The following is a 106,413-nucleotide window of genomic DNA, read 5'->3' as shown; positions in this document are numbered from 1 at the left end:
ACTTGAGGGTGAGACCTGATGCCGAGCCGATTGTGGTGAAGTGGATGATCCTATGCTGTCGAGAAAAGCCTCTAGCGAGTTTCATGGCGGCCCGTACCCTAAACCGACTCAGGTGGTCAGGTAGAGAATACCGAGGCGTTCGGGTGAACTATGGTTAAGGAACTCGGCAAAATGCCCCCGTAACTTCGGGAGAAGGGGGGCCATCACTGGTGATCCGTTTTACACGGTGAGCTGGGGGTGGCCGCAGAGACCAGCGAGAAGCGACTGTTTACTAAAAACACAGGTCCGTGCGAAGCCGTAAGGCGATGTATACGGACTGACGCCTGCCCGGTGCTGGAACGTTAAGGGGACCGGTTAGTCACTCTTCGGGGTGGCGAAGCTGAGAACTTAAGCGCCAGTAAACGGCGGTGGTAACTATAACCATCCTAAGGTAGCGAAATTCCTTGTCGGGTAAGTTCCGACCTGCACGAATGGCGTAACGACTTCTCGACTGTCTCAACCATAGGCCCGGTGAAATTGCACTACGAGTAAAGATGCTCGTTTCGCGCAGCAGGACGGAAAGACCCCGGGACCTTTACTACAGTTTGATATTGGTGTTCGGTTCGGCTTGTGTAGGATAGCTGGGAGACTGTGAAGCGCTAACGCCAGTTAGTGTGGAGTCGTCGTTGAAATACCAGTCTGGTCGTGCTGGATGTCTAACCTGGGTCCGTGATCCGGATCAGGGACAGTGTCTGATGGGTAGTTTAACTGGGGCGGTTGCCTCCTAAAGAGTAACGGAGGCGCCCAAAGGTTCCCTCAGCCTGGTTGGCAATCAGGTGTTGAGTGTAAGTGCACAAGGGAGCTTGACTGTGAGACCGACGGGTCGAGCAGGGACGAAAGTCGGGACTAGTGATCCGGCGGTGGCTTGTGGAAGCGCCGTCGCTCAACGGATAAAAGGTACCCCGGGGATAACAGGCTGATCTTCCCCAAGAGTCCATATCGACGGGATGGTTTGGCACCTCGATGTCGGCTCGTCGCATCCTGGGGCTGGAGTCGGTCCCAAGGGTTGGGCTGTTCGCCCATTAAAGCGGTACGCGAGCTGGGTTTAGAACGTCGTGAGACAGTTCGGTCCCTATCCGCTGTGCGCGTAGGAGTCTTGAGAAGGGCTGTCCCTAGTACGAGAGGACCGGGACGGACGAACCTCTGGTGTGCCAGTTGTTCTGCCAAGGGCATGGCTGGTTGGCTACGTTCGGGAGGGATAACCGCTGAAAGCATCTAAGCGGGAAGCCTGCTTCGAGATGAGGACTCCCACCTCCTAGAGAGGGTAAGGCTCCCAGTAGACGACTGGGTTGATAGGCCGGATATGGAAGCACGGTAACGTGTGGAGTTGACCGGTACTAATAGGCCGAGGGCTTGTCCTCAGTTGCTCGCGTCCACTGTGTTGGTTCTGAAACCACGAACAGCCCCATGCCATGGTCACGGTATGGTGCGGCATAGTTCCACAGTTTCATAGTGTTTCGGTGGTTATAGCGTAGGGGAAACGCCCGGTTACATTCCGAACCCGGAAGCTAAGCCTTACAGCGCCGATGGTACTGCAGGGGGACCCTGTGGGAGAGTAGGACGCCGCCGAACAATTCTTGGGAAAACCCCGCATCTTCGGATGCGGGGGTTTTCTGCGTTTAAGGGCCCTCTTTCGAGGGCCTTTACTGTCACAGGCGTCCAGCCGCCTTCAATGCCAGATACGCGTCCGCCAGGGCCGGCGCCAGGTCGTCGGGTGTCGCGTCCACGACTGTGACGCCGTGACGGCGGAGTTGTTCCGCCGTGTGGTGACGTTCGGACTGGGCCTGGGCGGCTGCGGCTGCCTCGTAGACGTCGTCGACGTTCCCGCGTGCCTTGGCCATTTCGGTGATGTGCGGGTCCGCTACTGATGCCAGCAGGACCGTGTGGCGCTGGGTGAGCTGGGAGAGGACCGGGAGGAGGCCCTCTTCGATGGGGGCCGCGTCCAGGGTGGTGAGGAGCACGATCAGAGAGCGGCGGGGAGACGTGCGCAGGGCCGTGGCCGTGAGGCCGCGGGCGTTCGTCTCGACGAGCTCGGGCTCCAGCGTGGCCATCGCGTTGACCAGTGACGGAAGGACATCGCCTGCCGTGCGGCCTTGGACGAGGGCGCGGACTTTGCGGTCATAGGCGAGCAGGTCGACGCGGTCGCCGGCGCGGGACGCGAGGGCCGCGAGGAGGAGGGCCGCGTCCATGGATGCGTCGAGACGGGGTGCGTCGCCCACGCGGCCTGCCGAGGTACGGCCGGTGTCGAGGACCAGGAGGATGTGGCGGTCGCGCTCCGGGCGCCAGGTGCGTACGGCGACCGTGGTCTGGCGTGCTGTGGCGCGCCAGTCGATGGAGCGGGTGTCGTCGCCGGGGACGTACTCGCGCAGGCTGTCGAATTCGGTGCCCTCGCCTCGGGTGAGGACGCTTGTGCGGCCGTCCAGTTCGCGGAGGCGGGCCAGCTTGGACGGCAGGTGCTTGCGGCTGGTGAACGGCGGCAGGACGCGTACCGTCCAGGGAGCTTTGTGGGTGCCCTGGCGGGAGAAGAGGCCGAGGGGGCCGTACGAGCGGATGGTGACGCTGTCGGCCTGGCGGTCGCCTCGGCGGGTGGGGCGCAGTCGGGTCGTCACGCGCCGGCGTTCGCCCGGGGGGACCGGGAGGCGGTGACGGGAGGCCGTCGTCTCCGTGCCCGGCTGCCAGGTGCTCGGTGGCCAGGCGTCGCGGAGGCGGGCACGGAGGGGGCGGCGGGACGGGTTGGTGATGGTCAGGGTCACGTCCGCTGTGTCGCCGAGGCGTACGGAGGTGTCGCCGGAGCGGGTCAGGCCCAGGCGTCGCACTGGGGCGGCCAGGGCGAAGTCGCAGGCGCAGGCCACGGCCAGGGGCGCGTTGACCGCCAGGATGCCCGTCCAGCTCGGTTCCCAGATGCCGACGGGGAGGGATCCCAGGGCCGCGAGGAGGGCGGCGCGTCCGGTGAGTGCCATCAGCGGGGGACGGGGACGTGGGCGAGGATCGCGTTGATGACGGAGTCGGCCGTCACGCCTTCCATTTCGGCCTCCGGGCGGAGTTGTACGCGGTGGCGGAGGGTGGGGAGGGCCAGTGCCTTCACGTCGTCGGGGATGACGTAGTCGCGGCCTGTCAGCCAGGCCCAGGCGCGGGCGGTGGCCAGGAGGGCCGTGGCGCCTCGGGGGGATACGCCGAGGGTGAGGGACGGCGACTCGCGGGTGGCGCGGCAGATGTCGACGACGTAGGCGGTGATCTCCGGAGAGATCGTCGTCTTGGCGACGGCGGCTCGGGCTGCCTCCAGGTCCGCCGGGCCCGCTACGGGGCGTACGCCGGCGGCCTTGAGGTCGCGCGGGTTGAAGCCCTCGGCGTGGCGGGTGAGGACGTCGATCTCGTCTTGGCGGGAGGGGAGGGGGATGGTGAGTTTGAGGAGGAAGCGGTCCAGCTGGGCTTCCGGGAGGGGGTAGGTGCCCTCGTACTCGACCGGGTTCTGGGTCGCCGCGACCAGGAACGGGTCGGGGAGGGGGCGGGGGGTGCCGTCGACGGTGACCTGGCGTTCCTCCATGGCTTCCAGGAGGGACGACTGGGTCTTGGGGGGCGTGCGGTTGATCTCGTCGGCGAGGAGGAGGTTGGTGAAGACCGGGCCGGGCTGGAAGGAGAACTCGGCGCTGCGGGTGTCGTAGACCAGGGAGCCGGTCACGTCGCTGGGCATCAGGTCGGGGGTGAACTGGACGCGTTTGGTGTCGAGTTCGAGGGCGGAGGCGAGGGCGCGGACCAGGAGGGTCTTGGCGACGCCGGGGACGCCTTCGAGGAGGACGTGGCCGCGGCAGAGCAGGGCGACGACGAGGCCGGTGACGGCGGGGTCCTGGCCGACCACGGCCTTGGCGATCTCGGCGCGCAGGGCCTCCAGGGCGGCTCGGGCGGTGCCCTGGTCCCCGGTCTGCCCGGCGTTGTCAGTGGTCGGGTCCATCATGGACGGCGTACCTCTCTTTCGAGGGCGTCGAGTTGGTCGGCGAGTGCGATGAGTGCTGCGTCGTCGCTGGGCGGTGGTCCGAAGAGGAGGGTGCGCAGGTCCTGTCCGTCGCCGTGGAGGTGGGCGGACAGGGCTGGGAGCAGGGCCTCGGGTGTGTGCGCCTGGGTGACGGGGACGCCTGTGAGGGGGGCGAGGCGGGTGCGGGTGGTGGAGCGAAGAGCGTTGGCCGCGCGGTCGCGGGCGTCGGCCTTGCGGTAGAGGCGGGCGCGGCCTTCGGCGGTTTCGGAGGCGCGGATCGCGACGGGGAGTTTTTCGGGCACGAGGGGGCCGAGCCGGCGTGCCCGCCAGAGGGCGGCCAGGGCTGCGGCGATGAAGAGTTGCAGGGTGCCCCAGAGCCAGCCCGAGGGCAGCAGGTCGAAGAAGCTGCGTTCGTCGTCGGTGCCGGTGGCCGACGTGTCGGAGAGCGAGGGGAGGTACCAGACCAGATGGGGGCGGGAGCCGAGGAGTTGGAGGGCGAGCGAGGCGTTGCCCTGCTTGTCGAGGCGGTCGTTGAGGAGGATGTCGGGGGCGCCGAGGACGACGGTGTCGCCGTCCCCGGTCGGGTCCGGGAGGCGCAGCAGGGTGGCCAGGCGCTCGCTGGTGTAGCACTTGTCGGCGTCGAGGTGGGTGGTGGTGTAGCGGACGCCGCCCGTGTCGGCGGTGCCCGCGCGCCGGGCGGCGGGCAGGTCGCAGTCGGGGGAGAGAGTGGAGTCGAGGCTGGTGGCGGGGTCGGCGGTGACGCCGGGGGTGAGCCGTTCGACGGACGCGCTGCCGGGGGCGACCAGGACAGTACGGCCGTCGGAGTCGGCGAACGCGTTGTGCAGACGGGACTGCTGACTTCGGCTCAGCAGGTCGGGGACGGCGACCAGGAGGGTCGTGTCCGGGCCGGTTGCGGCGGCTGCCTCGTCCAGGGTGGTGACCACGCGCGTGTCCACGCCCCGGTCGGCGAGGAGCTCGGCGACGGCGCGGCTGCCGTTGGGGTCGGCGGAGCGCGGGTCGAGTTCGCCGTGCCGGGCGTCGGAGCGGATCACGGCGATGGCGATGGCTCCCACCAGGAGCAGTACGAGGGCGAGCGCGATGCCGCGCGCGCGGGTCCATACCTGGCGTGCGGTGGGCGAGGCCGAGGTGGACGGGAGCGTGGCCTCGGTGGTCATTCGGCGGCTCCCTGGCGGGTCTGGGGGGCCGTGCTGTGGGCGCTGCTGCTCGCGAGCTGGGGCTTGGTGCGTTCCAGGTCGCGGTCGAGTTCGGCGATGCGGTGGTACGACTGCTCGGTCGCCGACCGGCCGCCGTACGTCACGTCGTCGAAGTCGCGGGCGGCGGAGCGTAGTCGGTCGGTGTGGGCGGGCAGGGCCCGGCCGGCTTCGGCGGCGGCCTCGTCGGCGGTGCGGCCGGGGCGGGCGTCGAGGAGGGCGCGTTCCTCCAGGGCGCGGACGAGGGCCCGCATGCGCTCCTGGACGGCCTGGTTCCAGTGGCCCTGGGCGGCGTGCGCCTCGGCGGCGGCGCGGTGGTCGGCGGCGCTGCGGGGGCGGTCGTCGAACAGGGTGGCGGACGAGGTGGGTTGGCGGCGCGGGGTGCCCAGGCGCCACCACAGGGCGGCCAGGACCGCGACGACGGCCAGAATGATGACGACCAGGCCGAGTGCTCCGCCGGGTGTGGCGCTCGAGGCGGCGTTGAAGAGTTTGTCGAGCCACTCCCAGAAGGCGTCCAGGGCGCGCTGGAACAGACTGGGGTCGTCCTCGTGGTACATCCGCTTGGACAGCTCGCGTCGGGCCGCCTCGCGCGCGGGGTCGCGCGGTGTGGTGAGGGGCGGTTCGTCGGCGGAGCGTGCCGACGACAGCACCGAGGTGTCGCCGGCGCGCAGCACTGTGCGTATGGCGGTGCGTGGCAGCGCCGTTGTGAGAACTTCCCCCGCCCAGGTCACCGCATCAGCTCCCCGGGGTGGCGCCGGGGGCGTTGGGGCCGTAGCCCTGGACTCCGGCGGCGCGGGCCAGTTCGAGGTCGAGGGCCTCGCGGCGGATGCGCTGGTCGATGTAGAGGAGCACGGTGACGCCCGCCGTGATCGGGAACGTGATCATGGAGCCGATCACCGAGCCGATGCCGCTGACGATGAGGAACGTCCAGCCGAGGCTGCCGACACCGGAGTTGAGCCAGCCGGTGATGCCGTCGCCGCTCAGGGCCCCGGCGAGGAAGGTGAAGGGGATGACGATGATCGAGGCGACGACGTTCGCGATGATCGTGGCGAGCAGCTGGATGCCGAAGATCCGCCACCAGGTGCCCCGGACCAGCTTCGTGGAGCGGCTCATCGCCTTCTTGATGCCCTGCTTCTCCAGCATCAGCGCGGGCGAGGCCAGGGAGAAGCGGATCATCAGCCACAGGGCGACGATGCCGGCGCCGATGATGCCCAGGACGGTCAGGGCGACGCCCGCTCCGGTGCTCCCGGCGACGCTGACGAGGATGCCGGGCAGGGTTCCCACGGTGACGATGCCGGCGGTGATGAGCAGCAGCAGGCAGATGAGGCCGAAAAGTCTGACGACCTGAGGGCGGGCGTCCCGCCAGGCCTCGCCGATGGTCACCGACTTGCCGAGCACGGCGCGGCTGGTGACGGTGGTGAGCAGTGCGGTCGCGATGACGGTGCCGACCAGGGAGATGACGAAGACGACGGTGGAGTTGAGCATGGCGTCGCCCAGGGCGCGGCTCAGTTCGCTGAGGGTGGCGCTCGGGTCGTTGAGGGCGTCGGTGCTGGAGTCGTCAAGGACGAGGCCCTGGAACAGCACGACGATGATCTCGGTGATGACCGCGACGGTCAGGGAGATGCCCAGGACCGTGCGCCAGTAGGTGCGCATGGTGGAGACCGCGCCGTCGAGGATCTCGCCCACGCCGAGCGGGCGGAGCGGGATCACGCCGGGCTTGGCCGCGGGCGGGGGGCCGCCCCAGGCGCTGCCCCAGCCGCCGGGGCCGCCGGGGCTTCCTGGACCGCCGGGACCGTATCCACCGGGGCCGCCAGGGCCGTAGCCGCCGGGGGGCTGAGTGCCCCAGCCCGGGCCGGGCGGCGGGGGCGGGGGAGCCTGGCCGGGGCCGGCCGGGGCGCCGGGGCCGCTGGGGGCGGACCACTGGGCGGGTGGCGGCTGGTCCTTGGACCACTGCGGGCCGGGGGCCTGCGGGGCCTGGCCAGGCTGGCCCGGCTGGTCCGTGGGCTGTGCGGGGCCGGGGCGGTCGGAAGGTTCGGCAGGGTTGGGGTGGTCGGCGGGCTCGGCAGGGCCGGACGCGTCAGGCTTCTGCCCGTCGGACGGGGCGGATCCGGGCGAGGCCCAGCCCGGAGTGTCGTTCATCGTCGCTCCTTCACGGTGCCCGTCCGCGGTCGCGGCGGCAGGTTGGCAGCCATCGTGCCATGGGGTGGTCTTGGAGTGACCGGCAGCGGTATGGGCTGCGTACCTTCAATTGTCCGCTGGTTAGGGGGCAGACTGACCGCATGGCTGATCAGTACGCGTACAGCGGCGATGACAAACGGCCGACCGAGATCCCGGCGATCCGTTGGGAAGAACCACCGGAAGGACCCGTTCTGGTCCTTCTCGACCAGACGAGGCTGCCGGTCGAGGAGGTCGAACTGGTCTGTACGGACGCGCCCGCGCTCGTGGAGGCGATCCGCTCGCTCGCCGTGCGCGGGGCGCCCCTGCTCGGTATCGCGGGAGCGTACGGCGTCGCGCTCGCCGCCGTGCGGGGCTTCGACGTGGACGAGGCCGCGGTCGCGCTGGCGAGCGCCCGGCCGACCGCGGTGAACCTGGCCGTGGGTGTGCGCCGGGCGCAAGCGGCCCATGAGGCCGCGCTCGCCAATGGCGGTGACATCAGGCAGGCGGCCGCGGCGGCGCTGGCGGCGGCGCGGCAGCTGCACCGGGAGGACGCCGAGGCCAGTGGGCGGATGGCCGAGCACGGGCTGGCGCTGCTGGACGAGCTGCTGCCCGGCGGCGGACACCGGATCCTCACGCACTGCAACACCGGTTCGCTGGTGTCGGGCGGGGAGGGGACGGCGTTCGCGGTGGCGCTCGCGGCGCACCGGGCGGGGCGGCTGCGGCGTCTGTGGGTGGACGAGACGCGTCCGTTGTTGCAGGGCGCCCGCCTGACCGCGTACGAGGCGGCGCGCAGCGGGATGGCGTACACGCTGCTCACCGACAACGCGGCCGGGTCGCTGTTCGGCGCCGGGGAGGTGGACGCCGTGCTGATCGGGGCGGACCGCATCACGGCGGACGGATCGGTGGCGAACAAGGTCGGGAGCTATCCGCTGGCGGTGCTCGCGCGGTATCACCATGTGCCGTTCATCGTGGTGGCGCCGGTGACGACGGTGGATCCGGACACCCCGGACGGGGCGTCCATCGAGGTCGAGCAGCGGGCCGGTCATGAGGTGACCGAGTTCGTGGCGCCGCAGGTGCCGGTGACCGGGGCTGAGGCGGGCGGTGGCATTCCGGTGGCGCCGCTGGGGACCCAGGCGTACAACCCGGCGTTCGACGTGACCCCGCCCGAGCTGGTGACGGCGATCGTCACGGAGGAAGGCGCGGTTTCGCCCGTCACGGCTGAGGCGCTCGCCGAGGTGTGCGCCCGGTCGCGCCGGGTGTCGGCGGGCTGAGTCGGGCGGCTGCCGGAGCGCGTACGCAGTGGCGCGGGCTCCGGCGACCTCGTCCCTTCGCGGGGGGACCGGGGGCTCGCCGTTGCCCGTCGTCGAGATCAACAGGGGTGGGCGAGGGCAGACAGTAGCGCTTGCTGCGACTATGGTCACTGCCGGTGACCTACCTCACCACTGCCTTCGCCACCGTTATGAGAATGGGATGATGTCGTTTATGAAGGGACGAGTCCTTGTCGTCGACGACGACACCGCACTGGCCGAGATGCTCGGCATTGTGCTGCGTGGTGAGGGTTTCGAGCCGTCTTTCGTGGCCGACGGCGACAAGGCGCTTGCCGCCTTCCGTGAGTCCAAGCCCGATCTGGTGCTGCTCGATCTGATGCTGCCCGGTCGGGACGGCATCGAGGTGTGCCGTCTGATCAGGGCGGAGTCCGGGGTGCCGATCGTGATGCTCACGGCGAAGAGCGACACGGTCGATGTCGTCGTGGGTCTGGAGTCGGGTGCCGACGACTACATCGTGAAGCCGTTCAAGCCGAAGGAGCTGGTGGCCCGGATCCGGGCGCGGCTCAGGAGGTCGGAGGAGCCCGCTCCGGAGCAGCTCGCCATCGGTGACCTGGTCATCGACGTGGCCGGGCACTCCGTGAAGCGGGACGGGCAGTCGATCGCGCTGACGCCGCTGGAGTTCGACCTGCTGGTCGCGCTCGCGCGCAAGCCGTGGCAGGTGTTCACGCGCGAGGTGCTGCTGGAGCAGGTGTGGGGCTACCGGCACGCGGCGGACACGCGTCTGGTCAACGTGCACGTGCAGCGGCTGCGCTCCAAGGTCGAGAAGGACCCGGAGAAGCCGGAGATCGTGGTGACCGTCCGCGGCGTCGGGTACAAGGCAGGGCCGAGCTGACATGTCCGGCGACAGTGCCGCTTCGGCGCCCGGACGGTCCGGGGGCCGCCCGGGGCGGCCTGTCGGGCGGAAGAAGGCCGGCTCGCGTTGGGGGCGGTTTCTGGAGAGCGGGCTGCTGCTCCAGGGCGGGGTCCAGGGCAGCCCGGTCATCCGGCTGTTCATGCGGTGGGTGCGCCGGCCGTTGCTGCCCGTCATGCGGCTGTGGCGGCGCAACATCCAGCTCAAGGTCGTCGCGACCACGCTGCTGATGTCGCTGGGCGTGGTCCTGCTGCTTGGCTTCGTGGTGATCGGGCAGGTGCGCAACGGCCTGCTGGACGCCAAGGTGAAGGCGTCGCAGAGCCAGGCCACGGGCGGGTTCGCGGTGGCCAAGCAGAGGGCCGACGAGGCGGCGAGCGGCACCGGCGACGATGTCGCCACGGCGGACGGGCGTCCCGCGCAGAACGTCTCCGAGTGGATGAGCGACCTCGTCTCCTCGCTGTCCAGCGGCGGCCAGGGCGCCTTCGACGTGGTGACGCTCCCGGCCTCCGACGAGGACGGCGCGGGCGGCCGTGGGCAGCGTGCCTCCGGTGAGGTGGACTGGAGCAGGAGCGTGCCCCCCGAGCTGCGCGAGCGGATCGGCAGCAGCGCGACGGCCGCGCAGAGCTACACCCGCATCACGTACAACAACGTGACCAAGGACTCCCAGCCGGGCCTGGTCGTCGGCAAGCAGGTCAACGACCCCAACGGGGACCCGTACCAGCTCTACTACCTCTTCCCGCTCACCCAGGAGGAGAAGTCGCTGAGCCTGGTCAAGGGGACTCTCGCGACGGCCGGGCTGTTCGTCGTCGTCCTGCTGGGGGCCATCGCCTGGCTCGTGGTGCGCCAGGTGGTCACGCCGGTGCGGATGGCGGCGGGGATCGCCGAGCGGCTGTCCGCCGGGCGGCTTCAGGAACGTATGAAGGTCACGGGCGAGGACGACATCGCGCGGCTCGGCGAGGCCTTCAACAAGATGGCGCAGAACCTCCAGCTGAAGATCAGCCAGCTGGAGGATCTGTCGCGGATGCAGCGCCGGTTCGTGTCGGACGTGTCGCACGAGCTGCGTACGCCGCTGACGACCGTGCGGATGGCCGCGGACGTCATCCACGAGGCGCGGGAGGACTTCGACCCGGTGACCGCGCGGTCCGCGGAGCTGCTCGCCGACCAGTTGGACCGGTTCGAGTCGCTGCTCGCGGATCTGCTGGAGATCAGCCGGTTCGACGCGGGTGCCGCGGCGCTGGAGGCGGAGCCGATAGACCTCAGGGAGGTCGTACGGCGGGTGGTCAGCGGGGCCGAGCCGCTCGCGGAGCGCAAGGGGACGCAGATCCGTGTCCTGGGCGACCAGCAGCCCGTCGTCGCCGAGGCCGACGCCCGGCGCGTGGAGCGCGTGTTGCGCAACCTCGTCGTGAACGCCGTCGAGCACGGTGAAGGCAGGGATGTCGTCGTCAAGCTCGCCGCGGCGGGCGGTGCGGTCGCGGTCGCGGTGCGGGATTACGGGGTCGGGCTCAAGCCGGGCGAGGCGACGCGGGTGTTCAGCCGTTTCTGGCGGGCCGACCCGGCACGCGCGCGTACCACGGGTGGTACGGGTCTGGGGCTGTCCATCGCCCTGGAGGACGCGCGGCTGCACGGCGGCTGGCTTCAGGCGTGGGGCGAGCCGGGCGGCGGTTCGCAGTTCCGGCTGACGCTGCCCAGGACCGCGGACGAGCCGCTGCGGGGCTCTCCGATACCGCTGGAGCCCAAGGACTCACGGCGGAACCGGGGGCTCGACGACGCCGGTCTGCCGTGCGGCGGCGGGGACGGCGAGAAGCGGGCGACCGTGCCGGCACAGTCGGCGAGCGGGCCGGGGCCGGCGCGGGACCCGATACCGCCGCGGGCGGCCTCCGCGGCCCCCACGGCCGATCCGACGGCGCTGCCCGGCAACGGCGCGCGCGTGGTGCCCCGGCCCGCCTCGGGCACGCGGCGGCAGGACGATCCGCAGGCGGCCCCGGAGCAGCCGGCTCGCGGCGGGGGTGCGGGCGGCCCGGCGGGCGCGGGCGGCGATGGCCTGGCGAGCGGTTCGTCAGAGGCGGTCGGCAACGGTGTGGTGAGCGGTCCGGCGAGTACGCCCGGCGACGGCGGGCCGAGTGGTCCTGCTGGGGCCTCTCGGGACCAGGCCGTGAACGGGCCGCGGGACGCGGACAGGGACAACGGATCCGCAGGCTCGGACAGGAAATCCGAGTCGGAGAACGCGGACAGGCATGGGGAGGCATCTCGTGGGCGCTGACCGTGGGGGGCGCGGTCGGCGTACGCCCGCGCGCGTGATGGCGTACGCCACTGGTGGCGTCCTGCTGCTGGCGGGGTGTGCCTCGATGCCGGACAGCGGGGATCTGCGGGGTGTGGAGTCCACACCGCGCCAGGAGACCCAGGTGCGGGTGTTCGCCGTGCCGCCGGGTGAGGACGCGCAGCCCTCGGAGATCGTGCAGGGCTTCCTGGAGGCGCTCACCAGCGACGATCCGCACTACAAGACCGCGCGCCAGTACCTGACGGGTGAGGCCGCCAAGACGTGGCGGCCGGAGACTTCCACGACGGTGCTGACGGACGGGCCGGGTGCCGAGCCCGAGGGCGCGGGCGGCCGGGAGGACACCGGCGAGATCACGTACATGCTGACGGGCACCAAGGTGGCCACGGTGGACGCACAGCAGTCGTACGCGCCGGCGACCGGGGCGTACGCCAGGACCGTGCACCTGAAGAAGGGCGAGAAGAGCGGCCAGTGGCGAATCGACGCGCTGCCGCAGGGCGTCGTCATGGGCGAGTCGGACTTCCAGCGCAACTACATGTCCGTCAACAAGTACTACTTCGCTTCGAACACCACGGTGGCCGTGGCGGACACCCAGCCCACCGCGGTCGCCGACCCCGTGTACGTCCGCCGGCGGGTGGATCCCATGACGCAGATGGTGCGCTCCGTCCTGAGCGGGCCGACGCGGTGGCTCGGGCCGGTGGTCAGGTCGAGCTTCCCCACCGGGACGGCGCTGACGAAGGACGCCGGCGCGCTGACGCCCGACGACCGGAACAAGCTGACGATCCCGCTCAACGACAAGGCCGCGCGCGTCGGCACCAACCGGTGCGAGGAGATGGCGGCCCAGCTGCTGTTCACGCTGCACAGCCTCAGCCCCGCGGTGGACGGGGTCGAGCTGCGGGCCGGCGGGGCGGAGCTGTGCTCGCTCACGCGGCAGGGAGCCGACGCCGTCGCCCTCCGGAGCGCGGTGCGCAGCCCCGACTTCCTGTACTTCGTCGACGCCAAGGACCGGCTGGTACGGATCCCCGCAGGCGACAGCGACACCAAGCCGGACCCGGCGCCGGGGGCGCTGGGCGAGGGCGACACGGCGCTGCGGTCGGTGGCGGTGTCGCGCGACGAGCACACCGCGGCCGGAGTCAGCCTCGACGGCAAGTCGCTGTACGTGGGGTCGATGGTCTCGGGCGGTTCGCTCGGCGAGCCGGTGCTGCGCAGCCACGGCCCGACCGAGAAGGACCGGCTGACCACCCCCAGCTGGGACGCCCACGACGGGCTGTGGGTGGCCGACCGCGACCCGGACGATCCACGGCTGCTCTTGCTGGAGGAGGGCAAGGGCGATCCGCTGGAGGTCCGCACGCCGCACCTGGACGGGCGGATCCAGGCCGTGCGGGTGGCCGCCGACGGGGTGAGGATCGCGCTCGTCGTGGAGAAGGGCGGCAAGAAGACCCTGCTCATCGGGTTGATCGAGCGGGAGGGGAAGCCGGGCGAGCAGTCGGCCGTCAGGGTCGTCGAACTGCGCTCCGCGACCCCGGAGCTGGAGGAGATCACCGCCATGTCGTGGGCCGGGGACAGCCGGCTCGTGGTGGTCGGGCGCGAGCACGGTGGCGTGGAACAGATGCGGTACGTCCAGGTCGACGGCTCCACGCCGGACATACCGGCGCCTGCGGCCCTGACCGGAGTCAAGGAGGTCACCGCCGCGGAGGACGACCAGTTGCCGCTGGTGGCGTACTCGGTGGACGGAATCGTCCGGCTGCCGTCGGGTGCGCAGTGGCAGAAGGTGACCGAGGGGACGGCGCCGGTCTACCCGGGGTGAGGTGGTGCCCCCGTGGCCGGTGCGCGGGGCGCGCTTGTGTGCGCCCCTGGTCGGTCGCTGAGCCGGCTCACGGGGGAGGCGCATGGGGCCGCCCCACGGAGCCGTCCCACAGGGCCGTCACTCGTGTGAGGGACGAACGGTTCGCCTGGCGGGGAGTTGTCCACAGGCCGTTGTCCACAGGGGTGGCCGGAGAGGCCCCGGGGCGGCACAGTGGTGGCCATGCGGGGGTGGTGGCAGGACCTCACCGACCTGGTGCTGCCGGCCGAGTGCGGGGGCTGTGGGAGGCCTCGTACGGTGCTCTGCCCGGAGTGCCGTGCGGTGCTGAGCGGAGTCGCGGCACGCCGGGTGCGGCCGGTGCCGGAGCCGCCAGGGCTGCCCGTGGTGCACGCGGCGGCTCCGTACGCGGACGAGGTGCGGGCGACGCTGCTGGCCCACAAGGAACGGGGCGCCCTCGCGCTCGCCGGTCCCCTCGGGGTGGCCTTGGCGGGAGCCGTGCGGGCGGGGCTTCGGAAGGCGTGGGGCGGCTCCTGGGCCAGGGCCGAGGGGGCGTGGTCCCGGGGCGCCGGGGCTGCTGTGCTGCTTGTGCCCGTGCCGTCGGGGCGGCGGGCCGTGCGGGCCCGGGGGCATGATCCCGCGCGGCGGATCGCGCTCGCGGCGGCTGGAGAGCTGAGGCGGAGCGGGATGCCTGCCCGGGTGCTCAGCGTGCTGCGGCAGCGGCGGGCCGTGGCCGACCAGTCGGAGCTCAACTCCCGGCAGCGACTGGACAATCTCGCGGGCGCGCTGGCGGTGGTGCCCGGAGGTGCCCGGCTGCTCTCCGGCGGGCCGGTCGTCCTCGTCGACGACGTGATGACCACCGGGGCGTCCTTGGCGGAGGCCGCGCGGGCGGTGCGGGCGGCGGGGCCGGTTTCGAACGCTGCTGGGGCCGCGGCCGTGTACGGGGGAGAGACGTGGGAAAGCAGAGAGGAACAGAACGTCGGATCAAGGCGAGAGAGGACGGGCCGGCGGCCCGGCCGGCACGGAATGACGGGCGCGGGCTGCGCCGGCGGAGTCGTTGACGTGGTGTGTGCGGCAGTGGTCGCGGCATCACCGGACTCTTTCCAAATAAACCGGAACTGACTGAGATCTTGCGTCGTTGCAGGTAACGAGAGGGCTTATTCACCTGAACGGAGGTACGCCGCAGTAGAGGGTGACGACATCCGTCCGGGCGAGATATGTTCGGTTGAGAGGGAAAGCCGCAGGCCACACCTCTCGAATCCGAATGCCGTGCCGTGGGAATTTCTTCATCACTCGCGACGGTGGAGTGGAGATCTCGCCCACGGGGGAGGAGGTGGAAGTCACCGAGTCCGAGGTTCCGGGGGACACCGGAACCTGGTGCAAAAGGGAGACGCTCCGCAGCGAAGCGGAGCGATCCGGGAACGGAGTTCTGCGTGGACATCGTCGTCAAGGGCCGCAAGACCGAGGTGCCCGAGCGGTTCCGGAAGCACGTGGCCGAGAAGCTGAAGCTGGAGAAGATCCAGAAGCTCGATGGCAAGGTGATCAGCCTCGACGTCGAGGTGTCCAAGGAGCCCAACCCCAGGCAGGCCGACCGTTGCGACCGAGTGGAGATCACGCTCCGCTCCCGCGGTCCGGTGATCCGGGCGGAGGCAGCGGCGAGCGATCCGTACGCGGCTCTCGACCTGGCGGCGGAAAAGCTGGAAGCCCGGCTGCGCAGGCAGCACGACAAGCGGTTCTCGCGCCGTGGCGCGCGCCGGATCTCGGCCGCAGAGGTCGCCGACCACGTCCCGGGCGTGGCGACGCTCAACGGAAACGGCCTGGTGCCGACTCCGGAGGAGGAGCCGGAAGAGGCCGTCCCCACGAAGAAGATCGGCTCACTCGAAGTGCAGGGTGACGGCCCCATCGTCGTCCGCGAGAAGACCCACGTCGCAGCCCCCATGACCCTCGACCAGGCTCTCTACGAGATGGAACTGGTCGGGCACGACTTCTACCTGTTCGTCGACTCCGAGACCAAGGAACCGAGTGTCGTCTACCGACGGCACGCCTACGACTACGGCGTGATTCACCTCAGGACGGACACGATGGTCACACAGGCGCACTCACCCGACGCGGGCGGTGCGCTCGGCGGCTGACCATGCCGGGTGACAGCGGAGCAGGTGCCCCTGGAGCGCGTGTGCGCCCCCAGGGGCACCCCCGTGCGACCACTTGGCGCCCCGCTCCGTCACCCTGGTGTCGTCCAGGCATGAAATCATGGTTGGCCACGGCCCAACCGGTGGGTCGTGGCTCTGGGTTGGCGATGGCTCAGGACCACAGGCCACAGCCTTCAGGGGGAGGAACGATGGCGGACAGCTTCGGACCGATGCGTGACGAGGGTGCCGACGACGGCGTCGTCGGCATGGGCCCGGACACGGGCTCTCCACGCAAGGAACCGATCAGAGTCCTCGTGGTCGACGACCACGCCCTGTTCCGCCGTGGCCTGGAGATCGTGCTGGCGGCCGAGGAGGACATCCAGGTCGTCGGGGAGGCGGGTGACGGTGCCGAGGCCGTCGAGAAGGCCGCAGACCTGCTGCCCGACATCGTCCTGATGGATGTGCGGATGCCCAAGCGGGGCGGGATCGAGGCCTGCACCTCCATCAAGGAGGTCGCCCCCAGCGCCAAGATCATCATGCTGACGATCAGCGATGAGGAAGCCGATCTCTACGAAGCCATCAAGGCGGGCGCGACCGGCTATCTCCTCAAGGAGATCTCGACGGACGAGGTGGCCACCGCCATTCGCGCGGTGGCCGACGGGCAGTCGCAGATCAGCCCGTCCATGGCTTCGAAGCTGCTCACCGAGTTCAAGTCGATGATCCAGCGCACGGACGAGCGCCGGCTGGTGCCCGCGCCGCGGCTGACGGACCGTGAACTGGAAGTCCTCAAACTCGTCGCGACGGGGATGAACAACCGCGATATCGCCAAGGAGTTGTTCATCTCCGAGAACACCGTGAAGAACCACGTGCGCAACATCCTGGAGAAGCTTCAGCTGCACTCCAGGATGGAAGCGGTGGTGTACGCGATGCGGGAGAAGATCCTCGAGATCCGGTAGGGCTCAGACCCGGTGGGGCTCAGACCCCGTAGGGCTCAGACGAGGATGCGGGCGAGTTCCTTGACGAGGGGCTCGCGCAGGTCCGGTGCGTCGACCAGCTCCACGCGTACGTCCGTGCAGTCCACCCAGGTCGCCGCCTCGGCCAGGGCCTGGGCGACGGCCGGGACCGCCTTCGGGCCGTCGAGCGTGACCTGCTTGGCCACCAGCGTGCGGCCCTCGCGGGCCGGGTCCACGCGGCCGACGAGCCGGCCGCCGGCCAGGACCGGCATCGCGAAGTAGCCGTACACCCGCTTCTGCTTGGGGACGTAGGCCTCCAGGCGGTGGGTGAATCCGAAGATCCGCTCCGTGCGCGCCCGCTCCCAGATCAGGGAGTCGAAGGGCGAGAGCAGCGTGGTGCGGTGGCGGCCGCGCGGGGGTGTCTCCAGGGCCGCGGGATCGGCCCAGGCGGGCTTGCCCCAGCCCTCGACCGTGACCGGGACGAGGCCAGAGTCGGCGATCACCGCGTCGACCTGCTCGCCCTTGAGGCGGTGGTAGTCGGCGATGTCCGCGCGCGTGCCGACGCCGAGGGACTGGCCCGCCAGGCGGACGAGGCGGCGCAGGCACTCGGTGTCGTCCAGCTCGTCGTGCAGCAGGTCCTCCGGGATCGCGCGCTCGGCCAGGTCGTACACGCGCTTCCAGCCGCGGCGCTCCACGCAGACCACCTCGCCGTACATCAGGGCGCGCTCGACGGCGACCTTCGTGCCGGACCAGTCCCACCAGTCGTTCGTCTTCTTCGCGCCGCCCAACTCCGTCGCCGTGAGGGGACCTTCGTTACGGAGCTGCTTGATGACCTCGTCGTAGGCGCCGTCCGGCAGCTCGTGGTTCCAGTGCGGGCGGTTGCGGTAGGCGCGGCGGCGGAAGGCGAAGTGGGGCCACTCCTCGATGGGGAGGATGCAGGCCGCGTGGGACCAGTACTCGAAGGCGTGGGGTCGTGCCGAAGGCGCGCCGGAAACATCAGGCTTCCAGTAGGCGTTCTCCACTGTCTTTCGGCCCACCGCGCCCAGGCGGGCGTACGGGACGAGTTCGTGGGAGCGGGCCAGGACCGAGATGGTGTCGAGCTGTATCGCGCCCAGGTGGCGGAGGATGCCGCGGACGCCGGAGCGGCGGGGTGGGGCGCCGAGGAAGCCCTGGGCGCGGAGCGCCAGGCGGCGGGCCTCGTCTGCGGAGAGTTCTGTTGCGGGGCGCGGGCGCGGGGTGGTCATGGTTTTGCACGATAGGGGGTGGGACTGACAGAGGGGCGTGAGCTGCGGGGTTGGGTGTGGGGTGCTGGGCGCCGGGGCTGGGGTGGGGTGGGTGCGCAGCCCGGCGTAGCGGGGTGCCGCTGCGCCCACCCGTGCCGCCCTTAGCGGCACGATTGCCCGCAGCTCAGCAGCTCAGCAGCTCAGCAGCTCAGCAGCTACGCACGCGCCGGCAGGTACGGGGCCGTCGACGGTAGGCCCATGTCCGATGGGAGGAGCGAGCCGACCCAGGTGTCGCGGCGTACGCCCTTGTTGTTGGTGGCGGCGCGCAGCATGCCTTCGATCGTGAAGCCGGCTCGTTCCGCTACCGCGCGGGAGGCGTGGTTGCCCACCTCGGCGCGCCATTCGATGCGGTCTACGGCGGCCTGGACGAAGGCCCAGCGGCAGGCGGTGAGGGCGGCTTCCGTGATGTAGCCGTTGGAGCGGTGCTGCTTGGCGGCCCAGAAGCCGATCTCGCCCATGCCCAGGGCGTGCATGGTGATGCCGAGCATGCCGGCGAGCTCTCCGGAGTGGAGGAAGACGCCGAAGGTGTACATGGATCCGTCCGACCAGCCGTCGGGGACCAACTGTTCCGTGAAGGCCTCGGCGTTCTCCCGGAGGTACGGCGAGGGGATCGTGGTCCAGCGCTGGATGTCGGGGTCCTGGCAGGCGTCGTACACCGCGTCGGTGTCCTGGGGGCCGACCGTGCGGAGCAGGAGGCGGTCCGTGGTGAGTGTGACGGGGTCCATCGGCCGATTGTGGTCGGGGGACTCTTGGAAGCGCCATCTGATTGCTGTAGGTGAGGGCTTGATCACGCTTCGCTTAATTCGGATGAGGGATGCGGCACCATCCGAGGGGCCCGGACGTTGTCCCCTTTGAAGCAGAGTGAAGCGAAACGAAGCAGCGGACGGTCGCCGTCGCGGCGGGCCCTCCCGGCGCGGTGGGGTCCTCGCATACGATGGCCGTTGCTCAGTAAGTCAAGTGGTAACCGACCGTCCCAGGCCCGACCGGCAAGGAGACCAACCCCCGTGTCCGTCCTCTCGAAGATCATGCGTGCAGGCGAAGGCAAGATCCTGCGCAAGCTGCACCGCATCGCGGACCAGGTCAACTCCATCGAAGAGGACTTCGTCGACCTCTCCGACGCCGAGCTGCGGGCCCTCACCGATGAGTACAAGCAGCGGTACGCCGATGGTGAGAGCCTGGACGACCTGCTGCCCGAGGCGTTCGCCACCGTCCGCGAGGCCGCCAAGCGCGTCCTCGGCCAGCGCCACTACGACGTGCAGATGATGGGCGGCGCCGCCCTGCACATGGGCTACGTCGCCGAGATGAAGACCGGTGAGGGCAAGACCCTCGTCGGCACGCTGCCGGCGTATCTGAACGCGTTGTCCGGCGGCGGCGTCCACATCATCACGGTGAACGACTACCTGGCCGAGCGTGACTCCGAGATGATGGGCCGCGTCCACCGCTTCCTCGGTCTCGAGGTCGGCTGCATCCTCGCCAACATGACGCCGGCTCAGCGCCGCGAGCAGTACGCCTGCGACATCACGTACGGCACGAACAACGAGTTCGGCTTCGACTACCTGCGCGACAACATGGCGTGGTCCCAGGACGAGCTCGTCCAGCGCGGCCACAACTTCGCCATCGTCGACGAGGTCGACTCCATCCTCATCGACGAGGCCCGTACGCCGCTGATCATCTCCGGCCCGGCCGACCAGGCGACCAAGTGGTACGGCGACTTCGCCAAGCTGGTCAAGCGCCTCAAGCGCGGCGAGGCCGGCCAGCCGCTCAAGGGCATCGAGGAGACCGGCGACTACGACGTCGACGAGAAGAAGCGCACGGTCGCCATCCACGAGTCCGGTGTCGCCAAGGTCGAGGACTGGCTGGGGATCGACAACCTCTACGAGTCGGTGAACACCCCGCTCGTGGGCTACCTGAACAACGCCATCAAGGCCAAGGAACTGTTCAAGAAGGACAAGGACTACGTCATCATCGACGACGAGGTCATGATCGTCGACGAGCACACCGGACGTATCCTCGCCGGCCGCCGTTACAACGAGGGCATGCACCAGGCGATCGAGGCGAAGGAAGGGGTGCCGATCAAGGACGAGAACCAGACCCTCGCCACGATCACGCTGCAGAACTTCTTCCGCCTCTACAAGCGCCACGACCACAACGGCAAGGAAATGCCGGGCCTGTGCGGCATGACCGGTACGGCCATGACCGAGGCCGCCGAGTTCCACCAGATCTACAAGCTCGGTGTGGTGCCGATTCCGACCAACCGGCCGATGGTCCGCAAGGACCAGTCCGACCTGATCTACCGGACCGAGGTCGCCAAGTTCGAGGCGGTCGTCGACGACATCGAGGAGAAGCACCGCAAGGGCCAGCCGATCCTCGTCGGCACCACCTCGGTCGAGAAGTCCGAGTACCTCTCGCAGCAGCTCAGCAAGCGCGGCATCCAGCACGAGGTGCTGAACGCCAAGCAGCACGACCGTGAGGCGCAGATCGTCGCCCAGGCCGGCCGCAAGGGCTCTGTCACGGTGGCCACGAACATGGCCGGCCGTGGTACGGACATCAAGCTCGGCGGCAACCCCGAGGACCTCGCCGAGGCGGAGCTGCGCCAGCGCGGCCTCGACCCCGAGGAGCACATCGAGGAGTGGGCGCAGGCCCTGCCCGAGGCGCTCAAGCGGGCCGAGAAGGCCGTCCAGGCCGAGAAGGACGAGGTCGAGAAGCTCGGCGGGCTCTACGTGCTGGGCACCGAGCGGCACGAGTCGCGGCGCATCGACAACCAGCTGCGCGGTCGTTCCGGCCGTCAGGGCGACCCCGGCGAGTCCCGCTTCTACCTCTCCCTCGGCGACGACCTGATGCGGCTGTTCAAGGCCCAGATGGTCGAGCGCGTGATGTCGATGGCGAACGTCCCGGACGACGTGCCGATCGAGAACAAGATGGTCACGCGCGCGATCGCCTCCGCCCAGTCGCAGGTCGAGCAGCAGAACTTCGAGACCCGTAAGAACGTCCTGAAGTACGACGAGGTCCTCAACCGCCAGCGTGAGGTCATCTACGGCGAGCGCCGCCGCGTCCTGGAGGGCGAGGACCTGCACGAGCAGGTGCAGCACTTCATGGACGACACGATCGACGCCTACGTCCAGGCCGAGACCGCCGAGGGCTTCCCCGAGGACTGGGACCTCGACCGGCTGTGGGGCGCCTTCAAGCAGCTCTACCCGTGCAAGGTCACGATCGAGGAGCTGGAGGAGGCCGCCGGCGACCGTGCCGGGCTGACCGCCGAGTTCATCGGCGACTCCGTCAAGGACGACATCCACGAGCAGTACGAGGCGCGCGAGGCGCAGCTCGGCTCCGAGATCATGCGTGAGCTGGAGCGCCGGGTCGTGCTGTCGGTCCTCGACCGCAAGTGGCGCGAGCACCTCTACGAGATGGACTACCTCCAGGAGGGCATCGGCCTGCGCGCGATGGCGCAGAAGGACCCGCTGGTCGAGTACCAGCGCGAGGGCTTCGACATGTTCACCGCCATGATGGAGGGCATCAAGGAGGAGTCCGTCGGCTACCTGTTCAACCTGGAGGTCCAAGTCGAGCAGCAGGTCGAGGAGGTCCCGGTCGAGGACACCAAGCCGGTGGCCGACCTGGAGAAGCACGACGCGGTGCCGGCGCAGGCCGGTGCCCGCCCGGAGATCCGCGCCAAGGGGCTCGACGCCCCGCAGCGGCGCAACCTCCACTTCTCCGCGCCGACGGTCGACGGCGAGGGCGGCACCATCGAGGGTGACTTCGCCGACGACGAGCCGGTGCGTTCCGAGGCCGACGGCCTCACGCGCGCGGAGCGCCGCAAGCAGGCGCGGAGCCGGGGGCGTCGTAAGAAGTGACGGTCGCTGAGGCACCGTAGCGGCTGAAGGGCCGGACACCCCAGGGTGTCCGGCCCTTCGGCTTGGTGGATCGGCGGCTGTGCGGCCTTGTGCGGTGGCTCAGTCGGACTCTGCGCGGGGTGGGCGGGGGCCGCCGAGTTCCACCGCCGTGCAGCGCCAGCGGAGGTCCTGGCCGAGTTCCAGGCGGAAGGCCATCGCGCGCAGCCGGTCGCCGGCGCCGATGCGGGCGAAGGCCTCGATGGCGCCGGGGCGGGGTTCGAAGTAGCCGATGTCGCGGACGACGGGGCGGGCGCCCCGGGTGCGCAGGGGGCCGCGTTCGGCGAGCCAGGCCAGTTCGTCGTAGGCGCGGCCCCGGGTGTGGCGGAGCATCGAGTGGACGGGGCGGTGGCCACTGAGGACGGCGAGGAGGAGGTCGGCGAAGAGGTCGGTGGGGAGGGGGTGAGGGGCCGGACGGCGGGGGTGCTGGGCCGGGACGCGTGGTGCGGAGCCCCGGGAGGCCTGGGCGGTGGTTCGCGGCGCTCTGCGGGGTGCTGTGGGGGTGGCCGAGGGGGACGGCGGGCGGGTGTCCGTGGGGCGGGTACGGGGCCTCACGGCGCGGGCGGAGCCCGGAGGACGGCCGTCGGCTGCCGGCGTGCGGGTGGGGCCCCCGCCCGGGATGCGGGGTGGGGCGGTGCCGCCGGAGGTGCGGGGAGTGGGGCTTCCGGGGGTGCGTGGGGTCGTGCTGCCGGGGGTGCGTGGGTTGGCGGTGCCGCTGGGGCGGCGTGGGTCGCGGCGGGCCGGAGGGCGGCCGTCGGCTGTCGGTGGGCGGGTGGGGCCTCCGCCCGGGGTGCGGGGTGGGGCGGTGCGGCCGGGGGTGCCCGGGGTCGTGCTGCCAGAGGTGCGGGGTGGGGCGGTGTCGCCGGGGGTGCGGGGAGTGGGGCTTCCGGGGGTGCGTGGGTTGGTGGTGCCGTCGGGGCGGCGGGGGTCGCGGCGGGTCGGTGGGCGGCTGGCCGGGCGCTGCTGTGCCCTGGTCATGACCTTGTTCATGGGGTCCCCGTTTCGTGGGCCCGGTGGATACCGGGGAGTAACTTCGGGTTGGTGATCTTGTACGGGTCCGGCGGGGGCAAGGGCAAGGAAGCGGGCCCCCGGTGGCGGGCGCCGGAATGTTCACCTATCCGGGTGGTGCGGAGGGCATGGAGCCGGTCAGCGCGGGGATGCGCCGGGTGAATGCCGGGCGTGGAGTTGCCGCGTCCGGCGTCACGGGACGGAACTCGAAAGGGGACGTCCCGCACGTATCCTGAAGGCCCTCCGGAGCCCTTCGACCATGAAGCGACCACGAAAGAAGCAGCCAGCCATGCGTGTCTACGTGCCCCTGACCCTCCCCGGTCTCGCCGAGGCGTACAGGACGGGTGAGCTGGGAGCCGGGCCGTTCGTCGCGTACGCCGTGACGCCCGGGCTGCGCGAGTGGTACCTCTCCGACGACATCGAGGAACTGGAGTACGCGGCGCTGAGCCGGGCCGCGCTGGCGTCGCTGCGGCTGCTGGCGGCCGAGCCGGAGGCGCCGCGGCGGCGGGTCGTGGTGGCCGTGGACGTACCCGACCGGGTCGCGAGCGCGGATCCCGACCGAGGGCTCGACCCGGCGGCGCTGGGGGAGGTACGGGTCGCCGGCGCCGTCCCGCTGGCCAAGGCGGCGTCCGTGCACGTCGACGCCGCGGACGCGGAGGCGGATGTGACGGCGGCGGCCGAGGCCCTGCCGGCGGCGGACGGTGGGGACGACGACGCGCAGTTCGTCGTGGAAGGGGCGGAGGACCACGAGCTGCTGTGGTTCGCCACGCAGGAGATTCCGAACCTGGTGGGGCGCGGGGACTGAGCGAGCCGGGGCGGGTGCTCTCGGCATTCAGGGGGCGCGTTGAGTCGCCGTTCTCTTGATTGTCAGTGGGGGCGGGTACGTTTTGGGGCATGGGGAAGCAGACGGGCGCGCACATTGTCTGGGACTGGAACGGGACGCTGTTCCATGACATCGACGCGATCATCGGGGCGACGAACGCGGCGTTCGCCGAGCTGGGGCTGGAGCCGCTGACGCTGGAGAAGTACCGGGAGCTGTACTGCGTGCCGGTGCCGAAGTTCTACGAGCGGCTGATCGGGCGGCTGCCGACCGAGGCCGAGTGGGAGGTCATGGACGACATCTTCCATCGGTACTACGCGGAGCACCGGGTGAGCTGCGGGCTGACCGTGGGGGCGGTGGAACTGCTGTCCGGGTGGCGGTCGGCGGGGCGGAGTCAGTCGATCCTCAGCATGTATGTGCACGAGGAGCTGGTTCCGTTGGTGCGGGGGTTCGGGATCGAGCCGCACTTCATACGGGTGGACGGGCGGACCGGGCCGTCGGGGGGCAGCAAGGCCGAGCACATGGTGCGGCATCTCGCGTCGCTCAAGAGCGTGGCCCCTGATCGCACCGTGGTGATCGGGGATGCCGCGGACGACGCTGTGGCTGCGCAGTACGTGGGGGCGCGGGCCGTGCTGTACACCGGTGGGTCGCACAGCCGGTCGAGTCTGGAGGCGGTGGGCGTGCCGGTCGTGGACACGCTGGAGGAAGCGGTCGCCGAGGCGGAGCGGCTGGCGGCGTAGCCGGGTGCTCGGCGTCGGTGCTGGGGGCGGGTGGGACCGCAGCCCGGCGGAGCGGGGTGCCGCTGCGCCCACCCGTGCCGCCCTGGGGGTACCTCCCAGGCCCTTAAGGCACTGGGGGAGGCACGACTGCGCGCAGCGGCCGTAATGGCACTGTGCAGAACGTCAAACTTCCAGGCCTGGTTTTGTACACATACGGCTCATGACGGGCCCCCTGTAAGGAGCGATAGCCTTGGTGGCGTGATCAGCGCGATAGTTCGCGGGGACGTCGTCGTCCCTGCCCTGCGCCCGGAGAGCACGGACCACATCCGTGACCGGGCGGCGGTCGCTGGTCTTCGCGGGCGGGACGGGGCTTCGAGGACTCCCGGGACGGCGAGCACCACCCGGACCGAGGCGTCGCAGAGAGCAGCCTCACACCCGTGGGGCAGCTCAAGATTGGCTCAGACACCCCCGCTCATCTCACCTTGCGGCATAGCGTCGGAACAGACCGGATACCCCGTGTCACGACGTGACGTCGTAAGCGCAGAGGCCGTACTTCCTTCTACGTCACGCAACGGCGCGCGACAGGAGCCAGAGGACAATGCAGACCAAGCTGGACGAAGCCAAGGCCGAGTTGCTCGAGAGGGCCGCCCGGGTTGCTGAGAACAGCCCGGTCGGGGGGCACCTACCGACCGGGTCGACGGGCGAGGAGACCCCAGACGCCCAGGAGGCCCCGGACCGCGAGTCACTGCTCTCGTTCCTCCAGCGTTACTACCTGCACACGGCCCCGGAGGACCTCACCGACCGCGACCCGGTCGACGTCTTCGGAGCCGCTGTCTCGCACTACCGGCTGGCCGAGAATCGCCCCCAGGGCACGGCCAACGTGCGGGTGCACACCCCCACGGTCGAAGAGAACGGGTGGACGTGCAGCCACTCCGTCGTCGAGGTCGTCACCGACGACATGCCCTTCCTCGTCGACTCCGTCACCAACGAGCTGACGCGGCAGGGGCGCGGGATCCACGTCGTCATCCACCCGCAGTTCATCGTGCGGCGCGATGTCACCGGCAAGCTCATCGAGGTGCTGCCCTCTCCCACGACCGGCGTCGGCGACCTTCCGCACGACGCGCACGTCGAGTCCTGGATCCATGTCGAGATCGATCGTGAGACCGACCGGGCCGATCTGAAGCAGATCACCGCCGACCTGCTGCGGGTGCTGTCCGACGCCCGTGAGGCCGTCGAGGACTGGGGCAAGATGCGGGAAGCGGCGACCCGGCTGGCGGAGGGGCTGCCGGACGAGCCCATCCCCGCCGACCTGCCCGGGCCCCAGGTCGAGGAGGCCCGCGAGCTGCTGCGCTGGCTGGCCGACGACCACTTCACCTTCCTCGGCTACCGCGAGTACCAGCTGCGCGGGGACGACTCGCTGGCCGCCGTGCCCGGCACCGGCCTCGGCATCCTGCGCGCCGACCCGCACCACTCCGACCAGGAGAGCCACCCGGTCAGCCCGTCCTTCGAGCGGCTGCCCGCCGACGCCCGGGCCAAGGCGCGCGAGCACAAGCTGCTCGTCCTGACCAAGGCGAACAGCCGGTCGACCGTGCACCGGCCGTCGTACCTGGACTACATCGGGGTCAAGAAGTTCGACGCCGAGGGCAATGTCGTCGGCGAGCGGCGGTTCCTCGGGCTGTTCTCCTCCGCCGCCTACACCGAGTCCGTGCGCCGGGTCCCGGTCATCCGGCGCAAGGTCGAGGAGGTCCTCGAACAGGCCGGGTTCTCGCCCAACAGCCACGACGGGCGCGACCTCCTCCAGATCCTGGAGACCTACCCGCGCGACGAGCTGTTCCAGACCCCGGTCGACGAGCTGCGGTCCATCGTCACATCAGTCCTCTACCTCCAGGAGCGCAGGCGGCTGAGGCTCTACCTGCGCCAGGACGAGTACGGGCGCTACTACTCCGCCCTCGTCTACCTGCCGCGCGACCGTTACACCACGGCCGTGCGCCTGCGGATCATCGAGATCCTGAAGGAGGAACTGGGCGGCATCAGCGTCGACTTTACGGCCTGGAACACCGAGTCGATCCTGTCCCGGCTGCACTTCGTGGTCCGGGTCCCGCAGGGTACCGAGCTGCCCGAGCTGTCCGACGCCGACAAGGAGCGCATCGAGGCCCGGCTGGTGGAGGCCGCCCGCTCCTGGGAGGACGCCTTCTCCGAGGCGCTCAACGCCGAACTCGGCGAGGAGCGCGCGGCGGAACTGATGCGCCGGTACGCGCACGCCTTCCCCGAGGGCTACAAGGCAGACCACAACCCGCGCGCCGCGGTCGCCGACCTCGTCCACCTCGAACAGCTCAACGCCGAGGAGGGCGAGGACTTCGCGCTCAGCCTCTACGAGCCGGTGGGCGCCGCCCCCGAGGAGCGCCGCTTCAAGATCTACCGCACGGGCGACGCCATCTCCCTGTCGGCGGTGCTGCCGGTCCTCAACCGGCTCGGCGTCGAGGTCGTCGACGAGCGGCCGTACGAGCTGCGCTGCTCGGACCGGAGCGTGGCCTGGATCTACGACTTCGGCCTGCGCATGCCCCGCCCCCGGGGCGGCGGGGACCACTTCGGCGACGACGCCCGCGAGCGGTTCCAGGACGCCTTCGCCGCCACCTGGACCGGCAAGGCGGAGAACGACGGCTTCAACGCCCTGGTGCTGAGCGCCGGGCTGACCTGGCGCCAGGCGACGGTGCTGCGGGCGTACGCGAAGTACCTCCGGCAGGCGGCGTCCACGTTCAGTCAGGACTACATGGAGGACACCCTCCGCAACAACGTCCACACCACCCGCCTGCTCGTCTCCCTGTTCGAGGCGCGGATGTCGCCGGACCGGCAGCGCGCGGGGCACGAGATCGTGGACGCGCTGCTGGAGGAGGTCGACGCGGCCCTCGACCAGGTGGCCTCGCTCGACGAGGACCGGATCCTCAGGTCGTTCCTCACGGTCATCAAGGCGACGCTGCGGACCAACTTCTTCCAGGAGGCGGCGGGCGGCAAGCCGCACGAGTACGTCTCCATGAAGTTCGACCCGCAGGCCATCCCCGACCTGCCGGCGCCGCGCCCGGCGTTCGAGATCTGGGTGTACTCGCCGCGCGTCGAGGGCGTGCACCTGCGCTTCGGCAAGGTCGCGCGCGGCGGCCTGCGCTGGTCCGACCGCCGTGAGGACTTCCGTACGGAGATCCTCGGCCTGGTCAAGGCGCAGATGGTGAAGAACACCGTCATCGTGCCGGTCGGCGCCAAGGGCGGCTTCGTCGCCAAGCAGCTGCCCGACCCGAGCGTCGACCGTGACGCGTGGATGGCCGAGGGCATCGCCAGCTACAAGACGTTCATCTCGGCGCTGCTCGACATCACCGACAACATGGTGGCCGGCGAGGTCGTGCCCCCGGCGGACGTCGTCCGGCACGACGAGGACGACACGTACCTCGTCGTCGCCGCCGACAAGGGCACGGCGACCTTCTCCGACATCGCCAACGGGGTCGCCGAGAAGTACAACTTCTGGCTCGGTGACGCCTTCGCCTCCGGCGGCTCGGCCGGCTACGACCACAAGGGCATGGGCATCACCGCCCGCGGCGCCTGGGAGTCCGTCAAGCGGCACTTCCGGGAGCTGGGCGTGGACACCCAGACCGAGGACTTCACGGTCGTCGGCATCGGCGACATGTCCGGTGACGTGTTCGGCAACGGCATGCTGCTCTCCGAGCACATCCGCCTGGTGGCCGCCTTCGACCACCGGCACATCTTCATCGACCCGAACCCGGACGCGGCCACCTCCTACGCCGAGCGCCGCCGCCTGTTCGAGCTGCCGCGCTCCAGCTGGGAGGACTACGACAAGGAGCTGCTGTCGGCCGGCGGCGGCATCTTCCCGCGTACGGCCAAGGCGATCCCGGTCAACGCCCACATCCGCGAGGCCCTCGGCATCGAGGCCAAGGTCACCAAGCTGACCCCGGCCGACCTGATGAAGGCCATCCTCCAGGCGCGGGTGGACCTGCTGTGGAACGGCGGCATCGGTACGTACGTCAAGTCCTCCACCGAGTCCAACGCGGACGTCGGCGACAAGGCCAACGACGCCATCCGCGTCGACGGCAAGGACCTGCGCGTCAAGGTCGTCGGCGAGGGCGGCAACCTGGGCCTGACCCAGCTCGGGCGGATCGAGTTCGCGCTGCACGGCGGCCGGATCAACACCGACGCCATCGACAACAGCGCGGGCGTGGACACCTCCGATCACGAGGTGAACATCAAGATCCTGCTCAACGGCCTGGTCGCCGACGGCGACATGACCGTCAAGCAGCGCAACAAGCTGCTCGCCGAGATGACGGACGAGGTCGGCCACCTGGTGCTGCGCAACAACTACGCGCAGAACACGGCGATCGCCAACGCCCTCGCCCAGTCCAAGGACATGCTCCACGCCCAGCAGCGCTTCATGAAGCACCTGGTCAGGGAGGGCCACCTCGACCGGGCGCTGGAGTTCCTGCCCACCGACCGGCAGATCCGCGAGCGGCTCGCCCAGGGGCAGGGCCTGACCAGCCCGGAGACGGCCGTCCTGCTGGCGTACACGAAGATCACGGTCGCCGAGGAGCTGCTGCACACCTCGCTGCCGGACGACCCGTACCTGCGGGGCCTGCTGCACTGCTACTTCCCGACCGAGCTGCGCGAGCAGTTCCCGGACCGTCTCGACGGGCACCCGCTGCGCCGCGAGATCGTCACGACGGTCCTGGTCAACGACACGGTCAACACGGGCGGTACGACGTATCTGCACCGGCTGCGCGAGGAGACCGGCGCGTCGCTGGAGGAGATCGTCCGGGCCCAGACGGCGGCCCGGGAGATCTTCCGCCAGTCGCCGGTGTGGGACGGGGTCGAGGCGCTCGACAACAAGGTCGAGGCCGACGTCCAGACCCGTATCCGGCTGCACTCGCGCCGTCTGGTGGAGCGCGGCACGCGCTGGCTGCTCAACAACCGGCCGCAGCCGCTCCAGCTCGCCGAGACCGTCGACTTCTTCGCCGAGCGGGTCGAGCAGGTCTGGACCCAGCTTCCGAAGCTGCTGCGCGGCGCGGACCTGGAGTGGTACCAGAAGATCTACGACGAGCTGACGGACGTCGGCGTGCCGGACGAACTCGCCACGCGCGTGGCCGGGTTCTCCTCCGCCTTCCCGACGCTGGACATCGTCTCGATCGCCGACCGCATGGGCCGGGAGCCGCTGGACGTCGCCGATGTCTACTACGACCTCGCCGACCGGCTGCGGATCACCCAGCTCATGGACCGCATCATCGAGCTGCCCCGCGCCGACCGCTGGCAGTCCATGGCCCGCGCGGCGATCCGCGAGGACCTGTACGCGGCGCACGCGGCGCTGACCGCCGACGTCCTGGCGGTGGGCGACGGCACCTCGACGCCCGAGCAGCGCTACAAGGCGTGGGAGCAGAAGAACGCGGCGATCCTCGGCCGGGCCCGCACCACACTGGAGGAGATCCAGGGCTCCGAGGCGTTCGACCTGGCGAACCTGTCGGTGGCGATGCGGACGATGCGCACGCTGCTGCGGACGCATTCGTAGCAGTTCGCAGCAGTGCGGCGTCCTGGGCGCCCCGGGCCGGTATCGGCCCGGGGCGCCTTCTTCTTGGTGTGCCTTAGGGCGATTCGAGTGGAGGACTTACCGTTTCCGGCTAAGGCTTGGGGCGTGACTGTGAACCTCTCCGGGGAGCGAGCGGCCGCTCCCGCCGGCCCGCCGGTGAAGCGCGTCGTCCTCGAAGTGGCGAACTTCGCGCTGGTCGGCGGGAGCGGCGTCGCGGTGAACCTCCTGGTGTTCAACGTGCTCCTGCACGGGCTGCACCGGGCCGCCATGGTGGCGACCGTGGCGGCCAGCCTGATCGCCATGGGCACCAACTACCTCGGATTCCGGTACGTCACCTACCGCGACAGGGCGTCCCGCACCCGGCGCCAGATCGCGCTGTTCTTCGTCTTCAGCGGAATCGGCGTGGCCATGGAAAGCGGGCTGTTCTACGTCGGATACCACGGGCTCGGCCTGGCCGGTCCCTTCGAGTCGAACGCGCTCAAGGCGGCTTCCATCGTGCTGGCCTCCGCCTTCCGCTTCCTCGTCTACCGCACCTGGGTGTTCCAGCATGACGCGCACCGCGCCTAGGCCGGCGGCCCTCGCCGCGCAGGCGGCCGCCGCGGTGGTCGTCCTGCTGCTGGCCCTGGTGATCGTCCGGCTGCCGTGGGCCGGGGACCTCGGCATGCACGCCGCGACGGTCCAGCGGCTGCGGCACGATCTCGTCGACCCGGGCAATCCGCTCGTCGACGCGGACACCCCGAGCCCGTACTACTCGCCCTGGATGCTGGTGCTCGGCTGTGTCGCCCGGGTGAGCGGTCTGTCGGTCTTCGTGGTGCTGCGGCTGGGGGCGCTGGCCGGGCTCGCGCTGCTGCTGTCGGGGGTGTGGCGGTATGCGCGGACGCTGAGCGGCCATCGCGCCGCGCCCGCACTGGCCGTGCTGAGCCTGCTGTTCCTGTGGGGGACGGTCCTGTTCAACTGGAGCGGCTTCTACGGGCTCAACTCGCTCGCGCTGACGGTGTCGTATCCGAGCGTGTTCGCGCTGGGGCTCGCGTTCCACTTCTGGGCGTGGCTCGGGCGGGCGGTGCGCGGTGACGGTGATGGTGACGCGGGGTGGGGCCTGTGTCTCGGGCTGGGGGCGCTGTGGGCGGTGATCCTGCTGTGCCATCAGTTCTCGGGGGTGGTGGCCACGCTGGGGGCGCTCGCGACGGTGGTCGCGGCGCGGCCGGGCCGGGTGGTGTGGCTCCGGCTGGGCGGTGGGCTGGCGCTGGGGCTGGTGGTCCTGCTGCTGTGGCCGTACTACGACTTCTTCGCGCTGTTCGGGGCCGGGGGCGATCTGGAGTCGGTGCACCGGCCGCTGTACGAGGACCTGTTCGGGCGGTACTGGCTGGTGCTGCTCGGGGTGGTGGCGCTGGGGGTGCGGTGGTGGCGGGACCGGTGGGATCCGCTGGTGCTGTTCTTCGTGCTGGGGGTGGTCGTGGTGGCGGCGGGCGGGCTGAGCGGGCACTGGTCGTGGGGGCGGGCGTTGCCGGCGGCGTTGATTCCGGCGCAGGTCGCGGCGGCGGTGGAGGTCGGCGAGGCCGGGCGGCGGGGGGCTCGGGTGGGGTGGGCGTGTGTGCTGGGAGTGGCCTTGGCTGTGGGGGCTTGGACACAGGTGGGGACGGTCGGGTACGTGGTGAAGCAGGGGGATCTGCCGGAGGCCGTCGCGGAGAAGTACCGGCGGCCGTGGGAGGGGTACCTTTGGATGACGCCCTGGGTGAAGTACGGGGATGTCGTGATGGCCCGGGAGGGACGGCCGGCTCGGCAGATCCCGGCGTACGGGGCGTACACGGTGGCACCCGGGTATCCCGACTTCTTTCTGTCGGATGAGGCGCGGCGGGGGGCGGCTGTGCGGAGGTACTTCGCGGAGGGGACGTCGGGGCGGGAGCGGGGGGAGATTCTTCGGGAGTACGGGGTGCGGTGGGTTGTGGATACCGGCGGTGCCGCCGGGGGTGGTGCGGGGTTGCGGGAGGTGGCTCGGGGGCCTCGGGGACAGGTGCTCTATGCCGTGGTGCGATGAGCTGTACGACGCTCTGAGGGGGGTGGGACCGCAGCTCGGCGGTGCGGGGTGCCGCCAGCGGTTGCTGGGCCCGGGTGGGTCCGCAGCCCGGCGTGGCGGGGTGCCGCTGCGCCCACCCGTGCCGCCCCCAGCGGCACGCCTGCCCGCAGCTGGGCGGGGCCGGTGCCCGCAGCTAAGCCGGAGTGCTTACCTCAGTGCGCTTGCCACCAAGCGTGCTGCCCTCTTCACCCGGGGCCTTGCCACTCGGTGTGTCACCGGGCGGATCAGCTTTGCCGTCATTCCCACCGGCTCCCAGCGGACCTGCAAGCGGCCCGGGCCGTGGCCCTCTGGTTCCAGGGTCAGGCGGTGATGCGGGACCCGGGTCGTCAGGGGCGGGAAGGCCAGGGGAGCCAGGAGGAGACCCGTGTGGGACAGGCCCTGGTGTTCCAGGCGGAGCAACGGGTGGCGGACTCCGGCGAAACCGTGGAAGGGGAGGGGGGCCGCTGCCAGGTCCAGGTGGGCGTGGCCCTCGAAGACGCCGGGGCGGACGGGGGAGAGGCGGAACGGGACGCTGAGGCGGCGCCGGCCCGGGGCGATGAGGAGGGTCGCGCGCTGGGGGCCGACCGGGAGGCGCAGGGCCGGGTCGTACGTGCGGATGGTGAGGTCGACCGAGGCGCCCGGGCCCCGGGTGATCTCCGTGATCTCGTGGCGGAACTGGGCGCTCGGGAAGGGGCGCGTCTCCAGATCCAGGTCCGAGATGTCCAGTTCGCGGCGGGACCATGCGGAGGACGGAACGTGGGGGCCCCAGTAGGTGCGGCCCTGTTCGTCCGTCGTGACCTGCCTCGGTGCCACACCGTGGCCCAGGCCCCGTGCCGCCAGCCTGGCCTCCGGCAGGCGGTGGTCGCGGATGAGCTGGATGACCACTCGTTCGGCGCGGGGGAGACGGGCGAACGCGCCCGGGGTGAGCGTGTCCAGGTACGGCGTGACGATGTCCGCGAAGGCCGACAGCCACTCCTCGTCCCGGTAGGGCAGGTCACCTGCGTACATCCGGAGGTCGTGCTTGAGGAACTTGTGGTCCTTGTCCTCCCGCAGCGACTCGTGCCCGCTCTCGGCCAGGAACGCGTCGATGAGGTGCTGGACGTGGACGCGGTCGCGGACGTTGGCGAGCTTGTGCCGCTGGTTGGATATCGAGGCCGCGTCCAAGGCGGCGAACGGGGCGACGTACCAGCGGTAGACCGGCTCCGGGATGATCGTGAACGCCTTGGCCAGGCAGTACGCCTGCGCCGAGAAGAGCTGGTCCTCGTAGTGGATGCCCTCGGGGAAGCGCAGGCCGTGCCGGTCGAGGAAGGCGCGGGCGTACATCTTGCTGGTGGCGAGGTGCTCGAAGAGCAGCCGCGGGTCGGCCTCGATGCCCTCGAGGGTGCGGCGCTCGGCGACCAGGTGCGGCATCCACGTCGAGCGGCGGCCGTTGTCGACCCGGACGCGCTGCACCGCTCCCATGGCGAAGTCGATCTCGCGTTCGCGGTGCGCGGCGAGCAGCAGTTCGACGGCGTCGTCGGGGAGTTCGTCGTCGCTGTCGAGGAACATCAGGTACGGCGCCCGGGCGGTCTCCAGCGCGCGGTTGCGCGGTGCGCTGCATCCGCCGCTGTTCCGCTCCAGCCGGAGGTGGCGGATACGGGGGTCCTCGGCGGCCAGACGGCGTGCCACCTGTGGGGTCTCGTCCGTCGAGTGGTCGTCGCTGATGACGATCTCCACGTTCGCGTGGGTCTGCCGGCGGACCGAGTCGACCGCGCGGGTGAGGCGTTCGGCGTCGTTGTAGACGATGACCGTCACGGTGACGTCGGGGGTGCTCATGCGGTCGCCTCCTGCGGGGTCGGGGCCGGAGTGCGTTCCTCGATCGGCAGCACCGGCGGCAGGGACCGTTCGTCCTGGCCGAGGAAGACCCGCCGCACGACGCGCTCGGCGGCGCGTCCGTCGTCGTACTCGCAGAACCGGCGCCGGAAGACGGCCCGGGCCTTCGCCGCGCCCTCGCCGCGCCAGGCCTCGGTGGTGAGGATCTCCGTCAGCTCCTGCTGGCTGCGGGCGACGGGGCCCGGGGCCTCGGCCATCAGGTCGAAGTAGACGCCGCGGGTGGTGCGGTACGTCTCCCAGTCGTCGGCGTGGATCACGATCGGCCGGTCGAGGTTGGCGTAGTCGAACATGATCGAGGAGTAGTCCGTGACCAGGGCGTCCGCCGCCAGGCACAGCTCCTCCACCGGGTCGTAGGAGGAGACGTCGATGATCCGGCCCGTGCGGCGCAGATTGGTGAGCGGGGAGGCCGCGCCGCCGTAGAAGTAGTGGCCGCGGACGAGCAGGACCGTGTCGTCGCCGAGGCGGTCGGCGAGGGCGGCCAGGTCCAGGCGGGGGGTCCAGCCGGCCTCGTAGTCGCGGTGGGTGGGCGCGTAGAGGACGGCCCGGCGGCCCGGCGCGATGCCGAGCCTGTCGCGGACGCTGCGGATGTCCTGCGCGCCGGCCGTGTAGTAGACGTCGTTGCGCGGATAGCCGTGGTCGAGGGAGACGTAGTGCGACGGGTACGCGCGCTCCCACATGCGTGTGGTGTGGCTGTTGGCGGAGACGCTGTAGTCCCACTTGTCGATGCGCTCCAGCAGCGCCTGGAAGTCCAGGCCCTGCGCGGCCGCCGGGTACGCCATCTGGTCCAGGCCCATGCGCTTCAGCGGCGTGCCGTGGTGGGTCTGGAGGTGGATCGCGCCGGGGCGCTTGACCACCGCGTTGGGGAAGTTGACGTTGTTGACGAGGTACTTCGCGGTCGCCAGCACCTCCCAGTAGCGGCGGGTGCCGGGCACGACGTGGTCGGTGCCGGGCGGCAGCAGGGCCGCGTTCTCCTCGGTCACCACCCACACCGGATGGATCTGCGGGGCCAGTTCGGCGAGCTTCGCGGCGATCGCGGCCGGGTTGCAGGCGACGCCGCGGTTCCAGTAGGCCGCGAACACCGCCAGGTGGGGGTTGACCGGGCGGCCGAGCGCCCTGCGGTACTGGTGGTCGCGGAGCTTGGCGCCGGCCTGCCGCTTGCGGGCCCGGACGGCCGACTTGGCGGTGCGGCGGGTGCGGTTGACGGCCTGGAAGGCCCGGTACCTGCCGTAGGCGCCCTCTTCGAGCAGGGAGCGGCGGACGCCTTCCAGACCGGCGGGGCGCCGGTAGCCCTCGGGGCGGCGGCGCAGGGCGGCCAGGGACGCCCGCCGGAAGAACTCCCGCGCGGCCTCCTCCGGCATGCCGCCGCGCGCGAAGGTGCGCAGACAGTCGCGGACCATGACGTCGTAGAGCACGGCGTGGGCGGCGCGGCGGTCCCGGGTGAGGTCCAGGAGCGACTCGTAGCGCTCGACGAGGCCGTAGCGCTGCTCGGGAGTGACGGGGGGCAGGCTCGCGGGGCGCAGCCTGCGGTCCTCGTAGGCGACGTGCGGGAGGCAGGCGACGCGGTCGGCGAGCAGCAGGGCGGCAAGGGCGGCGTACGGCTCGTGTTCGGTGGTGAGCCGCTGTTCGTGGGCCCGCCAGAAGTCCGCGCGCAGCACGCGGGTGCCGAGCAGCGGGGTGAGGCGCAGCAGGGGCGCGCAGTCGTCGAGGGCGACGTCGGCCCGGCCCGCCCGGGCCAGCAGGGGGCCGTCCCGGGAGGGCATGCCGATGGTGTGCCAGGTGCTGCGGACGTGGTCGACGAGCAGGACGTCCACCTCGGCCGGGAGCTCGGCCACCCGCTCGGCGACCGTGCGCGTGGCCCCGGCGGGCAGGCCGTCCTTGGCGTGGACGAAGTGCAGCCAGCGGCCGGAGGCCCGCGCCGCCCCCGCCGCCCGGGCCGCGGCGTCGCCCGTGCCGTCCGGCAGCGGGACGACCTGGACCTCCGGGGTGTGCCGCTCGGCCGTCTCCCGGGCCCAGTCGCCGACCGCGGCCACGATCAGCTCGGCGTCCGGCAGGGGATGGGCGGCGAGGGAGTCGAGGAGCTCCGTCAGATGGTCCTGAACGTTCGGCCCGTGGACGATGACGCTGAGCTCGGGCATCACGGGGCTCCTCCATCTCGTCGCACCGGGCGGACCTTATTGGGTCATGGTGTCACCAATGCGACAAAAGGATCGACCGGGGTGCGCCTCACGAGGGAACCGGCACCTTACGAGGGAACAGGCACATTACGAGGGAACCGGCACCTTACGAGGAAACAGGCACCTTGGGCTTCGGCTTGGCCTTGGGCGACTTGTCGCCGGTGAACGCCTCGTACTCCTTCAGGACGTCCTCCGTCGGCCCGTCCATGAGCAGTTCCCCGCGTTCCAGCCACAGCACGCGGTCGCAGGTGTCGCGGATCGACTTGTTGTTGTGGCTGACCAGGAACACCGTCCCGGCGTGCTTGCGCAGCTCGCGGATGCGGTCCTCGGAGCGCTTCTGGAAGGAACGGTCGCCGGTGGCCAGCGCCTCGTCGATCAGCAGCACGTCATGGTCCTTGGCTGCGGCGATGGAGAACCGCAGCCGCGCGGCCATGCCGGAGGAGTACGTCCGCATCGGCAGCGTGATGAAGTCGCCCTTCTCGTTGATGCCGGAGAAGTCGACGATCTCCTGGTAGCGGTCCCTGACCTGCTCGCGGGACATGCCCATGGCCAGGCCGCCGAGGTGCACGTTGCGCTCGCCGGTCAGGTCGTTCATCATCGCCGCGTTGACACCGAGCAGGGAGGGCTGGCCGCCGGTGTAGATGCGGCCGTTCTCCACGGGGAGGAGCCCGGCGACGGCCTTCAGCAGGGTCGACTTGCCGGAGCCGTTGGTGCCGATCAGGCCGATCGCCTCGCCCCGGTACGCGACGAAGGACACGTTCTTCACGGCGTGCACCCGGCGCACGCCCGACGCCTTCTCGGTCTGCTTGCGGCGCAGCATGCGGTTGAGGGCGGCGGTCGCGGAGCCGCGTCCGGCGCCGGTGCCGTTGACGCGGTAGACGATGTCGACGCCGTCGGCGACGACGGTGGGGATCCTGTCGTTGGCGATGTCAGCCACGGCCGTAGGTCTCCTCAGCCTTCCAGAAGTAGATGAAGCCGCCGACGCCGGCGACCAGCGCCCAGCCGACGGCGAGCGCCCACACATGGGCCGGGAGCTGGCTCGCGTGGAAGCTGTCGATCAGGGCGAAGCGCATCAGGTCGATGTAGACGGCGGCCGGGTTGGCCGCCAGCGCCACCGTCACCACCTGCGGGAGGCTGTCCTTCTGCGCCAGCTTGTCGATGCTCCACATGACGCCCGAGACGTACATCCAGGTGCGCAGCACGAACGGCATCAGCTGGGCGATGTCCGGGGTCTTGGCGCCCATCCGGGCCATGACCATGGAGACGCCCGCGTTGAACGTGAACTGGAGGAACAGCGCCGGCAGCGCCAGCAGCCAGGACACGCCGACCGGCACGCCGAAGCAGAGCAGGATGACGACCAGGGCCCCCATCGAGAACAGCAGCTGCTGGAGCTGCTGGAGACAGAACGACAGGGGCAGCGCGGCGCGCGGGAAGTGCAGGGCGCGCACCAGGCCGAGGTTGCCGGAGATGGCGCGGGTGCCCGCCATGATCGAGCTCTGCGTGAACGTCCAGATGAACACGCCCGTGACCAGGAACGGGATGTAGTCCGGCACCCCGTGCTTGGTGCCGAGCAGCACGCCGAAGATGAAGTAGTAGACCGCCGCGTTCAGCAGTGGGGTCATCACCTGCCAGACCTGGCCGAGCTTCGCCTGGCTGTACTGGGCGGTGAGCTTGGCGGTGGCGAACGCGGTGATGAAGTGGCGCCGGGCCCAGAGCTGGCGGACGTACTCGGGCAGGGAGGGGCGGGCGCCGCTGACGGAGAGGCCGTGGCGGGCGGCGAGGGCCGCGAGGTCGTCGGCGGCCGGGGTCGGGGCCGGGGCCGGTGCTTGGGGCGGTGTGTGGAGGACCTGGCTCACATCCGCTGCTTTCGTTCGAGGGGGGTGCGGGACCTGGGGGGTCGCGAGGAGTGAGGCGGTGGGGCGGTTCTTACCGGACTCTTCACGATTTCTTACGTCGGGACGGGACCGTATCGTCGCAACGCGAGCGTATGCCGTCCCAGCGTCGGAACGCAACCGTTTCGTCGTGACGCCCTATGCTGTCGGCATGACGACGAAGCCCGACGAGCCCCAGCAGCCCCGGCGCCGCCGGGCCCCCGCGGGGGCGGCCGTACTGCGGGAGGACGTGACGGAAGCCATCCGGGCGGCCGTCTTCGAGGAGCTCGCGGCCGTCGGCTACGCGCGGATGTCCATCGAGGGGATCGCGCGCCGGGCGGGGGTCGGGAAGACGGCGGTGTACCGCCGCTGGCGCTCGAAGCTGCACCTGGTCCTTGACATCGTCTCGGCGCTCGCGGTGCAGGGCCTGCCCGCGCCGGACACCGGCTCGCTGGAGGGCGACCTGCGGCTGCTGTACGAGGTGACCTCGCGCGCGCTGCGCCACCCCGTGGCCTCGCAGGTCATCCCCGACCTCCAGGCCGAGGCGGCTCGCAACCCCGAGATCGCCGAGGCCCTCCAGAAGGCCCTGCGCGAGGGCCAGGACGGGGTCGCCACCGGCATCGTCACGGCGGCGGAAGGCCGCGGCGAACTCCGCCGGGGCCTCGACCACGACCTGGCCCTCGACCTGATCTCCGGGCCGCTCTACTGGCGCTCGGTGGTGATCCGCAGCCCGAAGCTGCCCAAGGGGTACCTGGGGTCGCTGGCCCGGGCTACGGCGGCGGCGCTGAAGGCGTTGTAGGGGTTGTAGGCGCTGTAGGGGCGTTTCCGTCAGGTGCCGCGGATCAGCCCCGCACCGCGGATCAGCCCCGCGCCGCCGATCAGCCCCGCACCGCCTCCGGATGCAGACGCACCCAGCCCTCCCACGCCGACGTGATCATGTCCTGGACGTCGTGCCGGGCCTTCCAGCCCAGTTCCGCGGCCGCGCGCTCGGCGGAGGCGACGACGCGGGCCGGGTCGCCCGGGCGGCGGGGCGTGACCGTGGGCGGCCGGTCGTAGCCGGTGGCCGTGTTGATGCGGTCGATCATCTCGCGGACGGAGACGCCTTCACCCCGGCCGATGTTGAGGGTGAGGTCGCGGCCGGGGGAGGAGCGCAGGACCCGGGCCGCCGCGACATGGGCCTCGGCCAGGTCGACGACATGGATGTAGTCGCGTACGCAGGTGCCGTCCGGGGTCGGGTAGTCGTCGCCGAAGATGCGCGGCGGCGCGTCCTCCGTGAGCTTCTCGAAGACCATCGGGACGAGGTTGAACACGCCGACGTCCGCGAGCTCCGGGCCCGCCGTCCCGGCCACGTTGAAGTAGCGCAGGGACGCGGTCGACAGCCCGGTCGCCCGGCCCGTCGCGCGCACCAGCCACTCACCGGCCAGCTTCGTCTCGCCGTAGGGCGACATGGGCACGCAGGGCGTCTCCTCCGTGACCAGGTCCACGTCCGGCATGCCGTACACCGCCGCCGAGGAGGAGAAGACGAAGGACGGCACCCGCGCCGCCGTCACCGCGTCCAGCAGGACCCGCAGGCCCTCGACGTTCTCCCGGTAGTAGTGCAGCGGCTGCTCGACCGACTCGCCCACCTGCTTCTTCGCCGCGAGGTGGACGACGCCGGTGACCGAGTGGTCCGCGAGGGTGCGCGCGAGCCGCTCGCCGTCCAGTGTCGAACCCACCACCAGCGGCACTCCGTCGGGGACGCGCTCGGCGATCCCGGTGGACAGGTCGTCGTACACCACCGCCTGTTCCCCCGCCGCGGTCATCGCCCGTACGACGTGCGCTCCGATGTAGCCGGCGCCGCCGGTGATCAACCAGGTCATGTGCGGCCGTCCCCTCGTCAATTGGCCCGTGGTGGTGCTCCGTGCCGATACGCGTCGTGCTCTCAGTGAAGCAGGCGGCGCAGCCGTCCGCGTGCGACGGACAGCACACCGCGTGCGCCGGGCGCGACGCGCAGCGCCAGCGCGCCGGAGTGGGTGGCGTACGGCTGTACGAGCACCACGCCGTGCCGGGGGCTCGGGAGGGCGCTGCGGCGCAGCAGACCGGCGCCCGTGAGGGCGTGCGCCGTGACGTCGCGGCTCACGCCGTCGCGGAAGCGGATGCGAAGGCGCAGGTCCCAGGTGCCCACGCCGTGCGCGGCCAGCGCGGGGAGGTTCACGGTCGTCTCCGCCGACCAGGTGCCGGCCGACGGCACCAGCGCGGTCGTACCGCGGACGGCTTCGTTGCCGTCGTCCCGGTGCCGCCATTCCACCTCCACCGCCTCCGGGCCCGCCTGCGCCACCCGGCCGTACAGCTCGTGCAGGCGCAGCCGCAGCCGGGCGCCACGCGCGCGTGGCCGCAGTTCCGCGTCGACGGCGAGGGGCAGCACGGGCACGGGCCGGGTGAGCAGGGGCTCCAGGGAGACCTGCGGGAGATCCTCCGACCAGACGGGCGTTCCGTCCGCGGCTCGGGCGTACGGCGGGTACAGCCGGGCCGGGCGGGCCGCCAGTTCCCGCAGCCGGGGCAGGTCGCGCGGCTCCGGGGAGGCCATGACGACCCGCCCGGCCAGCCGGCCGGGAGCAGCCGGGTCGCGGGCCCAGTCGTCCGCGTCGTACTCCGCGAGATGCGCCCGCGTGATCTCCCACCACGCGCGCCGGTAGGCGGCGTCGCGCAACCCCAGTTCACGCAGGTACATCCGCAGGTCGTGGTCGAGGAACTTGGCGCGCGCGACCCGCGCGAGTTCCTTCTGCCCGGCGCCCAGCAGGACCTCGTACGCCTGCCGGCACGCCTCCGTACGGGCCCGCCAGTTCTCGACGCCGGACCGGTCCAGTGAGATCGACAGCCGCTCGGCGGACCGGCGCACGTGCCAGACGTACACCCGGTCCGGGACCAGGGCGATGCGCGGGGCCGCGGCCAGCACGCGCGCGGTGAAGACGACGTCCTCGTACGGGAAGCGGCCCTCGGGGAAGCGGATGCCGTGCTCGCGCAGGAAGCCGGTGCGGTAGAGCTTGTTGACGCAGAGCGTGTCGTGGACCAGGCGCGGGCGCTGCGCGGGGTGCGGTACAGCGGCGTGGAGTGCGTACAGGCGCGCCTGCCAGGGTACTTCGCGCCCCGACGGCAGTTCCCGGCGTACGCACAGGCCGCCCGCGACCTCCGCGTGCGCGCCGGTCGCCGCGTCGAGCAGGGCGTCGACCGCGCCGGGCGGCAGGACGTCGTCGCTGTCCAGGAACATCACGTACGGCGACGTCACGGCGTCGAGCCCGGTGTTGCGCGGGGTGCCGCAGCCGCCGCTGTTGGCCCGGCGGCGGATGACCTTCAGACGGGGTTCCGACGCGGCGAGCCGGTCGAGGAGGCCGGCGCTGCCGTCCGCCGAGGAGTCGTCGACGGCCACGACCTCGCGCACGGCGGGGCCCTGGGCGAGCGCCGAGCGCACGGCGTCCGTCACATGGGCGGCGTCGTCGTAGCCGATGACCACGACGGCTACCTGGGCAAGGGGCCTCTCCTGGGGGTTCTGTACGGCATTCATTAAGGCGGATCGTAAGCCGGGCGAATGACATGAAAGTGGTAACACACCATCAAGTGTCACGAGAATCAGCGTAACGTCACAGAATCGGGCCGTGATGAGCGCGCAGTCCAGGGGGAGCGGCCGGTTCGGCACGGGCGTGGTGCCCGTGGCGGTTCCCATGGCGGTGATGCTGGGGGTCGGGCTGTGGGGCCTGGACCGGGGCGGCATGTGGGGCGACGAGAGCGTCACCTTCCAGGTCGCGCAGCGCACGGTGCCACAGATCTGGCGGCTGCTGCACGACGTGGACGCGGTGCACGGCCTGTACTACCTGCTCATGCACGCCGTCCTCGCCGTCCACCCGGACGAGGTCGTCCTGCGCCTGCCGTCGGTGTGCGCGGCGGCCGCGACCGCCGGCCTGGTCGCGGCCCTCGGCGTCCGGCTGGCCGGGCCACGGATCGGCCTGTGGGCCGGTCTCCTCTACGCCATCACGCCGATGACCGGCCACTACGCCCAGGAGGGACGGTCGTACACGCTCGTCGCGGCGGGCGTGGCGGGGGCGACGCTGCTGCTTCTCAGGGCGGTGGAGGCGGCCACCGCACGGGCCTGGTGGCCGTACGGCAGCGTCGCCGCCCTGACCTGTCTGCTGCACGAGCTGGCGGTGCTGGTGCTGTGCGCGCACGCGGCGACGCTGGCCCTCCTGCGGGTGCCGAGGAGCGCTTGGTCCGGCTGGGGACGTGCGGCGGGAGCGGTCGTGCTGCTCCTGCTGCCGCTGGTGTGGGTGTCGCAGGGGCAGTCCGGGCAGGTGGCGTGGCTGGTGGCGCCCGGGTGGGACAAGGCCGAGAGGCTGGTGCGGCACTTCTCTCCCGGACCGGCCGGGGCGGTCTTCTGGGGCTCGCTGCTGCTGATGGCCGTCGGGCTCCGGACTCGGCGACTGGCGGCGGTCGCTCTCCCGCTGCTGCTCGTGCCGCCGGGGATCCTGATGACCGTGTCGCAGGTGCGGCCGCTGTTCCACGAGCGGTACGTGCTCTACTCCCTGGCCGGGGCGTCCCTGCTGGTGGCCGCCGGGGCCGGGCGGGTGGCCGGAGTGCTGGGGCGGCTGCGCTTCGGCGGGCGCCGGGTACGGGCCGGCGGCCGGCAGGCGCACGCCCTGCTGGGCGTCACGGGCGTCCTCGCCCTCACTGTCACCTTCGTCCACCACCTCCCGGTCCACCGCCAGGACCGGTCCGCCGCACACCGCCCCGACAACCTCGCCGTCGTCTCCGCGCTCGCCCTCCGCCAGATGCGCCCCGGCGACCCGGTGCTGTTCGTGCCGTCGGTCGGGAGGCTCGCCGCGCTGGCCTACCCCAAGGGGTTCCGGCAGGTCCGGGACATCGCACTGCGGGAGCCGGCGCCCCGGTCCGGGACGCTGTGGGGCCGTGAGGCGACCCCCGGGGACCTGCGGCACAGGCTCGCCTCGGTGGACCGCGTCTGGGTCGTCGCCGAGGCGTACGCGCTGGACCCGCGCTGGTCTCCGCCCGATCCGGTCGAGCGCACGAAACTGGCCGTCCTGGCGGAGGAGTTCACCGTCCGCGAGGAACACACCCGGGACGGAGTGATCCTTCGCCTCCACGTACGGAGGGCACCGGCGGACGCACCTGCCGCCGACGAGCCGTCCACCGGGGTGGCGACCGCCGGTGAGCCGTTCCCCATGCGCCGTGGCAGTTCGGGGACTCGTGTCGAGCGCCGGCCGTTGGTGGTTGATCGCGCAGTTCCCCGCGCCCCTCAACGCCCGACGTACCGTCGCCGATGAGCCGCCCGGCGCGTCCACCGCGCCCCCCGCCTCCGCTACGACCGCTCGCCTGCCGGTGAATCGCCCGGCTGCTCCGCGAACGCTGCCGCGTCCAGGGCGGTGGTGAGCTCGTCGAGGCGGGCGCGCAGGGTGCGGATCTCGTCGGTGTCGAAGCCGGTCGAGGCGGCGATCCGGCGCGGCACCTGGAGAGCGCGCCGGCGCAGCGCGACGCCCTCCCCGGTCAGCCGCACCTCCACCGAGCGCTCGTCACGCGCACTGCGCTCCCGGCGCACGAGCCCCGCCGCCTCCAGCCGCTTGAGCAGCGGCGACAGCGTGCCGGAGTCCAGGCGCAGGTGCTCCCCGAGCTTCTTCACGGGCAGCTCGTCGTGCTCCCAGAGCACCAGCATCACCAGGTACTGCGGGTACGTGAGCCCGAGGTCCCTGAGGATCCCGCGGTAGACGCCGTTGAAGGCGCGGGATGCCGCGTGCAGGGAGAAGCAGATCTGCTGGTCCAGGCGGAGCCAGTCGTCGTCCGGCGTGTTCATGCCTCCAGGATAGCTCGTGCCCACCATTCAATTGCGCGCAACTTAATTGTGTGCTCTAATTCTGGGTGTCAGGCGGCCCCGGAAGAGGGCCGCCGAACGTTGACGTGTGAGAGGGAAGGTTTTCCATGGACGCGCTCTACACCGCTGTCGCCACCGCCACCCACGGCCGCGACGGCCGCGCCGTCAGCTCCGACGGCGTGCTGGACCTCGCGCTGGGGGTACCCCAGGCGATGGGCGGCAACGGCCAGGGCACCAACCCCGAGCAGCTCTTCGCCGCCGGGTACGCCGCCTGCTTCGGCAGCGCCCTCGGCCTCGTCGGCCGCCAGGCCAAGGTCGACGTCAGCGACGCCGCCGTGACCGCCGAGGTCTCCATAGGCAAGCAGGGCGAGGGCTTCGGGCTCGCCGTCATCCTCCGCGTGGAGCTCCCCGACAGCGTGGACGAGGCGACCGGCCGCAAGCTGGTCGAGCAGGCCCACCAGGTCTGCCCGTACTCCAACGCCACCCGCGGCAACATCGAGGTCGACCTCATCATCGAGTAGGCACCGGCACGTCACCCCCCGACCCGCGCCAGCACCTCCCCCGTCCGTCTGCTCCACGCCACCACCACGGCCTCCTCGGGCACCGGGTGCCAGCGCGTCAGCAGCAGCCAGCGCACGTGATAGCGGCGGACGACGGCGGCCCGCTCGGCGCGGGTCGAGTCGGGGGCCAGATAGGCGCGGACGTCGGCCGCCCGGCGCTCGCGCTCCCGTTCGTCGAGGGCGGGGTCGGGCCAGATGGGTGCGGCGAGGTTCGGCCCGTACCCGGCGATGGAGTGGCCGGCCAGATACCCGTCGGTGATCACCACCTCGCCCGGCCCGATGTGCCGCGCCGCCCAGTCGTACGACGGCCAGCGCGTCGGCTGCGTGAACCCCACCGGGTCGACCGAGCGCGGCACGACCGCCCCGGCGTGCACGGTGACGAACCCGACGCACACCCCGGCCACCGCCGCCCCGCCCAGCACCCTCCGGGCCCGCCGCCACGGCCGGGGCGCCGCCAGCTCCACCGCCAGCGCGAACTGGAGCGGCACCAGCACGGCCCACAGGGCCCGGGCGTACGTGTAGTGCCCGCTCACCCAGCCGTACGCCAGCAGCAGGCACTCCAGCAGGAACATCAGCACCAGCGGGTCACGCACCGACCTGCGGGCCCGCACCCACAGCGCGGGCAGGCCGAGCAGCGCCAGCCAGGAGTTGGCGAGCATCCCCTCGTACAGCCGCCGGTGCATCGCGTCCATGCCGGTGTCGCCCACCAGCGACAGGACGTCGTAGTACGGCCACGACACGGCGACCGCCGCGCAGGCCCCACCGGTGAGCGCCCAGCGCGCCACGACCGGCCGGCGCCACCCCCGCTGCCGCGACGCCACGATCGCCACCGCCCCGATGAGCGCCGAGGCCGCCGTGACGGGGTGGGTGAGCAGGATCAGCCCGTACAGGACGCCGATCCCGGCGTACCCCCACCAGCCGCCGAGCCCGCTCGGACCGACGAACCGCACGGACGGGGCGTCCTCACGCGCGCGCACGCAGGTCCAGGCCCACGCCCAGAACGTCAGCCCGATCGCGACCGCGGACGGATAGCCCAGGTTCGTCGTCATCGACATCAGCCCGAGGTAACCGCTCCACAGGAGCCGCGCGGTGCCCCACAGCAGCGTCATGAACAGCAGCGCCAGGACCGGCGCCCACGGGCGCGGGGTGAGGGCCCGGACGAAACGGCCGATCCCCGTCAGCAGCACCAGCAGGTGCACCGGCCCGGCGAGCTTCACCACCGCCCAGCCGGACAGCCCCGTCAGCCGCGCCAGGACGCCCTGGGCGACGGCGTACGGCCCGTAGTACGGGCTGCCCTCGCCCGGCAGATCGGCCATGGTGTGGGCCGGATGCAGCAGATCGGCCTTGAGACGCTCGACGACCGCCGCGTGCTGTCCGGCGTCGCAGCACAGCGGGACCCGCCAGAACGCCAGCGTCATCACCAGCCAGAACAGGGCGCCCAAGAGCTGGTACGGCGTCAGCCGCCCCACACGGCCGCCGCGCAGCGCCGTCGCGCCGCGCACGGTCCGCCGGACGAGGACTCCGGCGCTCACAGGACTGCGGGAAAGGGGAGGGTCTGGGGCATGCGCCGAATGTTCCCGCCCGTACCGGAGCCCTGACCCCGGGTCACTTCATCGGGTGAGGCGACTACACCCACCTGCCGATACGCCCGCCTGCCGCCGTCAGTCGCACAGCGCCCGCTCCGCCGCGACCGGCCAGCGCGCGAACCGGAACCGCGTCCGCTCGAAGGCCCCCGTGAGGTTCCGCAGGAACCGCTCGGCGGTCAGCGGCGCGCGCACCGACTCCTTCAGCTCGGCCAGCTCGCCGCAGCCCAGCGCGGCCCGCGCCGCCTCGACCGCCTCCCGCGAGGCCCCGGCCCGCAGCAGGTCGCGCTGCGGCGGGTGCTCCACCGCCCACTCCGCGAAGACCCAATGGTTGCGCAGGAACTTCTCGTGCCCGGGCCAGCTCCAGCGCTCCAGCGCGAGGTGCGCGCCGACGGGACTGGCCAGCCCCCAGGCGTCGTTGACATAGGCGTCGAGCGGTGCCGCGGCTCCCGTGACACCGAGATGACGTCCCACGATCACCACCTGGTACGGGGAGTCCTCCCGCATCGGCGTGGCGTGCAGTCGGCGCCCGGCGTCGAAGTACAGCAGCGTCGGCCGCGGCGCCCGCGCGGCCCGCGCCAGCATGCCGCGCCCCTCCGGCAGGGCCGGCCAGTTGTCCACCCAGGTGGCGGTGCGCACCGGGTTGTGGTCGCCGAGGCCCTCCACGTCGGAGCTGCGCACGTTGAAGGAGCCGGGCGTGCTGCGCACGTCGAACGGTGCCCGCAGCGGGCTGACCGCAGCGCCCAGCCACACCAGCAGCAGCGCGCTCGCGACCCCCGTGAACCTGGTCGCGGGCACGACCAGGACCGGCAGGAGCAGCAGCAGGAGGGCGGGCAGGATCATGCGGGCGTGCATGTAGTCGCCGCCGACGCGGACGACGTACCCGGCCAGCAGCGCACCCGCCGCGAGCGGCGCCAGCAGCACCGCGAGCGAGGCCCGCCCCGGGGCGCGGTCCCGCCGTTCCCGGCGGACGCGCCGCACGAGGAGGACGGCCAGGGCGGCGAGCACGGGCACGACGGGCCACAGCCAGTAGGGTCCGAGCGTCTCCTGCACATAGCCGGCGCCCCGGCCCCAGTCGCTGGCGCTCGCCTCCTTGGCGATGGCGGGCAGCGGCACCAGGATCCCGTAGTACCCGGCCCGGAACACCTCGTACGCCAGCGGCAGCGCCACCGCCGAGGCCAGCATCGCCGCGGTGCCCCGCCGGGACGGGCGCAGCACCCACCACTGGGCCGCCAGGAAGCACGCCGTGACCACCGCGAGATCGGGCCGGACCAGCGGCCCCAGTCCGAACACGAAGGCGGCGGCCCTGGTAACCCGGGCCTCCTGACCGCGCCGGGTGCCCGTCAGCAGCCACCACGACAGGCCGGTCCAGCAGGCGCCGAGGCCGCTCTCCAGGCCCGAGGTCATGTACGACCAGAACGGGGGCACGGCCAGCAGCACGAACACGCCGGCCGGGAGCAGCAGCCCCGCGCCCCGGTGCAGCCGGCACGTGGCGATCAGGGCGAGCGCGAATCCGGCCGTGCTCAGCAGCAGCCCCAGCCCGACGGCGAGGAACGCCGGATCCTCGCCGGTGACCCAGGTGCCGAGCGCGAGCAGCCACTGCCACAGGGTGCCGGTCGAGCTCTCCGCCCGTTCCCCCACGTTGAACACGGGCCCGTTGCCCGCCAGGATCTGCCGGACCGGACGCAGATAGATCAGCCCGTCGTCGCAGATCCAGCGCCGCCGGTAGCCCAGCACGAACAGGGCCGCGGTCGGTACGGCGACCAGTGCCGCGTGCCACCAGTGCACCGGCCGCAGCCGCTCCACGGCGGCCGGGGGCCGTGCCGAGGAGGCCCGCTGGCCGGGCAGGGAGGGAACGGCTGCGGGGCCGGCGGGAGTTCTCATCGCTCGACCAGCGCCCCGGACCGGGCACGCAGCCCCGGGATCCGCCGGGCCGCGGGCAGCAGCGCACCGCCCCGCTCGCCCAGCATCAGCAGGCGTACGACGCGCTCGGCGGCCTGTCCGTCCTCGAACTCGCAGTACCGCTCCCGGAAGCCCGCCCGCAGCCGCGCCGACTCCGCGTCCTGCCAGGTGCCGGACGCGAACAGCCAGGCCAGTTCCCGGTACGAGCGCGACACGTGCCCCGGGGCGTCGGCCGTGATGTCGAAGTAGGCGCCCCGGCTCGCCGTGAACGCGCCCCAGTCGTCGGCGTGCACCACGACCGGCCGGTCGAGCAGGACGTAGTCGAACATCAGGGCGGAGTAGTCGGTGACCAGCGCGTCGGAGGCGAGCAGCACGTCCTCGACGTGCGGCTCGTCCGTCGCGTCCACCACGACTCCCCGCCGGTGCAGGTCGGCGAGACCCAGGCCGCGCGCCACGCCCTGGGCCAGCGACGGGTGCAGACGGACGACGAGCGTGTGGCCGGGGCCGAGGTCCGCGGCGAACCGGGCCAGGTCGAACCGGTCCACGTGGCCGCCCCGCCGGTAGTCGCGGCGGGTCGGCGCGTACAGCACGGCCGTGTGGTCGGCGGGGATGCCGAGCCGCTCGCGCACGGCCAGGCCCCGCTCCGGGCCGGCGCCGACCAGCACGTCGTTGCGCGGGCTGCCGGTCCGCAGCGAGGCGAAGTGACACGGGTACGCCCGCTCCCAGGCCCGCTCCGCGTGCCGCCCGGCGACCAGGCTGTAGTCCCAGCGGTCGGCGCGGCGCAGCATCTGCGGCACGTCGAAGCCGTGCCGGGCGCCCGGCTTGGTCAGCAGGTCGGCGCCCATGTACTTGAGCGGGGTGCCCTGGTGGGTGTGGATGTGGACGCTGCCGGGCCGCTTGGCGAGGGTGCCGGGCCAGTTGACGTTGTTCACCCAGTACGTGGCCCGCGCCATGACCTCGTGGTAGCGCCGCGAGCCCGGCGTGACGTGGTCGATGCCGGGCGGCAGCGCGTCCACCGCGTCCTCCCTGACCACCCACACGCCCCGGATGTGCGGGGCGAGTTCGCGCGCCTTGGCGTGGATCGCGGCCGGGTCGCCGGACACGCCCCGGTGGTGGGTCGCCGAGTAGACGGCGAGATGCGGATCGAGCGGCCGCTTCGACTGGGCCCGGTACCAGGTGCGCACGGCGACGTCCGACGCCTTCCGCGCCACCCGCCGCTGCCCGCCCAGGGCCGCCGCGCGCAGGTCCCGCAGGCTCCGCACCGCCGCGTACGACGCGTAGGGCGCCGACGCCACGACCCGCATCTCGACCCCGCGCCAGCCGTCCGGCTTCGGGAAGCCGCCCTCGGGGAGGTGACGGCGGTGGAAGGAGCGGATCTCGCGGTAGAAGTCGCCCCGGTCCGCGGGCCGTACCCGGTCCTCCCTGGCCAGCACGAACAGCATGTGGTCCAGGGCCCGCTCCAGCAGCGGCGGCCGCGCCCAGTCGAGGTCGGGGCGCTGCTCCAGGAACGCGAACAGGCCCTCGTACTGCGGGAAGATGTCGAAGTGCCGGCGCCCCGGCGTCTTGGTGATCGCGCCCTGCCTGCGCTGCCGGTACTCCACCCCGATCCGGTCCAGGCAGGCGATCCGCTCCGCCAGCACCATCGACCGGTAGGTGACCGGCGCGTCCTCGTACAGCCCCGGCGCGTACTGCAGGCCGTGCCCTTGGAAGAAGGACCGGCGGTACGCCTTGTTCCAGGCGACCAGGAAGAGGTTCAGGTACTGGGGGCTCTCCCGGATGCCGAAGGTGTCCGTGCCCGCCGCGGCCAGCAGGTCCGCCGCCTCACTGCGCCCGCCCCGGCCCCACCAGTGGGTGCGCACGTGGTCGAACACCAGGATGTCCGGGTCGCCCGTCACCTCCAGACGCGCGGCGACGGCCGCCAGCAGGCCCGGCGTGTAGTGGTCGTCGCTGTCGAGGAACAGGACGTAGTCGCCGGCCGCCTGCTCCAGGCCGGCGTTGCGGGCCCGGCCCAGGCCGACGTTCTCGGGCAGGTGCAGCACCCGCACCCGGGCGTCGCGGGCCGCGTACTCGTCGAGGATCGCACCGCTGCCGTCCGGCGAGCGGTCGTCCACGGCGATCACCTCGAAGTCGCCGTACGACTGGCCGAGCACCGAGTCGAGACACTCGCGCAGGAAGCCCTGCACCTTGTAGACGGGGACGATGATGCTGAAGCGGGGCACTTCTTCGGTCAGCTCCTTACGAGGGTGGCGGCGGGGGCCGGGACGCGCTCCGCGAGCGGGATCACGGGCGGGATCGACTCGGGCGGCTCCCCCAGCAGCACCCGGCGTACGACGCGCTCGGCGGCTCGCCCGTCGTCGAACTGGCAGAAGCGCTCCCGGAACGCGGCGCGCAGGGCCGTGGCGGACTCGTCCGCCCAGCCGCCGTCGCGGAAGACGGCCGCCAGTTCCTCGGGCGTACGGGCGACCCGGCCGGGCGGGGACTCCATCAGGTCGAAGTAGACGCCCCGGACCTCGCGGTAGACCTCCCAGTCGTCGGCGTACACGACGATCGGGCGGTCCAGGTTGGCGTAGTCGAACATGATCGACGAGTAGTCGGTGATCAGCGCGTCGGCGGCCAGGCACACGTCCTCCGAGGAGCGGTGCCCGGTGACGTCGATGATCCGGCCGCCGCCCCGGCTCGACCCCTGGTCGTAGAAGTAGTGGGCGCGCAGCAGCACCACGTAGTCGTCGCCGATCGCCTCGCAGAACTCCGCCAGGTCCAGGCCCGACGCGAAGCCCGTGGCGTAGTCGCGGTGCGTGGGCGCGTAGAGCAGGGCCTTCTTGCCGTCGGGGACGCCCAGCTCCTTGCGGGCGCGGGCGACGTCCTCGGCGGACGCCGTGCAGTAGACGTCGTTGCGCGGATAGCCGTACTCGAGGGTCTCGTGCGCGCCGGGGAACGCCTTCTCCCACATCTCGGTGGAGTGGCGGTTGGAGGTGAGGTTGTAGTCCCAGCGGTCGACCCGGGCCAGCAGTCTGGCGAAGCTCCCGGTCGCCGCGGCCACCACGGGGTACGTCGCCTGGTCGGCGCCCATCTTCTTCAGCGGTGTGCCGTGCTGGGTCTGGAGGTGCACACTGCCGGGGCGTTTGACGACGGCGTCCGCGAAGTTGGCGTTGTTGACGAGGTACTTGGCGCGGGCCAGCACCCGCCAGTATTTCCGGCTGCCGATCACCGCGTACTCCACGTCCTTCGGCACGCTGTCCACCGCGTCGGGCTCCACCAGGAACACCGAGCGGAGGTGCGGGGCGAGTTCGCGGGCCTTGGCGTGGATCGCGGCCGGGTTGCAGGCGTAGCCGCGGCCCCAGTACGCGCAGTACACGGCGAGGTTCTCGTCGAGGGGGAGGCGCAGGCCCGCCGCGTAGCGCAGGCGGGTGCGCAGTCCCCGGGGGCGCGGGAGCAGCGCGGCGGCCCGCGCGGCCCTCTGGTTGGCGGCGCGCAGGGTGCGGAACGCCGCGTACGATCCGGCCGCCAGCAGCCGGTGCTGGACGCCGAGGCTGCCGCCGGGCGGCTGGTGGCCCGCGGGGCGGTGCTGCCGGTAGAGCGCGCTCGCCCGGCGGAAGAAGGCGCGCCGCCCGGCCGGCAGCCGCCGGGGATGGGCGGCCGTCTTCAGCACGGCGGCGAAGAGCTGCTCGAACAGCGGCCTCAGCCGGTCCGCCGGCAACCCCTGCTCCACGGCCCGCGTCAGCACCAGCTCGGTCTGGTCGAGAAGCTCGGCGTGGTGTTCCCCGGGCAGGTTGAGACGGTTGCCCTGCCGGCGCAGCAGATGCCGGACGACGACCGTGCGCAGGGCCGCAACCCGCTCCGCCCGCAGGGCGACCAGACCGCCGAAACCGGTGTCGGTGAAGTGGTCCCCGGGGAAGGCGAGGCCCTGCTCGGTGAGGAAGCCCCGGCGGTAGGCCGCGCTCCACGCCGGCAGTGCCACGCCCGTCAGCCGCGGGGCCCGGTCGGGGGAGAAGGCGCCGTCCGGTGTCCCGGCCAGCAGGGGCGCGGCCGGGTTGGCCGGCTCGCCCTCCCACCAGGGGGTGCGCTCGTGCTCGAAGTACAGGACGTCGACGTCGCCGACCGCGCCCAGCCGGGCGTCCAGCGCCGCCAGCGCCCCCGGGACCAGGACGTCGTCCCCGTCGAGGAACAGCACATGGCCGCCGACCGCCGACCGCAGCCCGGTGTTGCGCGCCCCGGCCAGGCCGGCCGACGGCGGCGAGTGCACCGGCGTCACCCGGGAGTCCCGCTCGGCGTACCCGGCGACGACGTCCGCCGCGGGTGAGTCGGGCGCGTCGCACACCGGGATCAGCTCGAAGTCGCCGAACGACTGGGCGAGGATCGAGTCCAGCGCCTGGGACAGCCGGCCCGCGACCCCATGGGACGGGACGACGATGCTGAAGCGGGGCATTCTGCTCTTTCTGTCGAGGGGCGAGGGTCTTCGGAAGCGGGGACCGCGTCAGGTGACGCGAGGGGGCGCCCGTCCGGGCGGCCGGGAAACCCCCTGGGGCGTCCCGGCCGCCCGGACGGGCGCCAGGAGGGCGGCCGGCTCGGGGACGGCCGCGACGGGCTGGAGGGCATTCGGACTCCCACTCGAGAACCGGGTTCAGAGGCTGTCCACGACGACGGCCGGCTGCGGCACCGTGGCGAGCGGCTCGCGCACCAGCGAGGCCGCCGCCGACGGCACCGGCCGGCGTTCGTCGAGCGGCACGACCGGCGGCAGCTCCGATTCCCCGAGGACGACCCGGCGGACGACCCGCTCGGCGGCCCGGCCGTCGTCGTACGTGCAGAACCGCTCCCGGAACGCCGAGCGCAGCTGGGCCGACCGGGAGCCGCGCCAGTGGCCGGTGGCGAAGATGTCGATCAGCTCGTCCTCGCCGCGCGCGACCGCGCCCGGCGGGAAGGAGCGCAGGTCGAAGTAGGTACCGCGGGCCGCCTCGTACGCCTCCCAGTCGTCGGCGTGGATCACGATCGGCCGGTCCAGGTTGGCGTAGTCGAACATCAGCGACGAGTAGTCCGTGACCAGGGCGTCCGAGGCCAGGCACAGGGACTCCACGCTCGGGTGGTCGCTGACGTCGACGACCCGGCCGCAGGTGCTGGTCAGCGGGGCGTCGTAGGCGTGGTGGGCGCGGGCCAGCACGAGGAAGCGCGGGCCCAGGCGGCGCACGATCCGCTGGAGGTCGAGGGCGTGGCGCTGGGAGCGTCGGTAGTCGCGGTGCGTCGGCGCGTAGAGGATCGCCACCGTGCCCTCCGGGATGCCGAGCGAGGCGCGCAGCCGGGCCACGTCCGCTTCGGTCGCCGTGCGGAACACGTCGTTGCGGGGGTAGCCGTACTCCAGCGTGGTGTAGCGGCCGGGGTGGACGCGCTCGTGGGTGAGGGTGGTGTGGCGGTTGGCGGACAGCACGTAGTCCCACTGGTCGACGCCCTTGAGCAGCCGGGCGAAGTCCCTGCCCCGGGCCGCCGCCGGGCGTTCCTGGAGGTCGAGGCCGATGTGCCCCAGCGGGGTGCCCTGCCCGGTCTGGATCAGGGTCTGGCCCCGGCGCTTGACCAGGCGGTGGTCGAATGCGGTGTTGGTGACCAGGTAGGCGGAGCGGGCCAGTGCCGTCCAGTAGGCGGCCGTGCCGGGGACGAGGCGGCGCGTGCCCGGCGGGATGGTGTGGTGGTGCTCGGGACGGGCGATCCACGCCGTGCGGATGTGCGGCGCGAGATCCCGGAACGCGGACTCCAGCGCGCCCGGGTTGCAGCTGTGGCCGCGGCCGTCGTAGGCGGTGAAGACGGCCCGGTCGGCGCGCAGCGGGAGACAGCGCTGGACGCGGTAGTGAAGCCTGAGTGCGGCGGACCGCAGACCGCGCAGCAGCTCCCCGGTGGTCCGCGCGGCGCCGCGGTGCAGGGCCGACACCAGCTGGAGCGTGCGGTACGTGCGGTGCAGGCCGAAGCGGATCAGGGTGTGCTGCACCCGGGCGCGCAGGGGGACGGGGGCGCCCCGGGTGCGGTAGCGGCGGTAGTGGGCGCGGGCCCGGCGCATGAAGTCCGCGCGCGAGCCGGGGGGCAGCCGGTCCCGCCGGGAGTACACGATCGCCAGGTGATGGACCATGCGGCGGAACAGCACCGGCCGCCAGCGGGCCAGCTCGGGGCGCTCCTCCAGGAACGCGAACATCCGGTCGTACTGCTCGAAGACGTCGAAGTGCCGCTCGCTGGTGGTGCGCAGGATGCTGCCCTGCCGCCGCTGCCGGTAGTGCACGCAGACGCGGTCCAGGGTCGCGATCGACTCCGCGGTCATCAGCACCGGGTACGTCCACGGCGTGTCCTCGTAGTACCCGGGCGGGAACGCGAACCCCTTCTCCTCGACGAACTCCCGCCGGTAGGCCTTGTTCCAGGCAACCATCAGCAGCCTCAGCAGGCCCGGCCGGTCCTCCAGGCGGAACGGGGCCGGGCCCTGCTCGGTGAGCTGGAGGGCCGCCTGGTTGCGGATCGCCTCCCCCGTCCAGTAGGTGCGCGCGTAGTCGAAGACCAGGACGTCCGGATCGCCCGTCTCCTTCAGCCGGTCCGCGATCGACCGCAGCGCGTCGGGTGTGAGGGTGTCGTCGCTGTCGAGGAACAGCAGGTAGTCGCCGCTTGCGTGCGCCACGCCGGCGTTTCTCGCGCGGCCCAGGCCGACGTTCTCGGGCAGGTGGACGGGGTGGACGCGCGCGTCGCGGGCGGCGAACTCGTCGATGATCGCGCCGCACGCGTCCGGCGAGCAGTCGTCGACGACGATCAGTTCGAGATCGGGACAGGACTGGGAGAGCACCGATTCGAGGCACTCGTGCAGGTACGCCTGAACCTGGTACGCGGGGACAATGACACTGAACCTGGGCAAGAGGCCATCCATCGGTCGGCGCGGGCGTTCGGCCCGGGAACGGCCGGTGGGGTGAGTTGGTTACGGCGGCTACGGCATCCGGGGGAACGCGCGAGGGGCGGACCGCGACCGGTCCGCCCCTCCAACTTCCTTGCTCTGAACGCTACTTGACGGCTCCCGCCATCACGCCGGACACGAACTGCCGCTGGAACGCGAAGAAGACGGCCAGCGGGACCACCATCGAGATGAACGCGCCGGGTGCCAGCACGTCGATGTTGTTGCCGAACTGCCGTACCTGCGTCTGGAGTGCGACCGTGATCGGCTGGCTCCCGGAGTCCGAGAAGATCAGCGCGACCAGCAAGTCGTTCCACACCCACAGGAACTGGAAGATGCCGAGGGCCGCGATCGCCGGGGCGCCGAGTGGCATCACCACACGAAAGAACAGGCGCAGTTCACCCGCCCCGTCCAGGCGCGCCGCCTCCAGCAGCTCCCTCGGGATCTCCGCGAAGAAGTTCCGCAGCAGGAACACCGCGAAGGGCAGACCGAAGCCGACGTGGAAGAGCACCACGCCGATCACCGAGCCGAAGATGCCGATGGAGCCGAAGAGTTCGGCGATCGGGATCAGCGCGACCTGCACCGGCACGACCAACAGGCCGACCACGCCCAGGAACCACCAGTCACGGCCGGGGAACTCCATCCAGGCGAAGGCGTAACCCGCCAGCGAGCCGATGATGACGACCAGCAGGGTCGCCGGCACGGTGATCCACACCGTGTTGACCAGGCTGCTGGTGATGTCTTCGTTCTCCAGCAGCTTGGCGTAGCTGTCGAACGTGAGCTGCGACGGCTCGGTGAACACCTTCCACCAGCCGCTCGCCGCGATGTCCTCCGGCGAGCGGAGACTGGACAGCAGCAGACCGATCGTCGGCACCAGCCAGAACAGGCCGACGACGATGAGCAACACCCTCACCAGCCCACCGCTGACGCCTTCGGCGAGCCGGGACCCCAGCGACTGCTTCGCCTTCATCGCCGCACCTCCCGCCTCAGCCGACGCACGTTGAACCACATCACCGGGATAACGAGCAGCAGCAGGAACACCGAGATGGCGCTGGCGATGCCCGGCTGGTCCTCGGAGAACCCCTTGCGGTACAGCTCCAGGGCCAGGACGTTCGCGTCGTCCTGGGAGGAGCCGGGGGCGATGATGAAGACCAGGTCGAAGACCTTCAGCACGTTGATCATCAGGGTGACGGTGACGACCGCGAGGACCGGCGCCAGCAACGGCACCGTGACCCGTCTGAACACCTGCCACTCACTCGCGCCGTCGACCCGGGCGGCCTCCAGCAGCTCCCGGGGCACGCTCGCGAGCCCGGCCGCGATCAGCACCATCGCGAAGCCCGCCCACATCCAGATGTACGAGCCGATGATGGACGGGGTGACCAGGGACGGGCCGAGCCAGTCCAGCCCGTTGTACGGCTCCTTGAAGTTGCTGTTGGGAAGCCGGAGTTGGGCACCGTCGGCCGAGGCCGGCAGCGTGAAGGTGCCGTCGCCCGCTGCCGTCGCCGACGCCACCACCCTGCCGTCCTTCACGGCCTCGATCCTCATGCCGGCATAGCCCAGTTCGGACGAGTCGACCCGGTTGAGCGTCCCCACGCCCTTGCCCCGTGTGAAGTCCTGCCAGGTCGTACCGGTGACCTTGTCCGGCTCGGGCTTCGGCGCCACCGCCGGCTTCGCGCCGTCCGGCATCAGGTCCGGCGCGACACCCACCAGAGGCAGCGAGACGGTCTCGCCCGTGCGGACGGGCGACTTGGTGATGAAGGCGCCCCCGCCCGCCGGCTCCAGCGGCGACTGACGGCCCGGGTGGGCCTTCGGGAACGCCGACGACTGGGCGAAGGTGTCGTGCACGCCCACCCACACCGCGTTCGCGACGCCCTTGTCGGGGTCCTGGTCGTACACCAGGCGGAAGATGATGCCCGCCGCCAGCATCGAGATCGCCATCGGCATGAAGACGACCAGCTTGAAGGCCGTGCCCCAGCGCACCCGTTCGGTCAGCACCGCGAAGATCAGGCCGAGCGCCGTCGCGACCGTCGGCGCGAACACCACCCAGATGATGTTGTTCTTCAGCGCGGTGCGGATGCCCTCGTCGGTGAAGAGGGCCTTGTAGTTGTCGATCCCGGCGAAGCCGTCGCCGGACTGGTCGTAGAAGCTGCGGACCACCGAGTACCCGATCGGGTACACCACGAGCGCGCCGAGCAGGACGAGCGCGGGCAGCAGGAACAGCGCCGCGACCATCCTGCGGGTGCCGGTCACACTCTTGCGCGACTTGCCAACGGCAGGGGGCTTGACGCCCCCTGCCGCCGTGGCCGACGTCATGCCGTCAGCCTCCGTAGGCCGCGGCCGCTTCGGCCTCCAGCTTCTGCTGTGCCCCCGCGACGTCCTTCGGGTTCTTCAGGAAGTCCTGGAGGATCTTCCACTCGCCCTTGCCGGGCGTGCCGCCGAAGGCCTGCGGGGCCTGGTCGGACATGTCGAAGCGGAAGTCGTCACCGGCGTCGATGAGCGCCTTGGCGATCCTCTGCTGCACCGCGTTCGGGTACGCGGAGTTCGGCACGTTCTTGTTCGGCGAGAGGTAGCCGCCCAGCTTGGCCTGGATCTGGGCCGCGTCCGGCGAGGCGAGCCAGGTGGCCAGGGCCTGCGCCCCCTTCGAGTCCTGAAGGATCACGGCCGCGTCGCCGCCCGAGACCACCGGCCCGTTGTCACCGACCGCCGGGAACGGGAACACCTTCGCGTCCGTGCCGACCTTCATGGTCGTCGGGATGTTGACCTGCGCGAAGTCGCCCGCGGCGACCATGGCCGCCTTGGGCTGGTCCCCGCCGGTGAAGACCTGCGTGACGGAGGCCGGGAAGTCGGTCTGCAACGCCCCGGTCGCGATGTAGTCGGTCTTGCCCCAGACCTGCGCGAGCGTGGTCAGCGCGTCCTTCACGGACGGGTCCGTCCACTTGATCTCGTGCTTGGCCAGCTGGTCGTACTTCTCCGGCCCGGCCTGGGAGAGGTAGACGTTCTCGAACCAGTCGGTCAGCGTCCAGCCCTCGGCGCCGCCGACGGAGAACGGGGTGACGCCGGAGTCGTAGACCGTCTGTGCCGTCTTCAGCAGATCCGGCCAGGTCTCGGGCTCACTCGCCCCGGCGTTCTCGAAGACCTGGTTGTTGTACCAGATCAGGGACTTGTTGGCGGCCTTGTAGTAGACGCCGTACTGCTTGCCGCCCACCTTGCCGATGTCCTGCCAGCCCTGCGAGTAGTTCTCGCCGAGCTCCTTCTGCGCCTCCGTACCGATGGGCTTGGCCCAGCCCCGGTCGACGGCCTGCTTGATGGCGCCCGGCTGCGGCAGCATCGCGATGTCCGGCGGCTGCCCGCCGGCCACCTTCGAGCCGATGAAGTTGATGATCGGGTCCTGGGCGGGCACGAACGTGACCTTGGCGCCCGTGCGCTTCTCGAACTCCGCCAGGACCTTCTTGAAGTTGGCCTGCTCGGCGCCGGTCCACACGGCGGCGATCTCCAGGCTCGTCCCGTCCAGCTTCGGAAGAGTGACGTTGTTGGCGGTCTCCTCGGTGTTGCCCTCGGTTCCACTGTCTCCGTCGTCGGCGCCTCCGCAGGCGGTGAGCGAGAGCGCGAGCGCTCCCGCGGCGACGGCTGCCGCGGCCTTGGCGGCTCTGCGGTGGTGGGGGGTCGCCTTGTCCGGCTTCGGCGACCAGCGTTTCCGGATGGTGCTGCTCGTCATGCGCATGACTGCCCCGTTCTTCGTTCCATCGTCGAACGTCGAGCGCGCTCCCGTGCGATCTGGTCTACGCCCGGGTGTGCTGGGGCGGCAAGATGGCGTCGGCTGTCAAGCGGGGGATCGTGACCCCCTCGTGACCAGGGACTCGTCCCTGATCAACGGACGGGGTCGGCATCCAGCCAGTGCCACGGACGAGTGCTACAGAAGTGACGGCACCTGCGCCGCCGCGACCTCCCGCGCCGCCCTTTCCAGCGCGCTGGCCAACAGTGCCAGGTCGGTCGGGCCGTTTCCGAGTTCCCGCACCGGACGCCGGGCAGGAGGGTCACCCATGCGGTGCCATTCCAGGGGTACGACCGTGGGCCGGAGCGTCGCCGTCCGGGGGATACGGCCGGTGACCCGCCCGCCCTGGAACGGCGTGATCCGTCCGTCCGCGCAGGCGAGGCGGCCACGGCCCGGAGCGGGCTCGTCCGGGCCCGGCGCCGGGGCGTCGAGGGTGACGCGGAGCGTGGCACGGCGCGCCGGTTCCGTCTCCGCCGTACGGGCGCACGGGCCGGTGGCCGCCACCAGGTGGACGCCCAGCCGCTCGCCCTCCCGGGCCACGGCCTCCAGCGCGCGCATCACCGATCCGGCCGCGGGCCGTCCGGTCGAGCCGAGGGCCGGGGAGACCAGCGCGTCCAGGTCGTCCACGACCACGACGAGCCGGGGCAGCGGCGGAGCCGCCTCCGTCTGCCGCCGGGCCGCTCGGGGCCGCAGCCGCATCGTCGAACTGGGCGGGGAGTCGAGATCCCCGGCCCCGGCGGCGGTCCCGGCACCGGCCCCGTCCTGGGCGCCGCCCCGGGCCGTCGCCGTGCGCTGGGCGACCATACGGCCCGACAGCTCCCGCCCGGTGTGCCACTCGGCGAAGTCGGACCGCCCCAGCAACTCGGCGCGCCGCTTCAGCTCGGCGCTCAGGGACTGCGCGAACTCGCGCATCCGGACCGGGTCGTGGGCCGTGAGGTACGTGGTGACATGCGGGACGTCCGTACACACGCGCAGTCCCTCGCCGGCCCCGCCGCCCGCACCGGGGCCGCCCCGGCCGTCGACCAGCACGATGCCGAGCCGGTCCGGCCGCTCGGCGGCGGCCAGGGACGCGACGACCGCCCGCAGCAGCTCCGTACGGCCGCTGCCCGGCGGGCCCTCGATCAGCAGATGCGGTCCCTGGGCCGCGAGATCCGCGCAGACCGGGCCGCGCGGCCCGGCGCCCAGCACCGCGCGCACCCGCCCGCCCAGCGCCTCGGTGTCGTCGGCCGCGTCCGCCCAGCGCGCCATGAGCGACGCCGGGGTGGCCCGGGCCAGGCCCAGCTCGTCCAGCAGCCGGGCCGCCTGGGGCAGGGGCGCGGAGACGCGCGGCTGCCGCTCGCTCGTCGCGCCGTCCGTACGCAGCGGCGCCAGCGCCCGCGCGAACCGCTCGGCCCAGGCGGGGGAGACGGCGTCGACGGTGGCGATGGTCCCGTGGCCCACGGGCCCGACCGGTCCGGCGGCGCCGCCGACCCGGGCCACGCGCATCAGCCGCAGCGCCGTCGCCACGTCCCCGCTGAGCAGAGCGATCGCACCGCACTGCCGGAACGTCGGCGACGCCGCGCAGGCCGCCTCGTAGGTCTCCGTCACGGGCGAGGCGGGGGAGGCGGCCGCCGTCTCGGCCAGGCAGACGACGTGGATCCCCGCCCGGGGGCCTTCCAGCGCCAGCCGTGCCACGGCCTCACGCAGGTCGGCTCCGCCGGGGTCGCCGTCCACGACGAGGACGGTGTAGGGGCCGGGGAAGTCGGGTTCCGGGTCGGGGAGGGGGGTGTCGTCCCGGGCCCAGGAGGGGCGGCGGGGCACGGGACCGGCGGTGCTTGTCGCCGGGCTGTCGCCGCCCCGGGCGTCGGGGCCCGGCGCGTCGCCGCTCGGGCCGTCGGTCCCCTGGGCCCTGGTGAACCGCACGTTGCCCAGCAGCCCGGCGGCCCCTGCGGCGCCGCCTTCCGCGTCCGCCAGCTGGTCCTCCAGGCGGCGGAGGAGCTCGTCCGTGCGGGCGGCGGCCTGTTCCCGGTCGTAGGCGAGCAGCAGGCGGCAGTCCTGCCCGTGCCCCGGGCGGACATGCGGCAGCCAGCCCAGCCAGCCCCACTCGGCGGTGCGCTCCTCCAGGGTGCGGGAGCGGTCCGCGGCGATCAGGACGATCTCCAGGCTGTCGGGGGAGTGCAGCGCGGTGAGCTGCGCCAGCACGGCACGGGCCAGCCCGGCGAGCCGCGCCCGGGGCCCGGCCAGTCCCAGTGCGCCGACCTCACGCAGGCCGGAGGTCACCGGCACGGCGGGCAGCAGGCCCGAGCCGTCCGGCGCCGCACGGTCGGCCGTGCCGAGGCGTACCGCGAGCGCCTCCGGGTGGCCCGGGCCGCGCTCCCACAGCCGGGGCCCCGGCCCCAGCGCCGTCAGCAGCAGCGTGGCCGGATCCGGCCAGGTCTCCGGCACCGCCGGCCCGACGGCGGAGTGCTCCACCGCCACTTCGGCCGGCTCGTCCTCGTACGTCCCGCCCGCGGCCGGCCCCTGCTCGCCACGCCCCCCGGCCAACCGCCGCGCCCACGCCCCGAGGCCACGCCTGCGCGTCCCCGGCGGAACATCGGTGCCCCGGAGGGGAGTGCCCTTGCGCCCGCGACCGGACCGCTCGTCCGTGGCGTATGCCGGGAAGACCGGGCCGGTGCCGACAGGGGCTGTGGGGTGGGGGGCCGCCTGGCCCCCGGCGCGGGCGTGAGGGACGACGCCGTCCGCCGTTCCGGCACCCTGGCCGGAAACGTCCGCCCGCCCGTAACCCAACGCCCCGGCCCCGGAGCGCCCCGCGTGCGTGTCCCCGGCACCGAGCCCGCCCTGCGTCGCACCGCGCTGGCGCGGAGCCCGGACGACGGGCCCCGAGTCCTCCTGGCCGCGGGCCATGCCCGACCCCTGCTCACCGGCAGCGGCCCGGAATCCGTCCTGCGCGGCCGCCGGCCCGCCCCCGGCAGTCGGCCGCGAAGCCTCCGTGGCCCCACTCGCACCCCTGCTCTCGACCCGAGGCGCCCCACCCTGCTCCGGCACCACCGCGGAGTCCGCGGAGCCGTGCCCCGCGGTGCCCGGCGCGCCCCAGGCCGCCGAGCCGTGAGCGTGATGGGTCAGCCCGGAAGGAACGGCGGGCCCGGAAGGAACGGCGGGACCGGAAGCACTGGAAGGGCCAGAAGGCCCGGCAGATCCGGTAGATCCGGCAGGCCCGGTAGATCCGGCAGGCCCGGCAGACCCGGCAGGCCCCTGAGCACCGGCAGGGCCGACAGGCCCGGCAGTGATCGGGTCCGACGAGCGCGCGTCCGCCCCCGAGGCGCCGACAGGCCCGGGTACGCGCACGTGCCCCTCCCCGTCCGGCGTCGTGTCCACCCGGCCACCCGGCCCCCCGGCGGGAGCCAGCCGCAGTGCCGATTCGCCGATCCGCAGCAGCGCCCCCGGCGCGAAACGGACCGCCCGGCCGGCCACCCGCGCGCCGTCCAGCGTCGTGCCGTTCGTGGAGTCGAGGTCGGCGACCGAGACGCGGCCGTCGGCGCTCACCGTCACCGCGCAGTGCAGCCGGGAGACGTCCGGGTCGTCGAGCGGTACGTCGGCGTCGGCGGAGCGGCCGATGCGGATCTCGCCGCCGTGCAGGAGGTGGACGCCGCCGGCGTCGGGCCCGGCGACCACCTGGAGCTGGGCCGGGGCGTCGTCCAGCTCGGGATGCGGCTCCGGCTCGCCCGGCGCGCCCACGGACAGCACGGCACCGTCGGTCAGCGGGGGCTCGCCGAGCGTGCAGCGCTGGGCGTCGAGCCGCTGCTCCCCGGCGTACAGCACCGGGGAGCCCGAGCCGTCACCGCCGAGGACCACCTGGGCGAGCGCCGAGGACACCGCCGCGAGCGCCGTCCCGGCGGGCGCGGTGACCAGCACGTCGCTGCGCGCGGCGCGGTCCCGGGCCGGAGCCGCCAGGCCCAGCGGGTCTACGACGGTCAGCCGGATCTGCATCGCCGTCAGCGGTCCCTTCTGCCCGGGCGCGGAGTCCCCCACCCCGCCCCAGCACGTCGGCCAGTAGTGACACGCATCCTCGCACCTGCCACTGACAGCGCGCCCCTTGCTCCGGAACAAGTGATCTTGATTGGTCGGCTCTGCCCGCAAAAGTGCCTGAGAGATGACCCACTCGCGATCACTTGAGATCGGTCACGCTTACTCTCGGCAACCACGAGACCGAGGTGAGCGTCTTTCCTTCGAACGCGTGCGAGATTCGAACGCGTGCGACAACGGATACGTAAGACCCACAGAATGACGACACCCCGGTCCCCGGCGGCACGGCACTACAGTGGGTCGGACAGGCCAGCAGGCAAGGCAAGCACCAGGGAGCGCATGACGTGCGGCCGGTAGGCAGCAAGTACCTGCTCGAGGAGCCGCTCGGACGCGGCGCCACGGGCACCGTCTGGCGAGCCCGCCAGCGCGAGACCGCGGGCGCCGAGGCGGCCGTGCCGGGACAGCCCGGCGAGACGGTCGCCATCAAGGTCCTCAAGGAAGAGCTGGCCAGCGACGCGGACATCGTCATGCGGTTCCTCCGGGAGCGCTCCGTCCTGCTCCGGCTGACCCACCCGAACATCGTCCGGGTCCGTGACCTGGTGGTCGAGGGCGAGCTGCTGGCGCTGGTCATGGACCTCGTCGAGGGCCCCGACCTGCACCGCTACCTGCGCGAGAACGGGCCCTTCAGCCCCGTCGCCGCGGCCCTGCTCACCGCCCAGATCGCCGACGCGCTCGCCGCCAGCCACGCCGACGGCGTCGTCCACCGCGACCTCAAGCCGGCGAACGTCCTGCTCCAGCAGTACGACGGGCAGATGCACCCGCTGCTCACCGACTTCGGCATCGCCCGCCTGGCCGACTCCCCGGGCCTGACCCGCACCCAGGAGTTCGTCGGGACGCCCGCCTACGTCGCGCCCGAGTCCGCCGAGGGCCGCCCGCAGACCTCCGCCGTCGACATCTACGGCGCCGGCATCCTGCTGTACGAGCTGGTCACCGGCCGCCCGCCGTTCGCGGGCGGCTCCGCCCTGGAGGTGCTGCACCAGCACCTGAGCGCCGAGCCGCGCCGCCCGTCCACGGTCCCCGACCCGCTGTGGACGATCATCGAGCGCTGTCTGCGCAAGAACCCGGACGAGCGGCCCAGCGCCGAGAACCTCGCCCGCGGTCTGCGCGTCGTCGCCGAGGGCATCGGGGTGCACGCGAACTCCGCGCAGATCGCCGCAGCCGAGGGCGTCGGCGCGCTCCTGGTGCCCGACCCGGCGCCCGCGCCCGTGCCGGACATGTCTGGCGATGCCGACCCCACCCAGGTCCTCCCGCAGGGCGCGGGCTCGTACGACCCGAACGCCGCGACCAGCGTCATGCCGCACACCGGCGGCCCGGCCGGCGCCGCCGACCCCACGGCCGTCCTCCCGAACCGGGGCGCGGCCGACCCGACCGCCGTCATGCCGCCGGTCCCGCCGGGCTCGCCCGGCCACCCCGGCCACCCCGGCCACCCCGGCCACCCCGGTCAGCAGGGCCAGCAGGGCGGGCCCGAGGACCCGCACCCGTGGCAGAACCAGCTGCGAGCGGCCCGCGACCGCAACGAACAGACGCAGGTCCAGTACCTCGACCCGAACGAGGACCCGCTGCGCCGCCGCCCCCAGCGGCAGGTCGCCCGGCCCCAGCAGCAGCCCCCGCAGCGCGGCCGGCAGCCCCAGCCCGGACCCGGCTACGGCCATCCGCAGCAGCAGCCCCAGCAGTACGCCCCGCAGCCCCAGCGGCCCCAGCCGCCGCAGCGTTATGCCCCGCCCGCGCCGCCACAGCAGCCCCAGCAGCCGCAGCGGCCCCAGCGCGAGCCCAGGCAGCCGCGGCAGCGCAGCGCCAACCGGATGCGGATCCCCGGGCTCGGCTGCCTGAAGGGCTGCCTCTTCACGATCGTCATCCTGTTCGTCGCCGGCTGGCTGATCTGGGAGCTGAGCCCGCTCCAGGAGTGGATCGGCACCGGCAAGGGCTACTGGGACCAGCTCACCGACTGGTTCAACACCGTGACCGGCTGGTTCGAGAAGCTGGGGAGCAGTTCGGGTACGAACTGACCGGAACCGCCCTGCGGGGTTGGTGATTTGTCGACACCTGGCGGGTGATTTCTGCCTCGGCAGTGAAGGTTGGCTCTCCGGGCGCGTAGTTTTAACGACAACACGCGTCGGTAGGAGCAGCCTTGGCACGGAAGATCGGCAGCCGGTACACCGCCCACCAGATCCTGGGGCGGGGCAGCGCCGGCACGGTGTGGCTGGGTGAGGGTCCAGAAGGCCCCGTCGCCATCAAGCTGCTGCGCGAGGACCTCGCCTCCGACCAGGAGCTCGTCGGGCGCTTCGTGCAGGAGCGGACGGCGCTGCTCGGCCTGGAGCACCCGCACGTGGTGTCGGTGCGCGACCTGGTGGTGGACGGCAACGACCTGGCGCTGGTCATGGACCTCGTGCGGGGCACCGACCTGCGGACCCGGCTGGAGCGGGACCGGCGCCTCGCGCCCGAGGCGGCCGTCGCGATCTCGGCCGACATCGCCGACGGGCTGGCGGCCGCGCACGCCGCGGGGGTCGTGCACCGGGACGTGAAGCCGGAGAACGTCCTCCTGGACATGCAGGGCCCTCTGGGCCCGGGCGGCTCCCACCGCGCCCTGCTGACCGACTTCGGCGTGGCGAAACTCATCGACACCCCGCGCCGCACCAAGGCCACGAAGATCATCGGCACGCCGGACTACCTCGCCCCGGAGATCGTCGAGGGCCTGCCGCCCCGCGCCTCCGTCGACATCTACGCGCTCGCCACGGTCCTCTACGAGCTGCTGGCCGGCTTCACCCCGTTCGGCGGCGGCCACCCGGGTGCGGTCCTGCGCCGGCACGTCACGGAGACGGTCGTCCCGCTGCCCGGCATCCCGGACGAGCTGTGGCAGCTCCTCGTGCAGTGCCTGGCCAAGGCGCCGGCCTCGCGGCTGCGGGCCTCTGAGCTCGGGGCCCGGTTGCGGGAGCTGCTGCCGATGCTGGCGGGCATGCCGCCGCTGGAGGTGGACGAGCCGGACACGGAGTCCGCCGAGGAGGCGGACCGGGAGGAGCAGTCCGCCGGACCGGCACCGGCCGGGGAGCGGGTCCGCAGGCGGGGCGCGGTCCCCCTGGTGCCGGGCGCCAAACCGGCCGACTCCAACCGGGACACGCACACCTCGATGCGCGTACCCGCACCCGACGAACTGGCCGGCGGCGCCCACGGCACGGCCCGGGCCCCGCGCGCGTCGGGCACGCCGAGGCCGGGTTCGGCCCGCAACCGTGCCATCGCCCGGCGCCGCCGCGTGGCCCTGGGCGTGGCCGCGGTCGCCCTGGCGGCGGCGGCCGGCGTCGGGGCGTGGATGTCCACATCGGGCGACGACGCGAGCACACCGCCCCAGGACACGAAGAACTCGGCCCCGCAGTCCCCCTGACCCGCCGCGGAGTCCGGACCGGCTGCCGGCGGGCGCGGGGGTGGCGCGTGCCCGGCTGTCGACGGCGGTGACCGGCGCGGGGCGCCGCAGGACGCCGAGACCTCGGAGCCCCGTCCCTTGAACGGTCGGCTCCGGCAGCCCGGCGCTGGCCGCCGGGCGGAGCCGTTACGCTGGAGGCGTGGCAGTCGTCGATGTATCCGAAGAGCTCAAGTCCCTCTCCTCGACCATGGAGTCGATCGAGGCCGTTCTGGACCTCGACAGGCTGAGGGCAGACATCGCCGTGCTCGAGGAGCAGGCGGCCGCGCCGTCCCTGTGGGACAACCCCGAAGAGGCGCAGAAGATCACCAGCAAGCTGTCCCATCTCCAGGCCGAGGTGCGCAAGGCGGAAGCCCTGCGCGGTCGTATCGACGACCTCGCCGTCCTCTTCGAGATGGCCGAGGAGGAGGACGACCCGGACACCCGCGCCGAGGCCGAGTCCGAGCTCCTCGCCGTGAAGAAGGCGCTGGACGCGATGGAGGTCCGCACGCTCCTCTCCGGCGAGTACGACGCCCGTGAGGCCCTGGTGAACATCCGCGCCGAGGCCGGGGGCGTCGACGCCGCCGACTTCGCCGAGAAGCTCCAGCGCATGTACCTGCGGTGGGCCGAGCAGCGCGGCTACAAGACCGAGGTCTACGAGACGTCGTACGCGGAGGAGGCCGGCATCAAGTCGACCACCTTCGCCGTCCAGGCGCCCTACGCGTACGGCACGCTCTCCGTCGAGCAGGGCACGCACCGGCTGGTGCGCATCTCGCCCTTCGACAACCAGGGCCGGCGGCAGACCTCCTTCGCGGGCGTGGAGGTCCTGCCCGTGGTCGAGAAGTCGGACCACGTCGACATCGACGAGAGCGAACTGCGGGTCGACGTCTACCGGTCCTCGGGCCCCGGTGGTCAGGGCGTGAACACCACGGACTCCGCGGTGCGCATCACCCACATCCCCACCGGCATCGTGGTCTCCTGCCAGAACGAGCGCTCGCAGATCCAGAACCGGGCGACGGCCATGAACGTGCTCCAGGCCAAGCTGCTGGAGCGGCGCCGCCAGGAGGAGCAGGCCAAGATGGACGCCCTCAAGGGCGACGGCGGCAACTCCTGGGGCAACCAGATGCGTTCGTACGTGCTGCACCCCTACCAGATGGTCAAGGACCTGCGCACCGACTTCGAGGTCGGCAACCCCGAGGCCGTGTTCAACGGCGAGATCCAAGGGTTCCTCGAAGCCGGAATTCGCTGGCGCAAGCAGCAGGAGAAGTAAGTTTGTCGATAAGGCAACTGCCGACGTCAGGGCGGCAGTTGCCTTTTCTGTGCCCGCATGTCTGGGTTTTACATCACACTCACAGACTCAGACTCCCGGCATTGCCCCCGTACTTGGACATGGCGCCCGCAAACGCCCTTGACGTGTTCTTGAAAAATGGGAAGGGTGAAGCGCGGCATGCGTGTCTCTGGGGCGCATGTGAACCGGGGGGCTCTTCACCGCAGCTATCCCCGTCGAGCACAGCCCCGAGCGGTGCCTAATGACGATGAGCTACTGGGGGTAGCAACCACATGACGAAGAAGACGCGGATCCGTGTCGCGCGGATAGCGGCCGGCGCCGTGATCGCGGCCGGTGCCTCGCTTACCGCCGCCGGTGCCGCATCCGCCGCGGAGTCCGAGGACTGCCTGCTGGGCATCCTGTGCGCCAAGGAGTCGCCGGTCCCGACTCCGACGCCGCCGGTTCCCACCGAGCTTCCCACCGACCCGCCGACGGACCTCCCGACCGACCCGCCGTCGACCGAGGAGCCCACCGACGAGCCGACCGAGCCGACGGACGAGCCGACCGAGCCGACCGAGGACCCGACGAGCCAGCCGACCGACCCGGGCAACGGCAACGGCGGTGGTAACGGCAACGGCGGCGGCAACGGCAACGGCGGCGGAAACGGCAACGGCGGCAGTGTCAGCGGCGGCAACGCCGCCGACCCCGACGGTGGCACCGCCCCGCAGCAGGAGGGCTCCTCGTCCCTCACCGACACCGGCTCGGACGCCACTCCGGCGGCGCCGCAGGCCCAGGGCAACGGCCAGGAGCTCGCCGAGACGGGTGCCGCGCAGACCACCTTCCTGGTGATCGGCGCCGCCACGATGATCGCCGGCGGTGTCGGCTTCCGCGTCCTGCCGCGCCTCATGGGCGGCCGGGGCGGGACTGCCGCCTGACGGTAGCCGCGTCCGTACGGACGGTAGGCACAGCGCAACGCCGAGGGCCCGGAGCGAAACGCTCCGGGCCCTCGGCCGTGTTTTTGGACCGCTGAGTACGCCGCCGGGCGTATCAGGCGGTCTGGTGCGCCAGCAGCGCCACCGCGGCGATCAGCACTGCCAGCAGTGCGATCAGCGCCATCGGGTTCAGACCCGCGAGGAAGTTCTCCTGCTGCAGCCGCTCGCGGTTCGCACGGCACACGTGGCACCGGCCCTCGCTCACGGGCGCCGCGCAGTTCGCGCACACCAGCCGGTCGTACGTCATGCGCTCGCCCTCCTTGCGCCGGTTCCCTGTGTGTAACGCTCGCAGTGGTGCGAACGTTCCCTCTCCACTGTGCCAGGTTCCTCCGGAGGTCGCGCGGGTCGCTCCCAAAGGGGTGGGTGTGCATGGTTGCGCGGCCGCGGGCCGGTGGGGGCTGGTCGCGCCCACGCGGCGGAGCCGCATATGTCACAGCCCCGCGCCCCTTGGGCCGGCACAAAACGCCACATCCACTACGCAACCACAGCCGGTGACTGCGGTCTGCTGCCCGGTTCGCGTATGGTCACGCTCATCTACCCCCGGCTACCCGTGGTGCATCCGTGATCCGATTCGACAACGTCTCCAAGGTCTACCCCAAGCAGACCCGCCCCGCCCTCAGGGATGTCTCCCTGGAGGTCGAGAAGGGCGAGTTCGTCTTCCTCGTGGGGTCCTCCGGCTCCGGAAAGTCCACCTTCCTGCGGCTGATCCTCCGCGAGGAGCGGTGCAGCCACGGACAGGTGCACGTTCTGGGCAAGGACCTCGCGCGCCTCTCCAACTGGAAGGTGCCGCAGATGCGGCGCCAGCTGGGGACGGTCTTCCAGGACTTCCGCCTGCTGCCGAACAAGACGGTCGGCGAGAACGTCGCCTTCGCGCAGGAGGTCATCGGCAAGTCGCGCGGCGAGATCCGCAAGTCCGTGCCGCAGGTGCTCGACCTCGTCGGGCTCGGCGGCAAGGAGGACCGGATGCCCGGTGAGCTGTCCGGTGGTGAGCAGCAGCGCGTCGCCATCGCGCGGGCCTTCGTCAACCGGCCCAAGCTGCTGATCGCCGACGAGCCCACCGGCAACCTCGACCCGCAGACCTCCGTCGGCATCATGAAGCTGCTCGACCGCATCAACCGGACGGGCACGACCGTGGTGATGGCCACGCACGACCAGAACATCGTGGACCAGATGCGCAAGCGCGTCATCGAACTCGAGAAGGGCCGCCTCGTCCGCGACCAGGCCCGCGGTGTCTACGGCTACCAGCACTGAGACCGCACCCGAGAGTCACGGAAAGGCATAACCCCTCGCCATGCGCGCCCAGTTCGTCCTGTCGGAGATCGGCGTCGGTCTCCGCCGCAATCTGACGATGACCTTCGCCGTCGTCGTCTCCGTCGCCCTGTCGCTCGCCCTGTTCGGCGGGTCGCTCCTGATGAGCGACCAGGTCAACACCATGAAGGGCTTCTGGTACGACAAGGTCAACGTCTCGATCTTCCTCTGCAACAAGAGCGACGCCGAGTCCGACCCCAACTGCGCCAAGGGCGCGGTGACGGACGACCAGAAGAAGCAGATCAAGGCCGACCTCGACAAGATGGGCGTCGTCCAGACGGTCACCTACGAGTCGCAGGACCAGGCGTACAAGCACTACAAGGAGCAGTTCGGCGACTCCCCGCTGGCCAGCTCCCTCACGCCGGACCAGATGCAGGAGTCGTACCGCATCAAGCTGAAGGACCCGCAGAAGTACCAGGTCATCGCCACCGCCTTCAACGGCCGGGACGGCGTGCAGTCCGTGCAGGACCAGAAGGGCATCCTGGACAACCTCTTCAAGCTGCTGAACGGCATGAACTGGGCCGCGCGCGCGGTGATGGCGCTGATGCTGGTCGTCGCGCTGATGCTGATCGTCAACACGGTGCGCGTCTCGGCGTTCAGCCGCCGGCGCGAGACCGGCATCATGCGCCTGGTCGGCGCCTCGGGCTTCTACATCCAGGCGCCGTTCATCATGGAGGCCGCGGTCGCCGGGCTCATCGGCGGCACCCTCGCGTGCGCCTTCCTGCTGATCGCCCGGTACTTCCTCATCGACCACGGACTGGCCCTGGCCGACCAGCTGACGCTGATCAACTTCATCGGCTGGGACGCCGTCCTGACGAAGCTGCCGCTCATCCTCGCCACGAGCCTGCTGATGCCCGCGTTGGCCGCGTTCTTCGCGCTGCGCAAGTACTTGAAGGTGTGACGCATACCAAGAGGGGCCGTGCGGTCAACAAGCCGTACGGCCCTTTCCCTTGTCCTAGACTCACCGGCATGTCAGGCCGTGACCCGTTCTGTCAGCCCCGTCGCAACCGCCGCGGGGCCGCCCTGACATTGATGTTCGCGAGCGTGCTCGTCGCCGGAGCGGCCACGGGATCCCTCCCGCAGGCCGAGCGGAAGTCCGCGCAGGACGAGGCCCGTTCGGCCACCCCGGCCGGGCACCACGCGGACGTCGCCAGGGCGGCCGAGGAGGCCATGGCCGACGGCAAGTCCCCGATGGAGGCCGCGAAGCGCGCCGTCAGCCGCAGCGGCGACCGCTGGGGCGCCGTCTACTCCCGGGGCGACTACGAGGAGTTCGAGGAGACCCTCGACGGCCAGTACACCGGTGTCGGCCTGTGGGCGCGCAGCGAACGCGACGGCCGTATCGAGGTGACGAAGGTGCGCGCCGGCTCGCCCGCTGCCACCGCCGGGATCCGCCCCGGAGACGTGCTGCGCAGCGTCGACGGTGAGAAGACCGACGGGCGGCCCGTCACCGAGGTCGTCTCCTTGCTGCGCGGGGACGCCACCGACGCCTCCGCCGGCACCACCGTGCGCCTCGGCCTGGAGCGCGGCACGCGCGCGTGGACCGAGACCCTGCGCCGGGCCCAGCTGTCCACGGACTCGGTCACCGTCCGGGAAGTCGCCGGCTCTGTCTCCGTCATCCGGGTCGACACCTTCACCAAGGGCTCCGGCGACCAGGTCCGCGAGGCCGTCCGGCAGGCCCCGCCCGGCGGCGGGATCGTCCTCGACCTGCGCGGCAACTCCGGCGGCCTGGTCACCGAGGCCGTCACCGCCGCCTCCGCCTTCCTCGACGGCGGCCTGGTCGCCACGTACGGCGTCGACGGCGAGCAGCGCGCCCTGCACGCCGAGCCCGGCGGCGACACGACCAGACCCCTGGTCGCGCTCGTCGACGGCGGGACGATGAGTGCGGCCGAACTCCTCACCGGCGCCGTCCAGGACCGCGGACGGGCGCTCGTGGTGGGTTCCCGGACCTTCGGCAAGGGCTCGGTCCAGATGCCGAGCCGGCTGCCCGACGGCTCCGTCGCGGAGCTGACCGTCGGGCACTACCGCACTCCTTCCGGCCGCGCGGTCGACGGCCGGGGCATCACGCCCGACCTGGAGGCCGACGAAGGGGCCCTCCAGCGGGCCGAGACCGTACTGCGCGGTCTGACCGGCCCCTCGTAATCGACTTCCCGCGGGCCCCCTCCGTAGTGCGAAAATGGGCGGCACTATGGCTAAGGAAAAAGGGCGCAAGATGATCGCGCAGAACAAGAAGGCGCGGCACGACTACCTCATCATCGACACCTACGAGGCCGGTCTGGTCCTCACCGGCACCGAGGTGAAGTCGCTGCGCCAGGGACGGGCGTCGCTGGTCGACGGCTTCGTGCAGATGGACGGGCACGAGGCGTGGCTCTACAACGTGCACGTGCCGGAGTACAGCCAGGGCACGTGGACCAACCACAGTGCCCGCCGCAAGCGGAAGCTGCTGCTGCACCGCGAGGAGATCGACAAGCTGGAGTCGAAGTCGCAGGAGACGGGTCACACCATCGTGCCCCTCGCCCTGTACTTCAAGGACGGCCGCGCCAAGGTCGAGATCGCGCTGGCGAAGGGCAAGAAGGAGTACGACAAGCGCCAGACGCTCCGCGAGAAGCAGGACCGGCGCGAGGCCGAGCGGGTGATCTCCGCGGTACGGCGGAAGCAGCGGGCGTGACCTGCATCACACGCCGGGGCCGGGAATGCTCCGGCGCAGGGAGGCGTTGAACCCGGTACGACGGCGGGGTGACCGCCGGGAATACGGTGGCATCGGCGGAGGTTGATCCCGTACGATGGCATCTGCACCGCCCAGGCGGTGTGAGCCCCTCACAGCGGGGGCGACGATTGAAAAAACAACATGGGGATGATCGGTTTCGACAGCGGCTGTCGAAGCAGGGGAAGCGTGTCGAGGAAGCGGCCATGATCTCGTAAACCACAGGCCGAAAAAAATAATCGCCAATTCCAAGCGATCCATCTCCCAGGGCGAGCTCGCCCTCGCTGCCTGATCTTCAGGTAGCGAGCAGCGGCTCCCCTACTTAAGGGAGTGTCAGCCCGGGGGTGTTCCCGACCCGGATCCTGGCATCATTTAGGGAACTAAACCTTGATCCCGGTCACGGGGTGAAGAGGGAAACCACACAGTGACTGGGCCCGTCGGAGACTTGTCGGCGTGATCTCCGGGGCCGAGAAAAGCACAGCCGACTGCACACGGAGAAGCCCTGGTTCCGCACCGTTGGACGCGGGTTCGATTCCCGCCATCTCCACTCATCCCATGTGGGCACAGGCCCCGTCGCTTACGAGCGGCGGGGCCTTTGTCATGTGGGGCCCGTGCTCCCCCGCTCCGTCAGCCGCGGCGGCAGCAACGTCACCTCCGGTACGGGTGTGCCGTGCAGTGTTTCCATCAGGACTTCCACCGCTCGGGTGCCCAGCTCCGCGGCCGGCAGGGGGACCGACGTGATGGTCGCGGGGTCGTCGGGGCAGACGGCCGTGATCGACAGGTCCTCGGGAATGCGGAGGCCGAGCCGCTGGAAGGCCGTGATCAGGGGTTCCAGCAGGGGGGCGTTGTGGACGACCACGGCCGTCAGGGCGGGGTGTTCGCGCAGCAGCCGGTCCGCGATGCCGCGGGCCTCGGCCGGGGCCGGCACGGCGGGGTGCACCGACGAAGCAAGCCCGTGGTGGACGGCCGCGGCCGTGAAGCCCTCGACCAGGCGGTGGGCCGAGGCGGTCCTGCGGAGGTAGACCTCCGGTGGCGAGCCGACCAGGGCCACCGTGCGGTGGCCGAGCCGGGCCAGGTGGTCCACGCACGCCTCGCCCGCCGCCCTGTGGTCCAGGTCCACGCAGGTCAGACCCTGCGGGTCGGCGGGCAGGCCGAGCAGGACGGACGGGCGGTTCAGGGCGCGGAGCAGGGGGAGACGTGGGTCGTGGAGGCCGACGTCCATGACCACCAACGCGTCCGCCGGCGCCGGTTCCCCGACGCGGGCCAGGCCCTCCTCATGGGTGAGGAGCAGGACGTCGTGGCCGTACTCGCGTGCCGCCGTCACCACCGACTGCATCACACGCATCATCGCCGGTACGTGGACGCCGGTGCGCAGCGGAGCCGCCACGGCCAGGACTTTCGACCTACCGTGCGCCGGCGCGCCCGACGGTGGGCGGTAGCCCAGTTCCCGGGCCGCCGCCTCGACCCTCCGCCGGGTCTCGGCGGAGATCGGGCGCTTGCCGCTCAGCGCGTACGACACGGTGCTGGGGGAGACCCCGGCCCGCCGTGCCACGTCCGTGATCCTGACCATCAGGTCGGCTCCGGCCCCAGTGCCAGGGAGCGGGTTCCGGCCGGTGCCCGGACCTCGTGTCCTGCTGCGGCGAGCGCCCAGGGAGCCGCCGGGTCGCTGCACGTCGCCCGCAGGGTGTCTTCCTCGCGTACGACCGTGAAGGTCACGTCCCCGACCCGTACCGCCGTCTCGTCGCCGGGCCCAAGGCCGTACGCCCGCAGTGTCACCCCGTCGGCGTGGTCGTAGTCCGGGCGGTCGTCCACCGCGCCCACCGGGATCACCGCACCCGGCCTGACCAGCAGCGGCACGCTCAGGAAGGCGTGCCGCTCGCGCACCCAGCGCGGGCCGGTCACCTGCTCGCCGGTGAGGAAGTGTGTCCAGGTGCCCTCGGGGACGTAGTACGTGACGTCGCCCTCGTCGCTGAACACCGGTGCCACGAGGAGGTCCGGGCCGAGCATGTACTGCCGTTCCAGGTGCGCGCAGCCCGGGTCGTCCGGGAACTCCAGCACCATCGCCCGCATCATCGGCACGCCCTCGGTGTGGGCGGCCCGGGCCGTCTCGTAGAGGTAGGGCATGAGGCGCAGCTTCAGCCGGATGAAGTGGCGCGCGACCTCCACCGACTCCTCGTCGAACAGCCAGGGGACGCGGTAGGAACTGCTGCCGTGCAGGCGGCTGTGCGAGGAGAGCAGGCCGAAGGCCAGCCAGCGCTTGAACAGGGCCGGGGTCGGGGTGCCCTCGAAGCCGCCGATGTCATGGCTCCAGAAGCCGAAGCCGGACAGCCCGAGGGACAGGCCGCCGCGCAGCGACTCGGCCATCGACTCGTACGTCGCCTCGCAGTCGCCGCCCCAGTGCACGGGGAACTGCTGGCTGCCCGCCGTCGCCGAGCGGGCGAAGAGGACGGCCTCCGCCTCGCCTCGGTGCTTGCGGAGCACCTCGAAGACCGTGCGGTTGTACAGGTACGTGTAGTAGTTGTGCATCCGCTCCGGGTCGGAGCCGTCGGACCAGGTCACATCGACCGGCACCCGTTCGCCGAAGTCGGTCTTGAAGCAGTCGACGCCCTGCGCGAGCAGCGCCTCCAGCTTGGCGGCGTACCAGTCACGGGCGGCCGGGCTGGTGAAGTCGACCAGGGCCATGCCGGGCTGCCACAGATCCCACTGCCACACGCTGCCGTCCGGGCGCTTCAGCAGATGCCCGAGCGCCTTGCCCTCGGCGAACAGCGGGGAGCGCTGGGCGATGTACGGATTGATCCAGACGGAGACGCGCAGACCACGGGCCTTCAGCCGGGCCAGCATGCCCTCCGGGTCGGGGAAGACCCGGGCGTCCCACTGGAAGTCGCACCAGTGGAACTCGCGCATCCAGAAGCAGTCGAAGTGGAAGACGGACAGGGGGAGTTCGCGTTCCCGCATGCCCTCGATGAAGGACGTCACCGTCTTCTCGTCGTACGACGTCGTGAAGGACGTCGACAGCCACAGGCCGAACGACCAGGCGGGCGGCAGGGCCGGGCGGCCGGTCAGGGCCGTGTACTTGCGCAGGATCTCCTTCGGCGTCGGACCGTGGACGACGTAGTACGTCAGCTCCTGCGTCTCCGCGCTGAACTGCACCCGGGACACGACCTCCGAGGCGACCTCGAAGGACACCTTGCCCGGGTGGTCGACGAAGACGCCGTAGCCCGCGTCCGTGAGGTAGAAGGGGACGTTCTTGTAGGCCTGTTCGCTGCATGTGCCGCCGTCGGCCTGCCAGATGTCGACGACCTGGCCGTTCTTGACCAGCGGGCCGAAGCGCTCGCCCAGGCCGTAGACGGACGTGCCGACCTGGAGGACCAGCTGCTCGCGCAGGTGGTGGGCGCCGGCCGCGTCCCGCATGATGCCCATGCTCTTGTCGCCGCTGCTGGTGAGGGTGCGGCCGTGCGCGAGGAACTCCACGTGCCAGGGGGCGCCGCGGGCCACCCGGACCGACAGCTCGCCCGAGGTCAGGGTCGCGTGCTCGTCGTTGCAGGAGATCCGCGGGGTGGCGCCCGACCCGGTGAGCTCGAACTCGGGACCCCGCGGCTCCCCTCCCGTGAAGTGCGTCAGCGTCAGGCCGATGACGTCGGGCATGGGCGTGTGCGCGCGGAGCGTCAGGACGGGGCCCTTCAGCAGGTCCCCGCGGGAGCGGACGGGCCGGGTCGGTGCGTGGATCTCCAGGGCGCCGTCCGACTCGGTGACGTCGAGCACCTCGGCCGGGTACGCCGCCGTGACGCCCTCCCGGAGCAGCCAGTAGCCGTCGGTGAACTTCATGTGGGGGGTCCTTCTTCCCGTGCCCGCGGGGACCGGCACGTGACGTCGAAGCGCTTCGACGAAAGAACGTATGTGGGGTGTGGGAGAGCGTCAATGGGGCGTGCGCTGATCAGTGAAGCGATTCGACGTCCCGCGCAGGGACAGCGCCAGGGCCACGGCCGCCGCCGTCACCGGGATGCCGTACCCCGCCGTCGCCGACAGGCACTCCACCGTCCAGCCGCCGAGCGCGCTGCCGCAGGCGATGCCGCCGAGCAGGCCGGTCACCGCCAGGGTCATGCCCTCGTTCAGCCGGCCCTCCGGGGTGCGCTGCTGGACCAGCGTCATGGTGGTGACCATCGTCGGGGCCGTCGCCATTCCGGCGATCAGCAGCGCACCCGCCAGGAGCGGGAGCGAACCGGTGAGGACGGCCGCGAGGAGGGGCAGGGTCAGCAGCGCGGTCATCGCGGCCACGCACTACGGCAGTCGGGGCGCGGCCGGCCCGGTGGGCTTCGAAGGGCCGTACAGCAGGCCCGCCGCGCACGAGCCCGCCGCCTGGAGCGCGAGCACGACACCGGCCGCCGACCGGTGACCCCGTTCGTCCGCGAAGGCGAGCGTGACGACCTCCGTCGAGCCGAACACCGTGCCCATCGCCAGGCAGACCGCGAGCAGCGGGGGCATGCCGGGGGCGCTCAGCGGCGCCTTCGCGGGTATGTGCGCGCGGACCGGCGGCTCCGTCGCGCGCCAGGTCGTGAACAGGAGCATTCCCGTCAGCAGCAGCACCGCGCCGACGAGTGTGCCCGCCTCGGGGAAGAACGCCCCGCACAGGAAGGCCGCCAGAACCGGGCCCAGCATGAAGCACAGCTCGTCCGCGGCCTGCTCGAAGGAGTTGGCGGTGTGCAGCGCCTTGGCGTCACCGGCCAGCAGATACGCCCAGCGGGCCCGGGACATGCCGCCGGTGTTGGGGGTCGTGGCGGTGGCGGCGTAGGAGGCGAACAGGGTCCAGTCGGGGGCGCCATGGCGCACGCACAGCAGCAGCGCGAGCGAGCCGAGGACGGCGATCACCGTGGCGGGCAGGGCCACCCGGGCCTGCCCGTGGCGGTCGACGAGCCGCGCGGTCCACGGCGCCACCACCGCGGTCGCCGCGAGCCCGGTCGCCGTGACGGCACCGGCGAGGGCGTAGGAGCCCCGCGTCCCGGCGATCATGACGACCGCGCTGACGCTGAACATGCCCATCGGCAGCCGGGCGATCAGGTTGCCGGCGGTGAACGCACCGGCGCCCGGCAGGCGGAAGAGGCGGCGGTAGGGGGTGAGGCGCGGCATGCGTCCACCGTCACCCGGCGGTGATCGACTGGTCCAACACCTGTTCGTCACGGACTCACGCACCTGGGTTGTAGGACCGCCTTGTGTTCTTCATACAGGGATATAGATATTCCTCATGCTCCTCATGGCGCATGGAAAAGATGCTCAACGGGAAAATCCTTCACTCGTTTGCCGCGCATCCGCCGGAGAGGGGCGACGGTTAGTCGGTACATGACCGAGGCGACCAGGAAAGACGGTTGGGCGGTAACGCTCGGCCCGTACACCTACATTCCCGCTCCGGCGCACTCGTCGGCCACAGTCAACGGCACGCTCACCAACGGCGGTTGCCCGGTCACACTGCAAGTGACCGAGCCGGTTCTGCGCGATTTCATCGACATCATGAGCGTGCTGGAAAAGGATCTTGCGCGACGGTGGATCAGTGCGACGGAATGGCCCGCATTCGCGCTTGCGGAATAGTCGGGCCGCGCCATGTATGACAACAAAATCGAGGGCACCGGCCGACACCGGGCTCCGACCCGGGATTTCATTACTCCCCTGACACCACCGGACCCGACCTGGGACCCGGCCGAGGAACTGGCGTTCATCCTCGAGGAGGCACTCGGGGAGCAGGAGTCGAGGATCCCCGCCCCGCGTGACGCGGCACCGGCCGCCCCCGCGGACCCGGCCCCGGGCGAGCGCATGCAGCGGCTCCAGGACATCACCGAGGAACTGCCGCCCGTGCGGGAGGTCCCCCGGCGCCACCGCAAGGTGCGGGCCCGCAGAACCCCCCGCCTGCTCCGCACCACCAGTTTCCTCATCGCCGCCCTGGCGGCCGTCATCGCCTCCGCGGTGAGTCTCCTGAGCGGCATGGTCGCCTACGACCCGCTGCGCCTGGCCGCGCTGTCCCCCGCGGAGCGCAGCCTCGGCGCCTGGTGGCCCCTGCTGGTGTACGGGCCCTGGCTGGTGGCCTCGCTGTCCGTCCTGCGGGCCGCGCTGCACCAGCGCCGCGCCGTGCACTCCTGGTGTGTGGTGCTGGTCTTCTCGTGTGTCGCCGTGCTGCTGTGTGTCGCCCAGGCGCCGAGGACCGTCCTCGGTACAGCGGCGGCCGCCCTGCCCGGGCTGGCGGCGCTCACGTGCTTCCAGCAGGTCGTCCGCCAGATCACGCTGACCCGTCCGCCCGTGCGCACTGTGCCCCGGCACCGCCTGGGGCAGGTTCCGTCGAAGGAGCTGCCCGGTGGGGATGTTCCGGCGGGCGAAGTGACGGGTGCGGGTGCCGGCGCCGGTTCGGTTTCGGGCGGGTGTGCGGGTGAGGGCGAGGGGCCTGGGCGGGTTCGCGGGGGCGGAGGAGGTCGCCAGGGCTGAGGGGTCGCCGGGGCGCCGGGCGGGCAGTCCGCCGCTGTAGGTTCACGGCATGCCCGGCCACCTCGACCCCCGACTCCTGCGTGCCTTCGTCACAGTCGCCGAGGAACTGCACTTCACCCGCGCCGCGGTGCGCCTCCACACGGCCCAGCAGGCACTCAGCCGGGACGTGCGGCGGCTGGAGCGGGAACTGGGCGCCGAGTTGTTCGTGCGGACCACCCGGCAGGTGACGCTCACGCCCGACGGAGAGCGGCTGCTGCCGTACGCCCGCCGCGTGCTCCAGGCGCAGGAGGAACTGCTCGCCGCCTTCGACCAGGCCCGGCCCCTGCTGGTGGACCTCAACTCCCCGGGCCTGGTCACACCGCGCCGCGTGCTGCACCGGGCGCGTGAACTCGCCCCCGGGCATGAGCTGATGGCCCGCTACGAGAGCGGCCTGACCGGGGCCGCCGGGGAGTTGCTCGCGGGCCGGCTGGACGCGTCGTTCGGACGGTTCGCCGGGCTGGACCCGGCGCTGCGGTCCGGGCTCGACCACCAGCCCGTGCGGTACGAGCCGATGGCTGTCGTACTGCCCGAGGACCACCGGCTGGCCGCGCTGGCGGAGGTGCCGCTCGCCGAGCTGGCCGGCGAGACCGTCTACGCGGGTGCCGGCAATCCCCGGACGCCGGAGTGGACCGGCCTCGCGCGGCTGCTGTTCGAGGGGCGGGGCATCGAGATCGCACCACCGGCACCCCTGGCCGTGGGGGAGGAGGAGTTCCAGCGGGTCATGGCCCGTACGCGTAACCCGGTCCTGGCCGTCGTGGGGTTCCCGGCTCTGCCGGCGACGGTGTCCCGTCCTCTGGTCGATCCCGTTCCGCTTTCCCCCGTCTCGCTGGTGTGGCGCAAGGGCCTGACGCACCCCGCGCTCGACGCGCTGCGACGGGCGGCGGCGCTGCTGGCGGTGGAGGAGGGGTGGCTTCGGAGGCCCGCCGGGGGGTGGGTTCCGGCCACCGATGATGTCCTCATGATGTCTCACCGGTGACACGATTCGGCACGTGGTCCGCACATATCCTCCGCGTGCGCTACATTCGACGCCTGAGCACGGTGTGGTAATGGGGGGCGCTCTGGACGGGTTGGGGACCTGGTCCGGACGACGGGTGCTCAGGTCGTACGCGCACCTGAACCATCCCGTGGGGGGAAGTGCGTGCGTGTGAAACCGTGGCGAGAAGACGCCCAACCCGAATGGCCCCAGGTCGCAACGGCGACCGGTGAACTCCCCGCGGACGGCAGAGCCCCGGACCGGAGAGCCACGCAGGTCTTCGCTGGCGGCGACGTCCAGGTGACGGGCACCCGCCCGTCCGCCGGGACGGAGCTGACGGAGATACTGCGCGGCATTCCCCGGCAGAGCGAGGGCGAGGCCGACTCGTTCGCGGCGGCTTCCGGTACCCGGCCGGCCGTCCGCGACCCCTGGCAGGAGGACGCCGACCCGGTCGGGCACGCCCGGGCCGGGACCCTCGCCGGGCACACTCACGACCCGCACGAGGTCACCGTCCAGCTCGACGCCGTGCAGCTCGGGGACGGGTTCCTACGGCAGGTCAAGGAGGACACCGGCGCGAGCACCGCCGACCGGCCCGTCTTCGTGGACGAGTCCGGTCGCCGCAGCCGTCGCCTCCGCCGTATCGGCATAGCCGTCGCCCTGGCCTGCGGGGTCTACGCCGTCGTCATCGTCGCCACGCTGCTGTCGGGCAACTCCAACGCGCCCTGGCTGCCCGTGCCGGGCCAGCAGGAGGGCCAGCCGGCCGGGCAGGTCGACACCCCGCCGCAGCCCACCGAGTCGGCACCGGCCGGTGACCCGGGCGCCACCGCCCCGGGCAGCGCGCCGACGACCGGCGAGGCCACGGCACCTGCGCCCGGCCCCAGCGCCCTCGAACCCGCGGCCTCCGCGAGCCCGGGCCGTTCCGGCGCGACCGCCGGGCCCTCGCCGACGGCGACCCCGACCGCACCGGCCCCGGGGAAGGGCGTGACCGACCCGACCCCGACCGAGCCGGCGGACCCGCCGACCACGCCGGCGACCGACCCGACGCCGACGGTCGAGCCCACGCCGGAACCGACCGAGCCCACGGGCGCCGGCGACGGCGGCACCGAAACGGTCGCCGAAGGCCCGCCCGAGATGCCGCCCGTCGTCCAGCCGCCCGTCGCGCAACCGCCCGTCGAGCAGCCACCCGCCGTCTAGACCCGGTCGCGAGGGCGGCGCCCGCCGCGTCCGCCCTCCAGAGGAGATCCGGGGGGACAGGGCGCTCCGGCGCCCCGGATCTCAAGCCCCGAACTCCCGGTCCTCCTGGAGCGGAGGGACCCGATGACGCCGCGGAGCATGCCTGCGCCGTCCCCGCACCACCCCGTCCCCGCAGCACTTCACCCTCGCACCACCCCGGAGTACCACCACCCATGGCATCCCGTACCCGCCGTTCCGGGCCCGCGCCCCGAGCCCGTGGCGGTTCCAGGCGCCGCCTGCCCCTGCGCCTGCTGCTGCCCCTGCTCGTCCTCGTCGCGCTGATGGCGATGCTCATGCTGCGCGGCTACGTGCACAGCGAGATCCTCGCCGACCACCGGGTCCGGCCGCCCGCCGCCACCGACCAGGTGCCGGAGAAGATCATGAACGGCGGCCCGGTCATCGACACCCGCAGCGGCCGCACCGAGAGCCTGCGCGTGCCCGACCGCCGCCTGGTCCTCACCTTCGACGACGGCCCGGACCCGGTCTGGACGCCGAAGGTCCTGGACGTCCTGAAGAAGCACGACGCGCACGCGGTCTTCTTCGTCACCGGCACCATGGCCTCGCGCTACCCGGACCTGGTCGGGCGCATGGTCGCGGAAGGCCACGAGATCGGTCTGCACACCTTCAACCACCCCGACCTGTCCTACCAGTCCAAGAAGCGCATCGACTGGGAGCTGTCCCAGAACCAGCTCGCCCTCTCGGGCGCGGCGGGTATCCGCACCTCCCTCTTCCGGCCGCCGTACTCCTCCTTCGCCGGCGCCATGGACAACCTGTCCTGGCCGGTGACCGAGTACATCGGCCGCCGCGGCTACATCACCGTCGTCAACAACACCGACAGCGAGGACTGGCGCAAGCCCGGCGTCGAGGAGATCGTCCGCAAGGCCACGCCCAAGGGCGGCAAGGGCGCCATCGTCCTGCTGCACGACTCCGGCGGCGACCGCCACCAGACCGTCGAGGCACTGGACCGCATGCTGCCCGACCTGCGCGAGCAGGGGTACGAGTTCGCCAACCTCACCGAGGCCCTGGACGCCCCGAGCGCGCACTCCCGGGTCACCGGCCTCGAGCAGTGGAAGGGCAAGGCGTGGATCTTCCTGGTGCAGGCCTCGGAGCACCTCACCGACGGGCTGGTCGTCGGCCTCGCGATCGTCGGCACCCTCGTCATCGGCCGTTTCGTCCTGATGCTGGTGCTCTCCGGGCTGCACGCACGCCGGGTGCGCCGCCGCGGCTTCAGCTGGGGAGCGCCGATCACCGAACCGGTGTCGGTCCTGGTCCCGGCGTACAACGAGGCCAAGTGCATCGAGAACACGGTCCGTTCCCTCGCCGCCAGTGACCACCCCATCGAGGTCCTCGTCATCGACGACGGCTCCTCCGACGGCACGGCACGGATCGTCGAGGCCATGGGTCTGCCCAACGTCCGGGTGGTCCGCCAGCTCAACGCGGGCAAGCCGGCCGCGCTCAACCGCGGTGTGGCCAACGCCCGCTACGACCTGATCGTGATGATGGACGGCGACACGGTCTTCGAACCGTCCACCGTGCGCGAACTGGTGCAGCCGTTCGGCGACCCGCGGGTGGGCGCGGTCGCGGGCAATGCCAAGGTCGGCAACAAGGACACCCTCATCGGCGCCTGGCAGCACATCGAATACGTGATGGGCTTCAACCTCGACCGCCGGATGTACGACGTCCTGCACTGCATGCCGACGATCCCCGGCGCGGTCGGAGCCTTCCGCCGCAGCGCCCTGGAACGGGTCGGCGGCATGAGCGACGACACGCTCGCCGAGGACACCGACATCACCATGGCCCTGCACCGCGACGGCTGGCGCGTGGTCTACGCGGAGAACGCCCGTGCCTGGACCGAGGCGCCCGAGACGGTCCAGCAGCTGTGGTCCCAGCGCTACCGCTGGTCGTACGGCACCATGCAGGCCATCTGGAAACACCGCCGGGCCCTGGTGGACAAGGGCGCCTCGGGCCGCTTCGGGCGCGTGGGCCTGCCCCTGGTGTCCCTCTTCATGGTCGTGGCGCCCCTGCTGGCCCCGCTGATCGACGTGTTCCTCGTCTACGGCCTCGTGTTCGGCCCGACCCAGAAGACGATCATCGCGTGGCTCGGCGTCCTGGCGATCCAGGCGGTGTGCGCGGCTTACGCCTTCCGGCTCGACCGCGAGCGCATGACGCATCTCATCTCGCTGCCCCTCCAGCAGATCCTCTACCGCCAGCTCATGTACGTCGTCCTGCTCCAGTCCTGGATCACCGCCCTCACCGGCGGCCGGCTGCGCTGGCAGAAGCTGCGGCGCACCGGTGTGGTCGGCGCGCCCGGCGGCGGCCCCGTGCCGAGCCAGCGGTCCCAGAGCAGCGGCGAGCGGAGGCCGGTGGCATGACCCACGGAAACCAGATCCCCACGTCGTCGACGGCGTCCGGCATACCGGGCCCGCCGTCGTACGGCATCCCGCAGCAGCGCACGACGGACCCCGCGGCCACGGGCGGAACCGCCCCCGACGCGGCGCCGCGCCAGGGCGGCAGCCGTGACCGCTACCTGGACCTGCTGCGCTCGATCGCCCTGGTCCGTGTCGTCGTGTACCACCTGTTCGGCTGGGCGTGGCTGACGGTGCTGTTCCCGTCGATGGGCGTGATGTTCGCGCTGGCGGGCTCCCTGATGGCGCGCTCGCTGAACCGCCCCGCGCTCGGGGTGGTCCGGGGCCGGATCCGCCGGCTCCTGCCCCCGCTGTGGGCGTTCAGCGTGGTCGTGCTGGTCATGATGTTCGCGGGCGGCTGGAACCCGCTGAAGGACCCGGACCACGGCGGCACCTGGGGCCTGATCGACCTGGTCAACTACGTCTTCCCCGTCGGCGCCCCGCCCTTCCCCTGGCACCTCGGCTCCAAGTCCGGCCTGCTGGAGGACACCTGGGCGGTGCAGGCGGCCGGTCCGCTGTGGTACCTGCGGGCCTACCTCTGGTTCGTCATCGCCTCGCCGCTGCTGCTGTGGGCGTTCCGCCGGGCACCGTGGCCGACGCTGCTGGCGCCCCTGGGCCTCACGGCGGTCGTCGGTACGGGCCTGGTGAAGATCCCCGGCGAGACGGGCAACGCCGTGACGGACTTCGCGGTCTACGGCGGCTGCTGGGTCCTGGGCTTCGCCCACCACGAGGGCCTGCTCAAGCAGATCCCCCGTTACCTGTCGATCTCGTGCGCGGCCCTGCTGATGGCCTTCGGCCTGTGGTGGGCCTCGGGTCACCTGGGCCCCGACGGCTGGGACCTGAACGACATCCCCCTGGCCCAGGCGGCCTGGTCCTTCGGCTTCGTGGTGATCCTGCTCCAGTACTCCCCGTCCTGGCGCGAACTCCCTGGCCGCCTCGCCAGGTGGGACAAGCTCGTGACCCTCTCCAACAACCGCGCCGTCACGATCTACCTCTGGCACAACCTCCTCATCATGGCCACGGTCCCGATCCTCGACCTCCTCTACGAACTGCCGTTCCTCCAGAGCGACAGTGCGGTGTCCGCCCTGGACACCACGTACACGATCTGGATGTTCGTCCTGGTCTGGCCCCTGATCGGCGCGGCGATCCTCGCGTTCGGCTGGGTCGAGGACGTCGCGGCCAAGCGGAAACCCCGGTTGTGGCCGAATAGTGCGCCTCGGGTGAGGGTTCGTGGAAGCCGGAGGCGCTCGGCACCCGGAAGCTGAGCGGGGCCGGCACCGGAGGGGAGGACGGCGTGGTCTGGCCCGCAGGTACGTGTGGTCCGGGCATGGTCGACGAACTCGCGACCGCGATGCCTCCCTTTCCGGCACAGGAGCGCGGTGGGCGCTGCGCCTCCGGCGACTCGGCCCCCGACTCGGCGGACATGGGATCTCCCCTTCCCGTGTGGGGTCCGTAAAGGACAACGGGACTCCGTTTCTCCGGCCTTTACCGGTATGGAAAACTGCCGGAGTTGCGTATGTGAACAACTGTGACCAGTGGGTCGACGGGGGAGCGGTCGGATGAGTAAGCGGCAGACACAGAAGATGCTGCGGTTGATGGCGAGCGGAGAGCCGGTCGAGCTCACCAGCCCGATGGCGTCCGTGAAGAAGCTCGCCCGGCTGGCCTTCGTCGCCCAGCAGTTCGGCTACGAGTACGCGGACGTCCGGCAGAGCAACGGCCGCAACGGCGCGCTCACCATGCTGATCCTGCCCGACCCCAGCCCGCAGGCCCGGGCCCGGGCCGCACAGAACTGGGCGCAGTACCCGGGCGCCGGCGACGGCGTCTCCCTCCCGCCGCTCGTGCCGGACGCCTTCGAGCTCCTCAAGGCCCGCATCAACTTCGACCTCACCGGCAAGAACGCCGAGAAGCGCATGGGCTACGCGGCCCTCGGCATCACCCTCGGCTGCGCGGTCCTCGCCCTCCGCGCCGGCGGTGAGTCCTTCGACTTCGTCGTGGCGGGTGGGGTGTGGCTGCTGTTCATGGCGATCCTCGGCATCGGGCTGCTGGTCACGCGCAAGCGCAACACGAAGTTCGCCGCGCGGTTGCAGGCGGCCGGCTTCATGCCGGTGACCGATGAGAACGGGCGGCTGCGGTATCTGCCGCCCGGGGCGCAGCTGCCGGGGCATGGCAATCCGTTCGGGGCAGGGCCGTACGGCGGCGGGCCGGCGGCCGGGGCGCCGGGATATGCCGGAGCGCCGGGACAGGCGCCGGGGATGCCGGCCCAGCCCGGCGGGATGCCCGCTCCGGCCGCGGGTGCCCCCGCGGGTTACGGACAGCAGGCGCCGGGCCCGTACGCCCAGCCGGGGCCGTACGCCCAGCAGGCGCCGGGCCCGTACCCCGCGCAGCCGGCCCCCGGCCCGTACCCTGCCCAGCCCGCACCGGGCCCGTACGGAGGCCGGCCTGCGCCCGGCCCCTACGGTGCTCAGCCCGCGCCCGGCCCGTACGGTGCTCAGCCCTCCGGCCCCTACAACCAGCCGTATCCTCAGCAGAACGCCCCCGGGCAGCCCCCGCAACACTGACACAATGCCACCGAACCTCTCATCCCGACCAAGGCCGGGGTGAGAGCAAAGTTCCCTCGCGGTCACTCGCTGGCACAGTCACGAAACGAGTCCTCCCTACCTTCGGGACCAGCACTCATGGAACGACCGAGTCCCGGAGCAAGTGGAGGCGTCATGACAGGCCCTGGCACGGCACCCGCACCCCCGAGCAGGGGCGGACGCTGGATCCAGCACTGGGATCCGGAAAACGAGACCTTCTGGAAGGAGACCGGGGAGAAGGTCGCCCGCCGGAACCTCTTCTTCTCGGTGCTCTCCGAGCACATCGGCTTCTCGATCTGGACCCTGTGGTCCGTGCTGGTCCTCTTCATGGGACCGGAGTACGGACTGACCCCGGCCGACAAGTTCATGCTGACCTCGATGGTCACGCTCGTCGGCGCCGTCGTCCGCGTCCCCTACACCTTCGCCGTAGCGATCTTCGGCGGCCGGAACTGGACGATCATCTCCGCCGGCCTCCTCCTCGTCCCGACCGTCGCCGCGTTCACCGTGATGGAGCCGGGCACCTCCTTCTCCACCTTCCTGCTCGTCGGCCTGCTGGCCGGCATCGGCGGCGGTAACTTCGCCTCCTCCATGACCAACATCAACGCCTTCTTCCCGCTGCGGAAGAAGGGCTGGGCCCTCGGCCTGAACGCGGGCGGCGGCAACATCGGCGTACCGGTGATCCAGCTGGCCGCGCTCGGGATCATCGGCGCCGGCGGCGGGCCGCGCGTGCTGCTCGGGATCTACATCCCGCTGATCCTCGTGGCCGCCGTCATGGCCGCGCTCTTCATGGACAACATCGAGAACGTCAAGAACGACACCGGTGCCGCCAAGGACGCCGCGCGGGACGCCCACACGTGGATCATGTCCTTCCTCTACATCGGCACCTTCGGGTCGTTCATCGGATACAGCTTCGCGTTCGGGCAGGTCCTCCAGAACCAGTTCGGACGCACCCCGCTGGAGGCGGCGTACGTCACCTTCATCGGTCCGCTCCTCGGCTCGCTGATCCGCCCCCTGGGCGGCTGGATGGCCGACAAGTACGGCGGCGCGAAGATCAGCCTGTGGAACTACGTCGGCATGGGCATCGCGACGGCGGTCCTGATCGGTGCCTCGATGGAGAAGTCGCTGGCGCTGTTCACCGTGGCGTTCGTGGTGCTGTTCGTGCTCAGCGGGCTCGGCAACGGCTCGACGTTCAAGATGATCCCGGGCATCTTCCAGAACAAGGCACTCGCCAAGGGACTGGAGGGTGAAGCGGCCGCTGCCTACGGGCGTCGCCTCTCCGGCGCCTCCATGGGCCTCATCGGCGCGGTGGGCGCGCTCGGCGGCGTCGGCATCAACCTCGCCTTCCGCCAGTCCTTCCTCTCCTACGGCTCCGGCACCGGCGCCTTCGTCGCATTCCTCGCCTTCTACGCGGTCTGCTTCGCGGTCACCTGGGCCGTATACCTTCGCCGTACGGCTCCCCGGGTACCCGCCACGACGGCGGCCTCGGAGGCGGAGCCGCAGCTCAGCTACGCCAGGGTGTGACGTAACACCGTCGTCATCAAGCCGATCCGAGCCTGTCACGAGCCGTTGACAGGCTCGATCGGCATGTAGGTACGCCGTACCCATCAGTACGACGACTCGAGTGCGGGACGAGAGCCATGTACGAGGAAGAACAGCGACCGGACCACGGGCCCCTGGCGGGTTTCACCGTGGGGGTGACGGCCGCGCGCCGGGCCGACGAGCTGGGCACGCTGCTCCAGCGGCGCGGAGCCGCCGTCATGCACGCCCCTGCCCTGCGGATCGTGCAGCTCGCCGACGACAGCGAGTTGCTGGGCGCGACGAAGGAGCTCATCCGCCAGGTGCCGGACATCGTGGTCGCCACGACCGCGATCGGTTTCCGGGGCTGGGTCGAGGCCGCCGACGGCTGGGGACTGGGCGACGATCTGCTGTCGCGGCTCGGCGGTGCACGGATCCTGGCGCGCGGCCCCAAGGTGAAGGGCGCGGTCCGGGCCGCCGGGCTGACGGAGGAGTGGTCGCCGTCGTCGGAGTCCATGGCGGAGGTGCTCGACCGGCTGCTGGAGGAGGGCGTCGACGGGCAGCGGATCGCGATCCAGCTGCACGGTGAGCCGCTGCCCGGGTTCGTGGAGGCGCTGCGGGAGGGCGGGGCCGAGGTCGTGGGCGTGCCCGTCTACCGGTGGATGCCTCCGGAGGACATCGCCCCGGTGGACCGCCTCCTGGACGCCACGGTCTCCCGGGGCGTGGACGCGCTGACCTTCACCAGCGCCCCGGCCGCGGCCTCCCTGCTCTCCCGGGCGGAGGAGCGCGGGATGCTTCCCGAGGTCCTGGAGGCCATGAGCCACGACGTACTGCCGGCCTGTGTCGGCCCGGTCACCGCCCTGCCGTTGCAGTCCCGCGGTATCGACACGATCCAGCCCGAACGCTTCCGGCTCGGCCCCCTCGTCCAGCTCCTGTGCAAGGAACTGCCCGGCCGGGCACGCGCGCTGCCGATCGCCGGGCACCGGGTGGAGATCCGCGGGCACGCCGTCCTGGTGGACGGCGACCTCAAGCCCGTACCGCCCGCCGGCATGTCCCTCCTGCGCGCCCTCTCCCGCCGCCCCGGCTGGGTGGTCGCCCGCGCGGAACTCCTCCGCGCCCTGCCCGGCTCCGGCCGCGACGAACACGCGGTCGAAACGGCCATGGCCCGCCTCCGCACGGCCCTCGGCACGCCGAAACTGATCCAGACGGTGGTCAAACGGGGCTACCGCCTCGCCCTGGACCCGGCAGCGGACACGAAGTACGCGGACGCGTGACCGCGTCCGCGAGTTGAGCGAAAAACCGCCACGCTGACGCCCGTGTACTGGTTGTACGCGGGCGTTCGAACCGGTGCGGCGGAGAGTGGTGCCGAGCGCCGCGGGGCCGGCGGGACTTTGCGGGCGCCCCCTAGGGGTTTCCGGCGTCGCGGTGGGCAGGCACTGTAAGAGGGAACGGTTTCCCAGCCCTCTCACTGGCACCCCGCCGAACCCCTCGCGACCGGGGTGCACCCTAGGCGGTGACAGGCACATGGCACTGGCTACGGCCACGACCCCGTACGAGCTGCGGTTCGATGCCGGGCGGATCTGCCTCGATCTGCTCTCCACCACGCATCCGGAGGAACGGCTGGACTCCGTGGACGTGCTGCGCGCCTGGATCACCGGCTCCGGACTCGTCCCGGCGGACACCGCCCTGGCCCACGCCGACGCCACCTGGCCTGCCGCCTTCCGTGAACTGCGCGGTCAGATCGACCGGTTGGTGCGCGGCTGGCCGGGATCCGGGGCCCGGGCCTACGACTTCGCGCTGGCGCGCATCAACGACCTCGCGCGTCCCGCGCCTCCCGCCCCGCGCGCCGTCCGCGGCTCGGACGGCGAGCTCGTACGGCAGTTGGACGGCCCGCCCGGCTGCCCCGCCCTGCTCGCGGCCGTCGCCCGGGACGCCGTGGACCTGCTGACCGACCCCGTCGCCCGCGCGGCCCTGCGCCAGTGCGAGGGCGACAACTGCCCGATCGTGTACCTCGACACGTCCCGGGGACGCAGGAGGCGCTGGTGCTCCAGCGAGGTCTGCGGGAACCGCGAACGGGTCGCCCGGCACCGCCGCCGCGCGGCACTCACCCGCGCTTAAGTCCCTTTTGCCCTTCACAGCAAGGCCGTTGGGTGGCTGCTACATTCAATTTCCCTGTCCTAAATGCGACTTCTGTGGACGCACCGTCGAAGTGATTTCGATTACACGTTGTTTACCTACGCCACCGTAGGGAAAGCCTGGCTTGATCTGGTCGATGTGGCGGAAATGTAAAGAACGCGGGGTGGGAATGTGCTCCCATGTCCCCCTCGTCACGTCACTTCGAAGAAATCTGTCACGCCTCTTTGAACACCCAACGGCTCGCATCCGTACGGCATGTGGAGCGACCGACTGGGGGAACCCCCGGACACCGGAGGTGGGCGTGCGCAAGGATTCCGTCGTGGCCAATGAACGTGCACCGAGGGCCCGACATCGCATGTCCCAGCCCTCGGAACCCGACGAGGAGCTGATGCGTGCGCTCTATCGCGAACACGCCGGACCCCTGCTTGCGTATGTCCTGCGCCTGGTTGCCGGAGACCGGCAGCGCGCCGAGGACGTCGTGCAGGAGACGCTCATCCGTGCCTGGAAGAACGCCGGACAGCTCAATCGAGCGACCGGATCGGTACGCCCCTGGCTGGTGACGGTCGCCCGGCGCATCGTCATCGACGGCCACCGCAGCCGGCAGGCCCGGCCGCAGGAGGTCGACCCGTCGCCGCTGGAGGTCATCCCCGCGGAGGACGAGATCGACAAGGCGCTGTGGCTGATGACTCTCTCGGACGCACTCGACGACCTGACCCCCGCTCACCGGGAGGTGCTCGTCGAGACGTATTTCAAGGGGCGTACGGTCAATGAGGCGGCCGAAACCCTGGGCATACCCAGCGGAACCGTCCGCTCCAGGGTGTTCTACGCCCTGCGTTCGATGAAGCTGGCACTGGAGGAGCGGGGGGTGACGGCGTGATGAGTGTTTACGGGGGTAACCAAGGGTTCGGTACGGGAGGCATGGGTATGTCTGGTCCCATGCAGGAATCTCCGGTGCCGAATGAGCACGAGACCGTCGGCGCCTACGCTCTCGGCATCCTCGACGACGCCGAAGCAACCGCTTTCGAAGCCCACCTGGCCACCTGTGAATGGTGCGCCCAGCAGCTCGACGAGCTGGCCGGCATGGAGCCGATGCTCGCCGCCCTGGCCGACCTGCCCGGATCGGGCACACCCGCGATCGGCGAGTCGCTGTCCGCGAAGCCCCGGCCGCGCCTGGTGGAGAAGCTGGTCGACGAGGTCGCCGACCGCCGGGCCCAGAAGCGCCGCCGGAGTTTCTACATGGTGGCCGCGGCCGGTGCGCTGATCATCGGCGGCCCCTTCGTCGCGGTCGCGACGAACGGCGGCGGTGACGGCGGCGGCGCGGAGAACCGCCCGCTCGCCGCGAGCCCCGCCAAGGAAGCCTTCGACGGCATCTCCGACAAGATCACGGCCACCGACCCCAACACCAAGGTCTCCGCGACCGTCGCCGTACAGAAGAAGGACTGGGGCACCGGCACCGTCCTGGAGCTGAAGAACCTCAAGGGCCCGCTCAAGTGCGCCCTCGTCGCGGTCGGCAAGAACGGCGAGCGGGAGACCCTCGCCTCCTGGTCCGTCCCGGAATGGGGCTACGGCCTGCCGGACGCCAAGTCCGAGAAGGCCAAGGAGCCGCTGTACGTCCAGGGCGGTGCCGCCTTCGAGCCGAACCAGATCGATCACTTCGAGGTAGTGACCTTCGACGGCAAGCGGCTGGTCGAGGTCGACGCGTAGCCTTACCGGGTCCCCTTCGCGTACGGTGGACGGCTGCCCAGCACGTCAGAAGGGGACCCGGTGGCCGCTCAGGCTCAGCAGGAAACCGCGCTCGACTCCCTGAGAGACAGAGAGATCGGCGTCGAACAGGAACACCTGGACCGGGTGTACCGGCGCCTCGAGGAGAAGATCCACGAGGCCGAGTTCCTCATGAACGACGCGGCCCAGCGCGGCCAGGTCGGCACCCCCGGCGCGCTCGCCGAGCGGGACGCCCAGGTCTTCCGGGCCGGCATACACCTCAGCCGGCTGAACAACGAGTTCGAGGACTTCCTCTTCGGCCGCATCGACCTGCTGCGCGGCAAGGACGGCAAGAAGGGCCCCGACGGCGCGTACACCGCCGTCGAGCCCGCCGAGGGCGTGATCCGTGAGGACAACACCGCCGATATCGCCGAGACGCTGCACATCGGCCGCATCGGCGTCCTCGACCAGGACTACGCCCCGCTGGTGATCGACTGGCGGGCACCGGCCGCCGCCCCCTTCTACCGGTCGACGCCCGTGGACCCCGGCCGGGTCGTCCGCCGCCGTGTCATCCGCTCCAAGGGACGCAGGGTGCTCGGCGTCGAAGACGACCTGATGCGCCCCGAGCTGACGGCCTTCCTCGACGGCCACGAACTGCCCGTCATCGGCGACGGCGCCCTGATGGCCGCGCTCGGCCAGGCCCGCAGCCACACCATGCGCGACATCGTCGCCTCCATCCAGGCCGAGCAGGACCTGGTCATCCGCGCCCCCGCCGCCTCCGTGACCTACGTCGAGGGCGGCCCCGGCACCGGCAAGACCGCCGTCGCCCTGCACCGCGCGGCCTACCTCCTCTACCAGGACCGCCGCCGGTACGCCGGCGGCATCCTGATCGTCTCGCCGACCCCGCTGCTCGTCGCCTACACCGAGGGCGTGCTGCCCTCCCTCGGCGAGGAGGGCCAGGTCGCCATCCGCGCCATCGGCTCCCTCGTCGACGGCGCCGAGGCCACGCTCTACGACTCCCCGTCCGTGGCCCGCGCCAAGGGCTCGTCCCGCATGCTCAAGGTGCTGCGCAAGGCCGCGCGCGGAGCCCTGGAGCTGAACGATTCACCGGCCCGGCTGCGCGTGGTCGCCTTCGGCCGCCGCCTGGAGCTGGAGGCCGAGCAACTGGCGGACATCCGCCGCGCCGCCCTCGGCGGCACCGCCCCCGTGAACCTGCTGCGCCCCCGTGCCCGCAAGCTGCTCCTGGACGCCCTGTGGGAGCAGTCCGGCGCGGCCGGCCGCCACACCGACCCGGAGCTCGCCGCCGAGCTGCGCTCCTCCTTCGACGAGGACATCACCTCCGAGGACAGCTTCCTCACCTTCCTCGACGCCTGGTGGCCCGAGCTGACCCCGGCGGCGGTCCTGGACGCCATGGCCGACGAGCGGCGCCTCGGCCGCTGGGCCCGGCGGATCCTCAACCCCGGAGAGATCCGTAAGGTCGCCCGCTCCCTCAAGCGCGAGGGCCGCTCCGTGCACGACATCGCGATGCTCGACGAGCTCCAGGCGATCCTCGGCGCCCCGGCCCGCCCCCGCAAGAGGCGAGAACTCGACCCGCTGGACCAGCTCACCGGCCTGGAGGAGCTGATGCCGGTGCGCGAGGAGTCGCAGCGCGAGCGCGCCGAGCGCCTCGCGCAGGAGCGCACGGAGTACGCGCACGTCATCGTCGACGAGGCCCAGGACCTCACCCCGATGCAGTGGCGCATGGTCGGCCGCCGTGGCCGGCACGCCACCTGGACGGTCGTCGGCGACCCGGCCCAGTCCTCCTGGTCCGACCCGGACGAGGCCGCCCAGGCCCGCGACGAGGCCCTCGGCACCCGCCCGCGCCGCCGCTTCGAGCTCACCGTGAACTACCGCAACCCGGCCGAGATCGCCGAGCTCGCCTCGAAGGTGCTGGCCCTCGCCATGCCGGGCTCCGCCTCCCCGAAGGCGGTCCGCTCCACCGGCGTCGAGCCCCGCTTCACGGTCGTGGACGACACGTTGGCCGAAACCGTACGCGCCGAGGCGGCCCGGCTGCTGGAGCGCGTGGACGGCACGGTGGGCGTGGTCGTCGCCATGCAGCGCCGCGAGGAGGCCCGCCGCTGGCTCGCCGGGCTCGGCGACCGGGTCGTGGCACTCGGCAGCCTGGAGGCGAAGGGCCTGGAGTACGACGCGACGGTCGTGGTCTCCCCGGCGGAGATCGCCGACGAGTCCCCGGCCGGACTGCGCGTGCTCTACGTCGCACTGACCCGGGCCACTCAGCAGCTCACGGTCGTCTCGGCCGAACGGGACGAGCCCGACGCGACGGGAGTACCGGACCTGCTCAGGGACTGATCCGTCCTCTCGGACCCACCTTTTGGACGGACCGCGCCCGGATACCCACTTGTCGGCGAAATGAACTCCCGGTACGGGAATGGCCTTACGGGATCTGTTTGTTAGCCTGGACGTGGCACCGGCTCGATCCAAGCCCCCGGGCCCAACCATCGTCGCTACGAGCGACCACTTGCCGCGAGGCGAGCATGGCGGGTCGGTGCCACCTACTTCATAAGAGACCCACGTCCCTACGTGACGTGGGTCTCTTTTTGCTGGCCTGTTCCGCGAACAAAACGTTCGCAATCGAGGGTGGCTACCTGCTACTCAGCGGTAGGTGCGACGATCGGACGGCACAACTCAGCGTCAGGTGAAAGCAGAGGAAGTCGGCCATGGCAACGGCGCCCAGCGTCTCCTACTCGATGACGGTCCGGCTGGAGGTGCCCGCGAGCGGAACCGCCGTCTCGCAGCTCACCACCGCCGTGGAGTCCTCCGGAGGCTCGGTGACCGGCCTCGACGTCACCGCTTCCGGTCACGAGAAGCTCCGTATCGACGTCACCATCGCGGCCTCGTCGACCGCGCACGCGGACGAGATCGTCGAGGAACTCCGCGGCATCGAGGGCGTCACGCTGGGCAAGGTCTCGGACCGGACCTTCCTCATGCACCTCGGCGGCAAGATCGAGATGGCGTCGAAGCACCCCATCCGCAACCGTGACGACCTGTCCATGGTCTACACGCCGGGTGTCGCCCGCGTCTGCATGGCGATCGCCGAGAACCCCGAGGACGCCCGCCGCCTCACCATCAAGCGCAACTCCGTTGCGGTCGTGACGGACGGTTCCGCCGTGCTGGGCCTGGGCAACATCGGCCCGAAGGCCGCGCTGCCCGTCATGGAGGGCAAGGCGGCCCTCTTCAAGCGGTTCGCCGGTATCGACGCCTGGCCGATCTGCCTCGACACCCAGGACACCGACGCGATCGTCGAGATCGTCAAGGCGATCGCCCCGGGCTTCGCCGGCATCAACCTGGAGGACATCTCCGCCCCCCGCTGCTTCGAGATCGAGGCCCGGCTGCGCGAGGCCCTCGACATCCCCGTCTTCCACGACGACCAGCACGGCACCGCGATCGTCGTCCTCGCCGCCCTCACGAACGCACTTCGCGTCGCGGGCAAGGCGATCGAGAACATCCGCGTCGTCATGTCCGGCGCCGGCGCGGCCGGTACGGCCATCCTGAAACTGCTGATCGCCGCGGGCGTCAAGAACGCCGTCGTCGCCGACATCCACGGCGTCGTGCACGCGGACCGCGAGGACCTGGTGGACGCCGCCCCGGACTCGGCGCTGCGCTGGATCGCCGACAACACCAACCCCGAGGGCCTGACCGGCACCCTCAAGGAGGCCGTGCGCGGCGCCGACGTCTTCATCGGCGTCTCGGCCCCGAACGTCCTCGACGGCGACGACGTGGCCGCCATGGCCGAGGGTGCCATCGTGTTCGCGCTCGCGAACCCGGACCCCGAGGTCGACCCTGCAATCGCCCGCCAGACCGCGGCCGTTGTGGCCACCGGCCGTTCCGACTTCCCGAACCAGATCAACAACGTGCTGGTCTTCCCGGGTGTCTTCCGCGGCCTGCTGGACGCCCAGTCCCGCACGGTCAACACCGAGATGATGCTGGCCGCCGCGACCGCCCTGGCGGACGTGGTGACCGAGGACGAGCTGAACCCGAACTACATCATCCCGAGCGTCTTCAACGACAAGGTCGCGGGCGCGGTCGCCGGAGCGGTCCGGGAGGCCGCGAAGGCCGCCGGCGCGACGGTGAGCAGCTCGTCCGGCGTCTGAGGACGAGGCGCTCGACCCGCAGTGAGGTCCGGGGGCACCGGCCCCCGGACTGTGAGGATCCCCACGGCAACCCGGAAAACGGCGCGTCGAGGGACCACTGTCAGCGGCGGACCCCTATCGTGGCGGCCAGGCTCAGGCCCTCTTTTCGTGTGACTCCCCAAGGGTGTTCTCACGACTCCGCCGGGTGCCGGATTGGCTTTCCCGCCGCAGGTAGAGGCAGGATGCCTCCCTGGGCGCGAGGGTCTGACGACGGACCCGGGTCCGGGGACTCATGGAGGACCCTGGCAGCATCGGCTTCGATCTGACGCCTCAACGGCAAGATGAACACGGGAGTAACAACATGAACCGCAGTGAGCTGGTGGCCGCGCTGGCCGACCGCGCCGAGGTGACCCGCAAGGACGCCGACGCCGTGCTGGCCGCGTTCGCCGACGTGGTCGGCGACATCGTCTCCAAGGGGGACGAGAAGGTCACCATCCCCGGCTTCCTGACCTTCGAGCGCACCCACCGTGCCGCTCGCACCGCCCGCAACCCGCAGACCGGCGAGCCGATCCAGATTCCGGCTGGCTACAGCGTGAAGGTCTCCGCGGGCTCCAAGCTCAAGGAAGCGGCCAAGGGTAAGTGACCTGGTCGTCCGTGCGTCTGAGGACGTACGAGGCACAGTGACACCAAAGGGGCGGCCACCCGATCCGGGTGGCCGCCCCTTTGGGCTTCACTGCGTGTACTGACTTCGGGGGCTACCCGAGCGCCTTGCCCGGCAGCTCGACCTTCGCGCCCAGCTCCATGAGCTTCTCCATGCTGTGTCTTCCCGGGGGATAACCCCCGGACCCCCAGCCGGGCGGGCGTTGCTCCGGGGCCGGGATCAGCCGAGCGCCTTGCCCGGCAGCTCGACCTTCGCGCCCAGCTCCATGAGCTTCTCCATGAAGTTCTCGTAGCCGCGGTTGATGAGGCCGATGCCGTGGACGCGGGACGTGCCCTGGGCCGCCAGCGCCGCGATGAGGTACGAGAAGCCGCCGCGGAGGTCGGGGATGACCAGATCGGCGCCCTGGAGCTTGGTGGGGCCGGAGACGACGGCCGAGTGGAGGAAGTTGCGCTGGCCGAAGCGGCAGTCGGAGCCGCCCAGGCACTCGCGGTAGAGCTGGATGTGAGCGCCCATCTGGTTCAGGGCGGAGGTGAAGCCGAGGCGGGACTCGTAGACCGTCTCGTGGATGATGGACAGGCCCGTGGCCTGGGTCAGGGCCACCACCAGCGGCTGCTGCCAGTCGGTCTGGAAGCCGGGGTGGACGTCCGTCTCCAGCGCGATGGACTTCAGCTGGCCGCCGGGGTGCCAGAAGCGGATGCCCTCGTCGTCGATCTCGAAGGCCCCGCCCACCTTCCGGTAGGTGTTCAGGAACGTCATCATCGAGCGCTGCTGGGCGCCACGGACGTAGATGTTGCCCTCGGTCGCCAGCGCGGCGGACGCCCAGGACGCGGCCTCCAGGCGGTCGGACAGGGCGTGGTGGGTGTAGCCGCCGAGTTTGTCGACACCGGTGACGCGGATGGTCCGGTCGGTGTCCATCGCGATGATGGCGCCCATCTTCTGAAGGACGCAGATCAGGTCCTCGATCTCCGGCTCGACAGCCGCGTTCGAGAGCTCGGTGACACCCTCGGCGAGCACCGCCGTCAGCAGCACCTGCTCGGTCGCGCCCACGGACGGGTACGGCAGCCTGATCTTCGTACCCCGCAGCCGCTGCGGGGCCTCCAGGTACTGCCCGTCCGCCCGCTTCTCGATCCGCGCGCCGAACTGCCGCAGCACGTCGAAGTGGAAGTCGATGGGCCGGCCGCCGATGTCGCAGCCGCCGAGGCCCGGGATGAACGCGTGGCCGAGGCGGTGCAGAAGGGGGCCGCAGAACAGGATCGGGATACGGCTCGAACCCGCATGGGCATCGATGTCAGCGACGTTCGCGCTCTCCACGCGCGTCGGATCCATCACCAGTTCGCCGGGTGCGTCCCCCGGACGGACCGTCACACCGTGCAGCTGCAACAGACCCCGTACGACCCGTACGTCACGGATGTCCGGAACATTGCGGAGGCGGCTCGGGGCGCTGCCCAGCAGCGCTGCCACCATGGCCTTCGGTACGAGGTTCTTCGCACCGCGGACACGGATCTCGCCCTCCAGCGGGGTTCCGCCGTGGACAAGCAGGACATCGTCGTTGACGGTCATGAATCTCGCGTTCCGTGGAGTCGGGCAGGGGCCAGGAGGGAAAGGGTAATCGCCCTCCACCCCCCTTCCGTAAGCCTGAATCAGACCCAGCCACGTCATAGCTCTGTCACAACACGAACCGTTCCGTGCCGGGCACATGGGGTCACCGTCACATCCGTGCGCGACAAACGCACCAGTGCGCCCTGAGCTGCGTTCCCTCCCGTACCCGCATTGCCTCCCCACGGAAAGGGAAGATGCGGGATCATGTCTGGCATGACCGAGGTGTCCTCGCTCACAGGGCGGTTGCTCGTGGCCACGCCCGCCCTGGCGGACCCGAACTTCGACCACGCGGTGGTGCTGCTCCTCGACCACGACGAGGAGGGCTCTCTCGGTGTCGTCCTGAATCGCCCCACCCCGGTGGACGTGGGCGACATCCTGGAGGGCTGGGGGGATCTCGCCGGTGAACCCGGCGTCGTCTTCCAGGGCGGCCCGGTGTCGCTGGACTCGGCCCTCGGGGTCGCCGTCGTTCCCGGCGGCGCGTCCGGGGAGGCCGCACCGCTGGGCTGGCGCAGGGTGCACGGGGCGATCGGTCTGGTCGACCTGGAGGCACCGCCGGAACTGCTGGCCTCTGCTCTCGGCTCGCTGCGGATCTTCGCCGGGTACGCCGGCTGGGGCCCGGGCCAGCTGGAGGACGAGCTGGTGGACGGCGCGTGGTACGTCGTCGAGTCGGAGCCCGGCGACGTCTCCTCGCCGTTCCCGGAGAGGCTCTGGCGCGAGGTGCTGCGCCGCCAGCGCAACGAGCTGGCGATGGTGGCGACGTACCCGGACGACCCTTCGCTCAACTGATGTCTGTGAGCTTCAGTACCCTTGGGCCTATGAGCACTCTCGAGCCCGAGCGCGGGACTGGTACGGGGACCCTCGTAGAGCCGACGCCGCAGACCTCCCACGGTGACGGTGACCACGAGCGCTTCGCCCACTACGTCCAGAAGGACAAGATCATGGCGAGCGCCCTCGACGGCACCCCCGTCGTGGCGCTGTGCGGCAAGGTCTGGGTGCCGGGCCGCGACCCGAAGAAGTACCCGGTGTGTCCCATGTGCAAGGAGATCTACGAGTCCATGAGCTCCGGCGACGACGACAAGGGCAAGGGCGACAAGTAGTCCCGGTCTGCGCGGCGTAAAGCCTCCAGGGTGCGTTTTGCGCGCCCTGGAGGCTTTTGTGCTGTTCGGGCGTTGCGCAGGATGCGTCAGCCGGTCACAGAGTGGTTGAGACCTCTTGTGGGCGTGTTCATGCAGTCCCTAGCCTCCGAGGTGTTGTGCACAGCGAAACCTTCATTGCGCATGTTGCAACACTCCCTCGGAGGAGCACTCCATGAAGCTGTCCGTCCGATGTGCCGGGCTCACCGCCCTCGCCGCTCTCCTCGCCACCGCCTGCGCCCCCCAGACCGCCACGAACTCCTCCTCCGACAAGGACGAGAAGACCGGCACGCTCCGCGTGTGGCTCTTCCAGGAGGTCGGCAACACCCCCAAGGAGAAGGTCGTCGACTCGGTCGTCGCCGCCTTCGAGAAGGCCCACAAGGGCACCGAGGTCGACGTCGAGTACATCCCGATCGACACCCGCGCCCAGCGCGTCAAGGCCGCCTTCAACGACCCCGCCTCCGCTCCCGACGTGATGGAGTACGGCAACACCGACACGGCCGGCTATGTGAAGGACGGCGGACTCCTCGACGTCACGAAGGAGTTCGGTGACTGGAGCGAGGCGAAGGACACCGACCCGACGGCCAAGCAGTCGGTGACGGTCGACGGCAAGGTCTACGGCGCCCCCTTCTACGTCGGCGTCCGCGCGCTGTACTACCGCACGGACGTCTTCGAGGAACTCGGCCTGTCCACCCCGAAGACGATGGACGAACTGGCCTCCACCGCCCGCGAGATACGGGCCGCGAAGCCCGACCTCTACGGGCTCGTCGTCGGCGGCGCCTACACCTACGGCGCGATGCCGTTCGTCTGGGCCAACGGCGGTGAGCTCGCGAGCGGCAAGGGCGGTTCGTACGCCTCCGGCATCGACAGCCCGCAGGCGCAGAAGGGCATCAAGGCGTACACGACCCTCTTCGGCGACGACAACTGTCCGGCCGCCAAGTGCGCGGGCATGGGCGGCAACGACACGATCTCCGCGTTCGCCGCGGGCAAGGCCGGGATGGCGATCGGCGGCGACTTCAGCCACACCGCAGTCGAGGCCGGGAAGGTCAAGGGCAAGTACGCCGTCGTCCCGCTGCCGGGTGTGAAGTCCGGCTCGATCGCACCGGCCTTCGCGGGCGGCAACAACATCGGCGTCCTGAAGAGCACGTCCCACCGCACGCTCGCGGTCGAGCTGATGGAACAGCTCGCCTCGAAGAAGACCCAGACCGAACTCTTCGAGGCGATGGGCTTCCTGCCGACCTTCACGGACGTACGGCAGGACGTCGCGTCGAAGGAGCCGTTCGTGCAGCCCTTCGTGCGGACCCTCTCGGCCGGCACCAAGTTCGTCCCGGCCTCACCCGCCTGGGCCCAGATCGACTCCTCGCTCGTCCTGCCCACGATGTTCCAGGAGATCATCAGCGGCAAGAAGGACGTGCCCGCGGCCTCCGAGGACGCGGCGAAGAAGATGAACACCGCGTTCGGCTCCGCGGGGTGAGCCGGGTGAACGACCGGGGGGAAGCGGCGGGCGCCGACTTCGCGGGGAGTGTCCCTGCGGGAGCCGATCCGGCCAAGGCTGTCCCTGCCGGAGCCGCCTCCGACGGGAAGGCCCCCGCAGGAGTCGCCCCGGTTGGCGTTGCCCCCGCGGGAGAAGCGCGTGGTACGACCGGTAGGCGTCCCTCGTCCGTTCCTGGGAGCGGCACCTCGTCACTCGTGGCCAGAAGCGGGGCGGGCGGGGACGGTTCCCGTGGGGGCCGGGCCGGGCATGGCGGTGGTTCGCCGGGGCGGAATTCGGTCAAGGGCATCCGCGGGACGCGGGGTGCGGGCGGTGCCTCACCGCTCGCGGCCGGTGGGTGGACGCCCTGGCTGTATCTCGCGCCCGCGCTGGTCGTGCTCGGGGGGCTGCTCGTCTACCCCATCTACCAGCTCGGCCTGATCTCGTTCTTCGAGTACACGCAGGCACAGGTCAGCGGAGGGGAACCGACCGCGTTCCGGGGGTTCGCGAACTACGCCGAGCTGTTCGGGGACCCGCAGTTCTGGCAGGTGCTGCTCGCCACCGTGCTGTTCGCGGCCGCCTGTGTCGTCTCCACGCTCGCGGTCGGCTGTGCCCTCGCCGTGCTGCTCACGCGCGTACGGGCCGTACCGCGGCTCGCGCTGATGCTGGCCGCCCTGGGCGCGTGGGCGACACCGGCGGTGACCGGCTCCACGGTCTGGCTGTTCCTCTTCGACCCGGACTTCGGCCCGGTGAACCGGATGCTGGGCCTCGGCGACCACTCGTGGACGTACGGGCGTCTCAGCGCCTTCTTCCTCGTCCTGCTCGAAGTGGTGTGGTGCTCCTTCCCGTTCGTGATGGTGACCGTGTACGCGGGGATTCGCGCCGTACCGGTCGAAGTGCTGGAGGCCGCCGCCCTGGACGGTGCCTCGCAGTGGCGCATCTGGCGATCCGTACTCGCCCCGATCCTCCGGCCGATCCTGGTCGTCGTCACCATCCAGTCGGTCATCTGGGACTTCAAGGTCTTCACCCAGATCTACGTCATGACGGGCGGCGGCGGCATCGCGGGCCAGAACCTCGTCCTGAACGTCTACGCCTACCAGCAGGCCTTCGCGTCCTCGCGGTACAGCCTCGGCTCCGCGATCGGCGTCGTGATGCTGCTGATCCTGCTCGCCGTCACGCTCGTGTACCTGCGGCTGCTGCGCCGGCAGGGGGAGGAACTGTGAACCCGCTTCGCGTTCGTGTGCGCCGCCCGGGGCGGCTGGCCGCCGAGGCCTCGGCCCTGCTGGTCGCGGTCGTCGTCGCCTTTCCCCTGTACTGGATGGTGCTCGGCGCCTTCAAACCGGCCGGGGAGATCGAGTCGAGCGAGCCCCGGCCGTGGACTCTCGCGCCTTCTCTGGACTCCTTCCAACGCGTCTTCGGGCAGCAGGAATTCGGCCGTTACTTCCTCAACAGCCTCGTCGTCGCGGGCTGTGTGGTGATCGCCTCCGCGCTCATCGCGTTTCTCGCCGCGACCGCCGTGACACGATTCCGGTTCCGCCTCCGGACCACCTTGCTGATCATGTTTCTGGTGGCCCAGATGGTGCCGGTCGAGGCCCTGACGATCCCCCTCTTCTTCCTCATGCGGGACTTCGGCCAGCTGAACACCCTGGGCTCGCTGATCCTGCCCCACATCGCCTTCTCGCTGCCCTTCGCGATCTGGATGCTGCGGGGGTTCGTGAAAGCCGTTCCGGAGGCGCTGGAGGAGGCCGCCTACATCGACGGGGCGAGCCGGGCGCGATTCCTGTGGCAGATCCTTTTCCCGCTGGTCCTGCCGGGGCTCGTGGCCACCAGCGTGTTTTCCTTCATCTCCGCCTGGAACGACTTCCTCTTCGCCAAGTCGTTCATCATCAGTGACACTTCCCAGTCGACGCTGCCGATGGCGCTGCTGGTCTTCTACAAGCCCGACGACCCGGACTGGGGCGGCGTCATGGCCGCCTCCACGGTGATGACGATTCCGGTCCTGGTCTTCTTCGTACTCGTACAGCGGCGCCTGGTCTCCGGACTGGGCGGAGCGGTGAAGGACTGACGTGACTCCTCCGAACACGGACGTGATTCCGGCTCCCCTGAGCGTCGAGACGGGGGACGGACAGGGCTTCCTCCTCGACGCGGGCACCGGGATCGAGGCGGGCCCCGGGACCGAGCAGGTCGCGCGGTGGCTGCGCGCGACCGTCGGCGCGGCGACCGGTCTGCCGCTGGACCCGCACACCGGCGACGCCCGCCGCGTCCGGCTGGGCATCCTGCCCGCCCTGGGCGGACCGGAGGCGTACCGCCTCACGGCCGACGCCGAGCGCGTCCTCATCGAAGGGGCGAGTCCGGCGGGCCTGTTCTGGGGCGCCCAGACCTTCCGTCAGCTGCTCGGCCCCGATGCCTTTCGCCGTGCGCCGGTGACCCGCCGCCAGGAATGGGAGGTGCCCGCCGTCGCCATCCACGACGCGCCCCGATTCCGCTGGCGCGGCCTCATGCTCGACGTCGCCCGGCACTTCATGCCCAAGGAAGGCGTCCTGCGCTATCTCGATCTGATGGCCGCGCACAAACTCAACGTCTTCCACTTCCATCTGACGGACGACCAGGGCTGGCGCATCCGGATCGAGCGGCATCCACGACTGACGGAGATCGGCTCCTGGCGCGCGCGGACGAAAACCGGCCACCGGGCCTCGCCGTTGTGGGAGGAGAAGCCGCACGGCGGCTACTACACCCAGGACGACATCCGGGAGATCGTCGCCTACGCCGCCGAGCGGCATATCACCGTCGTCCCCGAAATCGACGTACCCGGCCACTCGCAGGCCGCCATCGCCGCTTACCCGGAACTCGGCAACACCGACGTCATCGACACGGACGCCCTGCCGGTCTGGGACACCTGGGGAATCAACCCGAACGTACTCGCCCCCACCGACACCACCCTGCGCTTCTACGAGGGCGTCTTCGAGGAAGTGCTGGAGCTGTTCCCGTCGGAGTTCGTCCACGTCGGCGGCGACGAATGCCCCAAGGACCAGTGGCGGCGGTCCGGGACGGCCCAGGCACGCATCAGGGAACTCGGCCTCGCGGACGAGGACGAGCTCCAGTCCTGGTTCATCGGGCACTTCGACGCGTGGCTCGCCGCGCGCGGGCGCCGGCTGATCGGCTGGGACGAGATCCTGGAGGGCGGGCTGGCGAAGGGCGCGGCCGTGTCCTCCTGGCGCGGCTACGCCGGGGGCATCGCCGCCGCCCGGGCCGGCCACGACGTCGTCATGTGCCCCGAGCAGCAGGTGTATCTGGACCACCGTCAGGCCCCGGGCCCCGACGAGCCGGTACCGATCGGGTGGGTGCGCACCCTGGAGGACGTCTACCGGTTCGAGCCCGTGCCACCGGAGTTGACGCCCGAGGAGGCCCGGCACGTGCTGGGCACCCAGGCCAACGTATGGACCGAGGTGATGGAGGACCACGCACGGGTGGACTACCAGACCTTCCCCCGGCTCGCGGCATTCGCCGAGGTCGCCTGGAGCGACCTGCCCGCCCCGGCGGAACGGGACTTCACCGCCTTCGAGCACCGTATGGCCGCCCACTACCGGCGTCTCGACGCCCTCGGCGTCGCCTACCGGCCACCCGCCGGCCCGCTGCCCTGGCAGCGGCGCCCCGGGGTGCTGGGCCGCCCGAAGGACGGACCGCCGCCCAGCCGGTAACACCGGGCCCGTCCCTACCGAACAGCTCGAACAAGCCACGGAAAAAGCGCACAAGGGTCACCGAAAGTGCCAATCCCCACGCACTGGCGAACCCAGGCGAAAACGGACCATCTCCCCGGCGAGGTGGGCGAATGCCTCCTAGCGGACCCGTGTCTTCGGCTCTCGCCAAGATGTGCCAGAGTTGCCACGTCCGCCCTGTCAGCACGTACCGTACGGCAGCACAGGTGGGACCAGGTGGGGCAGCGGGAAGGGGCAGCCGGTTTGACCACGCACGCACCGCAGGCGGCGCAGGCCGTCACGCTGCCCACGACGCTGGACGAGGCCGTCGCGGCACTCACCGCCGTGCCCGCCGCCGTGCCCGTCGCGGGCGGCACCGACCTGATGGCCGCCGTCAACTCCGGACAGCTCAGGCCCGCCGCGCTGGTGGGACTCGGCCGGATCAGCGAGATCCGCGGCTGGCAGTACCTCGACGGTCACGCACTGCTCGGCGCGGGTCTCACGCACGCGCGCATGGGCCGCCCCGACTTCGCGGCCCTGATCCCGGCGCTCGCCGCCGCCGCGCGCGCCGCGGGTCCGCCGCACATCCGCAACGCGGGCACCCTGGGCGGCAACATCGCCTCGGCCGCCCCCACCGGGGACGCGCTGCCGGTGCTGGCCGCCCTGGAGGCGACACTGATCATCGCGGGCCCGGGCGGAGCCCGCCGGGAGATCCCGGTGTCGCACCTGCTGGCCGGGATGGACATGCTGCGCGCCGGCGAACTCATCGGCTACGTGCGCGTGCCGCTGCTGCACGCCCCGCAGGTCTTCCTGAAGGCGACCGGCCGTACCGGCCCGGGGCGCGCGGTGGCATCCGTGGCCCTGGTCCTGGATCCCGCACGCCGGGGTGTGCGCTGCGCGGTGGGCGCCATAGCGCCGATGCCGCTGCGGCCCCTGGAGGCCGAGCAGTGGGTCGGCAGCCTCATCGACTGGGACAACAACCGCGCGCTCGTGCCGGAGGCGCTGAGTGCCTTCGGCGAGTACGTCGCCGCGGCCTGCATCCCCGACGCGGCGCCGGCCGAGGACGGCTCGGTCGCACAGCTTCCGCCCGCCGTACTGCACCTGCGGCGCACCGTCGCCGCGCTGGCCCGACGAGCACTGGGGAGGGCGCTGTCGTGACCGACGACCAGCACGGAGAGGGCACGCCCCGAGGCGGGAGCCGCTGGGACCCACTGCCCCAGGGCGAGTACGACGACGGCGCCACCGCCTTCGTCGAACTCCCCGAAGGGGGCGTCGACGCACTGCTGGCCGCCGACAGCCCCCTCGCCGCGCCCGGCCACGGCTACGTGCCGCCGCAGATAACGGTCGACCCCGCCACGACCGCCGGAACCGACCCGGCGGCCCCGGGCGCGTGGCCGGTCCCCGGCGCGCCCGTCGACGGCGCCCGGTGGCACGACCCGCACGCGGCGCACCAGCAGCCGGGACACGACACGGGGGAGCGGTCGTACGGCTCCCAGGCGCCGTACGGATCCGGCACGCCGTACGGCTCCGACGCGGGGGCCGCGCGGCACGGCGAGGACGACCGCTTCACGTACAACCCGGGAGCCACCGGGCAGTGGAATTTCGAGGACGCCTCGGGGGCGGAGTCCGCACCCGGCCATGACGTGACCGGGCAGTGGTCCATCCCCGTCGCCGGGGGCGACCTTCCGGACGAGTCGGGCGAGTTCACCACGTCCTCGCTGGTCGAGCAGTGGGGCGGCACCCCGCCGCCCACGCTGCCGGGCGGTGCGCCCGCGCCGTGGGCGACACAGGCGACGGGCCGGCCGTGGGGGCAGCAGGACGCGGCGGGGCAGGAGCAGTCCGGGTCGGGCTATCCGCACGGACACGAGCAGGACGGCGGGCACGGACACGGGCAGCCGCCGGCCGCCGGACCGGCCTCCGGGTACGCACCGGATCCGGCCGCGCAGCGCGCCCACGCCCCGGAGCAGCCCCCGGCCGGGCCCATGCCGCAGGAGGCGGACCCGTCGGCTGGTCACGTGCCGCAGCAGCCGGAGGGGGCCGGGCAGGTGCCGGAGCCGTCCGGCTTCGCCGGTCATGAGCCGGAGTCGTCCGAATTCGGTGGCCATGGGCCGAAGTCGCAGGGATTCGGTGGCCACGGGCCGGAGATGCCCGGCGCCGGTCACGCACCCCAGCCGTCCGACGGAGCCGACCATGGGCAGGAGCCGCCGGCATTCGCCGACCACGGGTCGGAGTCGCACGGCGTGCCAGGCCACGGCTCGGAGCCGCACGGCTTCACGGACCACGGTTCGGAGTCGCACGGCGCGCCCGGCCACGGCTCGGAGCCGCACGCCTTCACCGACCACCGCCCGGAGCCGTCTGCCTTCACCGAGCACGGGTCGGCCTCACAGGGCTTCACGGACCACGGCCCGGATCA

General features: G+C 71.5%; 74 protein-coding genes, 2 rRNA genes, 1 other RNA gene and 2 pseudogenes (2 of these 79 only partly in view). 50 read left to right on the top strand and 29 right to left on the bottom strand.

Annotated features, from left to right (window positions below):
- A 23S ribosomal RNA gene (locus CP976_RS17535) occupies positions 1–1,400 on the top strand (it extends 1,720 nt beyond the left edge of the window).
- A gap of 95 nt (positions 1,401–1,495) precedes the next feature.
- A 5S ribosomal RNA gene (gene rrf, locus CP976_RS17530) occupies positions 1,496–1,611 on the top strand.
- Between the two features lie 77 nt (positions 1,612–1,688).
- Here the strand turns inward: rrf and CP976_RS17525 are convergent.
- Genes CP976_RS17525 through CP976_RS17505 form a run of 5 tightly spaced genes read right to left on the bottom strand, consistent with a single transcriptional unit; the run spans position 1,689 to position 7,359 of the window.
- Positions 1,689–2,999 (bottom strand): DUF58 domain-containing protein, encoded by a 1,311-nt coding sequence (locus CP976_RS17525; RefSeq protein ID WP_150481226.1) that lies wholly within the window; start codon positions 2,997–2,999, stop codon positions 1,689–1,691.
- Entirely contained in the window at positions 2,999–3,988 is a 990-nt protein-coding gene (locus tag CP976_RS17520; RefSeq protein ID WP_150481225.1) for an AAA family ATPase, read from the bottom strand. Before CP976_RS17520 ends, CP976_RS17525 begins: the two co-directional genes overlap by 1 nt.
- Positions 3,988–5,184, bottom strand: coding sequence for a DUF4350 domain-containing protein (locus tag CP976_RS17515; protein ID WP_150481224.1), 1,197 nt, complete (start codon positions 5,182–5,184; stop codon positions 3,988–3,990). The genes CP976_RS17520 and CP976_RS17515 overlap by 1 nt, the downstream gene beginning before the upstream one ends.
- A complete protein-coding gene (locus CP976_RS17510) occupies positions 5,181–5,903 on the bottom strand; it encodes a DUF4129 domain-containing protein (protein ID WP_373304846.1) in 723 nt (240 codons plus the stop codon). Before CP976_RS17510 ends, CP976_RS17515 begins: the two co-directional genes overlap by 4 nt.
- A 52-nt stretch (positions 5,904–5,955) precedes the next feature.
- Positions 5,956–7,359 carry a DUF7847 domain-containing protein gene (locus CP976_RS17505; protein ID WP_150481222.1) on the bottom strand — a complete coding sequence of 468 codons (1,404 nt, stop codon included), beginning with the start codon at positions 7,357–7,359 and terminating at the stop codon, positions 5,956–5,958.
- A gap of 140 nt (positions 7,360–7,499) precedes the next feature.
- Here CP976_RS17505 and mtnA point away from each other — a divergent pair, with 140 nt between their 5' ends.
- The 7 genes from mtnA (at position 7,500) to CP976_RS17470 (ending at position 16,716) form a co-directional block, all read left to right on the top strand.
- Positions 7,500–8,648 carry an S-methyl-5-thioribose-1-phosphate isomerase gene (gene mtnA / locus CP976_RS17500; protein ID WP_150481221.1) on the top strand — a complete coding sequence of 383 codons (1,149 nt, stop codon included), beginning with the start codon at positions 7,500–7,502 and terminating at the stop codon, positions 8,646–8,648.
- Positions 8,649–8,847: 199 nt separating this feature from the next.
- Positions 8,848–9,537, top strand: a complete 690-nt coding sequence (gene mtrA / locus CP976_RS17495; RefSeq protein WP_003990656.1) for a two-component system response regulator MtrA — start codon at positions 8,848–8,850, stop codon at positions 9,535–9,537.
- Between the two features lies 1 nt (position 9,538).
- A complete protein-coding gene (gene mtrB / locus CP976_RS17490) occupies positions 9,539–11,815 on the top strand; it encodes an MtrAB system histidine kinase MtrB (protein ID WP_150481220.1) in 2,277 nt (758 codons plus the stop codon).
- Positions 11,805–13,637, top strand: a complete 1,833-nt coding sequence (locus CP976_RS17485; protein ID WP_150481219.1) for an LpqB family beta-propeller domain-containing protein — start codon at positions 11,805–11,807, stop codon at positions 13,635–13,637. The genes mtrB and CP976_RS17485 overlap by 11 nt, the downstream gene beginning before the upstream one ends.
- 219 nt (positions 13,638–13,856) lie before the next feature.
- Positions 13,857–14,753 carry a ComF family protein gene (locus CP976_RS17480; protein WP_150481218.1) on the top strand — a complete coding sequence of 299 codons (897 nt, stop codon included), beginning with the start codon at positions 13,857–13,859 and terminating at the stop codon, positions 14,751–14,753.
- Between the two features lie 311 nt (positions 14,754–15,064).
- On the top strand, positions 15,065–15,763 hold the full coding sequence (gene hpf / locus CP976_RS17475) for a ribosome hibernation-promoting factor, HPF/YfiA family (protein ID WP_086853511.1): 699 nt from the start codon (positions 15,065–15,067) through the stop codon (positions 15,761–15,763).
- A gap of 206 nt (positions 15,764–15,969) precedes the next feature.
- Positions 15,970–16,716 carry a response regulator gene (locus CP976_RS17470; protein ID WP_150481217.1) on the top strand — a complete coding sequence of 249 codons (747 nt, stop codon included), beginning with the start codon at positions 15,970–15,972 and terminating at the stop codon, positions 16,714–16,716.
- A gap of 35 nt (positions 16,717–16,751) precedes the next feature.
- Here the strand turns inward: CP976_RS17470 and CP976_RS17465 are convergent, their stop codons facing one another.
- Both CP976_RS17465 and CP976_RS17460 read right to left on the bottom strand, forming a co-directional pair.
- Positions 16,752–17,957, bottom strand: coding sequence for a winged helix-turn-helix domain-containing protein (locus CP976_RS17465; protein WP_150481216.1), 1,206 nt, complete (start codon positions 17,955–17,957; stop codon positions 16,752–16,754).
- A gap of 194 nt (positions 17,958–18,151) precedes the next feature.
- The gene (locus tag CP976_RS17460; protein ID WP_150481215.1) at positions 18,152–18,721 is read right to left on the bottom strand and encodes a GNAT family N-acetyltransferase; all 570 of its coding nucleotides are present in this window, start codon (positions 18,719–18,721) and stop codon (positions 18,152–18,154) included.
- A 279-nt stretch (positions 18,722–19,000) separates the two neighbouring features.
- On the opposite strand from CP976_RS17460, the gene secA reads away from it, so the two are divergent.
- Entirely contained in the window at positions 19,001–21,844 is a 2,844-nt protein-coding gene (secA, locus tag CP976_RS17455; protein WP_150481214.1) for a preprotein translocase subunit SecA, read from the top strand.
- A gap of 99 nt (positions 21,845–21,943) precedes the next feature.
- Here the strand turns inward: secA and CP976_RS17450 are convergent.
- Positions 21,944–22,630 (bottom strand): annotated as a pseudogene (locus CP976_RS17450) (Rv3235 family protein); the annotation flags it as partial.
- 547 nt (positions 22,631–23,177) lie between these two features.
- On the opposite strand from CP976_RS17450, the gene CP976_RS17445 reads away from it, so the two are divergent.
- From CP976_RS17445 to CP976_RS17425, 5 genes are all read left to right on the top strand, one after another.
- Positions 23,178–23,693, top strand: coding sequence for a DUF6912 family protein (locus CP976_RS17445; RefSeq protein ID WP_150481213.1), 516 nt, complete (start codon positions 23,178–23,180; stop codon positions 23,691–23,693).
- 89 nt (positions 23,694–23,782) lie between these two features.
- Positions 23,783–24,448 (top strand): HAD family hydrolase, encoded by a 666-nt coding sequence (locus CP976_RS17440; RefSeq protein WP_150481212.1) that lies wholly within the window; start codon positions 23,783–23,785, stop codon positions 24,446–24,448.
- Between the two features lie 577 nt (positions 24,449–25,025).
- Positions 25,026–29,984 carry an NAD-glutamate dehydrogenase gene (locus CP976_RS17435; RefSeq protein ID WP_150481211.1) on the top strand — a complete coding sequence of 1,653 codons (4,959 nt, stop codon included), beginning with the start codon at positions 25,026–25,028 and terminating at the stop codon, positions 29,982–29,984.
- Positions 29,985–30,107: 123 nt separating this feature from the next.
- On the top strand, positions 30,108–30,569 hold the full coding sequence (locus CP976_RS17430; protein ID WP_229875189.1) for a GtrA family protein: 462 nt from the start codon (positions 30,108–30,110) through the stop codon (positions 30,567–30,569).
- Positions 30,550–32,037 (top strand): hypothetical protein, encoded by a 1,488-nt coding sequence (locus CP976_RS17425; protein ID WP_150481210.1) that lies wholly within the window; start codon positions 30,550–30,552, stop codon positions 32,035–32,037. The genes CP976_RS17430 and CP976_RS17425 overlap by 20 nt, the downstream gene beginning before the upstream one ends.
- Before the next feature lie 186 nt (positions 32,038–32,223).
- On the opposite strand, the gene CP976_RS17420 is transcribed toward CP976_RS17425, so the two are convergent.
- From CP976_RS17420 to CP976_RS17405, 4 genes are all read right to left on the bottom strand, one after another.
- On the bottom strand, positions 32,224–33,870 hold the full coding sequence (locus CP976_RS17420; protein WP_150481209.1) for a glycosyltransferase family 2 protein: 1,647 nt from the start codon (positions 33,868–33,870) through the stop codon (positions 32,224–32,226).
- The gene (locus CP976_RS17415) at positions 33,867–36,062 is read right to left on the bottom strand and encodes a CDP-glycerol glycerophosphotransferase family protein (protein ID WP_150481208.1); all 2,196 of its coding nucleotides are present in this window, start codon (positions 36,060–36,062) and stop codon (positions 33,867–33,869) included. The genes CP976_RS17420 and CP976_RS17415 overlap by 4 nt, the downstream gene beginning before the upstream one ends.
- 145 nt (positions 36,063–36,207) lie before the next feature.
- Positions 36,208–37,038, bottom strand: a complete 831-nt coding sequence (locus CP976_RS17410) for an ABC transporter ATP-binding protein (protein WP_150481207.1) — start codon at positions 37,036–37,038, stop codon at positions 36,208–36,210.
- On the bottom strand, positions 37,031–37,957 hold the full coding sequence (locus CP976_RS17405; protein WP_150481206.1) for an ABC transporter permease: 927 nt from the start codon (positions 37,955–37,957) through the stop codon (positions 37,031–37,033). The genes CP976_RS17410 and CP976_RS17405 overlap by 8 nt, the downstream gene beginning before the upstream one ends.
- 187 nt (positions 37,958–38,144) lie before the next feature.
- Here CP976_RS17405 and CP976_RS17400 point away from each other — a divergent pair, with 187 nt between their 5' ends.
- The gene (locus tag CP976_RS17400) at positions 38,145–38,771 is read left to right on the top strand and encodes a TetR/AcrR family transcriptional regulator (RefSeq protein ID WP_150481205.1); all 627 of its coding nucleotides are present in this window, start codon (positions 38,145–38,147) and stop codon (positions 38,769–38,771) included.
- A 79-nt stretch (positions 38,772–38,850) separates the two neighbouring features.
- Here the strand turns inward: CP976_RS17400 and galE are convergent, their stop codons facing one another.
- Positions 38,851–39,831, bottom strand: a complete 981-nt coding sequence (gene galE / locus CP976_RS17395) for a UDP-glucose 4-epimerase GalE (protein WP_150481204.1) — start codon at positions 39,829–39,831, stop codon at positions 38,851–38,853.
- Positions 39,832–39,893: 62 nt separating this feature from the next.
- Complete coding sequence (locus CP976_RS17390; protein ID WP_150481203.1) at positions 39,894–41,513, bottom strand: glycosyltransferase family 2 protein; 1,620 nt, start codon at positions 41,511–41,513, stop codon at positions 39,894–39,896.
- Positions 41,514–41,607: 94 nt separating this feature from the next.
- On the opposite strand from CP976_RS17390, the gene CP976_RS17385 reads away from it, so the two are divergent.
- Complete coding sequence (locus CP976_RS17385) at positions 41,608–43,281, top strand: glycosyltransferase family 39 protein (protein ID WP_373304834.1); 1,674 nt, start codon at positions 41,608–41,610, stop codon at positions 43,279–43,281.
- Between the two features lie 35 nt (positions 43,282–43,316).
- On the opposite strand, the gene CP976_RS17380 is transcribed toward CP976_RS17385, so the two are convergent.
- A complete protein-coding gene (locus CP976_RS17380) occupies positions 43,317–43,805 on the bottom strand; it encodes a MarR family winged helix-turn-helix transcriptional regulator (protein ID WP_150481202.1) in 489 nt (162 codons plus the stop codon).
- 125 nt (positions 43,806–43,930) lie between these two features.
- Between CP976_RS17380 and CP976_RS17375 the strand changes: the two genes are divergently transcribed.
- Positions 43,931–44,344, top strand: a complete 414-nt coding sequence (locus tag CP976_RS17375) for an organic hydroperoxide resistance protein (RefSeq protein WP_150481201.1) — start codon at positions 43,931–43,933, stop codon at positions 44,342–44,344.
- Between the two features lie 11 nt (positions 44,345–44,355).
- Here the strand turns inward: CP976_RS17375 and CP976_RS17370 are convergent, their stop codons facing one another.
- The 9 genes from CP976_RS17370 to CP976_RS17330 all read right to left on the bottom strand — a co-directional run bounded on the left by CP976_RS17370 (position 44,356) and on the right by CP976_RS17330 (position 62,513).
- Positions 44,356–45,915, bottom strand: coding sequence for a hypothetical protein (locus CP976_RS17370; RefSeq protein WP_150481200.1), 1,560 nt, complete (start codon positions 45,913–45,915; stop codon positions 44,356–44,358).
- Positions 45,916–46,044: 129 nt separating this feature from the next.
- A complete protein-coding gene (locus CP976_RS17365) occupies positions 46,045–47,850 on the bottom strand; it encodes an arabinofuranosyltransferase AftB family protein (RefSeq protein ID WP_150481199.1) in 1,806 nt (601 codons plus the stop codon).
- Positions 47,847–50,087 (bottom strand): bifunctional glycosyltransferase/CDP-glycerol:glycerophosphate glycerophosphotransferase, encoded by a 2,241-nt coding sequence (locus CP976_RS17360; protein WP_150481198.1) that lies wholly within the window; start codon positions 50,085–50,087, stop codon positions 47,847–47,849. Before CP976_RS17360 ends, CP976_RS17365 begins: the two co-directional genes overlap by 4 nt.
- Positions 50,088–50,095: 8 nt before the next feature.
- Positions 50,096–52,294 (bottom strand): bifunctional glycosyltransferase/CDP-glycerol:glycerophosphate glycerophosphotransferase, encoded by a 2,199-nt coding sequence (locus tag CP976_RS17355; RefSeq protein ID WP_150481197.1) that lies wholly within the window; start codon positions 52,292–52,294, stop codon positions 50,096–50,098.
- A gap of 195 nt (positions 52,295–52,489) precedes the next feature.
- Entirely contained in the window at positions 52,490–54,742 is a 2,253-nt protein-coding gene (locus CP976_RS17350) for a bifunctional glycosyltransferase/CDP-glycerol:glycerophosphate glycerophosphotransferase (protein ID WP_150481196.1), read from the bottom strand.
- A 142-nt stretch (positions 54,743–54,884) separates the two neighbouring features.
- Complete coding sequence (locus CP976_RS17345) at positions 54,885–55,745, bottom strand: carbohydrate ABC transporter permease (protein ID WP_150481195.1); 861 nt, start codon at positions 55,743–55,745, stop codon at positions 54,885–54,887.
- On the bottom strand, positions 55,742–57,088 hold the full coding sequence (locus CP976_RS17340) for a carbohydrate ABC transporter permease (protein ID WP_229875190.1): 1,347 nt from the start codon (positions 57,086–57,088) through the stop codon (positions 55,742–55,744). Before CP976_RS17340 ends, CP976_RS17345 begins: the two co-directional genes overlap by 4 nt.
- 4 nt (positions 57,089–57,092) lie before the next feature.
- Positions 57,093–58,496: an ABC transporter substrate-binding protein gene (locus tag CP976_RS17335; RefSeq protein ID WP_150481194.1), complete on the bottom strand. Its 1,404-nt coding sequence runs from the start codon at positions 58,494–58,496 to the stop codon at positions 57,093–57,095.
- Positions 58,497–58,685: 189 nt separating this feature from the next.
- Entirely contained in the window at positions 58,686–62,513 is a 3,828-nt protein-coding gene (locus CP976_RS17330; RefSeq protein ID WP_150481193.1) for an FtsK/SpoIIIE domain-containing protein, read from the bottom strand.
- A gap of 380 nt (positions 62,514–62,893) precedes the next feature.
- On the opposite strand from CP976_RS17330, the gene CP976_RS17325 reads away from it, so the two are divergent.
- The 4 genes from CP976_RS17325 (at position 62,894) to CP976_RS17310 (ending at position 68,202) form a co-directional block, all read left to right on the top strand.
- Positions 62,894–64,615 (top strand): serine/threonine-protein kinase, encoded by a 1,722-nt coding sequence (locus tag CP976_RS17325; protein ID WP_150481192.1) that lies wholly within the window; start codon positions 62,894–62,896, stop codon positions 64,613–64,615.
- Positions 64,616–64,737: 122 nt separating this feature from the next.
- Complete coding sequence (locus tag CP976_RS17320) at positions 64,738–65,985, top strand: serine/threonine-protein kinase (RefSeq protein ID WP_150481191.1); 1,248 nt, start codon at positions 64,738–64,740, stop codon at positions 65,983–65,985.
- A 178-nt stretch (positions 65,986–66,163) separates the two neighbouring features.
- Complete coding sequence (gene prfB / locus CP976_RS17315) at positions 66,164–67,270, top strand: peptide chain release factor 2 (RefSeq protein WP_150481190.1); 1,107 nt, start codon at positions 66,164–66,166, stop codon at positions 67,268–67,270.
- Positions 67,271–67,560: 290 nt separating this feature from the next.
- On the top strand, positions 67,561–68,202 hold the full coding sequence (locus CP976_RS17310) for an LPXTG cell wall anchor domain-containing protein (protein WP_150481189.1): 642 nt from the start codon (positions 67,561–67,563) through the stop codon (positions 68,200–68,202).
- A gap of 112 nt (positions 68,203–68,314) precedes the next feature.
- Here the strand turns inward: CP976_RS17310 and CP976_RS17305 are convergent, their stop codons facing one another.
- Positions 68,315–68,506: a hypothetical protein gene (locus CP976_RS17305; protein WP_086604469.1), complete on the bottom strand. Its 192-nt coding sequence runs from the start codon at positions 68,504–68,506 to the stop codon at positions 68,315–68,317.
- Positions 68,507–68,820: 314 nt separating this feature from the next.
- Here CP976_RS17305 and ftsE point away from each other — a divergent pair, with 314 nt between their 5' ends.
- The 5 genes from ftsE to ssrA all read left to right on the top strand — a co-directional run bounded on the left by ftsE (position 68,821) and on the right by ssrA (position 72,818).
- Entirely contained in the window at positions 68,821–69,510 is a 690-nt protein-coding gene (ftsE, locus tag CP976_RS17300) for a cell division ATP-binding protein FtsE (protein ID WP_003990615.1), read from the top strand.
- Positions 69,511–69,550: 40 nt separating this feature from the next.
- Positions 69,551–70,468 carry a permease-like cell division protein FtsX gene (ftsX, locus tag CP976_RS17295; protein ID WP_086840577.1) on the top strand — a complete coding sequence of 306 codons (918 nt, stop codon included), beginning with the start codon at positions 69,551–69,553 and terminating at the stop codon, positions 70,466–70,468.
- Positions 70,469–70,536: 68 nt separating this feature from the next.
- Positions 70,537–71,706, top strand: a complete 1,170-nt coding sequence (locus CP976_RS17290; protein ID WP_190146787.1) for a S41 family peptidase — start codon at positions 70,537–70,539, stop codon at positions 71,704–71,706.
- Between the two features lie 46 nt (positions 71,707–71,752).
- On the top strand, positions 71,753–72,232 hold the full coding sequence (gene smpB, locus CP976_RS17285; protein WP_150481188.1) for an SsrA-binding protein SmpB: 480 nt from the start codon (positions 71,753–71,755) through the stop codon (positions 72,230–72,232).
- A 182-nt stretch (positions 72,233–72,414) separates the two neighbouring features.
- Positions 72,415–72,818, top strand: a transfer-messenger RNA (tmRNA) gene (ssrA, locus tag CP976_RS17280).
- Positions 72,819–72,866: 48 nt separating this feature from the next.
- Here ssrA and CP976_RS17275 read toward each other — a convergent pair.
- From CP976_RS17275 to CP976_RS17265, 3 genes and pseudogenes are all read right to left on the bottom strand, one after another.
- On the bottom strand, positions 72,867–73,838 hold the full coding sequence (locus tag CP976_RS17275) for a LacI family DNA-binding transcriptional regulator (protein WP_150481187.1): 972 nt from the start codon (positions 73,836–73,838) through the stop codon (positions 72,867–72,869).
- The gene (gene yicI / locus CP976_RS17270; protein ID WP_150481186.1) at positions 73,838–76,093 is read right to left on the bottom strand and encodes an alpha-xylosidase; all 2,256 of its coding nucleotides are present in this window, start codon (positions 76,091–76,093) and stop codon (positions 73,838–73,840) included. The genes CP976_RS17275 and yicI overlap by 1 nt, the downstream gene beginning before the upstream one ends.
- Before the next feature lie 90 nt (positions 76,094–76,183).
- Positions 76,184–77,455: pseudogene (locus CP976_RS17265) on the bottom strand (MFS transporter).
- A 147-nt stretch (positions 77,456–77,602) separates the two neighbouring features.
- Here CP976_RS17265 and CP976_RS17260 point away from each other — a divergent pair.
- From CP976_RS17260 to CP976_RS17190, 15 genes are all read left to right on the top strand, one after another.
- Entirely contained in the window at positions 77,603–77,848 is a 246-nt protein-coding gene (locus CP976_RS17260) for a hypothetical protein (RefSeq protein ID WP_150481185.1), read from the top strand.
- A 12-nt stretch (positions 77,849–77,860) separates the two neighbouring features.
- Positions 77,861–78,733 carry a hypothetical protein gene (locus CP976_RS17255; RefSeq protein ID WP_150481184.1) on the top strand — a complete coding sequence of 291 codons (873 nt, stop codon included), beginning with the start codon at positions 77,861–77,863 and terminating at the stop codon, positions 78,731–78,733.
- Positions 78,734–78,782: 49 nt separating this feature from the next.
- Positions 78,783–79,748, top strand: a complete 966-nt coding sequence (locus CP976_RS17250; protein WP_150481183.1) for a LysR family transcriptional regulator — start codon at positions 78,783–78,785, stop codon at positions 79,746–79,748.
- Between the two features lie 162 nt (positions 79,749–79,910).
- Positions 79,911–80,939 (top strand): hypothetical protein, encoded by a 1,029-nt coding sequence (locus CP976_RS17245; RefSeq protein WP_229875191.1) that lies wholly within the window; start codon positions 79,911–79,913, stop codon positions 80,937–80,939.
- Positions 80,940–81,151: 212 nt separating this feature from the next.
- Entirely contained in the window at positions 81,152–83,350 is a 2,199-nt protein-coding gene (locus CP976_RS17240) for a bifunctional polysaccharide deacetylase/glycosyltransferase family 2 protein (protein WP_150481182.1), read from the top strand.
- A complete protein-coding gene (locus CP976_RS17235) occupies positions 83,347–84,648 on the top strand; it encodes an acyltransferase family protein (protein WP_150481181.1) in 1,302 nt (433 codons plus the stop codon). The genes CP976_RS17240 and CP976_RS17235 overlap by 4 nt, the downstream gene beginning before the upstream one ends.
- Positions 84,649–84,942: 294 nt before the next feature.
- Positions 84,943–85,941: a hypothetical protein gene (locus CP976_RS17230; RefSeq protein WP_150481180.1), complete on the top strand. Its 999-nt coding sequence runs from the start codon at positions 84,943–84,945 to the stop codon at positions 85,939–85,941.
- Positions 85,942–86,094: 153 nt separating this feature from the next.
- Positions 86,095–87,480 (top strand): nitrate/nitrite transporter, encoded by a 1,386-nt coding sequence (locus CP976_RS17225; RefSeq protein ID WP_150481179.1) that lies wholly within the window; start codon positions 86,095–86,097, stop codon positions 87,478–87,480.
- A gap of 116 nt (positions 87,481–87,596) precedes the next feature.
- On the top strand, positions 87,597–88,748 hold the full coding sequence (locus CP976_RS17220; protein WP_150481178.1) for a uroporphyrinogen-III synthase: 1,152 nt from the start codon (positions 87,597–87,599) through the stop codon (positions 88,746–88,748).
- Between the two features lie 250 nt (positions 88,749–88,998).
- Positions 88,999–89,592 carry a CGNR zinc finger domain-containing protein gene (locus CP976_RS17215; RefSeq protein WP_150481177.1) on the top strand — a complete coding sequence of 198 codons (594 nt, stop codon included), beginning with the start codon at positions 88,999–89,001 and terminating at the stop codon, positions 89,590–89,592.
- Between the two features lie 373 nt (positions 89,593–89,965).
- Entirely contained in the window at positions 89,966–90,487 is a 522-nt protein-coding gene (locus CP976_RS17210) for a sigma-70 family RNA polymerase sigma factor (protein WP_010039908.1), read from the top strand.
- The gene (locus tag CP976_RS17205; RefSeq protein ID WP_280117470.1) at positions 90,487–91,314 is read left to right on the top strand and encodes an anti-sigma factor family protein; all 828 of its coding nucleotides are present in this window, start codon (positions 90,487–90,489) and stop codon (positions 91,312–91,314) included. Before CP976_RS17210 ends, CP976_RS17205 begins: the two co-directional genes overlap by 1 nt.
- A gap of 60 nt (positions 91,315–91,374) precedes the next feature.
- Positions 91,375–93,660: a HelD family protein gene (locus CP976_RS17200; RefSeq protein WP_150481175.1), complete on the top strand. Its 2,286-nt coding sequence runs from the start codon at positions 91,375–91,377 to the stop codon at positions 93,658–93,660.
- Positions 93,661–94,028: 368 nt separating this feature from the next.
- The gene (locus tag CP976_RS17195; RefSeq protein WP_150481174.1) at positions 94,029–95,462 is read left to right on the top strand and encodes an NAD-dependent malic enzyme; all 1,434 of its coding nucleotides are present in this window, start codon (positions 94,029–94,031) and stop codon (positions 95,460–95,462) included.
- Positions 95,463–95,802: 340 nt separating this feature from the next.
- Positions 95,803–96,084, top strand: a complete 282-nt coding sequence (locus CP976_RS17190) for an HU family DNA-binding protein (protein WP_003990598.1) — start codon at positions 95,803–95,805, stop codon at positions 96,082–96,084.
- Between the two features lie 237 nt (positions 96,085–96,321).
- Here CP976_RS17190 and murA read toward each other — a convergent pair whose 3' ends face one another.
- Positions 96,322–97,662: a UDP-N-acetylglucosamine 1-carboxyvinyltransferase gene (gene murA / locus CP976_RS17185; protein ID WP_150481173.1), complete on the bottom strand. Its 1,341-nt coding sequence runs from the start codon at positions 97,660–97,662 to the stop codon at positions 96,322–96,324.
- Positions 97,663–97,914: 252 nt separating this feature from the next.
- Between murA and CP976_RS17180 the strand changes: the two genes are divergently transcribed.
- The 8 genes from CP976_RS17180 to CP976_RS17145 all read left to right on the top strand — a co-directional run.
- A complete protein-coding gene (locus CP976_RS17180) occupies positions 97,915–98,487 on the top strand; it encodes a YqgE/AlgH family protein (RefSeq protein WP_167537351.1) in 573 nt (190 codons plus the stop codon).
- A gap of 29 nt (positions 98,488–98,516) precedes the next feature.
- Positions 98,517–98,798 (top strand): DUF3039 domain-containing protein, encoded by a 282-nt coding sequence (locus tag CP976_RS17175; RefSeq protein WP_003990595.1) that lies wholly within the window; start codon positions 98,517–98,519, stop codon positions 98,796–98,798.
- Positions 98,799–99,009: 211 nt separating this feature from the next.
- Positions 99,010–100,308, top strand: coding sequence for an extracellular solute-binding protein (locus CP976_RS17170; RefSeq protein ID WP_150481171.1), 1,299 nt, complete (start codon positions 99,010–99,012; stop codon positions 100,306–100,308).
- A 305-nt stretch (positions 100,309–100,613) separates the two neighbouring features.
- Entirely contained in the window at positions 100,614–101,528 is a 915-nt protein-coding gene (locus CP976_RS17165) for a carbohydrate ABC transporter permease (RefSeq protein ID WP_229875256.1), read from the top strand.
- On the top strand, positions 101,525–102,370 hold the full coding sequence (locus CP976_RS17160; protein ID WP_150481169.1) for a carbohydrate ABC transporter permease: 846 nt from the start codon (positions 101,525–101,527) through the stop codon (positions 102,368–102,370). Before CP976_RS17165 ends, CP976_RS17160 begins: the two co-directional genes overlap by 4 nt.
- Before the next feature lies 1 nt (position 102,371).
- The gene (locus CP976_RS17155; RefSeq protein WP_150481168.1) at positions 102,372–104,003 is read left to right on the top strand and encodes a beta-N-acetylhexosaminidase; all 1,632 of its coding nucleotides are present in this window, start codon (positions 102,372–102,374) and stop codon (positions 104,001–104,003) included.
- A 261-nt stretch (positions 104,004–104,264) separates the two neighbouring features.
- The gene (locus tag CP976_RS17150; protein ID WP_086850970.1) at positions 104,265–105,158 is read left to right on the top strand and encodes an FAD binding domain-containing protein; all 894 of its coding nucleotides are present in this window, start codon (positions 104,265–104,267) and stop codon (positions 105,156–105,158) included.
- Positions 105,155–106,413 carry the 5' portion of a 2Fe-2S iron-sulfur cluster-binding protein gene (locus CP976_RS17145; protein ID WP_150481167.1) on the top strand. Its footprint extends 1,354 nt past the window's final position, so the window shows 1,259 of its 2,613 coding nt (coding positions 1–1,259); it begins with the start codon at positions 105,155–105,157; its stop codon lies off the right edge, out of view. Before CP976_RS17150 ends, CP976_RS17145 begins: the two co-directional genes overlap by 4 nt.

The sequence above is a fragment of the Streptomyces coeruleorubidus genome, assembly GCF_008705135.1.
Taxonomy (GTDB): domain Bacteria; phylum Actinomycetota; class Actinomycetes; order Streptomycetales; family Streptomycetaceae; genus Streptomyces; species Streptomyces coeruleofuscus.
The sequence above is the reverse complement of the archived record's forward strand: the minus strand, read 5'-3'. Positions and strand labels throughout refer to the sequence as shown.

Coding starts and splice junctions, on each gene's coding strand:
- CP976_RS17460 (WP_150481215.1), bottom strand. CDS start 18,721: ATGGACCCCGTCACACTCACCACGGACCGCCTCCTGCTCCGCACGGTC.
- CP976_RS17310 (WP_150481189.1), top strand. CDS start 67,561: ATGACGAAGAAGACGCGGATCCGTGTCGCGCGGATAGCGGCCGGCGCC.
- CP976_RS17435 (WP_150481211.1), top strand. CDS start 25,026: ATGCAGACCAAGCTGGACGAAGCCAAGGCCGAGTTGCTCGAGAGGGCC.
- CP976_RS17335 (WP_150481194.1), bottom strand. CDS start 58,496: ATGCGCATGACGAGCAGCACCATCCGGAAACGCTGGTCGCCGAAGCCG.
- CP976_RS17425 (WP_150481210.1), top strand. CDS start 30,550: ATGACGCGCACCGCGCCTAGGCCGGCGGCCCTCGCCGCGCAGGCGGCC.
- CP976_RS17180 (WP_167537351.1), top strand. CDS start 97,915: ATGACCGAGGTGTCCTCGCTCACAGGGCGGTTGCTCGTGGCCACGCCC.
- CP976_RS17230 (WP_150481180.1), top strand. CDS start 84,943: ATGAGTAAGCGGCAGACACAGAAGATGCTGCGGTTGATGGCGAGCGGA.
- CP976_RS17255 (WP_150481184.1), top strand. CDS start 77,861: ATGTATGACAACAAAATCGAGGGCACCGGCCGACACCGGGCTCCGACC.
- CP976_RS17515 (WP_150481224.1), bottom strand. CDS start 5,184: ATGACCACCGAGGCCACGCTCCCGTCCACCTCGGCCTCGCCCACCGCA.
- CP976_RS17470 (WP_150481217.1), top strand. CDS start 15,970: ATGGCGGACAGCTTCGGACCGATGCGTGACGAGGGTGCCGACGACGGC.
- yicI (WP_150481186.1), bottom strand. CDS start 76,093: ATGAAGTTCACCGACGGCTACTGGCTGCTCCGGGAGGGCGTCACGGCG.
- murA (WP_150481173.1), bottom strand. CDS start 97,662: ATGACCGTCAACGACGATGTCCTGCTTGTCCACGGCGGAACCCCGCTG.
- CP976_RS17260 (WP_150481185.1), top strand. CDS start 77,603: ATGACCGAGGCGACCAGGAAAGACGGTTGGGCGGTAACGCTCGGCCCG.
- CP976_RS17385 (WP_373304834.1), top strand. CDS start 41,608: ATGAGCGCGCAGTCCAGGGGGAGCGGCCGGTTCGGCACGGGCGTGGTG.
- CP976_RS17355 (WP_150481197.1), bottom strand. CDS start 52,294: ATGCCCCGCTTCAGCATCGTCGTCCCGTCCCATGGGGTCGCGGGCCGG.
- galE (WP_150481204.1), bottom strand. CDS start 39,831: ATGACCTGGTTGATCACCGGCGGCGCCGGCTACATCGGAGCGCACGTC.
- CP976_RS17400 (WP_150481205.1), top strand. CDS start 38,145: ATGACGACGAAGCCCGACGAGCCCCAGCAGCCCCGGCGCCGCCGGGCC.
- CP976_RS17175 (WP_003990595.1), top strand. CDS start 98,517: ATGAGCACTCTCGAGCCCGAGCGCGGGACTGGTACGGGGACCCTCGTA.
- CP976_RS17235 (WP_150481181.1), top strand. CDS start 83,347: ATGACCCACGGAAACCAGATCCCCACGTCGTCGACGGCGTCCGGCATA.
- mtnA (WP_150481221.1), top strand. CDS start 7,500: ATGGCTGATCAGTACGCGTACAGCGGCGATGACAAACGGCCGACCGAG.
- CP976_RS17275 (WP_150481187.1), bottom strand. CDS start 73,838: ATGGTCAGGATCACGGACGTGGCACGGCGGGCCGGGGTCTCCCCCAGC.
- ftsX (WP_086840577.1), top strand. CDS start 69,551: ATGCGCGCCCAGTTCGTCCTGTCGGAGATCGGCGTCGGTCTCCGCCGC.
- CP976_RS17365 (WP_150481199.1), bottom strand. CDS start 47,850: ATGAGAACTCCCGCCGGCCCCGCAGCCGTTCCCTCCCTGCCCGGCCAG.
- CP976_RS17465 (WP_150481216.1), bottom strand. CDS start 17,957: ATGACCACCCCGCGCCCGCGCCCCGCAACAGAACTCTCCGCAGACGAG.
- CP976_RS17305 (WP_086604469.1), bottom strand. CDS start 68,506: ATGACGTACGACCGGCTGGTGTGCGCGAACTGCGCGGCGCCCGTGAGC.
- CP976_RS17205 (WP_280117470.1), top strand. CDS start 90,487: ATGAGTGTTTACGGGGGTAACCAAGGGTTCGGTACGGGAGGCATGGGT.
- CP976_RS17210 (WP_010039908.1), top strand. CDS start 89,966: ATGTCCCAGCCCTCGGAACCCGACGAGGAGCTGATGCGTGCGCTCTAT.
- CP976_RS17195 (WP_150481174.1), top strand. CDS start 94,029: ATGGCAACGGCGCCCAGCGTCTCCTACTCGATGACGGTCCGGCTGGAG.
- CP976_RS17220 (WP_150481178.1), top strand. CDS start 87,597: ATGTACGAGGAAGAACAGCGACCGGACCACGGGCCCCTGGCGGGTTTC.
- CP976_RS17415 (WP_150481208.1), bottom strand. CDS start 36,062: ATGCCCGAGCTCAGCGTCATCGTCCACGGGCCGAACGTTCAGGACCAT.
- CP976_RS17375 (WP_150481201.1), top strand. CDS start 43,931: ATGGACGCGCTCTACACCGCTGTCGCCACCGCCACCCACGGCCGCGAC.
- CP976_RS17330 (WP_150481193.1), bottom strand. CDS start 62,513: ATGCAGATCCGGCTGACCGTCGTAGACCCGCTGGGCCTGGCGGCTCCG.
- CP976_RS17390 (WP_150481203.1), bottom strand. CDS start 41,513: ATGAATGCCGTACAGAACCCCCAGGAGAGGCCCCTTGCCCAGGTAGCC.
- CP976_RS17480 (WP_150481218.1), top strand. CDS start 13,857: ATGCGGGGGTGGTGGCAGGACCTCACCGACCTGGTGCTGCCGGCCGAG.
- CP976_RS17340 (WP_229875190.1), bottom strand. CDS start 57,088: ATGACGTCGGCCACGGCGGCAGGGGGCGTCAAGCCCCCTGCCGTTGGC.
- CP976_RS17420 (WP_150481209.1), bottom strand. CDS start 33,870: ATGAGCACCCCCGACGTCACCGTGACGGTCATCGTCTACAACGACGCC.
- smpB (WP_150481188.1), top strand. CDS start 71,753: ATGGCTAAGGAAAAAGGGCGCAAGATGATCGCGCAGAACAAGAAGGCG.
- mtrB (WP_150481220.1), top strand. CDS start 9,539: ATGTCCGGCGACAGTGCCGCTTCGGCGCCCGGACGGTCCGGGGGCCGC.
- mtrA (WP_003990656.1), top strand. CDS start 8,848: ATGATGTCGTTTATGAAGGGACGAGTCCTTGTCGTCGACGACGACACC.
- CP976_RS17380 (WP_150481202.1), bottom strand. CDS start 43,805: ATGAACACGCCGGACGACGACTGGCTCCGCCTGGACCAGCAGATCTGC.
- CP976_RS17240 (WP_150481182.1), top strand. CDS start 81,152: ATGGCATCCCGTACCCGCCGTTCCGGGCCCGCGCCCCGAGCCCGTGGC.
- CP976_RS17250 (WP_150481183.1), top strand. CDS start 78,783: ATGCCCGGCCACCTCGACCCCCGACTCCTGCGTGCCTTCGTCACAGTC.
- CP976_RS17170 (WP_150481171.1), top strand. CDS start 99,010: ATGAAGCTGTCCGTCCGATGTGCCGGGCTCACCGCCCTCGCCGCTCTC.
- CP976_RS17290 (WP_190146787.1), top strand. CDS start 70,537: ATGTCAGGCCGTGACCCGTTCTGTCAGCCCCGTCGCAACCGCCGCGGG.
- CP976_RS17525 (WP_150481226.1), bottom strand. CDS start 2,999: ATGGCACTCACCGGACGCGCCGCCCTCCTCGCGGCCCTGGGATCCCTC.
- CP976_RS17215 (WP_150481177.1), top strand. CDS start 88,999: ATGGCACTGGCTACGGCCACGACCCCGTACGAGCTGCGGTTCGATGCC.
- CP976_RS17445 (WP_150481213.1), top strand. CDS start 23,178: ATGCGTGTCTACGTGCCCCTGACCCTCCCCGGTCTCGCCGAGGCGTAC.
- CP976_RS17440 (WP_150481212.1), top strand. CDS start 23,783: ATGGGGAAGCAGACGGGCGCGCACATTGTCTGGGACTGGAACGGGACG.
- CP976_RS17190 (WP_003990598.1), top strand. CDS start 95,803: ATGAACCGCAGTGAGCTGGTGGCCGCGCTGGCCGACCGCGCCGAGGTG.
- CP976_RS17505 (WP_150481222.1), bottom strand. CDS start 7,359: ATGAACGACACTCCGGGCTGGGCCTCGCCCGGATCCGCCCCGTCCGAC.
- CP976_RS17225 (WP_150481179.1), top strand. CDS start 86,095: ATGACAGGCCCTGGCACGGCACCCGCACCCCCGAGCAGGGGCGGACGC.
- CP976_RS17520 (WP_150481225.1), bottom strand. CDS start 3,988: ATGGACCCGACCACTGACAACGCCGGGCAGACCGGGGACCAGGGCACC.
- CP976_RS17345 (WP_150481195.1), bottom strand. CDS start 55,745: ATGAAGGCGAAGCAGTCGCTGGGGTCCCGGCTCGCCGAAGGCGTCAGC.